Origin of the sequence: Helicobacter sp. NHP19-003 (assembly GCF_019703305.1) — a bacterium.
Classification (GTDB): domain Bacteria; phylum Campylobacterota; class Campylobacteria; order Campylobacterales; family Helicobacteraceae; genus Helicobacter; species Helicobacter gastrocanis.
This window is the reverse complement of record NZ_AP024814.1, coordinates 335,606-449,533: the sequence shown is the minus strand read 5'-3', so window position 1 is coordinate 449,533 and position 113,928 is coordinate 335,606. Positions and strand designations below refer to the sequence as shown.

The 113,928-nt window shown below is 47.8% G+C and carries 109 protein-coding genes, 2 rRNA genes and 7 pseudogenes (2 of these 118 only partly in view); 69 read left to right on the top strand and 49 right to left on the bottom strand.

The genetic code is table 11. The features are described 5' to 3' along the window. Together K6J72_RS02415 and K6J72_RS02410 are read left to right on the top strand one after the other, a co-directional pair. Positions 1–516, top strand: partial view of an Eco57I restriction-modification methylase domain-containing protein gene (locus K6J72_RS02415; RefSeq protein WP_221280324.1) — the end only. It extends 3,351 nt beyond the left edge of the window; the window shows 516 of its 3,867 coding nt (coding positions 3,352–3,867); its start codon lies off the left edge, out of view; it ends in the stop codon at positions 514–516. 26 nt (positions 517–542) lie between these two features. Beyond that, the gene (locus tag K6J72_RS02410; RefSeq protein ID WP_221280322.1) at positions 543–833 is read left to right on the top strand and encodes a hypothetical protein; all 291 of its coding nucleotides are present in this window, start codon (positions 543–545) and stop codon (positions 831–833) included. 258 nt (positions 834–1,091) lie between these two features. Here K6J72_RS02410 and K6J72_RS02405 read toward each other — a convergent pair whose 3' ends face one another. The 4 genes from K6J72_RS02405 to K6J72_RS02390 are packed head-to-tail and all read right to left on the bottom strand — an operon-like array spanning position 1,092 to position 5,111. Beyond that, positions 1,092–2,225, bottom strand: a complete 1,134-nt coding sequence (locus K6J72_RS02405; protein ID WP_221280320.1) for a Rossmann-fold NAD(P)-binding domain-containing protein — start codon at positions 2,223–2,225, stop codon at positions 1,092–1,094. Next, positions 2,219–3,157, bottom strand: coding sequence for an arginase (gene rocF, locus K6J72_RS02400; RefSeq protein WP_221280318.1), 939 nt, complete (start codon positions 3,155–3,157; stop codon positions 2,219–2,221). Before rocF ends, K6J72_RS02405 begins: the two co-directional genes overlap by 7 nt. Before the next feature lie 9 nt (positions 3,158–3,166). Further along, positions 3,167–4,813 (bottom strand): cation acetate symporter, encoded by a 1,647-nt coding sequence (locus K6J72_RS02395; protein ID WP_221280316.1) that lies wholly within the window; start codon positions 4,811–4,813, stop codon positions 3,167–3,169. After that, positions 4,800–5,111, bottom strand: a complete 312-nt coding sequence (locus K6J72_RS02390; RefSeq protein WP_221281068.1) for a DUF485 domain-containing protein — start codon at positions 5,109–5,111, stop codon at positions 4,800–4,802. The genes K6J72_RS02395 and K6J72_RS02390 overlap by 14 nt, the downstream gene beginning before the upstream one ends. A 204-nt stretch (positions 5,112–5,315) precedes the next feature. On the opposite strand from K6J72_RS02390, the gene pxpA reads away from it, so the two are divergent. From pxpA to K6J72_RS02365, 5 genes are read left to right on the top strand one after another with little or no spacing between them, the layout of a single operon-like run. Then, entirely contained in the window at positions 5,316–6,089 is a 774-nt protein-coding gene (gene pxpA, locus K6J72_RS02385) for a 5-oxoprolinase subunit PxpA (RefSeq protein ID WP_221280313.1), read from the top strand. Between the two features lie 10 nt (positions 6,090–6,099). Further along, a complete protein-coding gene (locus K6J72_RS02380) occupies positions 6,100–6,333 on the top strand; it encodes an acetyl-CoA carboxylase (RefSeq protein WP_221280312.1) in 234 nt (77 codons plus the stop codon). Beyond that, a complete protein-coding gene (locus K6J72_RS02375) occupies positions 6,334–7,704 on the top strand; it encodes an acetyl-CoA carboxylase biotin carboxylase subunit (RefSeq protein ID WP_221280310.1) in 1,371 nt (456 codons plus the stop codon). It begins immediately after the preceding gene. Further along, entirely contained in the window at positions 7,694–8,590 is an 897-nt protein-coding gene (locus tag K6J72_RS02370; RefSeq protein ID WP_221280308.1) for a 5-oxoprolinase subunit B family protein, read from the top strand. The genes K6J72_RS02375 and K6J72_RS02370 overlap by 11 nt, the downstream gene beginning before the upstream one ends. Continuing rightward, on the top strand, positions 8,587–9,561 hold the full coding sequence (locus tag K6J72_RS02365; protein WP_221280306.1) for a 5-oxoprolinase subunit C family protein: 975 nt from the start codon (positions 8,587–8,589) through the stop codon (positions 9,559–9,561). The genes K6J72_RS02370 and K6J72_RS02365 overlap by 4 nt, the downstream gene beginning before the upstream one ends. Here the strand turns inward: K6J72_RS02365 and K6J72_RS02360 are convergent. Genes K6J72_RS02360 through K6J72_RS02350 form a run of 3 tightly spaced genes read right to left on the bottom strand, consistent with a single transcriptional unit; the run spans position 9,558 to position 13,500 of the window. Further along, a complete protein-coding gene (locus K6J72_RS02360; RefSeq protein ID WP_221280304.1) occupies positions 9,558–11,072 on the bottom strand; it encodes a mechanosensitive ion channel family protein in 1,515 nt (504 codons plus the stop codon). The two genes, K6J72_RS02365 and K6J72_RS02360, sit on opposite strands and share 4 nt — an antisense overlap. Next, positions 11,059–12,084, bottom strand: coding sequence for a 3-dehydroquinate synthase (gene aroB, locus K6J72_RS02355; RefSeq protein WP_221280301.1), 1,026 nt, complete (start codon positions 12,082–12,084; stop codon positions 11,059–11,061). The genes K6J72_RS02360 and aroB overlap by 14 nt, the downstream gene beginning before the upstream one ends. A 3-nt stretch (positions 12,085–12,087) precedes the next feature. Then, positions 12,088–13,500 carry a COG3400 family protein gene (locus tag K6J72_RS02350; RefSeq protein ID WP_221280299.1) on the bottom strand — a complete coding sequence of 471 codons (1,413 nt, stop codon included), beginning with the start codon at positions 13,498–13,500 and terminating at the stop codon, positions 12,088–12,090. Between the two features lie 53 nt (positions 13,501–13,553). On the opposite strand from K6J72_RS02350, the gene tgt reads away from it, so the two are divergent. Then, positions 13,554–14,657 carry a tRNA guanosine(34) transglycosylase Tgt gene (gene tgt, locus K6J72_RS02345; RefSeq protein WP_221280297.1) on the top strand — a complete coding sequence of 368 codons (1,104 nt, stop codon included), beginning with the start codon at positions 13,554–13,556 and terminating at the stop codon, positions 14,655–14,657. Here tgt and ftsZ read toward each other — a convergent pair. From ftsZ to K6J72_RS02330, 3 genes are read right to left on the bottom strand one after another with little or no spacing between them, the layout of a single operon-like run. Beyond that, on the bottom strand, positions 14,654–15,787 hold the full coding sequence (gene ftsZ / locus K6J72_RS02340) for a cell division protein FtsZ (RefSeq protein ID WP_221281067.1): 1,134 nt from the start codon (positions 15,785–15,787) through the stop codon (positions 14,654–14,656). The genes tgt and ftsZ overlap by 4 nt on opposite strands. 16 nt (positions 15,788–15,803) lie before the next feature. Further along, positions 15,804–17,174 carry a cell division protein FtsA gene (gene ftsA, locus K6J72_RS02335; protein WP_221280294.1) on the bottom strand — a complete coding sequence of 457 codons (1,371 nt, stop codon included), beginning with the start codon at positions 17,172–17,174 and terminating at the stop codon, positions 15,804–15,806. Continuing rightward, entirely contained in the window at positions 17,171–18,619 is a 1,449-nt protein-coding gene (locus K6J72_RS02330; protein ID WP_221280292.1) for a peptidylprolyl isomerase, read from the bottom strand. The genes ftsA and K6J72_RS02330 overlap by 4 nt, the downstream gene beginning before the upstream one ends. A gap of 117 nt (positions 18,620–18,736) precedes the next feature. On the opposite strand from K6J72_RS02330, the pseudogene K6J72_RS02325 reads away from it, so the two are divergent. The 8 genes and pseudogenes from K6J72_RS02325 (at position 18,737) to K6J72_RS02290 (ending at position 27,483) form a co-directional block, all read left to right on the top strand. Continuing rightward, positions 18,737–20,024 (top strand): annotated as a pseudogene (locus K6J72_RS02325) (adenosylmethionine--8-amino-7-oxononanoate transaminase). A 54-nt stretch (positions 20,025–20,078) separates the two neighbouring features. Beyond that, complete coding sequence (pyrH, locus tag K6J72_RS02320; RefSeq protein ID WP_221280291.1) at positions 20,079–20,804, top strand: UMP kinase; 726 nt, start codon at positions 20,079–20,081, stop codon at positions 20,802–20,804. 16 nt (positions 20,805–20,820) lie between these two features. Beyond that, the gene (locus K6J72_RS02315; protein ID WP_221280289.1) at positions 20,821–21,036 is read left to right on the top strand and encodes a DNA-directed RNA polymerase subunit omega; all 216 of its coding nucleotides are present in this window, start codon (positions 20,821–20,823) and stop codon (positions 21,034–21,036) included. Then, on the top strand, positions 21,020–23,344 hold the full coding sequence (locus tag K6J72_RS02310) for a RelA/SpoT family protein (RefSeq protein ID WP_430886745.1): 2,325 nt from the start codon (positions 21,020–21,022) through the stop codon (positions 23,342–23,344). The genes K6J72_RS02315 and K6J72_RS02310 overlap by 17 nt, the downstream gene beginning before the upstream one ends. Before the next feature lie 9 nt (positions 23,345–23,353). Continuing rightward, positions 23,354–24,556 carry a tyrosine--tRNA ligase gene (gene tyrS, locus K6J72_RS02305; RefSeq protein WP_221280288.1) on the top strand — a complete coding sequence of 401 codons (1,203 nt, stop codon included), beginning with the start codon at positions 23,354–23,356 and terminating at the stop codon, positions 24,554–24,556. Between the two features lie 10 nt (positions 24,557–24,566). After that, positions 24,567–25,658 carry a nitronate monooxygenase gene (locus K6J72_RS02300; protein WP_221280285.1) on the top strand — a complete coding sequence of 364 codons (1,092 nt, stop codon included), beginning with the start codon at positions 24,567–24,569 and terminating at the stop codon, positions 25,656–25,658. 65 nt (positions 25,659–25,723) lie between these two features. Continuing rightward, positions 25,724–26,734, top strand: coding sequence for an N-acetylmuramoyl-L-alanine amidase family protein (locus K6J72_RS02295; RefSeq protein WP_221281061.1), 1,011 nt, complete (start codon positions 25,724–25,726; stop codon positions 26,732–26,734). Further along, positions 26,734–27,483 carry a hypothetical protein gene (locus K6J72_RS02290; RefSeq protein WP_221280283.1) on the top strand — a complete coding sequence of 250 codons (750 nt, stop codon included), beginning with the start codon at positions 26,734–26,736 and terminating at the stop codon, positions 27,481–27,483. Before K6J72_RS02295 ends, K6J72_RS02290 begins: the two co-directional genes overlap by 1 nt. On the opposite strand, the gene K6J72_RS02285 is transcribed toward K6J72_RS02290, so the two are convergent. Next, a complete protein-coding gene (locus K6J72_RS02285) occupies positions 27,470–28,165 on the bottom strand; it encodes an MqnA/MqnD/SBP family protein (RefSeq protein ID WP_221280281.1) in 696 nt (231 codons plus the stop codon). The genes K6J72_RS02290 and K6J72_RS02285 overlap by 14 nt on opposite strands. A 113-nt stretch (positions 28,166–28,278) precedes the next feature. Here K6J72_RS02285 and acnB point away from each other — a divergent pair, with 113 nt between their 5' ends. From acnB to K6J72_RS02255, 6 genes and pseudogenes are all read left to right on the top strand, one after another. Next, positions 28,279–30,834, top strand: a complete 2,556-nt coding sequence (gene acnB, locus K6J72_RS02280) for a bifunctional aconitate hydratase 2/2-methylisocitrate dehydratase (protein WP_221280279.1) — start codon at positions 28,279–28,281, stop codon at positions 30,832–30,834. Positions 30,835–30,910: 76 nt separating this feature from the next. Continuing rightward, on the top strand, positions 30,911–31,570 hold the full coding sequence (locus K6J72_RS02275; protein WP_221280277.1) for an amino acid ABC transporter permease: 660 nt from the start codon (positions 30,911–30,913) through the stop codon (positions 31,568–31,570). Beyond that, a pseudogene (locus tag K6J72_RS02270) lies at positions 31,564–32,241 on the top strand (amino acid ABC transporter permease). Before K6J72_RS02275 ends, K6J72_RS02270 begins: the two are co-directional and overlap by 7 nt. Beyond that, entirely contained in the window at positions 32,242–32,982 is a 741-nt protein-coding gene (locus tag K6J72_RS02265; RefSeq protein ID WP_221280275.1) for an amino acid ABC transporter ATP-binding protein, read from the top strand. Positions 32,983–33,088: 106 nt separating this feature from the next. Further along, positions 33,089–33,862 (top strand): cysteine ABC transporter substrate-binding protein, encoded by a 774-nt coding sequence (locus K6J72_RS02260; RefSeq protein ID WP_221281059.1) that lies wholly within the window; start codon positions 33,089–33,091, stop codon positions 33,860–33,862. After that, positions 33,859–34,803, top strand: coding sequence for a D-2-hydroxyacid dehydrogenase (locus tag K6J72_RS02255; RefSeq protein ID WP_221280272.1), 945 nt, complete (start codon positions 33,859–33,861; stop codon positions 34,801–34,803). Before K6J72_RS02260 ends, K6J72_RS02255 begins: the two co-directional genes overlap by 4 nt. Here the strand turns inward: K6J72_RS02255 and K6J72_RS02250 are convergent. From K6J72_RS02250 to K6J72_RS02240, 3 genes are read right to left on the bottom strand one after another with little or no spacing between them, the layout of a single operon-like run. Continuing rightward, positions 34,793–35,866 (bottom strand): phospholipase A, encoded by a 1,074-nt coding sequence (locus tag K6J72_RS02250; protein ID WP_221280270.1) that lies wholly within the window; start codon positions 35,864–35,866, stop codon positions 34,793–34,795. The genes K6J72_RS02255 and K6J72_RS02250 overlap by 11 nt on opposite strands. Next, positions 35,859–37,193 (bottom strand): sodium-dependent transporter, encoded by a 1,335-nt coding sequence (locus K6J72_RS02245; RefSeq protein WP_221280268.1) that lies wholly within the window; start codon positions 37,191–37,193, stop codon positions 35,859–35,861. The genes K6J72_RS02250 and K6J72_RS02245 overlap by 8 nt, the downstream gene beginning before the upstream one ends. A 2-nt stretch (positions 37,194–37,195) precedes the next feature. Next, complete coding sequence (locus K6J72_RS02240) at positions 37,196–38,524, bottom strand: sodium-dependent transporter (RefSeq protein ID WP_221280266.1); 1,329 nt, start codon at positions 38,522–38,524, stop codon at positions 37,196–37,198. A 136-nt stretch (positions 38,525–38,660) separates the two neighbouring features. On the opposite strand from K6J72_RS02240, the gene K6J72_RS02235 reads away from it, so the two are divergent. Both K6J72_RS02235 and K6J72_RS02230 read left to right on the top strand, forming a co-directional pair. Next, entirely contained in the window at positions 38,661–39,035 is a 375-nt protein-coding gene (locus tag K6J72_RS02235; RefSeq protein WP_221280264.1) for a YbgC/FadM family acyl-CoA thioesterase, read from the top strand. After that, entirely contained in the window at positions 39,025–39,276 is a 252-nt protein-coding gene (locus tag K6J72_RS02230; RefSeq protein WP_221280262.1) for an HP0495 family protein, read from the top strand. The genes K6J72_RS02235 and K6J72_RS02230 overlap by 11 nt, the downstream gene beginning before the upstream one ends. Here the strand turns inward: K6J72_RS02230 and K6J72_RS02225 are convergent. Beyond that, positions 39,242–40,948, bottom strand: a complete 1,707-nt coding sequence (locus K6J72_RS02225; RefSeq protein ID WP_221280259.1) for a disulfide bond formation protein B — start codon at positions 40,946–40,948, stop codon at positions 39,242–39,244. The two genes, K6J72_RS02230 and K6J72_RS02225, sit on opposite strands and share 35 nt — an antisense overlap. A 144-nt stretch (positions 40,949–41,092) precedes the next feature. On the opposite strand from K6J72_RS02225, the gene K6J72_RS02220 reads away from it, so the two are divergent. The 6 genes from K6J72_RS02220 to K6J72_RS02195 all read left to right on the top strand — a co-directional run bounded on the left by K6J72_RS02220 (position 41,093) and on the right by K6J72_RS02195 (position 47,003). Beyond that, a complete protein-coding gene (locus K6J72_RS02220) occupies positions 41,093–41,644 on the top strand; it encodes a DUF507 family protein (RefSeq protein ID WP_221280257.1) in 552 nt (183 codons plus the stop codon). Further along, the gene (gene carA / locus K6J72_RS02215) at positions 41,641–42,774 is read left to right on the top strand and encodes a glutamine-hydrolyzing carbamoyl-phosphate synthase small subunit (protein ID WP_221280255.1); all 1,134 of its coding nucleotides are present in this window, start codon (positions 41,641–41,643) and stop codon (positions 42,772–42,774) included. Before K6J72_RS02220 ends, carA begins: the two co-directional genes overlap by 4 nt. Next, positions 42,767–42,922, top strand: a complete 156-nt coding sequence (locus K6J72_RS02210; protein ID WP_221280253.1) for a DUF948 domain-containing protein — start codon at positions 42,767–42,769, stop codon at positions 42,920–42,922. Before carA ends, K6J72_RS02210 begins: the two co-directional genes overlap by 8 nt. Before the next feature lie 339 nt (positions 42,923–43,261). After that, positions 43,262–46,149 (top strand): 23S ribosomal RNA (locus K6J72_RS02205). 161 nt (positions 46,150–46,310) lie between these two features. Then, positions 46,311–46,426: ribosomal RNA gene (gene rrf / locus K6J72_RS02200) — 5S ribosomal RNA — on the top strand. Between the two features lie 217 nt (positions 46,427–46,643). Then, complete coding sequence (locus K6J72_RS02195) at positions 46,644–47,003, top strand: hypothetical protein (RefSeq protein WP_221280250.1); 360 nt, start codon at positions 46,644–46,646, stop codon at positions 47,001–47,003. A 330-nt stretch (positions 47,004–47,333) separates the two neighbouring features. On the opposite strand, the gene K6J72_RS02190 is transcribed toward K6J72_RS02195, so the two are convergent. After that, on the bottom strand, positions 47,334–48,599 hold the full coding sequence (locus K6J72_RS02190; protein ID WP_221280248.1) for an alpha/beta hydrolase-fold protein: 1,266 nt from the start codon (positions 48,597–48,599) through the stop codon (positions 47,334–47,336). A gap of 118 nt (positions 48,600–48,717) precedes the next feature. On the opposite strand from K6J72_RS02190, the pseudogene K6J72_RS08620 reads away from it, so the two are divergent. The 6 genes and pseudogenes from K6J72_RS08620 to carB all read left to right on the top strand — a co-directional run. Next, a pseudogene (locus K6J72_RS08620) lies at positions 48,718–48,873 on the top strand (pyruvate kinase); the annotation flags it as partial. A 160-nt stretch (positions 48,874–49,033) separates the two neighbouring features. Beyond that, positions 49,034–50,302 (top strand): annotated as a pseudogene (locus tag K6J72_RS02185) (adenine-specific methyltransferase EcoRI family protein). 177 nt (positions 50,303–50,479) lie between these two features. Next, the gene (locus tag K6J72_RS08615) at positions 50,480–50,749 is read left to right on the top strand and encodes a HindVP family restriction endonuclease (protein ID WP_221280246.1); all 270 of its coding nucleotides are present in this window, start codon (positions 50,480–50,482) and stop codon (positions 50,747–50,749) included. Next, positions 50,740–50,796: pseudogene (locus K6J72_RS08610) on the top strand (hypothetical protein); the annotation flags it as partial. The gene K6J72_RS08615 and the pseudogene K6J72_RS08610, both read left to right, overlap by 10 nt. A 257-nt stretch (positions 50,797–51,053) precedes the next feature. Next, positions 51,054–51,500 (top strand): DNA cytosine methyltransferase, encoded by a 447-nt coding sequence (locus tag K6J72_RS02175; protein WP_221280244.1) that lies wholly within the window; start codon positions 51,054–51,056, stop codon positions 51,498–51,500. A gap of 22 nt (positions 51,501–51,522) precedes the next feature. Further along, positions 51,523–54,756, top strand: coding sequence for a carbamoyl-phosphate synthase large subunit (carB, locus tag K6J72_RS02170; protein ID WP_430886744.1), 3,234 nt, complete (start codon positions 51,523–51,525; stop codon positions 54,754–54,756). Positions 54,757–55,057: 301 nt separating this feature from the next. Here carB and K6J72_RS08570 read toward each other — a convergent pair whose 3' ends face one another. Together K6J72_RS08570 and K6J72_RS08245 are read right to left on the bottom strand one after the other, a co-directional pair. Next, positions 55,058–55,864 carry a methyl-accepting chemotaxis protein gene (locus tag K6J72_RS08570; protein WP_260320686.1) on the bottom strand — a complete coding sequence of 269 codons (807 nt, stop codon included), beginning with the start codon at positions 55,862–55,864 and terminating at the stop codon, positions 55,058–55,060. Positions 55,865–56,016: 152 nt separating this feature from the next. After that, positions 56,017–56,379 (bottom strand): PAS domain S-box protein, encoded by a 363-nt coding sequence (locus K6J72_RS08245; protein ID WP_260320637.1) that lies wholly within the window; start codon positions 56,377–56,379, stop codon positions 56,017–56,019. A gap of 276 nt (positions 56,380–56,655) precedes the next feature. Between K6J72_RS08245 and K6J72_RS02160 the strand changes: the two genes are divergently transcribed. Beyond that, complete coding sequence (locus K6J72_RS02160; RefSeq protein WP_221281057.1) at positions 56,656–57,108, top strand: phosphatidylglycerophosphatase A family protein; 453 nt, start codon at positions 56,656–56,658, stop codon at positions 57,106–57,108. Positions 57,109–58,177: 1,069 nt separating this feature from the next. Beyond that, positions 58,178–58,651: a DUF5675 family protein gene (locus K6J72_RS02155; protein WP_221280239.1), complete on the top strand. Its 474-nt coding sequence runs from the start codon at positions 58,178–58,180 to the stop codon at positions 58,649–58,651. On the opposite strand, the pseudogene K6J72_RS02150 reads toward K6J72_RS02155, so the two are convergent. The 10 genes and pseudogenes from K6J72_RS02150 to dcd all read right to left on the bottom strand — a co-directional run. Continuing rightward, a pseudogene (locus K6J72_RS02150) lies at positions 58,638–59,467 on the bottom strand (RNA-guided endonuclease InsQ/TnpB family protein); the annotation flags it as partial. The gene K6J72_RS02155 and the pseudogene K6J72_RS02150 sit on opposite strands and share 14 nt — an antisense overlap. A 97-nt stretch (positions 59,468–59,564) precedes the next feature. Further along, positions 59,565–59,969: a phage portal family protein gene (locus K6J72_RS02145; RefSeq protein WP_221280237.1), complete on the bottom strand. Its 405-nt coding sequence runs from the start codon at positions 59,967–59,969 to the stop codon at positions 59,565–59,567. A gap of 131 nt (positions 59,970–60,100) precedes the next feature. Next, on the bottom strand, positions 60,101–60,538 hold the full coding sequence (locus K6J72_RS02140; protein WP_221280235.1) for a PBECR2 nuclease fold domain-containing protein: 438 nt from the start codon (positions 60,536–60,538) through the stop codon (positions 60,101–60,103). A 25-nt stretch (positions 60,539–60,563) separates the two neighbouring features. Beyond that, positions 60,564–60,977, bottom strand: a complete 414-nt coding sequence (locus K6J72_RS02135) for a hypothetical protein (protein WP_221280233.1) — start codon at positions 60,975–60,977, stop codon at positions 60,564–60,566. Further along, positions 60,944–61,153: a hypothetical protein gene (locus K6J72_RS02130; RefSeq protein ID WP_221280231.1), complete on the bottom strand. Its 210-nt coding sequence runs from the start codon at positions 61,151–61,153 to the stop codon at positions 60,944–60,946. The genes K6J72_RS02135 and K6J72_RS02130 overlap by 34 nt, the downstream gene beginning before the upstream one ends. Positions 61,154–61,167: 14 nt before the next feature. Beyond that, positions 61,168–61,734: a hypothetical protein gene (locus K6J72_RS02125; protein ID WP_221280230.1), complete on the bottom strand. Its 567-nt coding sequence runs from the start codon at positions 61,732–61,734 to the stop codon at positions 61,168–61,170. Positions 61,735–61,801: 67 nt separating this feature from the next. Next, on the bottom strand, positions 61,802–62,923 hold the full coding sequence (locus tag K6J72_RS02120) for a putative barnase/colicin E5 family endoribonuclease (protein WP_221280227.1): 1,122 nt from the start codon (positions 62,921–62,923) through the stop codon (positions 61,802–61,804). 73 nt (positions 62,924–62,996) lie between these two features. Next, positions 62,997–63,410 (bottom strand): hypothetical protein, encoded by a 414-nt coding sequence (locus tag K6J72_RS02115; protein ID WP_221280225.1) that lies wholly within the window; start codon positions 63,408–63,410, stop codon positions 62,997–62,999. A gap of 146 nt (positions 63,411–63,556) precedes the next feature. Next, complete coding sequence (locus K6J72_RS02110; RefSeq protein ID WP_221280223.1) at positions 63,557–64,237, bottom strand: hypothetical protein; 681 nt, start codon at positions 64,235–64,237, stop codon at positions 63,557–63,559. Positions 64,238–64,533: 296 nt separating this feature from the next. After that, positions 64,534–65,094 carry a dCTP deaminase gene (gene dcd / locus K6J72_RS02100; protein ID WP_221281053.1) on the bottom strand — a complete coding sequence of 187 codons (561 nt, stop codon included), beginning with the start codon at positions 65,092–65,094 and terminating at the stop codon, positions 64,534–64,536. Between the two features lie 148 nt (positions 65,095–65,242). Here dcd and K6J72_RS02095 point away from each other — a divergent pair, with 148 nt between their 5' ends. The 3 genes from K6J72_RS02095 (at position 65,243) to K6J72_RS02085 (ending at position 68,243) form a co-directional block, all read left to right on the top strand. After that, positions 65,243–65,869, top strand: a complete 627-nt coding sequence (locus K6J72_RS02095; protein WP_221280221.1) for a metallophosphoesterase — start codon at positions 65,243–65,245, stop codon at positions 65,867–65,869. Between the two features lie 63 nt (positions 65,870–65,932). Further along, positions 65,933–67,381: a glutamate decarboxylase gene (gad, locus tag K6J72_RS02090; RefSeq protein WP_221280219.1), complete on the top strand. Its 1,449-nt coding sequence runs from the start codon at positions 65,933–65,935 to the stop codon at positions 67,379–67,381. 565 nt (positions 67,382–67,946) lie between these two features. Next, positions 67,947–68,243 (top strand): DUF1104 domain-containing protein, encoded by a 297-nt coding sequence (locus tag K6J72_RS02085; RefSeq protein ID WP_221280217.1) that lies wholly within the window; start codon positions 67,947–67,949, stop codon positions 68,241–68,243. A gap of 583 nt (positions 68,244–68,826) precedes the next feature. Here K6J72_RS02085 and K6J72_RS02080 read toward each other — a convergent pair. Next, entirely contained in the window at positions 68,827–69,366 is a 540-nt protein-coding gene (locus K6J72_RS02080) for a YtfJ family protein (RefSeq protein ID WP_260320685.1), read from the bottom strand. Between the two features lie 782 nt (positions 69,367–70,148). On the opposite strand from K6J72_RS02080, the gene K6J72_RS02075 reads away from it, so the two are divergent. The 6 genes from K6J72_RS02075 to K6J72_RS02050 are packed head-to-tail and all read left to right on the top strand — an operon-like array spanning position 70,149 to position 76,813. After that, a complete protein-coding gene (locus K6J72_RS02075; RefSeq protein WP_221280213.1) occupies positions 70,149–71,315 on the top strand; it encodes a hydrogenase small subunit in 1,167 nt (388 codons plus the stop codon). Continuing rightward, positions 71,315–73,072 (top strand): nickel-dependent hydrogenase large subunit, encoded by a 1,758-nt coding sequence (locus tag K6J72_RS02070; protein ID WP_221280210.1) that lies wholly within the window; start codon positions 71,315–71,317, stop codon positions 73,070–73,072. Before K6J72_RS02075 ends, K6J72_RS02070 begins: the two co-directional genes overlap by 1 nt. Then, positions 73,065–73,733 carry a Ni/Fe-hydrogenase, b-type cytochrome subunit gene (gene cybH / locus K6J72_RS02065; RefSeq protein WP_221280208.1) on the top strand — a complete coding sequence of 223 codons (669 nt, stop codon included), beginning with the start codon at positions 73,065–73,067 and terminating at the stop codon, positions 73,731–73,733. Before K6J72_RS02070 ends, cybH begins: the two co-directional genes overlap by 8 nt. A gap of 1 nt (position 73,734) precedes the next feature. Beyond that, on the top strand, positions 73,735–74,274 hold the full coding sequence (locus tag K6J72_RS02060) for a HyaD/HybD family hydrogenase maturation endopeptidase (protein WP_221281051.1): 540 nt from the start codon (positions 73,735–73,737) through the stop codon (positions 74,272–74,274). Then, on the top strand, positions 74,271–75,797 hold the full coding sequence (locus K6J72_RS02055; protein ID WP_221280205.1) for a protein hydE: 1,527 nt from the start codon (positions 74,271–74,273) through the stop codon (positions 75,795–75,797). Before K6J72_RS02060 ends, K6J72_RS02055 begins: the two co-directional genes overlap by 4 nt. Further along, positions 75,791–76,813 (top strand): GDP-L-fucose synthase family protein, encoded by a 1,023-nt coding sequence (locus tag K6J72_RS02050; RefSeq protein WP_221280203.1) that lies wholly within the window; start codon positions 75,791–75,793, stop codon positions 76,811–76,813. Before K6J72_RS02055 ends, K6J72_RS02050 begins: the two co-directional genes overlap by 7 nt. A gap of 13 nt (positions 76,814–76,826) precedes the next feature. On the opposite strand, the gene K6J72_RS02045 is transcribed toward K6J72_RS02050, so the two are convergent. Continuing rightward, positions 76,827–77,813: an outer membrane protein gene (locus K6J72_RS02045; protein WP_221280202.1), complete on the bottom strand. Its 987-nt coding sequence runs from the start codon at positions 77,811–77,813 to the stop codon at positions 76,827–76,829. Positions 77,814–78,029: 216 nt separating this feature from the next. On the opposite strand from K6J72_RS02045, the gene K6J72_RS02040 reads away from it, so the two are divergent. The 3 genes from K6J72_RS02040 to gatC all read left to right on the top strand — a co-directional run bounded on the left by K6J72_RS02040 (position 78,030) and on the right by gatC (position 81,940). Beyond that, on the top strand, positions 78,030–80,627 hold the full coding sequence (locus K6J72_RS02040) for a TonB-dependent receptor domain-containing protein (protein ID WP_221280200.1): 2,598 nt from the start codon (positions 78,030–78,032) through the stop codon (positions 80,625–80,627). A 65-nt stretch (positions 80,628–80,692) separates the two neighbouring features. Beyond that, positions 80,693–81,646, top strand: coding sequence for a Gfo/Idh/MocA family protein (locus K6J72_RS02035; protein WP_221280198.1), 954 nt, complete (start codon positions 80,693–80,695; stop codon positions 81,644–81,646). Positions 81,647–81,655: 9 nt separating this feature from the next. Next, a complete protein-coding gene (gatC, locus tag K6J72_RS02030; protein ID WP_221280196.1) occupies positions 81,656–81,940 on the top strand; it encodes an Asp-tRNA(Asn)/Glu-tRNA(Gln) amidotransferase subunit GatC in 285 nt (94 codons plus the stop codon). Here the strand turns inward: gatC and K6J72_RS02025 are convergent. The 4 genes from K6J72_RS02025 to K6J72_RS02010 all read right to left on the bottom strand — a co-directional run bounded on the left by K6J72_RS02025 (position 81,937) and on the right by K6J72_RS02010 (position 87,330). Continuing rightward, a complete protein-coding gene (locus K6J72_RS02025) occupies positions 81,937–83,073 on the bottom strand; it encodes a hypothetical protein (RefSeq protein ID WP_260320636.1) in 1,137 nt (378 codons plus the stop codon). The two genes, gatC and K6J72_RS02025, sit on opposite strands and share 4 nt — an antisense overlap. 144 nt (positions 83,074–83,217) lie before the next feature. Further along, entirely contained in the window at positions 83,218–84,108 is an 891-nt protein-coding gene (locus K6J72_RS02020) for a DMT family transporter (protein ID WP_221280192.1), read from the bottom strand. A 535-nt stretch (positions 84,109–84,643) separates the two neighbouring features. Then, positions 84,644–85,945 carry a methyl-accepting chemotaxis protein gene (locus tag K6J72_RS02015; protein ID WP_221280190.1) on the bottom strand — a complete coding sequence of 434 codons (1,302 nt, stop codon included), beginning with the start codon at positions 85,943–85,945 and terminating at the stop codon, positions 84,644–84,646. Between the two features lie 119 nt (positions 85,946–86,064). Continuing rightward, positions 86,065–87,330, bottom strand: coding sequence for an RNA-guided endonuclease InsQ/TnpB family protein (locus K6J72_RS02010; RefSeq protein WP_221279308.1), 1,266 nt, complete (start codon positions 87,328–87,330; stop codon positions 86,065–86,067). 64 nt (positions 87,331–87,394) lie between these two features. Between K6J72_RS02010 and tnpA the strand changes: the two genes are divergently transcribed. Then, positions 87,395–87,823: an IS200/IS605 family transposase gene (gene tnpA, locus K6J72_RS02005; protein ID WP_034376438.1), complete on the top strand. Its 429-nt coding sequence runs from the start codon at positions 87,395–87,397 to the stop codon at positions 87,821–87,823. Positions 87,824–87,955: 132 nt separating this feature from the next. Further along, positions 87,956–88,570 carry a phosphoserine phosphatase SerB gene (gene serB, locus K6J72_RS02000; protein WP_221280188.1) on the top strand — a complete coding sequence of 205 codons (615 nt, stop codon included), beginning with the start codon at positions 87,956–87,958 and terminating at the stop codon, positions 88,568–88,570. Positions 88,571–88,914: 344 nt separating this feature from the next. Here serB and mrdA read toward each other — a convergent pair whose 3' ends face one another. From mrdA to K6J72_RS01960, 8 genes are read right to left on the bottom strand one after another with little or no spacing between them, the layout of a single operon-like run. Continuing rightward, entirely contained in the window at positions 88,915–90,696 is a 1,782-nt protein-coding gene (mrdA, locus tag K6J72_RS01995) for a penicillin-binding protein 2 (RefSeq protein ID WP_221280186.1), read from the bottom strand. After that, entirely contained in the window at positions 90,683–91,126 is a 444-nt protein-coding gene (locus K6J72_RS01990; RefSeq protein WP_221280184.1) for a hypothetical protein, read from the bottom strand. Before K6J72_RS01990 ends, mrdA begins: the two co-directional genes overlap by 14 nt. After that, positions 91,117–91,755: a ribosome biogenesis GTP-binding protein YihA/YsxC gene (yihA, locus tag K6J72_RS01985; protein WP_221280182.1), complete on the bottom strand. Its 639-nt coding sequence runs from the start codon at positions 91,753–91,755 to the stop codon at positions 91,117–91,119. Before yihA ends, K6J72_RS01990 begins: the two co-directional genes overlap by 10 nt. Continuing rightward, positions 91,730–92,260 carry a lipopolysaccharide transport periplasmic protein LptA gene (gene lptA, locus K6J72_RS01980; protein ID WP_221281049.1) on the bottom strand — a complete coding sequence of 177 codons (531 nt, stop codon included), beginning with the start codon at positions 92,258–92,260 and terminating at the stop codon, positions 91,730–91,732. The genes yihA and lptA overlap by 26 nt, the downstream gene beginning before the upstream one ends. Continuing rightward, entirely contained in the window at positions 92,254–92,826 is a 573-nt protein-coding gene (locus tag K6J72_RS01975) for a hypothetical protein (protein ID WP_221280181.1), read from the bottom strand. Before K6J72_RS01975 ends, lptA begins: the two co-directional genes overlap by 7 nt. After that, entirely contained in the window at positions 92,827–93,801 is a 975-nt protein-coding gene (locus K6J72_RS01970; protein ID WP_430886736.1) for a septal ring lytic transglycosylase RlpA family protein, read from the bottom strand. After that, on the bottom strand, positions 93,798–94,895 hold the full coding sequence (locus tag K6J72_RS01965) for a lytic transglycosylase domain-containing protein (protein WP_221280178.1): 1,098 nt from the start codon (positions 94,893–94,895) through the stop codon (positions 93,798–93,800). The genes K6J72_RS01970 and K6J72_RS01965 overlap by 4 nt, the downstream gene beginning before the upstream one ends. Then, positions 94,895–95,659 (bottom strand): TatD family hydrolase, encoded by a 765-nt coding sequence (locus K6J72_RS01960; protein ID WP_221280176.1) that lies wholly within the window; start codon positions 95,657–95,659, stop codon positions 94,895–94,897. Before K6J72_RS01960 ends, K6J72_RS01965 begins: the two co-directional genes overlap by 1 nt. Before the next feature lie 78 nt (positions 95,660–95,737). On the opposite strand from K6J72_RS01960, the gene ribE reads away from it, so the two are divergent. The 7 genes from ribE (at position 95,738) to purB (ending at position 101,473) form a co-directional block, all read left to right on the top strand. Next, positions 95,738–96,352, top strand: coding sequence for a riboflavin synthase (ribE, locus tag K6J72_RS01955; protein WP_221280174.1), 615 nt, complete (start codon positions 95,738–95,740; stop codon positions 96,350–96,352). After that, entirely contained in the window at positions 96,353–96,619 is a 267-nt protein-coding gene (locus K6J72_RS01950) for an EscU/YscU/HrcU family type III secretion system export apparatus switch protein (protein WP_221280172.1), read from the top strand. Positions 96,620–96,996: 377 nt separating this feature from the next. Beyond that, positions 96,997–97,557 (top strand): pyruvate flavodoxin oxidoreductase subunit gamma, encoded by a 561-nt coding sequence (locus K6J72_RS01945; protein ID WP_221280170.1) that lies wholly within the window; start codon positions 96,997–96,999, stop codon positions 97,555–97,557. A 9-nt stretch (positions 97,558–97,566) separates the two neighbouring features. After that, on the top strand, positions 97,567–97,995 hold the full coding sequence (locus K6J72_RS01940) for a 4Fe-4S dicluster domain-containing protein (RefSeq protein ID WP_221280167.1): 429 nt from the start codon (positions 97,567–97,569) through the stop codon (positions 97,993–97,995). Further along, the gene (locus tag K6J72_RS01935; RefSeq protein ID WP_221280164.1) at positions 97,985–99,208 is read left to right on the top strand and encodes a 2-oxoacid:ferredoxin oxidoreductase subunit alpha; all 1,224 of its coding nucleotides are present in this window, start codon (positions 97,985–97,987) and stop codon (positions 99,206–99,208) included. The genes K6J72_RS01940 and K6J72_RS01935 overlap by 11 nt, the downstream gene beginning before the upstream one ends. Before the next feature lie 9 nt (positions 99,209–99,217). Next, positions 99,218–100,162: a thiamine pyrophosphate-dependent enzyme gene (locus K6J72_RS01930; RefSeq protein ID WP_221280163.1), complete on the top strand. Its 945-nt coding sequence runs from the start codon at positions 99,218–99,220 to the stop codon at positions 100,160–100,162. Further along, positions 100,163–101,473 carry an adenylosuccinate lyase gene (gene purB / locus K6J72_RS01925; protein ID WP_221280160.1) on the top strand — a complete coding sequence of 437 codons (1,311 nt, stop codon included), beginning with the start codon at positions 100,163–100,165 and terminating at the stop codon, positions 101,471–101,473. It abuts the gene before it with no gap. A gap of 145 nt (positions 101,474–101,618) precedes the next feature. On the opposite strand, the gene K6J72_RS01920 is transcribed toward purB, so the two are convergent. From K6J72_RS01920 to K6J72_RS01900, 6 genes and pseudogenes are all read right to left on the bottom strand, one after another. Further along, complete coding sequence (locus K6J72_RS01920; RefSeq protein ID WP_221280159.1) at positions 101,619–102,104, bottom strand: methylated-DNA--[protein]-cysteine S-methyltransferase; 486 nt, start codon at positions 102,102–102,104, stop codon at positions 101,619–101,621. Next, the gene (locus K6J72_RS08240) at positions 102,101–102,781 is read right to left on the bottom strand and encodes an FAD-linked oxidase C-terminal domain-containing protein (protein WP_260320684.1); all 681 of its coding nucleotides are present in this window, start codon (positions 102,779–102,781) and stop codon (positions 102,101–102,103) included. Before K6J72_RS08240 ends, K6J72_RS01920 begins: the two co-directional genes overlap by 4 nt. Positions 102,782–103,003: 222 nt before the next feature. Continuing rightward, positions 103,004–103,479, bottom strand: a pseudogene (locus K6J72_RS08235) (FAD-binding protein); the annotation flags it as partial. A gap of 10 nt (positions 103,480–103,489) precedes the next feature. Then, positions 103,490–104,569, bottom strand: coding sequence for a plasminogen-binding N-terminal domain-containing protein (locus K6J72_RS01910; protein WP_221280157.1), 1,080 nt, complete (start codon positions 104,567–104,569; stop codon positions 103,490–103,492). Further along, positions 104,562–105,161 (bottom strand): NUDIX hydrolase, encoded by a 600-nt coding sequence (locus K6J72_RS01905; RefSeq protein WP_221280155.1) that lies wholly within the window; start codon positions 105,159–105,161, stop codon positions 104,562–104,564. Before K6J72_RS01905 ends, K6J72_RS01910 begins: the two co-directional genes overlap by 8 nt. Further along, positions 105,161–106,312 carry a peptidoglycan DD-metalloendopeptidase family protein gene (locus tag K6J72_RS01900; RefSeq protein ID WP_221280153.1) on the bottom strand — a complete coding sequence of 384 codons (1,152 nt, stop codon included), beginning with the start codon at positions 106,310–106,312 and terminating at the stop codon, positions 105,161–105,163. Before K6J72_RS01900 ends, K6J72_RS01905 begins: the two co-directional genes overlap by 1 nt. Positions 106,313–106,384: 72 nt before the next feature. Here K6J72_RS01900 and K6J72_RS01895 point away from each other — a divergent pair, with 72 nt between their 5' ends. From K6J72_RS01895 to K6J72_RS01875, 5 genes are all read left to right on the top strand, one after another. Beyond that, positions 106,385–106,591 carry a hypothetical protein gene (locus K6J72_RS01895; protein WP_221280151.1) on the top strand — a complete coding sequence of 69 codons (207 nt, stop codon included), beginning with the start codon at positions 106,385–106,387 and terminating at the stop codon, positions 106,589–106,591. Positions 106,592–106,644: 53 nt separating this feature from the next. Then, positions 106,645–106,845: a flagellar biosynthesis anti-sigma factor FlgM gene (locus K6J72_RS08595; RefSeq protein WP_221280150.1), complete on the top strand. Its 201-nt coding sequence runs from the start codon at positions 106,645–106,647 to the stop codon at positions 106,843–106,845. A gap of 66 nt (positions 106,846–106,911) precedes the next feature. After that, positions 106,912–107,340: a hypothetical protein gene (locus K6J72_RS01885; RefSeq protein ID WP_221280148.1), complete on the top strand. Its 429-nt coding sequence runs from the start codon at positions 106,912–106,914 to the stop codon at positions 107,338–107,340. 9 nt (positions 107,341–107,349) lie between these two features. Beyond that, complete coding sequence (gene flgK / locus K6J72_RS01880; protein WP_221280147.1) at positions 107,350–109,173, top strand: flagellar hook-associated protein FlgK; 1,824 nt, start codon at positions 107,350–107,352, stop codon at positions 109,171–109,173. A 72-nt stretch (positions 109,174–109,245) separates the two neighbouring features. After that, a complete protein-coding gene (locus K6J72_RS01875) occupies positions 109,246–109,782 on the top strand; it encodes a terminase gpA endonuclease subunit (protein WP_221280145.1) in 537 nt (178 codons plus the stop codon). Positions 109,783–110,114: 332 nt separating this feature from the next. Here K6J72_RS01875 and K6J72_RS01870 read toward each other — a convergent pair whose 3' ends face one another. After that, positions 110,115–110,954 carry a S24 family peptidase gene (locus tag K6J72_RS01870; protein ID WP_221280144.1) on the bottom strand — a complete coding sequence of 280 codons (840 nt, stop codon included), beginning with the start codon at positions 110,952–110,954 and terminating at the stop codon, positions 110,115–110,117. A 910-nt stretch (positions 110,955–111,864) separates the two neighbouring features. Between K6J72_RS01870 and K6J72_RS08225 the strand changes: the two genes are divergently transcribed. The 5 genes from K6J72_RS08225 to K6J72_RS01855 all read left to right on the top strand — a co-directional run. Then, positions 111,865–112,029, top strand: coding sequence for a hypothetical protein (locus K6J72_RS08225; RefSeq protein ID WP_260320634.1), 165 nt, complete (start codon positions 111,865–111,867; stop codon positions 112,027–112,029). A gap of 75 nt (positions 112,030–112,104) precedes the next feature. Further along, positions 112,105–112,392 carry a hypothetical protein gene (locus tag K6J72_RS08220; protein WP_260320633.1) on the top strand — a complete coding sequence of 96 codons (288 nt, stop codon included), beginning with the start codon at positions 112,105–112,107 and terminating at the stop codon, positions 112,390–112,392. Positions 112,393–112,402: 10 nt separating this feature from the next. Further along, positions 112,403–112,987, top strand: a complete 585-nt coding sequence (locus K6J72_RS08215; protein WP_260320632.1) for an HNH endonuclease family protein — start codon at positions 112,403–112,405, stop codon at positions 112,985–112,987. A 9-nt stretch (positions 112,988–112,996) separates the two neighbouring features. Beyond that, positions 112,997–113,176 carry a hypothetical protein gene (locus K6J72_RS01860; protein ID WP_221280142.1) on the top strand — a complete coding sequence of 60 codons (180 nt, stop codon included), beginning with the start codon at positions 112,997–112,999 and terminating at the stop codon, positions 113,174–113,176. Beyond that, positions 113,151–113,928 carry the 5' portion of a tetratricopeptide repeat protein gene (locus K6J72_RS01855; RefSeq protein ID WP_221280139.1) on the top strand. It continues 392 nt past the right edge of the window, so 778 of the gene's 1,170 nt are visible here — the first part of the coding sequence; it begins with the start codon at positions 113,151–113,153; its stop codon lies off the right edge, out of view. Before K6J72_RS01860 ends, K6J72_RS01855 begins: the two co-directional genes overlap by 26 nt.

Genomic DNA, 113,928 nt, shown 5'->3' with positions numbered 1-113,928 from the left:
AACTCTCTAGTGATTGACTACTACCTACGCCACTTAACCCAAATCAATATCAACAAGTTTTATATGTTGCAACTGCCTATGCCCCAGCCCACCACCCAAGAAATCCTAACCACCCCAAATTATCTCCAAGTGGCTAAACTTGCCCTAGAATGCCAACTCTTCCACGACCACCAAGCCCACTTCACGCCTTTACTCAGTGCCACGACCGACCCCAAAGGGGGGGACAGGGGGAGAAACGCGGAGCGTTTAAAGCCCCCCCATAATAAGAAAAATACTTTTTCTTCTTTTTCTATAGAAAATGGGATTTTTGAGGGCTTACACGCCCTAGCCCCCCTAGAAATCCCCAAAACCCCCGCACAACTCACCCAAAAACGCGCCGAACTAGACATTTTGATCGCTACAAAAATTTACCGCCTAACCCCCGAGCAATTTCGCCACATCATCAGCACCTTTAGCGTTTTAGCTAAAAAAAACGGGGAATTTGTAAGGGCATTAGAAGAAGCGTTAAAGCCCTAACGGGGCAGGATTATGCGCCCCTAGCGGTGGATTTGGTCCAAACTTTAGCCAATGCCATGCTCTATTATTTGGGCAAGCAGTGGGATCAAATGAACGCCACCATCGCCCAAAACTTCTTAGAATATGCCAACGGGGCGTTTTTAGACCATCTAGTCGCCCTACTAGGGCTCAAGCGTTTCAAAAAAGAGATGCCCTTATCTAGGCTAGAGATCACCGCCAAAAGCCCTTTTGTTTTGCCAAAGAACACGAAATTTGCCAGCACCGATGGGGCGGTCGCGTACACCCTAGAAAAATGCAAGAGATCAACACTGCCTTAAATGCTATCCACATTCAAGGCAAACGCTTGCCTGATTTTGTGCAGGCGTATTCGGGCGTGGAAAGCCCTCTTAAAAAGTGAGGGTAAAAGTTAAAGCCTGTCCCCAACAAAAAGTTAAAGTTGGCATTAATGGAGTTTAAGTCCTTATTTTAAGAGTGTCCAAAAATTGTATATGGATGCATCCCTACCTCTGTGCCCACCTAAGTCCTAAAACTAAATCCATTCTCAAATGCTCCTTCTCGATGCCAAAAACAAGTGCTTAAAGGCTCTTTAGCACGGCGCAAGGGTCCATAAAGGGCAAGTTAAACGCCCTAGCGATCCCCTCTTGGGTGAGATAGCCCTGATAGGCACTAAGCGCGCCTAGCGTGTTGGCGACCTCTTTGGTGTTTGCGCTTAAAAAGCTTTTGAGCCCATGCTCTAAGAAGTGGCGCAAATAGGGCAAACTCGCTTGACTGTAGGCGATAGAGCTTGTTTTGGCCACCACGCCTGGCATGTTCGGTACGCCATAGTGGATCAAGCCCTCTTGCAAATACACGGGCTGCGAGTGGCTCGTTTGGTGGATCGTTTCCACACAACCGCCCAAATCGCAAGCCACATCCACCACCACACCGCCCTTTTGCATCAATGATAAATGGCGTTTTAAAATGACTTTAGGCGTGCTTGTGGCGGTGATCAAAACCGCCCCCACAAGCCCCACCGCCCCACTTAGGGCGTATTCAATGTTTGCCTCATGCACGGCTAAAATCTCTAGGTGGTAGAGCTCTTTGTAGGGATGGTTTTGGAGTTTCAAAGGGTCGATCTCGAGCACCACCACCCGCGCCCCCGCTTGGCTTAAGAATTTGGCCGCCTCCAAACCCACCACGCCCCCCACGACCACGACTTTCACCCTAGCCTGCCCGCTCAAACCGCCTAAGAGCACCCCCAGCCCAAAGACCCCGGGCAAATGCTCTAGGGCTAGCAAATAATGTTGCACCAAGTGGGCGGCGAGTTGTCCTGCCACCACGCTCATGGGGGCAAGCACAGGGTAGTTGTTCTTAGGGCCAGCTAGGGTTTCCGTGCAAAGGGAAGTGATTTTTTTATCAATGAACATCTGCGCTAAGGACTTGTTGTAGGCTAAATCTAGGTAGCTAAAGAGAGTTGTCCCCTCTGCTAGTAGGGAATACTCGTGCTCCAAAGGCTCTTTGCACTTTGCCACCACGCTTTGTGCCCACGCCTCTTCACGCTTTACGATTTGCGCCCCTGCTTGCTTGTAGTCTTCATCGTGATACCCACTCATCAGCCCCGCTCCCTCTTCAACCAGCACTTTAAAATATGGGGTGATTTGCGCCACATCGTGGGGGACTAAGCCCACCCTAAACTCAAAATCCATGCTTTCTTTGACGAGCCCTAACATTTGCCCTCCACCACACACACAACATCTTCTAAAAGCCCCCAAATGACCTCTTCATCAGGGTTAGACCCGTCCCACAGCTCGGGGTTGTACTCGGTGAGTTCCACGCCCACTAAGCGCTCTTTAAACGCCCTTAAAAGCCCGTTTAACAGCTCTTTTAATTCCTTTGGGGTTAGTCCGTTGTTCTCCCTCACCCCTGTGGAGCTAAAAATCTTGCCGTCTAAAACATCGATGTCTAAGCTCAAATACACCATATCCACGCCCTCTAAGTGTCTAAGACTTTGCGCCACCACGCTGGGCATGTTCTCTCTAATCTCAGCCACGCTAAAAAGGGGGATTTCACAATCTTTGATCATTTTGCGCTCGCCAGCCTCCGCACTGCGCACACCAAAATAAACAAGGTGCTTGGGGTTAAACTCTAGTGCCCCTCTAGGTAGGTCTAGGGCGCATAGCCTCTCCCAATACTCGATTTCTTGGGCATTTAGAGCGTTTTTCCCTGAGTGGACTTTGTTTAAAACCATGCCAAGGGGCATGCCATGCAAATTGCCCGAGTCGCTGTCATAAGCCGTGTGTATGTCGGCGTGTGCATCTATGTATAAAATACCTATGGTTTTATTCGGGTGTACTGAGCGCAAAGCTTGCACAATGCCAAACGCTCCCGAGTGTTCGGCACTTAAAATCACAGGAAAGTCCCCCCTTTTAAACACTGCCCGCATGCTAGGGATGAGGCTGTCCTTGCAAAAAAAGTAATAATCTTCAAAGTTTTTGGCAAATCTAAAAAAATCTTGTAAAAAACATTGCTTTTGGCGGATCAAGACCATGTGCTCGCTGATCTCAGGGTACTTTTCAAGCAGCCTTTCTTTCAGCCTAAGTATCCCCACACTGCTCCCGTGTTTGCTCGCCCCAATCTCGGCGGTTAAAGTCGTTAAAATCATGAAATCTCCTCAATGTTGGCTTGCGCCTGAAATCCCCACTCCGCTTTGCGCCCTAAAATCTTGTGCGCTAAAGCCCGCCCTGTCTAGCTGCGCCCTTAGACTTTGATCGCATTTAGAAATGGCGTAAATCAAAATAAAAGTCAAGGGCATGGAAAAGAGAGCGGGGTGGTCGTAGGGGAAAAGGGCGTGGGCGTGCCCTAAGCTCTTCACCCAAATACTAGGGCTCAAAACCACCATCAGCACCACCGCCAGCCAGCCGACAAGCCCGCCCCAAAATGCGCCCTTTGTGGTGAGATTCTTCCAATAAATGCTTAGAAACAAAATGGAGAAATTCACGCTCGCGGCGATTCCAAAAGCCAAGCCCACCATAAAGGCGACATTTTGGTTTTCAAAGACAAGCCCTAGCACAATCGCCAAAAGCCCGATCCCGATAGTCGCACCTTTGGTAACGCGCATTTCCAATTTAGGATCACACACGCCATTTTTAAACGCATGCACGAATAAATCATGCCCGATCGCTCCAGCTCCAGAGATCGCCAGCCCTGAAACTACGGCTAAAATCGTGGCGAAGGCGACCGCTGAGATGAACCCTAAAAACACATCGCCCCCGATCACCCCGGCTAGGTTAATGGCGACCATGTTTTTCACTCCATTATACACCCCATTAGGCCCCACAAACTCCGGGTGGGTGTAAAGCAGGGCGATCGCCCCAAATCCGATGATAAAAGTGAGGATATAAAAGTAGCCGATCAAAGTCGTGGCGTAAAAAACCGACTTGCGCGCTTCTTTGGCATCCTTGACCGTGAAAAAACGCATTAAAATATGGGGCAAACCTGCCGTGCCAAACATTAAAGCCAGCCCTAAAGAAATGGCAGAAGCGGTGTTGGGCAAAAAAGTCCCGGGCGCCATGATCGCCTCGCCTTTAGGGTGGTGCTTGATCGCTTGAGAAAAGTAGTGGCTAAGATCAAACTTGGTTAGGTATAAGATCATCACCGCCATGAAAGTCGCTCCCAAAAGGAGCAAGATCGCTTTGATGATCTGCACCCAAGTGGTGGCGTGCATGCCGCCAAAGGCGACATAACAGATCATCAAAATCCCCACCAAGACCACTGCCACACTGTAGGGCAGACCAAAGAGAAGTTGTATGAGTTGGCCTGCCCCCACCATTTGGGCGATCAAATAAAAGACCACCACGCTTAAAGCCGAAATGGCGGATAGAATGCGAATGGGCTTGGCTTCTAGGCGGTAGGCGGTGATGTCGGCGAAGGTGAATTTGCCTAAGTTGCGGAATTTCTCGGCGATCAAAAACAAAATGATCGGCCAGCCCACCAAAAAGCCCACCGAATAAATCAAGCCATCAAAGCCATTTGTAAAGACCAAAGCTGTGATGCCTAAAAAACTCGCTGCACTCATAAAATCGCCCGCAATGGCGGTGCCGTTTTGCAGTCCCGTGATGCTCCCTCCGGCGGTGTAAAATCCGCGCGCACTTTGACTCTTTTTGCTCGAATAGTAGGTGATGCACAGAGTGCTTAGCACAAAGAGCGCAAACATGGCGACAGCGGTGGGGTTGAACTCTTGCTTTTGCACCTGCATAGGTGCTAACCCCGCCCCACTAAGGGCACTCACACCCAAAAAAATTAAACTAAGCCATGCCATTTTGTAGCTCCTTTAATGCCCCGCTCTCTTGGAGTTTGTTTAAGATTTGGGCTTGGCGGGTGTCAAAATGCTCGTTGGCTAAAAAGGTGTAAAGCCCCGTTAGAGCGATACATAGCAGAATTAAGAACGCCCCCGCCACAATGCCTAGCGTGATCGCACTAGGACCTAGGCGGTAAGCCAACACTTGGGGGAAGAGCCCGATGCCTAGCACAAAGGCGTAGTAACACAGAAAGACAACCCCCGCTAAAACCCACGAAACTTTTTGCCGCAACGTCACAAAGGCTTTAAACTCAGCGATCGCTTCTTACATGCCACTCCTTTCGTTTTTTGGCATATTAGCTAGATTAAATAACCACACGCCCCGAGCCGGCTTTTTAAAAAGCTTTCAAAAAGGGGTTTGGGGGGTTTGGTAACGCTTGGTAGCCTGAAGGTTTATTTTAAAAGCCTAGATTTTAAGTGTTGTTGTTTCTGTGCCATACTTGGGTTTTCACAAAGGAGAGACATGAAAACAGAGATTGATTTAAACAGCGACATGGGCGAGTGTTTTGGACCTTGGATCATCGGCGATGGCGTAGATGGTGAGATCATGCAACTCATCAGCAGTTGCAATATCGCCGCGGGCTTTCACGCTAGCGACCCAAATATCATGCGACACTCTGTAGAGAACGCCCTAAAATATGGGGTAGAAATCGGGGTGCACCCGGGCTTTAGGGATTTGGTGGGCTTTGGGCGTAGGCACATGGTGGCTAACCCTGTAGAGCTCACCAACGACTGCCTTTACCAAATGGGGGCACTGCAAGCCTTTTTGCACTTGCTGGGCGGACATTTGCACCACTTCAAACCGCATGGCAGTCTATACATACACGCCAGCAAGGATCGCGATTTTTCTTATGCATTGATCAGCACTTTACACAAATACAACCCCCATTTACCCATTTATTGCATGGAGAACACCCAAACGCATGCGGTGGCTAAGGAGTTGAAACACCCCTTTGTGCGGGAGTTTTACGGGGATCGCGACTATGGCGATGATGGGCAGTTGGTGATGGTGCGCCGGGCGCGGGCCTACACCCCTGAGGAAGTCGCCCAAAAAGTCTTGCAAGCGTGCGAGCAGGGCAGCGTGCAAAGCGTGAGCGGCAAGACGATCAGCGTGGATTTCGACTCGGTCTGTATCCACAGCGACACGCCCGGAGCCCTAGCTCTCATACAAGCCACACGCAAGCTCTTAGAAGAAAAGGACATCAAAATCCAAAAACCCAAAATCCACACCGCTTAAAGGAGAAAGCATGCATGAAGTCATTAGCCCCATACCCGGAACTTTTTACAGAAAGCCCAACCCCGATGCCGCCCCCTTTGTAGAAGTGGGATCACAAGTCCAGCCCGACACCACGCTCTGCCTTGTGGAAGTGATGAAAACCTTTAATGAGATCAAAGCCGAAGTGGCGGGCAAGATCGTAGAGATCAAGGCTGAGAACGAACAATTTGTCAATCCCGGCGATGTGCTCTTTGTGGTGGGCTAAATGGCACACACACCCCGCAAGATTTTTAAGGTGCTTGTGGCTAACCGCGGTGAAATTGCCGTGAGGATTATCCAAGCCGCCCACGAGTTAAACATGCAAGCCGTGGCGATTTACACAGACGCAGACGCGGGCAATTTGGCTTGTCAATTAGCCGATGAGAGCTATAGAGTGGGCGAGAATTTAGCCTATAAGAGCTATTTGAATATCGAAAATGTGCTAAAAATCGCCAAAGAGGCAAAAGTCGATGCCATACACCCCGGCTATGGCTTTTTGAGCGAGAACGCCGCATTTGCTAAAAAAGTTGAAGAGGCGGGCATTATCTTTGTCGGTCCTAGTAGCGACACCATCGCCACAATGGGGGATAAAGCCAAAGCCCTAGAGCAGGCGAAAAAAAGCCAAGTGCCTACCATGCCAAGTACCCCCGTTTTGCAAGATTTAAAGCAAGCCCTAGAGCAGGCAGAGCAGATCGGCTACCCCCTACTCATCAAAGCCATTGCCGGGGGCGGGGGCAAGGGCATTAGATTTGTCGCCAATGAAAAGGCTTTAAAAGAGCAGTTTAATGTCGCCATAGCAGAAGCCACGAGCGCCTTTGGCAATGGGGGGGTGTATTTAGAAAAATACCTAGAAAATGCCAAGCATATTGAGGTGCAGGTGCTAGGCGATGGCGAGAATGTCATACACCTTTACGATCGCGAATGCTCCATGCAACGCCGCCGCCAAAAGGTGCTAGAAGAAGCCCCAAGCCCGAGTTTAGACAGCCAAACAAGAGAGGCTTTATGTGCCTGTGCTTTGCGTATGGCACAAGAAGTGGGCTATAAGGGGGCGGGGACTTTGGAGTTTTTATACGACTCAAAAAGCAAGGGGTTTTACTTCTTAGAAATGAACACAAGGATACAAGTCGAGCACGCCATTACAGAGATGGTTACGGGCGTGGATTTGGTCCGCCAAATGCTACGCATTGCCGATGGCGAGCCTTTAGCCTATAAACAGAGCGACATAAGTTTAAGGGGGCACTCCATAGAGGTGCGGATCAATGCCGAAGACCCGCAGAATAATTTCTTCCCAAGCCCCGGGCAAATCACCAAATTACAATGCCCCACAGGCTCAGGCATTCGCCTAGATAGTATGCTCTTTAGTGGCCGCACCATCCCCCCCTTTTACGACTCGCTCGTGGCTAAACTCATCGTCTATGACCAAACCCGCCCCTTTGCTCTAAGTAAGCTTAAAAGGGCATTAGGGGAGTTTAAGATAGAGGGGGTGAAGACCACAATCGGGCTGTTTAAAAAGCTCATCGCCCACGAAAGGGTGCAGGCGGGCGATTACAGCATCCATTTTTTAGAAGACTATATAGGAGGCAAGTATGGGGTTTAGATACAGCTTTGGGGGGGACACTTTTTTATTCGTGGAGGTGAGTGAAGAGGGCATGTCCTTAGAGGCGTTTTTCTTAGCGATGGCGATTTGCAAGAAACTAAGGGCAATGCAAGTGAAGGGCATTACAGAGATTTGCCCGGCGAATGCGTCCTATATGATCGCCTTTGACCCGGACATTTTACCCCACGAGAAAGCCCTAGAGATTTTAAAATCCCTAGAGCAAGAGGTCGTAGGCACACAAACCACAATCCAAACCCGCTTGATAGAAATGCCCGTGCTTTACAACGACCCCTATACCCACGCGTGCCTAATGGGCTTTCGTAATAACCATCAGTGCAGAGAGCCCGGCTCTACTCTAGACCCGAATATGACAGACATAGAATACGCTCGCCAAATGAATGGGTATGCAAGTGTTGAAGAGTTCATCAAGGCACACGCCGAAAGCCCATGGTTTGTGAGCATGATAGGCTTTGTCGCCGGCTTGCCATGGCTTTATCAGCTAGTGGAGCGGGCTAAACAAATTGAAGTGCCTAAATACCCCATCGCCCGCATAGACACCCCGGCTTTAACCATCGGGCATGGGGGGTGCTTTGGGTGCATTTACGCCGTGCGTGGGGGGGGCGGGTATCAAATGATGGGCATCACCCCCGCCCCCGTGTGGGACCCTAAACAACGCTTGCCCTACTTCAAAGAGAGCATGGTGTTTTTAAACCCGGGGGACATCATCAAGTTTAGCCCATGCACTGAAAGTGAATACAACGCCTATGTCAAGCAAGTAGAAGAAGGGACTTTTGATTTAAAAATCCGCCAAACGCCCTTTTCTTTGCAAGAGTGGCAGGCTGACCCAAAAGGCTATAACCAAGAAATACTAAAGGCTTTGGCATGAATACTTTTAAAGTTTTAAGCCCGGGGATTGCGACCTTTGTGGAGGATTTGGGGCGGTATGGCTACTACCATTTGGGTATTCCGCCCGGGGGGGCATTGGATCAAGCGTCCTTCATTGTGGCGAATGCCCTTGTGGGTAATGATAAAAACACCGCAGGGCTAGAAATGGCACTCATGCCGGCAAAATTAGAGTTTGAAAAAGAAGCCGTGGTGGCGGTGTGCGGGGCTGAGACCACGCCTAAAATCAATGGGGTAGAGATGCCTAGCCACACCGCCTTAAAAGTGCCCGCCGGGGGGGTGTTGGAGTTTAGCTATTTTAAAAAGGGGGCTAGGGCGTATTTAGCCATTGCCGGGGGGGTTGATGTCCCCCTTGTGATGGGCTCTCGCTCCACTTACCCCCTAGGCGGGATCGGGGGCTTTAAGGGACGCAAATTAGAAGCCGGGGACATTCTGCCCATCGGCACCCCCACAGGCAAGCCTAGCCCTAAGAGCCTAGATAAGAGCTACCATTTAGAACTTAAAGAGATTGAAGAGCTAAGGGTGGTGCTAGGACTACAAGATTACAAGCTCACAGAGCAGAGCCTAGAAAATCTTTTTAAAGATATTTTTGTGGTCTCCACGCAGGCGGATAGACTAGGTTATCGCTTTAAAAACGGGCAGAAGTTCAATTATAAAGACTTGCCCCAACCCTTTGGGGCGGGGGCAAACCCTAGCAATATCACAGACGCTTGCTATCCCGTAGGCTCGATGCAAGCCCCGGGGGGCAATGAGCCCATCGTGCTTTTAAGGGACGCACCTAGTGGCGGGGGCTTTGCGATGTATTGCACCTTAATCAGCTGTGATTTAGACCGCTTGGGGCAGTTTGCCCCCAACCAACAAGTGCGGTTTAAATCGGTCAGTTTGCAAGAAGCCTTGCAGGCGAGAAAGGCGTATCAAGCCCGCATTAAGGCAATGGTGGAGAGTTTGGCTTAATCCATGTCTATTTGCTTGGTTTGCACTTCTTTAAGGGCTTGGCTTAAAAAGATGTCGTTGGTCTTTAAGAAGGCTTGCACAATGGCGGTGGAGATGGTGGATTGCAAAGACAAGGTGCTGTAAGCGTTGGTTAGATAGGACACATACAGGCGCATTCCCTCCTTTTCTGCCATAAGGAAGACTTTTGGGTCTGTTTCAATGGAGCGTAGGGCGTATTTGGCCCGCATTTTACTAAGTTGTGTGGCTGTGGTTTGGCTGTACTCTTTGGAGTACTTGGTGGCGATTTGGGTGGCAATTTGTACAGCCCTTTCGTGGTTGGAGTCAAAGGTTAGGAAAAACTCCACGCTGTCCCATATGGTCTTTAGTCCTAAGTGGCTGTAATTAGTGAGCAAGCCATTGAAAATGCAATTATTGGGGACAAAGACAATGCGCCCGGCCCGCCCGTTGTTTTTTAGATAGGTTGTGAGCGTTACGGCTTCAAACAGCGTGATGTAGAGCATGGAGATGTCGAGCACATCACCCACATACACGCTGCCATCCTTAGACACTTTCACCCGATCGCCTACATGCACGCTCCCCTTTAGGATAATCGTGAGCCAGCCTAGCACGCTCATGAATAAATCCCGCATGGCAATGGCAAAACCTGCGCCCACGAAGCCTAGCATGGTGAAAAGGTAGGACACATTTTCTAAGTAAGCAAAGAGAAAAATCAGCACCACGACATTGACATTGATAAAATTGATCGCCTTGTTGATGGTGTAGGCGCGTTCATCGTTGTAAAGGTATTTGTGGCTGAGGTGCTTTAGCATCCATGCTAAGACAACACTAGCGCACACCACAAGCAAGACATACAAGAGTTTAAAGATTTGGTCTTTGATTTGGGCTTTAAGGTTTTGGGTTGTTTCGTCCATGTCCTTTTTGTAGGCATCTAGGTTGGCTTTGAGCAGATTTCGTGCGCTCTCAAATTCAATTTGTTTGGTCTTTTCAGCATATAGGGGGGCCTGCCATTTGCTTGGCTCTAGCTCTTGCAATTCTTGCAAGATTTTTAGGCGTTCGTGGATAGTAGAAATGATTTGCGCTAAAGACTTTTGGTGTTGCTCTAAAGTGGCGAGTTTGGCGCGCATGGCCTTAACGAAAGATAAGCCCGTTACAATGGCCAAGGGGTTGTTTATGTTGGGCACATTGGCGATGGCGGGCTTTTCTATTAAGCCTTTAAAGGGGTTGCTCTTGTAGGATTCGAGCAATTTTTCCTGATGTTGTAAGGTTTGCAGGCTGTGCTTCAAGCTATTGGCCTCTAGGCTATTTGCATCTAGCTTTTTTAGGCTGTTTTGGATTTTGGCAATTTCTAAAGAGATTTTGCCATAGTCCTCAAAGTTTTTATACTTTTGCAGCCACACGCTGTCTGTCTTTTCTAGCTTTTTGGCAAGACCATCCAGCTTACTGACGAGGTCAGGCACACTCTCGGCAAACAAAAAGCCAAAGATCAACAACAACACACTAAAGCCACGCATGCAACGCCTCCTTTAAAGTAGATTTATCCATATCCTCCCTTGCCACAAACGCTCCTAAACCTTTTGGCAAGATAAAGCAAATGCCCTTGGTGTTTTTTTTATCCATTTGTAAATCCTTGTAAAAACTTTCAAAATCCGCAATGTGGTAGGGCAAATCTAGCCCATAGGTTTTCAGCAATGCCTGTATGCGCTCTTGTGTGGCTTGCTCTAATAGCCCTAGTTTTAGCGCCAAAGCATTAGCCATTTGCATGCCAATCGCCACCGCCTCGCCGTGCAAATGCGTGCTGTAAGCACCCGCCTTTTCAATGGCATGGGCGAAGGTGTGCCCATAATTAAGCCCCCTGCGCAAACCCTCTTCTTTTTCATCTTGCGCCACAACACTCGCCTTGATCGCTACGCTTTTGTAAATGCCCAGCTCTAGGTGTTGTTCTAAAGGGTGGCTTTCAAGCCATTTAAAATAATCCTTATCAAAGCACACGGCTTTTTTAACCATCTCGGCCATGCCTGCCTTAAACTCCCGCTTTGGCAGGGTTGTTAAAAATAAGGGGTCAATATGCACGGCTCTTGGGGGGTGAAACGCCCCGATCAGGTTTTTGCCGTATTTGTTGTTAATGCCTGTCTTGCCCCCCACGCTCGCATCCACTTGGGCCAAAAGCGTGGTCGGCACGATTTGAAAGGCGATGCCCCTTTTATAAATGGCGCTGGCAAAGCCCACCATATCGCTCACCACTCCCCCCCCCAAAGCCAACATTAAATCCTTACGGCTCAAGTTGGCTTGGAAGGCGGACTCTAAAATCCCCTCTATGCCCTGCCATGTCTTGTGTTCCTCCCCACTTGAGATCATGTGGGTGAAAATGTGGGGGGCTTTAAGTTTGCTTAATAGAGTGTTTAAATGCAGGGGGGCAACTATAGAGTCGCTAACGACTAAAACCTTGCTCGCATGGGTGATTTGTTCTAAATTACCGATACACACGGGGTAGCTAAAGTCTTTGGTCTGTATGTCTAATCGCATGGGTCACTCCACTACCGGGATAAACATTTGGGGGTGGGTGTCGTTCAAAAACGCCACCCGCTCCAACTTAGCAAAAAACAGCCCCCAAAAGGGGTTCTTGGTGATGCACGATTCAAAGGGCAAGAACTGCAAAATGGGGGTTTCAAGGCTATTTAAAAACAGCACGGGGTTTTTACTTTGGGTACGGATCACTTTGATCCTCCTGTTGTAAATGTGGGATAGGTAGCGGTAATTTTGGATCACCTCGACATTGTAGCGTTTATCAGGGTCAAAGTCGTAGAGCAACATCTTTAAATCCATCTGTGCGCACACATCAAACATCACCGAGGAAATGTCCTCGTTGCTCTCCATGCTTTGGTTCAGTACAACTAAGCTTTTTCGTAGCCCCTTGAGCCCTGTGGCGTTGGTTTTAAAGATGGGGCTCACGCTCTCAAACAACGCTCTGCGGTTCTCTTGGCGTTTAAAAATCTCTTTGCCGACCACCACAAGCCCAATTTTCTTTTGGCTATCTTGGCGTAGTTTTGCCGCAAAACTGCGCCCCCTAAAGTCCAACACCACCCGAATGTTCTTGTTCTCAGTGGCGCGGATTTGCTCGATCGTGGCGGTGTCTGTGGGGTTGAGCACATGGATATAGAGCATGGTGCTTTTGAGTTGGCTGTGCAAGGCTAACGCTTGGTCTATGTCGCGTTGCAAGGCCTCTTTGCTCTGCAGACACATGTCAAGGTATAAATAGAAATCCCGCCCAAAAGGCACGGGAAACTGCCCTACATTGCTTTTGACCTGCAAGTAGACATTATTTAAAGTTTCAGGATTGCCCGCCACCAAGAGCTGATCTCTGGGTTGGATCACCATTGAAGGGTGGCTTAGGTAAAACCCGTTCTTGCGATAAACCCCCACAATGCGGTAGTCCTTTTGGCGTAAAGATCCTATGTGGCGGTAGGCAAAGACGCTCCCAAAAGGCACGCCGATCTCCATAAGTTCGCCCTGCTCTAGTCCGAAACCCTGCGGGACGCTGGGCACATTAGGGATGTTGGCAATAAATTTATTGGCGATGATTTCACTCGGGTTTAACAACACCACCCGTTCGTCTTTGACCCCCTCCCACTTTTGCGCCAAGCTCACAAGGCGCACTTCTTTATTCTTCTGCCTAATGATCTCACACACCGCCTGTTGCTCTTTAATGTCCTCTAGCAAAACAAAGACATCACTCACATGGGCATCTATGAGCGGGTTGAGGCGGTAGACAGAAGTGGGGTCAAAAATGTGTAACTCAAAGGTGCTAGGCAAACTTGGGGGCAAGCACTCGGGGGACTTGGTAACGACTAAGTAAAAATTATTGCTGAAATACTTCGACACCACCAATTCCATGAATTTTTTGGCGACCACGCCCTCAACAATCAAGGCAACTTTTTTCAACCCGCATTTCCCGACATTTTCGGCTATTATAACTAAAAAGATCAAGGTTAAAAATGGATTTTACCCTAAATGGTGTAGACAAAAGAGCGCGCGCGGGGACTTTAAAATTGGCGCACGGCGTGGTGCCAACCCCCATTTTCATGCCTGTAGGCACGCAAGCGAGCGTGAAAAGCCTAGATGCGATAGATTTACAAGTGCATTTAAACGCTCCCATCATTTTAGGCAACACCTACCATTTATACTTAAGACCGGGGGCAAATCTCATTAAAAAGCTGAGCGGATTGCACGGCTTTAGCCAGTTTCAGGGCAATTTTTTAACCGACAGCGGGGGGTTTCAAGCTTTTTCTCTCAAGCACAACACCAAAGCCCACGCTGAGGGCATTGTGTTTAAATCCCACATTGATGGGAGTTTGCACCTTTTTGCCCCCCAAAAAGTGCTAGACATCCAGTACGCCCTCAACAGCGACATTTGCATGGTGCTTGATGATTTAGTGGGTTTGCCCGCCCCATACGATCGATTAAAGCGCGCTGTAGAAAAAACCACAGAGTGGGCAAGAGCAAGCCTAAAACACCACCAAACCTACGCCGGAGAGACAAACCACATTTTTGCCATTGTGCAGGGCGGAACTGACCCTAACCTGCGCCGCCAAAGCGCATTAGAGCTAGGAGCTTTGGACTTTGATGGCTATGCGATCGGGGGGCTGGCGGTGGGTGAAAGCGCAACTGAAATGCAAGACACGATCGCCCACACTACGGAGTTTCTTGCCACAAACAAACCCCGCTACTTAATGGGGGTCGGCACACCGCAAGACATCCTAAACGCCATTGAGCTGGGCGTGGATATGTTTGATTGCGTGATGCCCACAAGAAACGCGCGCAATGGCACACTTTTTACGAGTCTTGGCAAACTCTCCATAAAAGCACGGGCACAAAAAGAGAGCGATGCCCCCCTAGACCCTAAATGTGGGTGCTATACCTGCAAACACTACTCTAAAGCCTACTTACACCACCTATTTAAAGCTAGGGAGTTGCTCTACTTTCGCTTAGCGAGCCTACATAATCTGCACTTTTACTTAGAGTTAGTTAGGGGAGCTAGGGCGGCGATTTTAAGGGGAGAGTATGGGGCTTACAAAGCCCGCATGCTTTCAGTTTATTAGTCTTTTTGGTGGCGCAAATAGGCAGGGATATCTAAATCTACATTTTGGTAGTCATCCCCCCCGCTGGCTAGGCGCAAGCCCCCTAGCGTGTTTTTAGACAAATTGGGCGTGCTTTCGGGCTTGGACTCGGGCTTGTGTTCTTCTTGTTTTTCAAAGCCTGTGGCGACAATCGTGACTTTGATTTGGTCGGTGGGCATGTTTGGTGAAGTGCAAGTACCAAAGATCACCTCAGCATCATCATCTGCCATGTCGTTGACCGTACCCATAGCGGCGTGGACTTCGGCTAGGGGATATTCAGGGTGGCACTCAAAGTTCACCAAAACCCCCATCGCCCCATTGATGGAGATGTTGTCAAACAAGGGCGAAGTGATGGCGTTTTCCACCGCTACCGTGGCAGCGTTCACCCCTGTAGCCTCCCCGATCCCCATTAAAGCCAAACCCTTATGCCCCATCACGGTTTTAAGGTCAGCAAAGTCCACATTGATGTCGTTCGTGCCATAGTCAATGATCATCCCAGAAATCCCATTGACGGCCTTGGCTAGGACATTATCCACTTCTTTAAAGCTGTTGCGCATGCCCATGCTTTTTTCAATATAGCCCATGAGCCGCTCATTAGGGATCACTACGATCGAGTCGCTCACTGCCTTTAATTCCTTCAAGCCCTCTTCGGCGACTTTGGCGCGCTTCTTGCCCTCAAAGCTAAAGGGTTTGGTGACCACTGAAACGGTCAGCGCCCCCGCATCCTTAGCCACCTGGGCGATCACCGGGGCTGCCCCTGTACCTGTGCCCCCACCAAGACCTGCCGAGATAAACACAAGGTCTACCCCACTCACCGCTTCTTTGATGGCCTCTATGCACTCTTGGGCGGCTTGTTTGCCGATCTCAGGGCGCATGCCAGCCCCCCTACCCCCCGTGAGCTTTTCGCCTAAGCGGATTTTATTTTTTGCATTTGAAGCCTTGAGAGCTTGCCCATCTGTGTTGGCGACAATCAAGGTGATGTCCTTGTAAGTACCCGTGGCGATCAAATGGGCGATCATGTTCGAGCCGCCGCCCCCCACGCCGATCACGACAATTTTAGCCCCGTTTGTTTCAAAAACCTCTTCTACGCCTATGTCTTCTTCGTGCACCATCGCCACAACTCATCCTTTAAAATAACTTGGAGAACCAGTCCAAAAACCCGCTTTTCTTCTTAGGCACCTCAGGGGTTTGTATTATATCCTTTTTTCGCTCTTTTACGCTCTCACTCTCACCCGTGTTTTTGAGATTCGTCAAATCCGTTTCAATGTAATTGCGCTCTTGGCTGTAAGTAAAACCGGCAGGCAAAGCCCGTTTATTTTCTTTGTAACGGATCACCTTTTCGGAGTCTTTTTCGTAATTCGTGTGCTTGCCCGATCCATATAAAATCAGTCCGATCGCCACCGAGCTTGTGGGATCTTTAAGCTCCTCGGACAAGCCGCTAAGCTCCATAGGTTTAGCAATCCGCACGGGGATATTGCCAAAGATCACAGAAGCCACATTTCTAATCCCCTCGACATGTGTCATCCCCCCTGTCAGCACCACACCCCTACGGATGCTGTCTTTCAAATTGCTTTTAATCAAACGCCTATTGAGCACATCAAAGGTCTCTACGACCCTTGCCCGAATGATGTTGTGCACGAGTTGCAAGGACAAACGGTTTTTCTTGTTCTCTGTCCCAATGTCGGGCACTTCGATCTCTTGATCGCTTTCTTCAACCATGAGATTGCCGTATTGCCTTTTAATGTACTCGGCTGTGCCTAGCGGCACTTCTAGCACACTGGCTAAGTCGTCTCTTATGTGCTCCGAGCCCACATTTAGGTAGTTGTTAAAGCACATAGAGCCACCCTCATAAACCATCATATTGCAAGTGCCTCCGCCCAAATCAATGCACGCCACGCCTAGGGCTTTGTCATCCTCGTTGAGCACCGCAATAGAAGCCGCGTAGGCACTCAAGACCACATTTTCAATTTTCACGCCCGCAATTTGGATCGTACGGCGTAAATTCTCCAAACTGCTGCGTTGCACTGTAACAATGTGGGTGGAAACCTCTAAACGCGAGCCGCTCATGCCCATCGGGTCTTCAATGTTGTCTTGGCTGTCTAGCTTGAACTGGTAGGGCAAAATGTGGATCACCTCATAGCCCGTGGGGATGTGCGCGCTATGCAGTGCGGTGTCTAACACGCGGTTGATTTCTTTAAGCGTGATCTCGTTGTTGGGCACATTGATGAGTCCCGCGCTATTCACGCTTTGTGTGCAAGCCCCCGAGATGGACACGATCGCCTTTTCCATAAAGGTAAGCCCTGCCATGCGCTTGGCATCCTCGATCGCCTTTTTGACAATTTCGCCGGCTTGGCTGATGTTGCTGATATTGCCCTTCTTCACGCCCTCGGATTTATGCACGCTCACGCCGATCACCTGTGGCATGCCGTCCTTGATCTCGGCGATGATGGCGCAAATTTTGCTGGAGCCGATGTCTACGCCCAAAATGATGGGATTCAAGGGCGACTCCTGGCGTATAAGGTGATTTTGTAGCGTTGTTTTAGCATAGCGACCAGCGCCCCATCTAGGGCTTGTGCCTTGAGGTTTTGCATCATTTGTTTTAAATAAGCGGTGTTTTTCACTTGGTGCTTGAAGTCTTGAGAATACACCCGATACAACACCGCTTTGGGTCCTTCAAGCAAGGCAAAGCCCTCTTGGTAGGGGTGTTTAAAGATGTAGTCCACCAAAGCCTTGGATGACTTTTCGCCCAAGTCGTGGATATTGCCCTTAAAGTCTAAATTCAACAGGCCGATGTCGCTGCCCTTGAAGGTGGGCAGTTTTTGCAAGGCTTCTTTTTTGAGTTCTTTGATTTGCGCCTCTGTTTGCAGAATTTGGGCGATTCGAGCCCTAGCCTCCACAAAGCTTTCAAGCGCGCTTGTGTCTTTTGCCACAAGTTTTAAGACCACCCACCCCTCCTTGTAAAGCATTGGTTTTAGCACCTCGCCTGCGCGCATAGCCTTGATTTTTTTATTGATGTCCTCGCTGTAGGGCAGGTCAGTAAAGGTTTCGCTCTCGGGCTTGAGCTGCCCCTTTTTTAAGGCTAGGTAGTCTTTTAGGGCTTGCTCTTTAGCTTGCTCGCTGCTGTAGTCATGGCGCACTTGTTTTTCCACCTTGCTAAACTCTTGGGGCTTGCCCTGCAGGGTGTACTGCTCCTTGTGCTTGTCAAAGTAGATCTTTAAATCACTCTCCTTGGGGATTTCTTTGGGCGCGACTTGCACGCTAGCTAAGGTGTAGCTTGTCGGCTTTTTGTAATCTTGTTTGTGGGCGTTGTAATACGCCTTTAGGCTCTCTTCTTTGAGGGGGATTTCTTTAGGTTCTAACACCTCAATGCGGACCCTATCTTGCAAACTAAGAGGGAGCATGAACGCTTCTTGCTCTAGGGGAGTCAGGGCTTGGGGGAACAAGGAGGCGATCTTTTTAAGCAATAAGGTGTTTTTGACATTGTCCTCAAAGGCACTGGGGCGGAAGTTGTTTTCTTGTAGGAGTTTTTTATACAGCCCCTCGTCAAAATGCCCATCTTTTTGGAAAAGTTCGCTTTTTTGAATCTCGGCGACAATCTCGCTATCGCTCACCCCTAGCCCTAAATCCAAAGCGAAATTTTTCAATAACGCTTGGTTAATCAGCACATTTAAGGCGTTGCGCTCTAGCCCCAAGGCCTTGATTTCTTGTTCGCTCAAGTCCTTGAAGTTGGGGATGGATTGGCTGTAAATGTCTAAGAGTTGCTTATGTTCTCTGGCCAAATCTTCTTGACTGATGGCGATTTGCCCCACCTTTGCCACGCTCCTGCCCGCTAAAGAGAAGTTGTACTGCCCCCACCCGATCATGCCCGCAGCCACAAAAGCGATGGTGCTGATCCAAATGGTGACCACCAAGTACTTTTTATGCTTTTGCATCCACGCAATCATAGACCCTTACCCTTGTTACACAATTTCACCATAAGCGGCAATTTTATAAGAATTTCACTAAAATATTTCTAAATTTTTTAATCTTGCAGGCCGAAAATGCCGATTTAAGGGGTTTGTATGCCAAGTAATGCCCATTGGCACGCTTTAGACTTCAAACACATTTGGCACCCATGCAGCCAAATGCACGACTATGAAACCCTGCCCTTGCTCCCCATCAAATCAGCAAAAGGAGTGCATCTTTACGATTTTGAGGGCAAGGGCTACATTGATGCGATCAGTTCATGGTGGGTGAATTTATTTGGACATAACCACCCCTACATCAATGCCAAGCTCAAAGAGCAAATAGAGCAATTAGAGCATGTGCTGCTAGCAGGGCTAACCCACCCACAGGCCATTAATTTAGCCGCCAGATTATGCGCTTTGAGTGGATTTGAGAAATGCTTTTTTGCCGACAATGGCTCGGCATGTGTGGAAGTGGCGTTGAAAATGAGTCATCACAGCCACCTACTCAATGGCAAGCAAAAGAACAAATTCTTGTCCTTAGAAAATGGCTACCATGGCGAAACTTTGGGGGCATTAAGCGTGGGGGGTGGGGTTGTATAAGGACACCTACAAGGGGATTTTCTGCACGCAATTACAAACCCCCGTGCCAAAAGATGATGCCGATGTGCCACAAGCCCTACACGCCCTAGCACAAATTTTAGAGCAAGAACACCAAAACATCAGCGCTTTTATTTTAGAGCCGTTGATTCAGTGTGCGGGCAACATGCATTTTTATGGCGCAGATTTTGTCAAACAAGCCACGCAAATGTGCCAAGAGCGGGGGATTTTAGTGATCTTTGATGAAATCGCCGTGGGTTTTGGGCGCACGGGTTCGCTCTTTGCCTACCAGCAGTGTGGGGTCAAGCCCGACTTTTTATGTTTGTCAAAGGGGATCACAGGGGGGTATTTGCCCTTAGCGGTGGTGTTGACAAGCGATGCCATTTATGACAAATTTTACGCCCCTTACGCGCAGAACAAAAGCTTTTTGCACTCACACAGCTACACGGGCAACGCTTTGGCTTGCGCGTGCGCCAACGCCACATTGGACTTGTTTGGGCAGGGCGTGGTGGAACAAAACAAGATGCTCAGCAGATATATCCAAACCTGCATGCAAGAGCAATTAGCTCCCCTAAAGGGCGTTAAAAACTTGCGCACTTGTGGGATGGTCTTTGCCTTTGAGCTAGAAGGCTATCAAGGGAGTAAACGCCTAAGCCTTGCGGTGTATCAAAAGGGCTTAGAATTTGGCTTGTTGTTACGCCCGCTAGGCAACACGATTTATTTCATGCCCCCCTACACCATTAGCCCCGATGAAGTCTTAAAAAGCGTGGGGGCAATGGCTGGCATAGTGCGTGCCTTGACTTAAGGCTATTTGTTGTAAAATGTGGCCTTTTGGCATTTATGGATTTGAAGGGAGTCTATGCAAAATAAAGAGCACTCTAAAAAGCGTGTTTTGGTGAAGTTTTCAGGAGAGGCCTTAGCGGGAGATACGAACTTTGGAATCGATATACAGATTTTAAGCTACATTGCCAAAGAGATCAAAATGCTTGCCGACAACGGTATAGAAGTTGGCATTGTGATCGGCGGGGGCAACATCATTCGGGGGGTGAGTGCGGCTAAGGGGGGCATCATTCGGCGCACGAGCGGAGATTACATGGGCATGTTGGCCACGGTGATCAATGCGGTCGCCATGCAAGAAGCCTTAGAGCATATGGGGTTAGATGTGCGGGTGCAAAGCGCGGTGGAGATTCAAGAAGTGTGCGAAACTTACATCCACCGCAAAGCCATTAGGCATTTAGAAAAGGGACGGATTGTGATCTTTGCCGCCGGCACGGGCAACCCCTTTTTCACCACCGACACCGCTGCCACGCTTAGGGCCATTGAGATCGGGGCGGATTTGATCGTCAAAGCCACGAAAGTGGATGGGATCTACGACAAAGACCCGCATAAGTTTGAAGATGCCCAAAAAATTGATGTCATGGGTTATAATGAGGCCTTGATTGGCAATATTGAAGTGATGGACGACACGGCGATCTCCCTAGCCAAAGACAATAAGTTGCCCATTGTGGTCTGCAACATGTTTAAAAAAGACAATCTCTTGCATGTGATTAAGGACCAACAGGGTGTGTTTTCTATGGTGAAATAACGAAAAAGGACGACAGATGCGAACAGAAGAAATCGTGGCGAAGGCTTTGGACAAAGTCAATGGCGACCGCTATATTCTCTCTAATTTGATCTTTTCACGGGTCAAGCAGCTAGGTGCTGGGGTGCAACCCCTTGTGGCGATGGATGTCAAAACCCACAAGCCCACCGATATTGCCATTTGCGAAATTGCAGAGGGGAAGATCGGTCTTGACTACATTGATGAGAGATTCTAAATCGCCCCACTATGGCAGATTAGGCGAAATTTTAGAACTCGTTAAGGACATTGCGAGCCCCGATGAGGCGTTTAATGTCTTAAAAAACACCACCATCATCACCCCAAAAATCCAAGAAGCTCTAGACTTAGCCACCCGCTATCACAAGGGGCAAAAGCGCAAGGGCGGTGCGCCCTACATCACCCACCCGATCAGCGTGGCTTGTATTGTGGCTTTCTGTGGAGGGGATGAGGCGATGGTGTGTGCTTCTCTCTTGCACGATGTCGTGGAGGACACGCCTTGCAACCTTGAAGAAATCCTAGATAAATTCGGCGAAGATGTAGCTAATTTAGTGGACGCGCTCACCAAAATCACAGAAATCCGCAAAGAAGAGCTTGCCTTTGACCCTGAGAACCCCCATTTGCTCTTAACCGCCCTGACCTTTAGAAAAATTTTAGTCAGTGCCATTAAAGACCCTAGGGCCTTAGTGGTGAAGGTCAGCGATCGCTTACACAATATGCTGACTTTAGATGCTTTGCCCAGAGACAAACAAATCCGCATTTCTAAAGAAACCATGGCCGTTTACGCTCCCATCGCTAGCCGCCTTGGCATGTCCACGATTAAAAATGAATTGGAGGATAAATGTTTTTACTACATTTATCCCCAAGAGTATAAAGGCATTCAAAACTACCTAGAGCAAAGCAAACAGGCCTTATTTTTAAAGCTCAATCAGTTTGCCGGCAAGTTAGAAAAAATGTTTTATGAGGCTGGCTTTAGCGAGGGGGATTTTAAAATCGCCACGCGCATCAAGCGCCCCTACTCCATTTATTTAAAAATGCAAAGAAAAGGGGCGGCGAACAAGGACGAGATTTTAGACCTCATGGCGGTGCGGGTGCTGGTAAAAACCCCTTTGGAGTGCTATAAAATTTTAGGCATCGTGCACTTGCGCTTTAAACCCATTGTGTCGCGCTTTAAAGACCACATCGCCTTGCCTAAAGAAAACGGCTACCAAACGATCCACACGACCATCTTTGATGAATCGAGCATTTATGAAGTCCAAATCCGCACTTTTGACATGCACTTGGGGGCAGAGTATGGCAACTCGGCGCACTGGAAATATAAAGCTGGGGGCGTGGAGAGCGAGCATTTAAAATGGCTGCACAATTTGCAATACCAAAGCGAGGAGTCTCAAGAAAACCCCCAAGAGTTTTACGAGCTGGTGCAAAGCGATGTGCTGTATCGCGAGGACATCACGGTGTTTTCGCCCAGTGGGGACAGCTACACATTGCCCGCCGAGTCCATCGCGCTAGACTTTGCTTACATGATCCACAGCGAACTAGGCGACAAGGCCAAAACGGCCTTTGTCAACAACAACGAGGTTAAGTTGAATGTGAAGCTTAAAAGTGGGGATGTGGTGAAGATCATCAAGGGCGACACGAGTAACCCCCGTTTCACTTGGATCAACCAGTTGCGTACCACAAGGGCTAAAAACCATTTAGAACGCCTACAAAAGAACCGCTTAAAAGAGATCGATGCCAAAACCATGGTGAATATCCTAAACACCATCTTTGAAACCCCCATTTTTAGACCAGACATCGGGCCAAAGCAATACGCCACCTTTGAGAAAAAGCTCACCGAACATGGCGTGAAGATCGGTTTGAGCGAAGCCATTAAGAGCATAGAGGGGGTGAAAAAGCTTGTGGAGCAAATCCAAGAGAAGGTGCAAAGACACCCAAACCCCCACCACCACCCCGAGCCAAAACAATTTGGCTTTTTCATGAAAAACCTCATGCAATTTAAATTTGGGCGTGTTTTAGGTTTGTCTACCTCGCACATCGGGCTCAAGAAATGCGATTTAGACCATTTCATTGTCTACACTAACCCCAATATACAAATCAGACAAGTGCTGTTCAATGATTGTTGCCACCCCAAAAAAGGCGACGACATCGTGGCGATCATGCCCAAAGCCAAAGAGCATAAAGTCGTGGTGCATACAAAAGTCTGCAAAAATGCTTACAGCGACATTGATGTCGGGTTGCCAATGGTGTTTATCAGTTGGAGCAAGAAAGAGCGCGAGCTGTTTAAAATCATTATTTATATAGGCAGTGCCAAGGACAGCTTGCTACAAGTGTTGAATTTTTTAATCAAAAATAGTTGCGACATTGTCAAGGTGCAGTACGCCAGCCACGGGAAGTACTCTACAAGTTGTGAAATTTTATTCGAATACACGGGCAAACGAGAGATCGGAGAGTTTAACGAGATTCTCACCCAGAAGTACAAGGACCGCTTGACAGAATTTAGCAGCATCAAAGATGCCTATCAGGATTAAAGGATGGATATGAGCGTTACAGAGGCGATGGCAGACATCACAAGGGGCATGGGCGAGTGCATCGGCTTAGAGTATTTGCAAAGTTTAGTGGAAAAATTCTACGCCACAGGGGAGCGCTTCAGCGCAAAGGCAGGCTTTGACCCCACCGCCCCTGATTTACACTTGGGGCATGCCGTACTTTTGAATAAACTTGCCACTTTGCAAAAACACGGGGCTAGGGTGCAGTTTGTGATCGGGGATTTCACGGCGACCATTGGCGATCCTAGTGGCAAGAGCGAAACGAGAAAAACCCTAAGCTTTGAAGAAGTTTTGGTTAATGCCAAAACCTACGAGCAACAGGTCTTTAAAATCTTAGACCCTGCCCTAACTGATGTGTGTTTCAATTCCAAGTGGTTGCGTCCACTGGGCGCGGATGGCTTGCTGGTATTGACTTCTAAATTTTCAGTGGCTAGAATGCTGGAAAGAGATGATTTTGAGAAACGCCACAGAGAGAAAAAACCCATCAGCATGGTTGAGTTCATGTATCCGCTTTTGCAAGGTTATGACTCTGTGGCACTGCAGAGCGACATTGAACTTGGAGGCAACGACCAAAAGTTTAACTTACTCGTAGGGCGGTTTTTACAAAGGGCCTATGGACTGTCTAAAGAGCAAAGTGTGTTGACCATGCCCTTACTTGAGGGCTTAGATGGCGTGGCGAAAATGAGTAAAAGTTTGGGTAATTACATCGGGGTGAGCGAAGAGCCTAAGGGTATGTATGCCAAACTTTTAAGCATCAGCGATGCCTTAATGTGGAGGTATTACGAGCTTTTAAGCAGCCAAACGAGCGCAGAAATTGCCACGCTTAAAAGGGGGGTAGAAAAGGGGGTTTTACACCCCAAAGCCGTCAAAGAAAACCTAGCCCTAGAGATCACCGCTCGTTTGCACTCTAAAGAATTAGCCGCAGAAGCCAAAGCCGCCTTTGATCTCATCTTTAGCCAAAAACAAATCCCAAGCGACCTGGCGCAAATGGAGTTTAGCACAGGGGTTTGGATTGCCCAAGTTCTCAAAGAGGCAGGTTTAAGCCCCTCCACTTCCCAGGCCAGACGCGACATCAAGGCCGGAGGCGTGAAGATCGATCAAGAGGTACTCTTGGACGAGCAATATCACTTTTCTTCGGGCACTTATGTTGTGCAGGTCGGTAAAAGAAAATTTTTAAAAGCCATCATCCACTAAAGTAGGACACATGATTTCCACATTAAAACCGCTCAAAATCGGCAAACACACCATCCAATACCCCATTTTTCAAGGGGGCATGGGTGTGGGGATTAGTTGGGACGAATTGGCGGGCAGTGCCGCTAAAGAGGGCGTGCTGGGTGTGATCTCGGCGGTGGGCACAGGCTATTATAAAAACATGCGCTTTGTTGAAAAGATCGTGGCAAAAAAACCCTTTGAGGCCTTAAATTTCTATTCCAAACAAGCCCTGAATGAAATCTTTAAAAACGCCCGTAAAATCTGTGGGTCCAAGCCCTTGGGGGCAAATATCCTGCACGCCATCAATGAGTATGGACGGGTCGTAAGAGATGCTTGCGAAGCGGGGGCGAATGTCATCATCACGGGGGCGGGCTTGCCCACAAACATGCCCGAATTCACCAAGGACTTCCCCAATGTCGCACTCATCCCTATCATCTCTTCAGTGAAAGCCTTGCACATCATTTGTAAACGCTGGAGCGCGCGCTATAAGAAAGTCCCCGATGCTGTGATTGTGGAGGGTCCTTTGAGTGGAGGGCATCAGGGCTTCAAGTATGAGGACTGCTTTAAAGAAGAATTTCAGCTAGAAAATTTGGTCCCCGGGATTGTGGAAGCGGCTAAAGAGTGGGGAGATATCCCTGTCATCGCCGCTGGGGGCATTTGGGATCGCAAAGACATAGACAAAATGCTAGATTTAGGGGCGAGTGGGGTGCAAATGGCAACGAGATTTTTAGGCACGAAAGAGTGTGATGCCAAAGCCTATGCCGAAATTTTGCCCGCCCTTAAAAAAGAAGATATTTTGCTCATCAAATCCCCTGTGGGCTACCCAGCCCGCGCCATCAACACAGGGGTTTTAGAGCGCATTAAAGAGGGCAACGCCCCCAAGATTGCCTGCGTGAGTAATTGCGTGAACCCTTGCAATCGGGGCGAAGAGGCCCGTAATGTGGGCTATTGCATCGCCGATGGTTTAGGGCGTGCCCATCAAGGCAATAGAGCAGAGGGGCTGTATTTTACGGGGGCTAATGGGTATCGCATTGAAAAAATCATCAGCGTACACGAACTCGTGCAAGAGCTGACTCAAGGCTAGAGGTGCGCTGTTTTTTTTTACTTTGTCTTTTTTGCGCCACCTTGGGTGCACATGTGCTCAAAATCATGGATGTTGTACCCTTTGGGGTGAGCTCTTTGAGAATCACCTTCAACCAGCCCATCAACCACCGTGTGGTGAAAGAAACCCGTCTTTCTCACTTTAAAACTTTGTTGCAAGTGAAAGCCCAGCTGCTACTACCACCCAGACGCTACCGCTTTGCGAACAAAACTTCGATTAAAATCACCCACCGCAAGTATGCGCAAATTTGGATCGCTTGGAATAAAAACACCACTTACAGCTATAAAATTGCGCACGAACACTTGTATATCTTGATCCAAACCCACCCATTAGTGCGCCAAAATATAAGAGCACTAGAGCCTAACCCTAAAGAATTGAAACAGTTTAAAGTTGTGATCGACCCCGGGCATGGCGGGCATGACTGCGGTGCACTAGGCGTAAACCATGTTTGTGAAAAGCGCATAGTGCTGGCTGTGGCAAAAGATTTGCAACAAGAGTTGCAAAAACAGGGCTATAAAGTCTATATGACTCGTAAAAAAGATGTTTATATCAGCTTGAAAGCCCGCACGGAGTTTGCCAACGACAAGAACGCCGATTTGTTCATCTCCATACACGCCAATTCTATCCCCAAAAACGCCACCACAAACCCCGAGGGCATAGAAACCTATTTTCTCTCCACGGCTAGAAGTGAGCGGGCACGCAAGGTCGCCGAGCAAGAAAACCAAGACGATGTTAAAGTCATGGACTATTTCTCCAAACTCTCGTTTTTGAACTCGCTCAACTCCCAAAGGCTCATCATTTCGAATAAACTTGCCATTGATGTGCAATTTGGCATTTTAAGCAAGTTACGCCAACACTACAAAGGCGTGGTGGATGGGGGCGTGCGCGAGGGACCCTTTTGGGTGCTGGCTGGGGCGTTAATGCCATCCATTTTGATAGAAATTGGCTACAACTCCAACCCCAAAGAGTCCAAACGAATCCAAGACAAACGCTACGAGCAATGGCTAGCCAAGGGGATTGCCGATGGTGTGCAAAGTTTCATCAGCAAAAATTATTGATGAAAAAACCCAACCTTTACCAAATGGTGCTCTCATCGCTCTTTTTTGTGCTCTTTGTGATCACGGCTTTGGCTCTGCTGTGCGCAAGCTTTAGCCAATCTTTTTCGCAATTCTTTGGCATTTTAAACAAGGGCTTTTACAAACCTCTAATTTGGGGCTTTTATTTGTGTGGAACTGTGCTGTCTTTGGTTTGTCTATTGCGCTCCTTATGGCACAAAGAGGGCTTTTGGCTGGCGCAAATTGCGGCACTTTTGGGCTGTGTGGGGTTTTCTTATCTGTGCTTGCACCCCCCCACACTAAGCCTGCTTGGGGGGTTTTTACTCTCCTTATTCTTTTTTATTGCCTTTGTGGTTTTGGGGCTGGGACGGTTTCTACTCAAGTGGCAGGAAACCCCCCCAGCTCAAGTCCTGCTCTTTTTTGCTCCATCGCTCAACACCTGCTTGTTTTTCATCTTCGCTTCTGGGTTACAAAGCTATCTTTTAGACTCTAGCTGGCTAGCTTTGGGGGATTTTTCTTTATTTTGTATGGGGCTGGTGTGGTTGCTCTACTTGCTTGCAAAACGCCCCCATTGCTTTGGGCTTTACGAGTACACGAACTTATGGGTCTTGGGGGCGGGGATTTTGGTCTTTCTCTTGAGTGCACACACACTTTTTCAGGTAGAGCGGTGCAACCAAGCCCGATTGGCCTTTTATGTGCTCGGAGTTTTAAGCTGGCTTGTGGAATTGATGTTTCGCCCTAAAAACGCTTAGGCCTTGTGGCCCTTTTTAGGCGCACTTGGCGGTAAAAACAGCGCAAAGAAAACTCTTCTTTGGGGCGCACTCTGTATAAAATGTGCTTTAAATAGTGCAAAATTTGCGCCCTTGTGAGTCCGCTCATCTTTGCCCTCTGCTCCAGGATATAGTGGGGGATTTTCACAGGTCTTTTATAAAAGGCTTTTGCCATTTCTTGGTAAAATGCTCCATGTGCTTGGTAGCAGAAACGCCCAAAGACAAAGGGCAAGCCTGTTTTTTGATGCCACAGCGTGGCTAAATCCACAAATTCGGGCTTGGGCTGTGGTTTGTAGTAAAAACGCAAGGCATTATCTCCGATCAACACTTGCCCCTTAAGCCCCAAGACTTGGCAGAGGGCGTTAGAAGTCGCCGATTGTGTGTCTATGCCTTCTTTTTCTTGCAACAGCACAAGTACGCTCAACACCTTTGCATTGCCAATGATGGCACAGGGCGTTACCTGCTTTTTGCGCCAAGACGCATAGCCAGCCAAAGAGGAGATGAAGCCTGCGTCAATGCGCCGCAGGAAAAAGTCCTTATTCAGTTTAGCTGGATAGGATTTTCTGTGGTTTAAACATTGTTTAAAACTTGAGGGCGTGGGGTAGCCCTTGATGAAGATGTCAAAGGGGAGTAAATTTAAATAGTCGATTTTGCCAAAACGCATGCCAAACCTTTTTACACAATCTCATCCCTCACAGCCACAAACGGACTTAAGTTGGGTCAAAAATTCATAGAAGTTATTATATACTCAAAAACATTATCCCCAAAAGGAGTTTTATGCATTTCTTAGATGAATACCAAAAAGCCCTGCAAGAGAGGGCAAAAGAGCATATCCCCCCTCTGCCCTTGAGTGCTAAACAAGTCCAAAGCGTTGTGGAGATTTTAATGCATTCACAAAATAGCGATGAATGCGCTTTTGTCAAGGATTTATTGATCCACCGCGTGAGCCCCGGGGTCGATGAGGGCGCACAGGTCAAAGCCGAGTTTCTCGGGCAAGTGGCATTGAAAAAATGCACATGCCCGCATTTTAGCCCCCTAGAGGCGGTGCGCTATTTAGGTACCATGCTAGGCGGTTACAATGTCGCTCCCTTGATTTTAGCCCTGCAAAGCGGCGATGCACAGGTGGCTAAAGAGGCGTGCCAAGCGTTGAAATCCACCCTGCTTGTCTATAACTCTTTTGAAACGATCGCCAGCTTAAGCAAAACCAACGCCCTAGCCAAAGAGGTTTTAGAGTCGTGGGCAAATGCTGAGTGGTTTTTAAACAGACCCGCCCTGCCCGAAAAACTCGAGCTGTGCGTGCTAAAAATCGATGGCGAAACCAACACGGACGATTTGAGCCCGGCTAGCGATGCCTTCACCCGCAGCGACATTCCCCTACACGCCAATGCCATGTTGAAAAACCGCATTGAAAACACGCACGAAAGGTTAGAAAAAGCCAAATCTAAGGGCATACCGGTGGTGTATGTGGGCGATGTGGTCGGCACGGGTAGCTCGCGTAAAAGCGCGACCAACTCTATCATGTGGCACTTTGGCCAAGACATCCCCTTTGTGCCAAATAAACGCACGGGGGGCGTGGTGATCGGGGGGGTGATTGCCCCAATTTTCTTTGCCACTTGTGAGGACAGCGGGGCATTACCCCTAATCGCCGATGTCAAAGACCTGCATGAGGGCGACATCATCCAAGTCTATCCTTACAAGGGCGAGATTTGCAAACAAGGGCAGGTGGTGAGTCGCTTTAACCTAGAACCCACCACCCTAGCCGATGAATTTAGAGCGGGCGGACGCATTGCGCTCATTATCGGGCGGGGCTTAACCAACAAAGCCCGTAAGTTTTTGGGCTTAGAGGCTTCTAGTGTCTTTGCGAGCCCAAAGCAACCCCTTGATAGTAACAAAGGCTACACCCTAGCGCAGAAAATGGTGGGGCGTGCATGTGGGCTTGAGGGGGTGCGCCCCGGGGCTTACTGTGAGCCTATCACCACCACTGTGGGCAGCCAAGACACCACAGGGGCGATGACAAGGGATGAAGTCAAAGAACTTGCCAGCCTTAGCTTTGAAGCCGATTTTGTGTTGCAATCCTTTTGCCACACCGCCGCCTACCCCAAACCCGCCGATGTGAGTTTGCAAGCCACCTTGCCCCAGTTTTTCACCAGCCGGGGGGGCGTGGCTTTAAAACCTAAAGATGGCATCATCCACTCATGGCTTAATCGCATGGGGCTACCCGACACGCTAGGCACGGGCGGAGATAGCCACACCCGTTTTCCTATCGGCATTAGTTTTCCTGCCGGCAGTGGGTTAGTCGCCTTTGCCGCTGTTACGGGCACGATGCCCTTAAACATGCCCGAGTCTGTGCTGGTGCGTTTTAAGGGACAAATGCAGCCGGGGATCACTTTAAGGGATTTGGTGAATGCCATTCCTTACTACGCCATCAAGCAAGGCTTATTGACCGTGGAGAAAAAGGGCAAGAAAAATATCTTCAATGGGCGGATTTTAGAGATCGAGGGTTTAGGCGACATTAAAATCGAGCAAGCTTTTGAGTTCAGCGATGCGAGTGCCGAGAGAAGTGCCGCCGCTTGCACCGTGCGCCTAAATAAAGAGCCCATCATTGAATATTTGAGCTCAAATATTAAGCTCATCGAGCAAATGATAGAAAGTGGCTATGAGCACAAAGAAACCCTGCGAAGGCGCGCCGCCAAAATGCAAGAGTGGATCAATAACCCCACTTTGCTTGAGCCAGACGCAGATGCTGAATACGCCGCGGTGATTGAGATTGATTTAAACGAAATCACAGAGCCCATTTTGGCATGCCCTAACGACCCCGATGATGTGGCGGCATTGAGCGAAATATTGAGCAACCCCAAACGCCCCCAAAAGATCGATGAGGTGTTTATCGGCAGCTGCATGACAAATATTGGGCATTTTCGAGCCTTTGGCGAGATTGTCAAGGGAGCGGGAGCATCGCCTATCCGCCTTTGGATTGTACCGCCCACTAAAATGGACGAGCAACAACTCATTAAAGAGGGCTACTTTGCGATTTTTGGGGCAGCAGGCGCGCGCACAGAGGTCCCGGGTTGCAGTTTGTGTATGGGCAATCAAGCGAGGGTTAGAGATAATGCGGTGGTCTTTTCCACCTCCACGCGCAATTTTGACAACCGCATGGGCAAGGGTGCGCAGGTGTATTTAGGCAGTGCCGAGCTGGGGGCGGTGTGTGCCCTGCTTGGCAAAATCCCCACGCCCAAAGAGTATTTAGACCTAGTGGCGCACAAGCTCACCGAGCGCAAGGAGGAGATTTACCGCTACATGAATTTCCACTTGATGGAGAAAATGGCTCTCTAGGCTTTAAGCCTGCCCTTAGCTTATTTCTCTAAGATAGAGCCTTTTAGCAGACTTTAAGTTTGCGGGAGGTTGTGGTTTGGATTTAGATTGGCAGTTTGTGCGCCATGCTCTGCCCCTATTTGGACATGGGCTCGCCCTCACGCTTGAAATTTCCTTTTTTGGCATTTTGGGGGCGAGCTTTTTGGGCTTTCTCGTGGCTTTGTGTCTGTTCTTTAAGCCCAAGTTCTTAGCTAGTCTGGCTAAGGGCTACACCGAGTTGGCCCGAAACACCCCCTTACTCATTCAGCTTTTCTTTTTGTATTACGGCTTGCACGAAGTGGGGCTAACTTTGAACGCGCTTGCTTGCGCCGTGCTCGGGGTGATCTTTTTGGGCGGGGCATATATGGCAGAGAGCTTTTTACTAGGGCTAAAGGCACTCAACAAGGTGCAGTTTGAAAGCTCTTTGAGTTTGGGGTTGTCTAGGTGGCAAAGTTTGCGCTTTGTGCTCTTGCCCCAAAGTTTGGCGATTTCTTTGCCATCTTTGGGTGCAAATGTGATTTTCTTACTCAAAGAAACTTCCGTGGTGAGCGCAATTGCTCTGGCGGATTTAATGTTTGTGGCAAAGGATCTAATCGGCATTTACTACAAGACAAACGAGGCGTTGCTTTTACTAGTACTCTCTTATTTGGTCGTGTTGTTGCCCTTAAGCGGGCTGTTTGTGCTCTTAGAGCGGTACTATAAGCAAAAAGCATGCTAGAACTGTTGCAACTCTTTAGTGCCGATAACTTGGCCCGCTTGGCTGAGGGGCTAGCCACGACTTTAGCTCTAGCCCTCATTTCTATCGTTTTCTCTTTGGTGGGGGGCTTAGCTTGGGGGTGTTGATGGCTTTTGGGGGTGGGGGCTAAATTAGTGTGCCGGGTGTATTTAGAGGCGGTATGGATTGTCCCGCTTTTGGCGTGGTTGTTTATCGTGTATTTTGGCTTGGCTGCGCTCTTTGATTTACACATTGAGGCATTTATGGCGGGGGTGGTGGTCTTTAGTCTGTGGGGAGCAGCCGAGATGATGGACTTAACAAGGGGGGCTTTGAGCTCCATCTCTAAACACCAAGCACAGAGCGCAACCGCTCTAGGGCTAAAGCCCCTACAAACCACTTTTTACATTCTCTTCCCCCAAGCCCTCTTAGCCCTACTGCCCGCAAGCGTGAATCTCTTCACAAGGATGATTAAGACCACCGCCCTAATCTCTCTCATTGGGGCGATTGATCTGCTCAAAGTCGGGCAGCAAATCATAGAAGTCAATTTAATCAACATGCCCCATGCGAGCTTTTTTGTCTATGGACTGATCTTTATCCTTTACTTTGCGCTGTGCTACCCCCTATCTTACCTAAGCCAATACTTAGAGAAAAAATACCAACACAATAGAGGTTAAATGGCGATCTTGCAAACCCTGAACTTACAAAAACGCTATGGCGACCATGAAGTGCTCAAGGGCATTGATTTTAGCTTAGAGAGGGGGGAGGCTGTGGTTATTTTGGGAGCGAGCGGGTGTGGCAAAAGTTCGTTTCTTCGGTGCTTGAACGGATTAGAAGAGATTCAAGGCGGGCAAATCCTGTTTAATGGGGAGCAAATCGCACACAGCAAGGATTGGGGCAAAGTGCGCCAAAAGATTGGCATGGTCTTTCAAAATTACGAGCTCTTCCCCCATTTAAGTGTGTTGCAAAATATCTTATTGGCTCCCATGAAAGTGCAAAAACGGGCTAAAGAAGAAGTGAGCGAACAAGCACACACGCTTTTAAAGCGGGTGGGTTTAGCGCATAAAATGCAAGCCTACCCTAGAGAATTGAGCGGGGGGCAAAAACAAAGGGTCGCCATTGTGCGGGCTTTATGCATGCAACCTGAAGTGATGTTGTTTGATGAAGTTACCGCCAGCCTTGACCCCGAAATGGTTAAAGAAGTGCTCGAGGTGATTTTAGAGCTAGCTGATGAGGGGATGAGCATGGTGATTGTTACGCATGAGATGAAGTTTGCTAGAAGGGTGGCGCATAGGGTGGTGTTTTTTGATGAGGGGGTGGTGGTGGAGCAAGCCAAGCCCAAAGAGTTTTTTGAGAATCCACAATCGGCTCGGGCGCAAAAATTCCTAGAAATTTTCCACTTTTTAGGGGATTGTTAGTTTTTTGGTGCTATGCTCTAAGCTTTTAGGAGGATTTTTATTTTAAGGAGATGTTGTGCGCTTGTTTAAGATTTTTAGCCTGTTTTTTGTGGCGATCTTGGGCTTTATGGGTTGCTCGGATCACAAGGCACAAGCCGAGGAGGGCACGCTAGCCAGCATTAAAGAACGGGGGGTGTTGAAAGTGGGGGTGTTTAGCGACAAGCCCCCCTTTGGGTATATGGACGGCAAGGGGCAATTTCAAGGCTTTGATGTTTATATCGCTAGGCGTATAGCTAAGGACTTACTCGGTGATGCGAGCAAGGTGCAGTTTATCCCTGTGGAGGCAGCCGCGCGGGTGGAGTTTTTAAAGGCAAATAAGGTTGACATCATTATGGCAAACTTCACCAAGACCAAAGAACGGGCTGAAGTGGTGGACTTTGCCAAACCCTACATGAAAGTCGCTTTGGGTGTGGTGTCTAAGGATGGAGTCATTAAAAGCATTGAGGACTTAAAGGGCAAGCCCTTGATTGTCAATAAAGGCACAACGGCAGACTTTTATTTTTCCAAGCACTACCCTAACATATCCTTACTCAAATACGACCAAAACACCGAAACCTTTTTAGCTTTAAAAGACAATCGTGCCCCCGCCCTAGCCCACGACAACACGCTTCTTTTGGCGTGGGTGAAAAAGAACCCCGAGTTTAAGGTGGGCATTCCTAGTCTTGGCGATCAAGATGTGATCGCCCCAGCGGTCAAAAAGGGGCATAAGGAGCTCTTAGAGTGGCTCAATAACGAGATAGACAAACTCACCAAAGAGGGCTTTATGAAGGAGGCCTACAACGCCACTTTAAAACCTGTTTATGGGGATAGCATTGACCCTAGCATGGTGATTTTCCAATGAAACCTCTAGCCGTTTTTTTAGAAGCGCACTCTTTGGGACGCAAGAATAAGTTAGACGCTTTGAGTGAATTTGTGGAGTTGGTATCTTACCCGGGCACACCACAGGATTTGGTGCTTGAGAGATGCAAAGATGCTGAGATTGTGATTTTAAACAAGGTGCAGATGAGCGGAGAACTCTTAAGAAAATTGCCTAAGCTCAAATGCATTTGCATCACGGCTACGGGCATGAACATGATTGATTTGGAGGTGGCTAAAGAGCTGGGCATTGCCATTAAAAATGTCGTGGATTACTCCACGCACAGCGTGACCATGCACACCTTTGCCCTTGCTCTGACCTTGCTCTCTAACATGCCTTATTACGATCGTTACTCTAAAAGCGGGGAGTATTGCAAGAGCGAGATTTTCACCCACTTTAACAAGGATTTGATGTCCTTAGAAAACAAAGAGTGGGGGATCATTGGGCTTGGCAACATTGGTAAAAATGTGGCCAGGATTGCCACGAGCTTTGGCGCTCATGTGAGCTACACTTCCACAAGTGGGCGCAACAACGATGCCACTTACCCCCAGAAGCCCTTAAAAAATCTCTTACAAGAAAGCGATGTGATCTCTATCCACGCCCCCCTAAACACCCAAACGCACAATCTCATAGACGCGCCTGAGTTACAACTCTTGAAAGAAAAAGCCATTTTAATCAATGTGGGGCGGGGGGGGATTGTCAATGAAGAGGCGGTGGCAAAAGAGTTAGAAACGCGGGATTTTTACTACGCCACCGATGTGTTAGAGCAAGAACCTATGCGTTCTAATCACCCCTTTTTAAACCCCGCGATCCAAAGTAAGCTATTGCTCACCCCCCACATTGCGTGGGGTTACGGGGACACGATTAAAAAGCTCATCATGGCCACAATTGACAATGTTAGGGACTATTTAAAAACTAGGGGTTGAGGCGAATCCCCACACCTAAGCGGTTGGAGAAGACATCGTATTCATACAGCCCGTCCCCGTAGCCGTTGAAGTATTGGACATAAAGCCCCACAAAGGGGTTGATCCTAAATGTGTAGCTCAAGCGGATCGCCCCGTGCCAATCCTTAAACTCCCAATAGCGCGTGAAAAGGTCGTAGATGCGCATTTCAAAGTGGTGGCGGCCCCGGCGGTAGTCTATCCAAGCGTTGCCATAGCCCATGTAGTCTATGAGATTGGGGTTGGATTGGTTATAGGGGATGTAGGGCCAATAGGCGACATTGAGTTTTAGCCCGCCCTTTTGCCACACCAAGTGGAACACGGGGCGTTGCCCTGCACTCACTGAGCGACATCCTCCATCAAGCCCCCCCGCCTGCACGATGACTTTCTTGTTCTCTTCTGTAATGTGAACGGGCGTTCCGGGAAAGGGCCCAAGGGCATTCCCATCGCGATAGGGCTGGAAGCACTGCCTACCCCCAATGCCGTTAGAAATGTGTTGCCAGCCGATCCAAAACTCCGTAAAAGTCCCCCATTTCTCTTTAAAGAGAGGGATTTTGAGCGGATAAACATAGATGAGCTCTGGCATGTAGTTGACCATGCGCATGGGCGCGCTTTGGGGGTTATTGTAAATCTGAAACCAGTTGGTTTGGGTGTAGGCCAGATAGAGCGTTCCCCTTGTGTAAAGGAAGTTGCGGATCACGGGGACTTTAAAACTCACTTGGAATTTAAAATCCACTGGCTGGTAGCGGTTGATGTCGGGGTGGTACCATTGGTAAATGGGGGTGAAGCTGTAATAAACGGGCATAAAATAAGTGCCCCGATAATCGATGATCTCTAGGTATTTTTTTGCCAAGTCTAAAAAGACATTGTGTTTCTTGGGCTTTCTGGGGGCGACTTCCCAGCTGTTTTTGAAGCCATAGTACCAAGGCTTGTAAAAATCTTGATAGGTGGTGGTGGTGATGCCTTTGTTTTTGATCTGTGTGGGACTCAAGCGGTTATCGGCTTTGAGCGCACCAAATAGGCTTAGCAGTAGAAAAACTCTACGCATTTTTTTTAAATTGCAACATTAAAATCAACAGCACCGCCACAGGCGCAACGAAGCGTACACTAAAAAACCACAACAAAAACCAAAACCGACTCAAAAAGCGTTTGCTTGACTTATAGATCCGCTTTTTGTCCATAAAATACCCTAAAAAGAGCAAGGAAAACAAGCCTCCCAAGGGCATCAACACAGTAGAAGTGCTAAAATCCGCCCACTCAAAGACATTTTTACCCCAAAAACTGAGCGCATGGCTGTAGTCTTTATGCATGGAGAAGATCACCAGCAACCCTAAAAGATAAGTAAGCCCCCCTACAAAGACACAAGCTTTGGTCCGGCTGTGCTTAAAGTGATTTGTGAGGTAAAGCACGGTGGGTTCTAAGAGCGAAACGGTGGAGGTGATGCCCGCAAAGATCAAGGCGAGAAAGAAAAACAGCGCCACGATAGAACCGGTGAAGCCCATTTGGTGGAAAACTAAAGGCAAAGAGATGAACACCAACCCCACGCCTTGAGCGGGTGTGCCGTTGAATTTAAAAATAAAGGTGAAGATCATCAGCCCGGCAACCAAAGAAATGAAAATCCCAGGCAAAACCACCCATAAAGAGCTGCCCAAAAGATTTTCATTAGACTTTGTGAAGGCGGCGTAAGTGGTGATGGTACCCACGCCCAAACTCAAAGAGAAAAACATCTGTCCCAAAGCATCCATCAAAACTCCGAGAGTGATTTTAGAGCTGTCAAAGGCAAACATGTAATGCCAAGCTTTAGAAAAACTAGGCATAGACATGGCGTAAAAAAGTAAACCGATGAATACCAAGAACAAGAGGGGCATTAACCACAGACTCAACTTCTCAATCCCCTGTTTGATTCCCTTAGACACAATCCACACGGTGAGCCACAGCCACACACTAAAGCCCACAATTTGCCAAAATAAATCTACAGAGCTTAAGTTCTGAAACAATGTCTTGGAGCTTTCTAAAGTTTGGGGCAAAGCAAAACTCACTTTCACCAAATAAAACAACACCCAACCCAAAACCACGGTGTAAAAAGACAAGATGATGGGACCCCCTAACAAAAAGACCGCGCTAAAGCCCCAAAGTTTTTTATGCCTCGTGTTTAGGTGTTGGTAGCAAGACACCATGTCCTTGCGCCCCAAATTGCCAATGAGCATGTCCGCTAAGAGCATCGCCACGCCCAAAGTCAAAGTCAGCCCCAAGTAGAGCAGGACAAACGCCCCACCGCCACACTCACCTGCCATATAGGGGAAACGCCAAATATGCCCTAAACCTATCGAACTGCCCAAAGTGGCTAGGATAAAGCCGAGTTTAGAAAATCCCATCTCTACCCCTGCATGATTTTCACCGCCCAAATCACTAAAATCACCAAGGGGGCAATGTATCTTACTAAAAAAAGCCAAAAGGCAAAAAGACCACTGCTCAAAAAGTGGGCGGTGATTTGGCGCAACTTGTCTTTGCCAATGACCCAACCCACAAAGAGTACAGACACAAGCCCACCCAGAGGCATTAAAACTGAAGTGGTGAGAAAATCTGCCAATTCAAATAAATCTTTATGGAAGATGCTCAAATGGGGCTTGTAGATTTTATTTAGGGAAAAGACGAGAATCACGCCCAAAATGTAGATGGCTAAAGTTGTCAGCCAAGTCGCCTTAGGGCGAGAATAGTTGTGATCGACGAGATACTGCACGGGTGGCTCTAAAAGCGCAATGGTGGAGGTGATCCCTGCAAAGGCCAAAGCGCACAAGAACAAAATAAAAACCACGCTGCCCATCCAGCCCATTTTGTAAAAGACCACAGGCAAGGACACAAAGATGAGGCCTGCCCCCTCAGTGGGGCTATCGCCATACTCAAACACAAAAGTAAAAATCATCAAGCCCGCCACAAGAGAGATCACAACCCCGGGCACGACCACCCAAAATGCGCTCTGCAAGAGATTTTGCTTAGAATCGGTCGAAGAAGCATAGGAGATGTTGATGCCAATGCCAATGCTCAAGGCGAAGAAAACCTGCCCTAAAGCATTCATAAAAACCTTGTGGTTGATGTCGGCCAAACGCACCCCAAACATAAAATTGACAGCTTGCTTAAAGGAGGGTTGTGTGCTCGCATAAAAGAGCAGGCCAAAAAAGATGATGAAGAGCAAGGGCATTAAAACGAAGTTTAGCTTTTCAATCCCATCTTTCACCCCCCTTGAAACAATCCAAGCAGTGAGAGCAAGCGTGAAGCTCAAGCCCGCTACTTGCTTACCTACGGAGTTTTCTAAACCCACAAGCACTCGTTTAGAGGCGTGGATATCTGCGGGCAAACTAAAACTCACCCCCACTAAATAGTAAAACACCCAGCCTAAGACAATCGCATAAAAAGATAAAATGATGGGGCCTGTAAAGAGTACAATCCCCGCGTATCTCCATTTTTTGGAGCTTTGGGGGCTAAGCTGCTCAAAAGCCGAGGCGACATCGGTTTGCGTGCTTTGGCCGATCACCATTTCAGCAATGAGCATGGCTAGCCCCACCGTGAGTGCCAACACCAAGAACAACAGCACAAACCCACCTCCCCCGCTTGTGCCCGCCATGTAAGGAAAGCGCCAAATATGCCCCAAACCAATCGAGCTGCCCAAAGCCGCTAAGATAAAACCCAATTTTGAGAAGTTGTTCACAAATCTCCCTCTTAATAAAATAAAAACAGCGACAACGCAGTATTTAAAGAAAGCCGCCCATTATAACATGCGAGGATTAAGGTTTACTATAGCTTTACCAATGCATGGCTTGATTTAGGCTTTTTAAAGGGAGTGTATGCAGATTCAAGTCTACTATGAAGATACAGACAGCACGGGGTTGGTCTACCACGCTAACTATTTAAAATTTTGCGAGCGGGCTAGGAGTGTGGTGTTTTTTAAAGCTGGATGTACCCCACAAAACAATCAGGGGGGGTTTGTTGTGAAGGACTTGCAAGCCGACTTCATTGCCCCCGCTTTGCTGGGGGATTGTTTGCAAGTGAGCACCCAAATTTTAGAGCTTAAAAAAGCAAGCCTTAGTCTACAACAAGAGATTTTTAGACAAGGGCAAAAACTCTTTGACTTGCAGATCAAACTCGCTTTCATTGACTTGACACATAAGAAACCCGCCCCCATCCCCCAAAACTTTTTGGAGATTTTGCATGGATTCTAAAAACGCCATCACTTACCCCTGTTTGTGGGAGTACCGTTTAATCACAGACAAACCCCAAGAGCTTTTAAACGAGCTGGCTGGCTTGCTTGCTCCCTTGAAATACCAAGTTTGCACCAAGAACAAGAGTGCACAGGGCAAATACACGAGTCTACAACTCTCTTTAGTTGTGGCTAGCGAACAAGAGCAACACGCCATTTTTGCCAAACTCAGCAACCATGCGTTTGTAAAATGGGTGCTTTGAGCGTGGGCTTTTGGGCTGGGGGCAGTGCTAGCGATAAGTTAGAAATGTCGAGTGTGTAAAAAGTGTCGTGTTTGTCGGCATAACCGCTCACAATCAAAGCGTTATCCACGAAAGTTAGGGCGGTCGGGTTTTTTACACTAGGGGGCAAGCCGTAGGCATCGATGATGGTCGCATCATAGGGGTTGATGACCAAAAGGGCATTGTAAGCTTTGCTTAGCGCAAAGAGTCGCCCTTCATAAAAGGCAAGCCCCGTGATGTAAAACTCCCCGAGCGTGCGCCCCTTTTTAAGGGGGTTGGTTTTGAGCGGACGCACCACGGCTTCAAAGCTTAAGCCTAAATCTTGATCGAGCATACCCACTAAGATGAGTTGTTTATAGTGCTTATTAGGCACGGTCAGCATGTAGGTTTGTGTTCCATCGCTCCTTGCGCTCAACACATAGTAGGTTGAAGCCCGGCTGGTGCGTAGGCGGCTGCGCCCGATTTCATCAAAATGGTGTGCCCCTTCTAGGAAGTTGGCAAAGTTGTTGTTGGCTTTGGGGTTGTAGACGACATCGACACTGCTTTTATTGATCCCCATCAGGCGGATCGTGTTGCCGACCATGTTCGCCCCCACGAAATGTTCTACGGTCACGGAGTAATGCTTATCTAACACCAAGTGGGCGAGGACTTTTTGCAGTTTTTTGTCCACCACATACAAGCCCTCTTTTTGTGTAGAAATGAGAAAGGTGTTTTTTAAAAAGGCATTGTTGCCTGCAAAAGTTTCGGGCGAGAAAGTGTAGGGCAGGGGCTTTAGAGCAGGGGCGCACCCATCGGCGTTTTTGCCAAAAAGATCGGTGCTGAGGCTTTGCAATAAATTAGGCTTGGGGGTGTCTTGGGGGGCTTTGGGGTTTTCTTTGGCAGCCAAAAAGTTTAAATCGCTGATGGGGGCATTGAGTTTTAAGGGGCTTATTTGGGTTTGCAAGAGCGTTAGGCTTTTGTGGATTTCAAGGGGGGCTTTGCGGTAGTCGCTCTCCCATTGATGGGGGCTTTCAGCCAAGATCGGTTGTTCCACAATGCGTTTACCCAGACTTCTAGGAAAGCCCATGTGCGCCCAATTTTTGGTGCTCCAAATGTTTTCTGCCATGCGCCATGAGAAGCGGATCGGATCGCCATGCCCTAAATAGGGGAAGGGTCCTGTGGAGATAAAAGCTTGTAACATGTTTGAGGCCACTAAAAAGCTAAAGATGCCAAACGCCCAAAGGTTGGAGCGGGTGAGCTTACGCAAAGATTGTGTTTCAAAATTCGGGGCTTTAAACAACAAAAGCCCCAACACCAACAAAGCGATCCAAAAGACAAACTCTGCCCAAAATTGCGTGTGCAGCCCAAAAATCGTCAAGGCAAAACCCTGCCCCACATCTTCTAGGGCGTGGTTGCCTAAGTGGTAAAAACTTTGGTAAAGTCCGCCCGCCACAACAAGCACTAACATAGCAATGTATTTGGGCTTTAACCCATAGCGCACAATGAATAGCCCCCCCAAAGCGATGTAGACCATGCTTTGACGCTCCCCCCAACATTGTATACAGGGTGAGTCGTGGTAGACAAAGCCCAAAATGAGATTGGCAATCCCCACAGGCAACACGATGATCGCAATGATTGCAAGAGAGAAAAGGAAGTAAAAGCGTTGCGCGTGCATACAACCCCTTAAAAAATTAAAAGGTATACTCTAACACATGAAGGTTAATTATTTTCTAGCCACTCCCTCGTATGGAACTCTCTAGCCCTTTGCTTTAGAATATGTTAGAATACAGCTTAACCTTAAACAAGCTAGGGCTAAAAGATGAGATTGAAACCAAACCATGTCCGCTACATTGTCAACAAAATCACGCAAGATTTAGTCCAATCCCCCCTTTTGGAGCTCAAGGGGTCTTTAGAAACCCTCACCCAAATCACACATGGCGTGTTGCAAGAGCATGTGAACCAAGAGAGTGCTATTGATAACCGTGTACGAGATTTACTGGAGGAAAACCTAGATGAGATAGACTTCATGCGTATGGATGAAAGGAGTCTCTTTTGGATGTTTAAAAAACAAGTCGCCCTCGAGAGGGGTTTTGTGTTGGGCTGGGAGGATCGCTGTAATTTGCTCTCGCACAAAATTTTAGAAAAGGTCTTGGACGAGGATTTGATCATGTTTTCGGTATCTGAGAATCGAATCCGTAATGTGATTTTTAAATCCATCGACACCTACGCTAAACTCTATGAGAGCGTGGAAACTGAAGTGAGTGAGAAAATCAAGCATTACAAGCGCAAGCTCCCCATCGGCAGCGATGAGTATGAACTTGTCTTTGAGCGCATGTATGAGGATGAGTTGAGAAGAAAGGGCTTTCTATGAGCACCACACCCACGAAAGCCACACTTTATTTTGAAAACGGGTTATTTTTAGAGGCTGAAAGTTTTGGGGCTAGGGGGGTTGCGGTCGGCGAGGCGGTCTTTAACACCGCCATGAGTGGGTATGAGGAAGTCATCAGCGATCCGAGTTACAGGGGGCAGTTTGTGGTTTTCAGCACGCCTGAAGTGGGCGTGGTGGGGGCAAACGAACAAGACCGTGAGTCTCCCAATAGCTTTTGTACGGGCATTTTGGTGCGCCACACCCCGAGCCGACACTCTAATTTTAGAGCGAGGCAATCTTTAAGCGCATTTTTGCAACAACACGGGGTTTTGGGCGCGAGTGGCTTAGACACGAGGGCATTAGTGGGGATGCTAAGAGATGAGGGGGCGATGGGTGTAGTGGTTTCCACCGATGGGTTAGATAAGCAAGAACTGCAAAAGTTGTTGCAAGCATCTAAGAGCATCGCTGAGCAATATTTAATCCCCCCCCTAAGCCACAAACAAGCCCACACACAAGGCACTTTTGACTTTAAGATTTTGGATCACCAAACCCCCCCACTCACAAATACCATCGGGGTTTTGGATTTGGGCGTGAAGACCAACATTTTAAACAACTTAGTCCAAGTGGGCTTAAAGCCTGTGTGTTTTGCTCACGACACCAAGGCGCAAACGCTCATAGAGGCCTACAAAAGGGGCGAAATTGCAGGTGTGTTGCTCTCTAATGGCCCGGGCGACCCTCTGCATTTAAAAAGCGTGATCCACGAAATCAGCTCACTTATCCAAGAGCAAATCCCCATGTTAGGCATTTGTCTAGGGCATCAGCTCTTAAGCATCGCACATGGCTACCCCACTTATAAGCTCAAATTCGGGCACCACGGGAGCAACCACCCTGTGCTAAACTTGCAGACCGGGCGTATTGAAGTGAGCGCACAAAACCACAACTATTGTGTACCTGAGAGCATCGCCAAAATCGCCACGATCACGCATAAAAATTTATTTGACCACACCATTGAGGGTGTGCGCTACAAAAACGCCCCCATTCTCTCCGTACAACACCATCCAGAGGCCAGTCCCGGTCCTCACGATGGGTTGTATATCTTTGAAGAATTTAAAAAGGTGGTGTGCCATGAATGACTACAATAATGTCAATAAGCTTTTTGATGAGGTCGAAAATGGGCTTTCTAGGGTCGAGCAGGAGTTGGAGGAAATCACCAAAGAATTGCAACAACTTGGCAGCCACATAGATAGACTCAGCGACCTGCTTAGGGTCAAGAACTCTTGAGTCTTCCGCAAATCTACACCCTAGGTTTTGACACAGATGGTCTTTCATTTGTCTAGCTTGAATTTGACTGGCTGTATACTTGCCACGATCTTTATAACTTCTCCCCCCCCCTTAAGCCCCCCTTAAGCTTAAAATGTGTAATATTGCGTTTTGCTTCTAAGAAAGCTTGCGAAGAAAGAGGTTAAACTTTTTTCTCAAAAAAGCGGATTTGGAGCGTGTTGTTTGACTTATTATTGTCAATAGCCTATGTTAAAGGTAAAAACTACAAAGCCAAAAGAATTATACTCAATAAGGCGGTGTGGCTCTTATGCAACGCTCTAGCGGATATGTTAGAGTGGCAAACAAGATATTAAGAGTAGATGGTGGATGCCTTGGCAAAGAGAGGCGATGAAGGACGCACTAGACTGCGATAAGCTGCGTGGAGCTGTCAAGAAGCATTGATGCGCAGATTTCCGAATGGGGCAACCCAACTTACAGCAATGTAGGTTACTCTAATTATAGAGAGCGAACCTAGCGAAGTGAAACATCTCAGTAGCTAGAGGAAAAGAAATCAACGAGATTCCCTCAGTAGTGGCGAGCGAAAGGGGAAAAGGGCAAACCGCGTGCTTGCACGCGGGGTTGAGGACGGCAACATTCAAGGGGTTTTTCTAGCAAAGTTGTTTGGAAAGACAAGCCATAGAAGGTGATAGCCCTGTATGCGAAAGGAAAACCCTAGATAGCCGGATCCAGAGTAGGCCAGGACACGTGAAATCCGGGCTGAAGCCGGGGAGACCACTCTCCAACCCTAAATACTACTCTTTGACCGATAGCGCACAAGTACCGTGAGGGAAAGGTGAAAAGAACCGTGGGTAACGGAGTGAAATAGAACCTGAAACCATCTACTTACAATCATTCAAAGCCCTATGATTTATCAGGGTGATGGACTGCCTTTTGCATAATGATCCTGCGAGTTGTGGTGTCTGGCAAGGTTAAGTGAAAACGAGCCGTAGCGAAAGCGAGTCTGAATAGGGCGCATTAGTCAGACGCTGCAGACCCGAAGCCAAGTGATCTATCCATGGCCAAGTTGAAACGAGTGTAACAGCTTGTGGAGGACTGAACCCGTGCCCATTGAAACGGGCTGGGATGAGCTGTGGATAGGGGTGAAAGGCCAAACAAACTTGGTGATAGCTGGTTCTCTTCGAAATATATTTAGGTATAGCCTCAAGTGATGACAAGAGGGGGTAGAGCTCTGATTGGGCTAGGGCTGCTCGCCGCAGTACCAAACCCTGTCAAACTACGAATACCTCTTGTTGTATCTTGGGAGTCAGGCGGTGGGTGATAAAATCAATCGTCAAGAGGGAAACAACCCAGACTACCAACTAAGGTCCCCAAGTTCTATTCTAAGTGGAAAAAGATGTGTGGTTACTCAAACAACCAGGAGGTTGGCTTAGAAGCAGCCATCCTTTAAAGAAAGCGTAACAGCTCACTGGTCTAGTGATCATGCGCTGAAAATATAACGGGGCTAAGATAGACACCGAAGTTGTAGATTGCCCTTTTAGGGCAGTGGTAGAAGAGCGTTCTGTGCAGCGTTGAAGGCATACCGGCAAGGAGTGCTGGAGCGCACAGAAGTGAGCATGCAGGAATGAGTAGCGATAAGATGCGTAAGAATCGCATCCGCCGTAAATCTAAGGTTTCCTACGCGATGTTCGTCATCGTAGGGTTAGTCGGGTCCTAAGCCAAGTCCGAAAGGGGTAGGCGATGGGAAATAGGTTAATATTCCTATACCAATTAGGGTGTGCGATGGGAGGACGCATAAAGTTAGGTGAGCCAGCTGATGGATGTGCTGGTCGAAGGGTGTAGATTGGGAGAGAGGCAAATCCGCTCCTGTATTTGAAACCTGACAGGCTCTCTAAGACCTTCGGGTCGAGGGGAGAATCACTGACACTATCGTGCCAAGAAAAGTCTCTAAGTTTAGCCCTAATTGTCCGTACCGCAAACCGACACAGGTAGATGAGATGAGTATTCTAAGGCGCGTGGATGAACTCTCTTTAAGGAACTCTGCAAACTAACACCGTAAGTTCGCGATAAGGTGTGCCTACGCAAGTAGGTCTCAGCAAAGAGTCCCTCCCGACTGTTTACCAAAAACACAGCACTTTGCCAACTCGTAAGAGGAAGTATAAGGTGTGACGCCTGCCCGGTGCTCGAAGGTTAAGAGGATGGGTTAGCCGCAAGGCGAAGCTTTGAATTGAAGCCCGAGTAAACGGCGGCCGTAACTATAACGGTCCTAAGGTAGCGAAATTCCTTGTCGGTTAAATACCGACCTGCATGAATGGCGTAACGAGATGGGAGCTGTCTCAAAGAGAGATCCAGTGAAATTGTAGTGGAGGTGAAAATTCCTCCTACCCGCAGCAAGACGGAAAGACCCCGTGGACCTTTACTATAGCTTAGCACTGCTAATGGGAATGCCATGCGCAGGATAGGTGGGAGGCTTTGAAGCAGACACTTTGGTGTCTGTGGAGCCATCCTTGAGATACCACCCTTGGCGTTTTTGTTAGCTAACTGGCCTAAGTCATCCTTAGGCAGGACAATGCTTGGTGGGTAGTTTGACTGGGGCGGTCGCCTCCTAAAAAGTAACGGAGGCTTACAAAGGTTAGCTCATGACGGTTGGAAATCGCCAGTTGAGTGTAATGGCACAAGCTAGCTTAACTGCAAGAGAGACAACTCAAGCAGAGACGAAAGTCGGTCATAGTGATCCGGTGGTTCTCGTGTGGAAGAGCCATCGCTCAAAGGATAAAAGGTACCCCGGGGATAACAGGCTGATCTCCCCCAAGAGCTCACATCGACGGGGAGGTTTGGCACCTCGATGTCGGCTCATCGCATCCTGGGGCTGGAGCAGGTCCCAAGGGTATGGCTGTTCGCCATTTAAAGCGGTACGCGAGCTGGGTTCAGAACGTCGTGAGACAGTTCGGTCCCTATCTGCTGTGGGCGTAGGAAAGCTGAGGAGAGCTGTCCCTAGTACGAGAGGACCGGGATGGACATGCCACTGGTGCACCAGTTGTTCTGCCAAGAGCACCGCTGGGTAGCCACGCATGGTTGTGATAAGAGCTGAAAGCATCTAAGCTCGAAGCCAACTCCAAGATGAGCTTTCCCTGAAGCTCGCATGAAGACTACATGTTTGATAGGGTGGGTGTGTAAGTGCAGCAATGCACTCAGCTAACCACTACTAATAGAGCGTTTGGCTTGTTTGCTTGCTTTAGAGAGCTTCACTGCCTTATTGAGTGTAATGAGAGCTTTGTAGAAAACCGCACATAGACTATTGATTTAAAGCGTTGCCTTCTTTCACATAAAAATGCTAGAATGGTGTTTTTATGGGGAGCTTTAACAAGCTTTGCAAAAAAGCTTCGCTTTTTCCCGTGTCCCTAGTAGAGAGGAAATACCCAGCCCCATCCCGAACCTGGAAGTCAAGCTCTCTTACGCCGATGATACTGCCCTTTGCAAGGGTGGGAAAGTAGGGTGATGCGGGGGATTTTTTTAAAGTATTTTTTAGTTTTTTACGCTACAATTTCTCAATTTCTCAATTTCTCAATTTCTCAATTTCTCAATTTCTCAATTTCTCAATTTCTCAATTTCTCAATTTCTCAATTTCTCAATTTCTCAAGGCGAGAGGTGTGGGCAATTAAGAAGATGGATGGAGGTTGTGGGTTAAAGAAGATGGTAAAAACTAATTCTGTTGGAGGCAAAGATGCAAGTTAGCAATAAAAAAGAGTTGGCTGAAGCGATTGAAAATGGGGAAAATTCCATTGAGATAGTGGGCGATTTTTCGAAAAAGATCGTTAAAATCAAAGCGACTGGCGATGTAGCGTGGGGCGTTGCTATTGCTGCTATTGCGGCAGCTGTTGCTATTATTATTGCAAGCGGCGGACTTGGAGCACCTGCTAGTCTTTTTACGGCGGCTGGAGCTGTAGGGATTCTTGGAACTGCTCCTACTATTTCTGCAGTTACTATTGCAGTTGCAGCTGGTGGTGTCGATGTGTTGAATAAATTGCGAGGTTATAATCTAGCAAAGATTTCTGACAATCATGTCATTCTTACTAAGGGGTAAGGAGAGGAAAAACCCATGGCTTACTACAAAAACCAACATGGCGCAAGCGCAATACCAAATACCAATCCCAAAAGCAAAACGAGGCTGGGGCACAGGAGCACAAGGGCAAGGAGTGGTAAGAGGGTAAGATAAAGTTACCCCTTTGCATGCGTGAAAAGGTGGGTGGGGGGATGGTAAGTTGTGCGTTGGTTTCGCTTCTCTCTCATTATTTTTAGATTCTTACAAATCTTTGATCGCTTTGCCATGTTTAGTTCCTTATTTTTTTCTACTTGAGGGCTTGCTCTTGTTGTAGAGTTTTTTCAAAACGGCTACTTAGTGTTGTGGTTTGTTTTAGTTCTTCTCTAAGCGTTGCGCAAAAAGCCATGCACGGATGGGTTCAATGCTATAGGCTACACGCCAAGTGTTGCGGTGCGCGCTTATTTTATCTACACCCAACAGGCTATTTTTTTGAAACATGGTGTAGTTGATCGGAGCGCTCTTGGCGATCATCTCTTGGCAAGCTTGTTGAAATTGCGCTTGATCCCATTTGCCATCCCAAATAGCCTTAGCCACTTTAGCCCCTTTGCGTTCTAATCTCTCTATAATGGCGTTGCTAAGGGCAAAGCTACCCACATCATCGCCAGAGGTGAGCAACCAAAATTTATCCCGCGCTAAGGGATCGCATAAATTTGCATCCCAACGCCCCGCCACTAAAAAGGCGCTGGCAAAAAAATGTGGGTATTTGATGAGCAGGGCTATGGACATCATGCAACCCATAGATTGCCCTGTGGTGTAGATTCTGGAAGTGTCTATGGGATATTTTTGGCTTATCTCTTGGACTAGGTGCATGGTTACATCTAACATGGCTGAGGCGTGCGAGTTATCATCGACGACAATTTCATCATATTGTGGGGCGAGCACATAGCAGGGGCGTTTGCGCTGTTCTTCTGGGTGTGCCCAAATGAGCGCGCCCAAACCTTGCAATAAAGTGGCCTGCTGTAAATTACCCGTTGTGCCGGCATCGTGCATGAAAAGCACTAAGGGTAGGGGTTGGTTATCTGCGTGTTTAGGAATAAATAAATTGTAGCGCAAGGTTCTTTTCAAAATTTTATCTTCAAATGTGAAGGCCTTAAAATCCTCTATGATGGGATAAGATACCCTAGAGAGCTCCCATATTTTTTGGCTATTTTTAACTTCAAGTTGCGCTGTTGGGGTTTGTAATTTCAGGGTGTGACCGGGTTTACCCCCCGCGACAAATTTCTTTTTGTGTTGTGGATCTGGCTTGTGGTGTTGGATACTTGTCAGCAGGGCTGACTTGGGCTCATTTAATTTTAAGATCACAAACTTTCCATTGGCTGCACGCCTCTGCCCTCTAGCATCTTGACTGATATAAATACCCATGATCGAGCGCCCCAACACTTTAAAATCTTGCTTGCGCATCTTGAACACCTCTGTGTTATAGGCGATGCTAAGAGTGTCTAACTTGGCCCCATCGCCAAAGACATGCACAATCCCCACCACTTCCTTAATGGCCGCTTTGTTGTGCGCCAAAAGAGGCACACTAAGCCCCAAGAGAACCCCCGCCCCCTTAATGATGAATGTCCTACGCGATAACAATGATCAATCCTTGATGGTAAAATGAGGCGGTCATTATAGCCTAAAAGTTGCTTGCTGTTTTTGCTCGAGTCTTTAACATCTGAAATTTTTAAGTCTGATTTGAGAAAAATATAGTCTTATTGGCTTGGCGGATTAGAGAAAAGGAGAGGAACAATTACAAGATTTCTTGAAGGTGATGTTGGTTAATGACATTGTGGCCATCAAACATGGGCAACAACTCGTTGCGCTAACGCAAGCCGTCAGCACAGCCCAAGACATTAGAAAAGATCGCGCGCAGGACAGACTATCCCGCAGGGTTGTTTTAGTTTAAAAATCTCCTGTGTTGTGCTTTGCAAGAGTGGGGGAGGTGGGGATTTTGCGCAGATTCTTAAATCTAAACAAATCGCTGTCCATGTGTTACAATAAGCCTTTTGCAAACGCCTTTAGGAAGCACCATGAAACAATACCTCTACATTGTCCAATCCAGCCTAGAGCCCAGCAAATGTAAGATTGGCATCACCAATGACCTAAAAAGACGGCTTAAAGAATACAACAGTGTTACGGGGCAATCGCAAGAGAACACTTATAGCTATCTTTTTACTTGTGAAGTGGCTAATATGCGTCAAATCGAGCAAGACATTAAAAACGCCTTTACGCATTTAAGAGAAGTGCAGACTAGGGAAATCTATTTTTATAACCCTAGCCTTTTTGAAAATTACATCAGCTACATCAAAGCCCATTCTGATTTTATCGCCCAAATCCAGCCAAAAACCCCTAAATCCAGGTCCCAAGCCAAGCCTAAAGCGGTACCCAGCCTCAAAGATAGGGGCGTGCAGTGGGCGGACATCTTAAACAAGGCGAAAAGGGTGCAAAATGATGAGTTTTACACCCGCTATGAGGACATTGAAAAGGAGATCGCAAAATACCCCTTAAAGATATGGCAGGATAAAGTCGTCTTTTGTAACTGCGATGATGCCATCGGCCAGGAGAGAGATGACACCGACTCGTCCGCCTTTGCGCTGTATTTTTTAAAACACTTCTTTAGATTGAAGCTCAAAAAACTCATTTGCACACATTGTGGTAGCCCACAAGATTTATTCAATGCCGGCGCACGGGGCTATATCTTCACTAAAGAGGGCGCACACGAGATCAAGCACACCCCACCTAATTATAGAGGAGGCTTTGAAGAGGCAGAATCTCTTAGAATCTTGCACGAGGAAGCCAACATTGTGTGCACCAACCCGCCCTTTTCACGCGCCATAGAATATTGGGACTTGCTCATTAAGAGCAAAAAGAAATTTCTAATCTTGGGCAATATCATCAATTGTGTCAGCACTTGGTGCATCCCCTATTTTGCTAAAAAACAAGTGTGGGCGGGGTTTGACGAAGTGCATTGGTATTTAAACCCTAAACGCCAACCCGTGCGGGCTGGGGGGGCGTGGTTCACTAATTTGCCCATTAAAAACCGCCCCAATAAATCTAGGCTAAAATTCTTGCCCCTAGAGTAAATCCCCCAAAAGTATAAAAGATTTGACGATGCCGGAGTTTTGCTGGTCGATTACAGCCATATCCCCATAGATTACGATCTGCCCTTTGCGGTGTCTGCCACCCCCATTTTAAATGGTGTGCTGGAGTGTGGTTTTAAAGTTGCCGTTGCAAAGGAATATACCCCCTGCGTTGAGGGCAAGAGAAAGTTTAAAAGGGTTTTAATCTGCAGGGCGTGAGGCCTACATTCTTTGCGCTCAATAAATCCCACAACCATGGCCTTTTGTTGCGCAAACAAAGAAATGTCGTGCAACAAGTGCCAGAAAGGTTATAACAAGAGATTAAAGGCGTTAAGCGCGCGGAGCTGGTAGGTGTGGTGTCTCCATGGTTGCCAAAGTTAAACCCGTTTTGTTGGGTTGCAAAATTCTAATCGGGATTTCTCTCAAAAACAGGCATGGGGCAAGAATCAATTCAACACTGCCTTTCCTGCATCGCTGTGTTGCTATTTTGAACACCACAACATTAAGGCCACTCACTTAAGAATTACAGAAGGTACATTTGCCCATGCAGAAAAGGCGCAAGTGTTGCCCCACATTTCTAGCATGCTTGCCTTTTTAAGGGACATTTACAACGCTATAGAACACACGCAAAGCCTTTTTTACTCCAGCCCACTTGGAAGACTCTAGCTAGACATGCAAAATTAGCCCACCATTGCCTAGATATTTTTGTGTAGAGCAATGCGGGTTTTCTGCATTTTTTGACAGAAATTGCAAGTCGTGAGAACCCTTTAAAAATCAGCCGACAACAAAGAACAATCGTTTGGCTTTACCACTCGCGCCGTAAAGCCCCTAGCTTTAGCTATGGGGATATAAGGCTAGCATTAGCATGGACATGCTAATATTCAAGTCGCAATCAAGGGGTAATACCCTTGGGGTTGGGGCATCAACCTTTGGAATAGGGAACATAAGACTCCAAACGGAGCTGTCCTGCTTGAAGCCGCGATCTCCGCTAAAGTTAGAATCCCCTAGCTTTAGCTATGGGAGAGTATGTCAAAGACACCCTAGAAGTTATCAAAGGCGGGCGGTTTTTAGCATTGATGAGCCTAGTCCCACGATTCGAGGTGTGAATAGACCCATTCCTAAAGACTATCAACTCAAAGCTTGCGATCCTAGCGGTGTAGATTTACATGCTCTGCGCCCTCTAAGCACCCTAGAGAGAAGTTATCTACAAACCTTCCCTAAAAACTTCATTTTTAAAGGCACCAAAACAGACCTAGAGCAAATGATCGGCAACGCCGTCCCCGTCAATTTGGCCAAATACATTGCACAAGCCATTAAAGAACATACTAAAGCCAACACCAAGCCACACAATCCACAAACCTTTATGCTCGCCGACAAACCCCTACACCAACAAGGCATGCAAGCTTCTCTTTTCTAGTCCAGCCCCAACTTTTGCTATAATCCCGCTTATGCAAAAATTTAAGAAAATTCTACTCATCGGTTCAGGTCCCATTGTCATAGGGCAGGCGTGCGAGTTTGACTACTCCTCTAGCATTGCCCTTAAAACGCTTAAAAGCTTGGGCTATGAGGTGGTGCTTTTAAACTCCAACCCCATCACCATCAACACAGACAAAGCCCTCGCCTACAAAACCTACATTGAGCCCATCAACACGCAAAATGTGCTCAAAATCGTGGAGCAAGAAAACATAGAGGCGATTTTACCCACCATGGGGGGGCAAACCGCACTCAACATCATGGTGGAGTTGCACCAGCAGGGGCATTTTGAGGGGGCGTTAAAACATGTCAAACTCTTAGGGGCTAAAATTGAGAGCATTTTAAAGGCAGAAGATCGGCGGGCGTTTAAAGAGTGCATGCTAGGCATTGGGCTAGATTTACCCAAGGGGGGGTATGCCTACAGCGAGGAGGAGGCGTTAAGTGTCGTTAAAGAGGTGGGCTTTCCTTGTATTATCCGCTCTAGCTTTACTTTGGGGGGGGAGGGGAGCGCGGTTGCCTTTAACATTGAAGAGTTTAGGGACTTAGCCAAATTCGCCCTAGAGGCTTCGCCCATCAATGAAATCTTGATTGAAGAGAGTTTATTAGGCTGTAAAGAGTTTGAAATGGAGGTGGTGCGCGATTGTAAGGATAATTGCGTGATCGTGTGCTGCATTGAAAATGTCGATCCGATGGGAATCCACACGGGCGATAGCATCACCATTGCCCCCGCTTTGACCTTGACAGATAAAGAATACCAGCGCATGCGCGATGCCAGCTTTGCGGTTTTGCGGGCAGTGGGCGTGGATACGGGGGGGGCGAATGTGCAATTTGCGATCAAAGATCGGCGTTTATTGGTGATTGAAATGAACCCACGGGTTAGCCGTAGCTCCGCGCTTGCCAGCAAAGCCACGCTCTTTCCCATCGCTAAAGTCGCCACGCTTTTAGCACTAGGACACACTTTAGAAGAAATCACTAATGACATCACCCAAAGCACGACTTGCTTTGAGCCCACCCTAGATTACATCATCACCAAGATTCCGCATTTTGATTTTGAGAAATTCCCCCAAGTGGATAGCACTTTGGGCACTTCTATGAAAAGCATTGGCGAGGTGATGGGCATTGGGGGGAGTTTTAAAGAAAGCTTGATGAAAGCCTTAGAGAGCGATTATCTTTTAAAGAATTTGCGCGTCTTTTTAGAGAGCCCCTTAGATTTGGAGTTTTTAAAGAAAGAGTTGCGCCGCCCCAACCCTAAACGCTTGCTTTACGCCATGCACGCTTTTAGCGATGGCTTAAGTGTAGATGAGGTGCATGATTTATGCTACATCGATCCCTATTTTTTGAATGAAATTAAAGAAATCGTGCAAGCCCTTTTAGAGTTAAAAGAGGCTAACAAACAAGCTTTACTTAGCGACAGAAACGCCCTATTTAGGCTTAAAAGCATGGGGTTAAGCGATGCTTTGATTGCCAGCTTTTTAGGGGCAAGCGAGCTAGAGGTGAGGGAGGCTAGAGATGCCCTAGACTTGCACCCTAAAATGTATCAAGTGGATTTGAGCGCCAATGAGTTTAAAAGCCCCACGCCCTACCTCTATAGCACCTATGCGCCCTTTTTCCCCAGCCACAACAACCCCCCCAAATCCACCCGCCAAAAGGTCATACTCATTGGCTCAAGTGCAAATAAAATCGGGGTGGGGATGGAGTTTGACTACGCCTTGACGCACGCCAGCCTAGCATTAAAGAAAATAGGCTTAAGCCCTATTATTATCAACAATAATCCCGAGACGATCAGCACCGACCATGACACCAGCGACACGCTGTATTTTGAACCCATCACTTTAGAACATGTCCTAGAGATTGTGGCACAAGAGAGGGCGCATTTAATGGGCGTGGTGGTGGGCTTTGGGGGGCAAACGCCCTTAAAAATTGCCAAAGATTTAGAAGCCCTCAATATCCCCCTACTAGGCACAGCGTTTAAAAACATTGAAATTGCCGAAGAGCGGGATTTATGCCATAAACTCTTAAATGGTTTAAACATTGCCTACCCTAAAGGCTTGTGCGCCAACTCCAAAGAACAAGCCCTAGAGTGTTTAGACCAGCTAGAGCTGCCCCTCATCTTGCGCCCAAGTTTTGTGCTAGGGGGGGCAAAAATGCGCATCTTACGCACCAAAGAGGAGTGTTTAGACTACACAGAAAATTACAGCTTTGAAACCAGCCTTTTAATGGACACCTTCCTAGAAGATGCCCTAGAGCTTGATGTGGATGCCATTTGCGACCAGCAAAGCGTGTTTGTGTGCAGCGTTTTAGAGCACATTGAGCCCGCTGGTATCCACTCGGGGGATAGCACTTGCTTTATCCCCCCAAGCTTAAGCCCGCAAGTTTTAGAGGAGGTTTATACCCAAACGCAAAAAATCGCTTTGGGTTTGCAGGTGTTAGGGTTAGTCAATATCCAATTTGCCTATAAGAATGGCCAACTCTTCGTGCTAGAGATCAACCCCCGCTGTTCGCGCACTGTGCCCTTTGTCTCTAAAGCTTTGGGGCTAGACCTTGCGGCGATGGCAATGAGCGTGATGGCGGGGCAGAGTTTAGAGGACTTTAAGGGGCTAGAAAATAAAGGTGGGGGGTTATTTTTAGCCAAGTCTTTAAATTATGTCTTTGTGAAAGAAAGCGTCTTTCCCTTTAATAAACTCTATGGGGCGGATTTGGTGCTAGGGCCTGAAATGAAAAGCACGGGGGAGGTGGCCGGCGTGGGTCATACTTTGGCTGAGGCCTTTTATAAATCTCAATTAGCGTGCAACAACCCCATCAAACACAGCGGGCATGTCTTTGTGTCGCTCAAAGATGCCGACAAGCAAAAGGCGATGCCTTTAATGCGCGCCTTTGTGAGTTTGGGCTTTAAGCTTTACGCCACCACCGGCACGCATAGGGCCTTGTTGGCTGAAGGGCTAGAGAGTGTGCAGGTGCTGAAAATCTCAGAGGGCCGCCCCAATATTTCGGATTTTATGCTCAATCACGAGATCGACATGGCGATCAACACCAGCGACCGGGTGAGCGAGGACTCTAAGATCATCCGCATGCAAGTGCTCAAAAACAAAATCTCCTATTTCACCACGCTCAAAGCCGTAGAAAAGGTACTTTTAAGCCTCCTTGAATACTCCAAATTCAAGCACAACCCCCCCGTGAGTTTGCAGGAGTTGCAGGCTTAACTCAACACACTTCCCCTAACTTTAGCTATGGGGAGTGTGTCAAAAAGTGTAACCACACTAAAAGACTGTTTGTGTGTCCAAAAAGAGGATCAAGGTTTTGGCCAGCCAGTGTTTTTAGCTTAAGTGCTCGATTGTTGTCTAAAAGACTCCAACCATCTCTTGGCTCTTTGTGTTGGCACTTTGGTTTCAAAGGACTGCGCCCGCGCGCCCTTTGGTTCTTGCCAGCCGCGCAATCCATCCATCAGCTTTTGGTTTCTTTCGTGGGAGTTGGCTAAGGCCAGGCTACCCCGTTCGCCTTTTCTTATTTGCCAGAAATTCCCATGCCCTGGGCCACCCGGTCGCTGGCAGCTTTAATTTTTTCCATTAAATCTTGGGTTTCACAGGAAAGGTCGCAAGTCCTTTCTGCTTCATCTGCACCGCTACTGATGCTCTCCACCACTTGTTGGGTGATCTCACGGATGGAGCTGATGATCGCCGCAATCTCTGTAACAGACTTGCCGGTGCGTTCGGCCAACTTGCGCACTTCATCGGCCACCACGGCAAAGCCCCGCCCGTGTTCGCCCGCCCGGGCGGCCTCAATGGCGGCATTTAAGGCCAGCAAATTAATTTGATCGGCAATGTCTTTAATGGTTTGGGTGATTGAAGAGATCGAGTCGGATTGTGCGCTTAGCGTGTCCACTAATTGGACATTGTTTTTCATGGTACTGGTCACATTCTGGATATTGCTTGTGGTTTTTTCAATCATGCGGTTACCGTCGCTGGTGAGCTGTTGGTTTTCCTTAATCAACTCTAAAACCATGTGGATTTTTTCCTCTTTGTGGGTGGCATCCAGAGCAAATTTGATGAATTTATAAATCTTGCCTTCGCTGTTAAAAACGGGGTTGTAAGTCGCCTCCAAATAGACCTCTTTACCTGCTTTGGTGATTCGTTTAAATGTCCCTTGAGTGGATTGCCCCGACTTTAAATGGTCCCAAAACTCTGTGTATTGCGGGCTCTTGACAAACTCCGGATCGCAAAACATGGAGTGGTGTTTGCCCTTAATTTCTTCTAAGGTGTAGCCCATGATATCTAAGAAATTTTTGTTTGCGTTGATCACATGGCTATCCATGTCAAATTCAATGAGAGCCATAGAAGAAAAGTGGGCATTATAAACAGCACGCAAATCGTTTAATTCTAAAACGCCCGCCGTAATATCAATAGCGGTTTTGATGATTTTAGCCACTTCACCCCGATCGTCTAAAGCGGGGCTATAAGTGGCTTTTAAATACACCTCCTGGCACCTTTCTTGATCCGTTTAAAAGTTTTTTGCTGGAATTGTCCAGATCGGAGCTTATGCCAAAAGTCGCTGTAGCTATTTGAAGACACCAATTTGGGATCGCAGAGCATGGAGTGGTGTTTGCCCCTAATTTCTTCTAAGGTGTAGCCTATGATTTTGAGAAAATTGTCATTTGCATTGAGGATTTTGCCCTCCGTATCAAACTCAATGATGGCGAGAGAATGGTCGAGGGCATTGTAGACAGCGCGCAGTTCCCGGTTTTTTTCAGTCAATGCATTGATTTTTTCTGTGCATTCTGTGTGTTCTTTGTCTTTAGTTTTTGGATTGGTCGAGGACGAAAAGAACATTTGAATCCTTTTTATGAAAAATGTAAAAAGAGAGCTTCTGATTTATTGGTGCAAGATTTAGGAAGTTGCTGGCGAGTGACCAAAGAACGGTGAGATGGCAAAAAGCGGAGCACGGGAGCGTCAAGATAGAAAAGAGATGGAGGCAACGCTGGCAAGTTACCCCCCTGTTTGTGCCGGCTAGGCTGTCCATGCAACCTCCTATAAAAAAGAATCTCTCTCGATCCTAGCATGTTTTTTCTAACTATGCTACAATGGGGCTAAAATTTGGAGAAAACCTTGAACTTCCTTAGCCGTGAATGTTTTTTGACCCTGTTTTACTCGGGCAAGTTCCCCAGAGGGCCGGGTACGGCGGGGAGTGTGGTGGCGGTTTTTCTGGGTTTGCCCATCTTATACCTCTCAGCCAACACCTTGTTTTTATGCGCCCTTTTAATTGGGCTCATCGCCATTAAGCAAATTGACATCTATGAGGCCCAAACAAAGAGCCACGATGACAAGCAGATTGTCATCGATGAGTTGGTGGGGATGTGGATGGCGATGGCGATTGCGGGCCTTAGCTGGCTGGGCGTGATCGCCAGCTTTGTCTTCTTCCGCCTCTTTGACATTTACAAACCTTCTTTGATCGGTAAGATCGATCGAGATGTAGGCGGAGGGCTTGGGGTGGTGGGCGATGATGCTTTGGCTGGGGTTTGTGGCGGGTTTTGCGCCTTGTTGCTCACCCGTTTATTTTAAAGGTGTTTGTCTTTGCAAGACCACTAGCACGATGCCCCTCAAGCACGCTTTAATCGCCTCAAAACTATTGATGGATATCGCAAAAGGTGGAGCAGATGGTGGAAACTTTAAATACTCTGAACGAGGAAGTTGTGAGGAAGTCCTAAAAATTGTGAATATGCGCTAGATTCTTATTCTTTGATTGACAATAGAAAATCAAAGAAACTCATGAAAACAGACTCCAAACACCCACAATCCAAAGAAAAAACTATAGGGCATCTGCATGGGTTACAAAGAGGTTGTAAAGCTTTTATCAATCCACCCCATCTCCACTAAAGCCCCACTAAAAGACCGTTTTTTGGTAAGGTTGAGGGTTGGGTGTTTTGGATATTTTGGCTAGTGTGTGTTGGTGTGGTTGCCTTTTTCATTGTAGACATACACTTGAGACCCCTTTTGAACTGCTGTACTTGTCGCCATGGTTTTTTCCTCTATTGCAAATGATTTTCAACTCCACACCCTAGCTCCCGGCTCAAAGCCCTTTGAATCTCAAAGCGGCATCAAAGCACTCTACTTTTTTCGAGTCAACCCTCCTTAAAAGGATGCTTTGGACATAGCCGACCAATTCTTGCGCACCCCATCAACCCCCAAAGACTTTAACTATGAAATCTCAGCAACACCGCCAACAAGCCCAAAATGGGGTCTAATGGGTGTGCTTTATCGCAGGGATGACCTACACATATGCCGTTGTTTAACCCCCACAAACAAGCCTTAAGAAAGTCCCATTTAGGGAACACCAAAAAAGCGCACAACTCAAGGCCGCTTAGGATAAGAACAATGGCAAATCAAAGAACACAAAATGCCCGTAATATAGCACACATTCGGGCATAGTGTCAAAATAAGGCGATTTTGCTTATAACACGCCCCAAGTAAAACGCGGACACAATAGCCCTCAAAAACCCCCAAACACGCCACAAAATGCCCCCAAATTGCATCGTAAAACTTTAAGAAAACCGCCAAAGCCCCCATGCCACAACTTAAAATCCCAAACGGGCATCAAGACAACAACACCTTAACATAAAAAGGAGCAAGTATGTTTAAAGTAACCATCACCCGTAAACAAACCACCCCCGCTGTCAGCAAAAAGGGCAAGAGCGAACAGGGCACTTTAGGTGAGCTGGTGGTCTATGATGCAGAAGGCCAAGAGGTTTATAGATGCCACACGATGGAGAATGACGGCGAGCCCACACACGAGAGCGGCAAGGACAAACCCATCATGCCCGGCACCTACACCCTGCACTTTGACTACACCAGCGTCTGTGTGCCGCCCCAGTGGCGCAACAAGAACCCATGGGACAAGCCCATAGGCCTTTGGCTCAAAGACCCCAATAACCCCGCCTTTGCCAAACGCCGCATCACGATCCATGTCGGCAATGACGCGATAGACACTCTGGGCTGTATCCTGCTGGGCAAGAGCTACAACGACAAGCTGGGCATCATCCAACACTCCACACAAGCCGTAGACGAGTTTTATGACCTCGTAGAAACCGTTCTTACAAACCTATAAAACCGCAAAAGCATTCTGCTTTTTTCCTATAAAATTCTATCAATAGAAAAAATTTTAGCGGTTTTCGTTGTATTCCTGTTTCCACCATGCTGGTTGCTAGGCGATTTGTTGCCAAGTCGCTTAACAGAGCCGTCATGTCCGCTAGGCTAATTCAGTGGGAACTCCACTTACTAAATGCTTCACTAGATTAATGCTAGCGTTAAAATCTCTATCAACCACAGCACCACAAACGCCACACTTATAGACTCTATCGTTTAGGGTTAAATCCTTTTTGACACTCCCACAGCTAGAGCAGGTTTTAGAGCTCGGGTAAAAGGCATCGGCTCTTAAAATTGCACGCCCATAGTATTTGGCTTTATACTCCAAAAGGGTGTTAAAGGCAGAAATACTGACATCGCTTAAAGCCTTAGCTAGTTTGGAGTTTTTAAGCATATTCTTAACCTTTAAACTCTCTAAACAAAGGGTTTTAGCGTGCCTGATTAGGGCGGTGCTGAGTTTGTGTAAAAAGTTATTGCGGGTGTTGGCAATGCGTGTGTGTAATCGATTCAGCCGCAAGCTGGCTTTAAGAAAATTAGCGGATTTCTTAACCCCGTTATTCTTGGTTTTCGAATGCCGTTTTTTGCTAAGTTGTCTGCTAAGTCTTTTAAGCCGTCTTGCGAGCCTATTTAGTGGCTTAGGGGCGAAAATCTGTAAGCCATTAGATAGACTAGCAAAGGCTTTTATTCCTGTATCTACACCTAGAGTGTGGTTATTCTTTATGGGCTTGTGGGTGCGGTTAAACTCCTCTTGTGTGGTGTCTGTTTGGATTGAAACATAGGGCACAAAATCGCTCGTGGTGTTGTTGTAGCGCACCTTCACACTAGACTTTTTGACTTCGACAATGGTCGCCAAAAAAAAGCGGATTGCGCCGTAATTAGCCGCCATTTTTGGCCTTGAGGGGCGAATTTTTAAGCACCTTAGCCTCTTTTTTGAGCTCTTGCATGTGGCTGTCAAACTCCCGCCCCTGCTCTCTTAAAATTTGGCTTAAAGTCTTTTGCCCCGTATCTAAGGCGACCTTGTTGGCGTTCATCTCCTTGAATGGGTCGATGTACTCCCACCCTTGCGGTTTAAAGGCAAAATTATTAAGGATGGTTTCAAACAACTCCACCCTAAATGCCCCCCGCTTGATCTCATTTGCCAGCCACGCCTTAAAGACTTTGTTGTGTAAATGCCGGATGATGAAGTTTTGCAGACCCCTAAATTGCCGCCGCTGCTCGCTGGCCCCATGCCGTATGGAGCTGTAATTGACCTCGTTTAAATCGCCCGTGAGGGTTTGCATTCTTGGCCTAAGAAACTTGGTTTAGGAGAGCGGATAAGACTCGCATCTTTAATTACATCCGTTTTTTAATGTAAAATTAAGCAAGATTTGGCTAACCTGCGGGAAGTGGCCTACTTGGTGCGTTAGCATCTTCAGCTGCCCGGTCGAATGAAAGAGTAGATAGTGTCGGCATCTTTGATCTTTCTAACAATGTGGCTCTTCCTAATATCCGGTATCCCTGTGATGGGTAGTTTATCATCTTCAGCTGTAACCAATAGATAGGTCAAATGTTTCCCATTGTCTTTTTGAAAAACCTTGACATATTTCTTTCTACCCACATCATTGTTGATCATGACAAAATCCGGATAGTTTAATGTAGGTTCAACCAAATTTAAAAACCCTAAGCGCCTTTGCTTATCTTTTCTACTTGCCAAATGCTCTATAAAGTTCTCTTTGCTCTCAATCCCCTCTAGGCTCTTTAAAAACCCTTCTACATCTAAACTTGTGGGTATAGGCGTAGCACTTGCACGCAAATTGAGGTTCTTGATAAAGGCTTCTTTGTCCTCCGGTCGGTGTTCCAATGACAGCATAAGGTTTGCCACTCCCCTTTCCACTTCAATCCTCTCCCCCACTGCCCTTACCCCCACTGCCCCCTCTTGGTGGGGTGTTCTTAGGCGGCTTGGTCGTGTCAATGACTTTAAATTCCTGCAACACCAACCTTCTAGGTTGGCTGGGGTCGTTGTTGTTGGTCCAATCAATGCGAGCTTTAAAGTTCCACACTTTGCCATTGTAGGTATCTCTTAGGCTGAGTTGCACGTTTTGGGCGTTGAGGCGCGTTAAATCCCCTTCTTTGAGCGTGCGGTCAATGGCATCACTTAAATGTGTGTTGCGCCATTTCTTAAAGTCTTTCTTGGCCCTAATTTCGGCTTCTCTGCCTACAGGTGTTAAAAACTCTTGGGGCTGGGCCTTAAAGGTTTCTAGGCCTTGGTATTGTTCTAAATATGTGCCCGTGTTGGGGATTCTACGCATCGTCCAAACATCAATGCCCCTAATTCGGGTCTTGTGTAAGCTGACGCGATCTGCCCGTCTCGTTGTGTGCGCTTATACATCAAGGCCATTAAGCCCTCTTGCCCCTTGTTGGCGTATCTGGGGTAATTCTCGCCAAAGCTTTTATTGATGGGCGTGCTGGGCTCAATCTTAGGCAACTCTTCTAGCCCCTCTAGGCTTTGGGGCTGTTTGTAGTCTTTGGGCTTTTTAGCGGGGGCTTGTTGCGTTTAGCCTCCTCTTGTTGGGCTTTTAAGTGCCCTTCATCTCTTGCCCTCTCTTCTTGAACGAATTGCCTTTTTGTTTTGGCTTTAACTCCATTGCCCAAACGCGTAGCCTCTTTTTGTAGTTTCTCTAGTTGGTAGGGATAGAGTCTTTCAAAATAGTGGCTATTAATGCTGTTTTCCGTTCTGTAGCGGAAAATCTTGCCATCAATGTTTTTAACAAGATGGATAAAAAGCTCATCTTGATAAATGGCATCGGGGTGCTCAAAAGTCTGTTTCAAATAGGGCACATAGCCCTCTGTGATGCCCCCCCAAAACGCATCGCAATTTGTTTTAAACGGCTCACCTTTAGCGGTCTCTATCGCCTCTAAGACTTCTTTAGGCATGTTGGGGGTGAATTTGTCATTGCCGTCCTCAAGCCCAAAGAATTTTTTAAAGACTTCGCGTTGCTCGCGGGGGTCATATGTAGGGTTGTGGGGATAGGCCCAGCCTTTTAGCTTCGCGTATTCGTTATCCACTGCTTGTGATTGGAGGATCTCTTCTATGGTTTGGGGTGTTAAGTCTTTACTAAAGCTTGCTGTTAGGTCATCTAAGAATTTTTCTATTTTGTTTGGGTGTGGTAGAGTTGTTTAAGTCCTTTTGGGCAAGATCGGAGCCATGCCTAGACTTAGCCGCGACTTGGTCGGACTTCTGCGCGGGGGACTTTCTGTTCTCATGTGCCGTAACAATCCAATAGTTTTTGCCCTTGTGTTCCCAACCCTGCGAAACCCCTACCCTAAACTCTTTGCCCTTGTCTTTGAGAATGATGGTTTTTGCGCCCGCTTGGTCGGTAACTAAATCTCCACTTCTTATGATTTCCTCAATCCCATTGCCTAATTTCTCCAAAGGCGTATCTCCTGCAAAAGGGCTAAAGTCCTCAAGGTGCTTTTCGACAATCTTACTCAATCCATAAGGTTTAAGCGGCTTGCCATTAGCCCCCTTAAGCCCTTTTAAGCTTTCCGCGTTTGCTCCCCACACCAAATCAATATACCCCCCACTCTCGCCTAAGTCTGGGCGATAAAACGCCCCCGCCACTTGTCCGTGTTTCTCTTGTAAGAGCTTTTTCATCGCCTCTGCCCCCTTGAGCGCAAATTCGGCAAAGTTCTCGCCAAATTCGGGGGAAACGCGTAGCGTTTCTTGAGCCTCAATGTTTTTAAGGGGGGTTGTGGTATCTTTAGCTTGGTTTGCCCCATTGCTCAACGCTGCAATGTCATGGGGCTTAGCGATTATTGGAAGCCCGGGCAAATCGCTCATGAGGACTTCTCCCCCCTCTTTAACCTTGTTTAATAGATTGTTGAGGGTTTTAGGGACATTGCTCGTAATGACCCACTCTCCGCTATCATTTCTAGCCACGCTGGCGAAAAACTTGGTTGTGCCAAAGTCCTTAACAAAGATTAAAGCCCCGTCTGCTTGCCTAACAAGAGCGTTAGGTTGCTCTAAAGTCGGCCTAATCAAGGGCAAAAACTCTTCTCTTTGGCGTTTCTCCAACTTAATTAAGCTCCCTTTAGTGAGTTGGATTTGTGCACCTTGCAAGATAGGTTCTAGGGCTTCTTGGACTTCTTGGCTGAATTTGGGGATAAAAGGCTCATCCACGCTTTTAAGCCCAAAGGCTTCTAGCCATTCTTGCTCTAGGTTTTTGTCTTTGCCGATGGGTTCTTGTTGGGGCACATCGCCTTTAGGTGTGCCTCCTGTGGGGGTGGGGTTATCGCCTTTAGGTGGTGTGGGGGGATTGTCATCCCCTCTAGGGGGGCATTTTTCTATCCTCTATGACATCCATACGGCTAAAGCGCAGATTCTGGGGGGCTTGATAAGTTTCGACAATGTTTAAGGTCTTGTGATTGTCTAGGGGTTTGCTGTAGTGGAGCTCATCGCCTAAGATTGTTCTAGTAGAAGTGGGTAAGTGGCGGGGGTAATTTAGCACTTCTTCAAGGCTAAAGCCCTTGTCTAGGCTCTCTTTAACCTCTATGGCTCTAAGCTGGCGCGTGAGTTTGTCGGCACTAAAGTGTTCTTTGAGCTCTGCAAGCTCGGGGTCTTTCACCAGCGCAAAGTCTAAAACATCCGTGTCTTTAGGATTGGCTAAATCCCACTTCTCTACGGCTTGTTTCATCTCTTGGTCTGTTAAGTCTGTTTGCAGGGGGGGGTGTGGTAGGATCATCTGTGCGGGGCCAAACACTATCCCCCGCTCGGCCGGTAAAGGTTTGGATAAGGTCGGCGCTCTTAACTTTGTCTTGTAAGAATTTTAGCCGTGTTTTGGGGATAAAGGTGATGAGCCTTTTATCGCCCTCTTGCGTGGTGAGTAGGCTAAAACCCGCCATTGCCATCGCTAAAGCTTTTGATGTACTCGTTTCTCTCGCCCCTAACTAGCTTTAAATCCCATTCTTTCAAAGTCGGCTCGACTAGGTTAAGGTAGGCTAGACGGCTTTGGGCATCTTGCTTTTTGCTTAAATGTGCGATGAAGTTGTCTTTATTTTCCCCCCCTTCCAAGCTCTTTAAAAAGCCTTCAAGGTCTAGTTCTTTAGGAATGGGGGTGGCGTTCACGCTTAAATCTAGGTCTTTGATAAACGCCTCTTTGTCCGTGATGACTTCATAGGGTCTTTCTTTACCCCCCAACTGCTTAGCCCCCTGCTCTAGCTCCTCAGTCCAAGATTTGATGAGCCTTTTTGTGTTGTTGTCAAAGTGTGCAACAATCGCCCTAGTTTGGATGTTCTGGTTGAAGTCTTGGATCGTGTGGCTTTTTAAGAGGGCTTGTTTGATGGCGTGGGTCAACACCTCCCCACTCACCTTTTCATTGATGCGGGTGGCAAAGGGGATGTGGGACACTAAACGGGTCAAGAACGCAAAGAGCTCTTTTGTGATTTGGTGTTTAAACGCCCCGCCCACACTGGTCGCGATGCTGGCCCCGATGTGTTCTGTCCTAGCCGGGGCGAGCATCCTTGCGATCTTGGCATCGTTTCTAAAAAGGCGGTTAAACCCGCTGTCCATCTCTAGAAAATCCTTAGCCGCCCTAGAGGTGAAGGCTGGAACAAGGAGGAAGCCAAACCTCTCATCGAGTCCGTTGGCAACCAAATGTGGCTAGGGGGACCAGATAATATCAAGGCGAACAATAAGTATTTTAAATATTTTGATGGGCAAAAAGGAGTCTATGCCAATTCCCAATACCTGAAAGCTAGAGCTCTAGCTACGAATGCTAAAAGCGATTGGTTTAAAGCCGACACGGAAAAATGCAACGAGGATACCTACCAAACTCTAAGAAAATTTTTCTTAGAGAATTTGTAGTCTTAAGGCACTTTGGGCAAAGTGATGCCTTGTTGGCCTTGGTATTTGCCCTGTTTGTCTTTGTAGCTGGTAGCACACACGCTATCGCCTTGCAAAAACACCACTTGGGCGATGCCCTCATTGGCATAGACTTTTGCCGGCAGTGAAGTCGTGTTAGAAATCTCAATGGTGATGTACCCCTCAAATTCAGGCTCAAAGGGGGTAACATTGACAATGATCCCACAACGCGCATAAGTGCTTTTGCCTAGACAAATGGCTAAGACATCTTTAGGCATTTTAATGTACTCAATGCTGTGGGCGAGGGCAAAGGCGTTGGGGGGGATAGTGATAAAATCTTGCGTGTGGATCGTTTCTACAAGGGCTGGATTAAAGTCTTTGGGATCGACCACGCCCGTGTCTATGAATTTAAATAGCTTGAACTCCGTGCCGACTCGAATATCATAGCCGTAGCTGCTTAGGCCGTAGCTGATCGTCCCCTTGCTGATTTGCTTTTCGCAAAAGGGGGCGATCATGGCGTGTTGTTCGCTCATCTTTTTAATCCAAGTGTCCGCTTTCAAGCCCATAACAACCTCCAAAGCCCGCATTATAACACACCCTTTTAAACATGGATTGCACAACTAAATTTTTCGGTTTGCATAGGCATTATTGCTGAAAGTTTAGGGTAGTCTATTGTGTGAGATTTTAAGTAGATAAAAAAGTGGAGAAAACCCCATGAAACATTACGCCGTTTCGGATTTGCACCTTTTTCATAAAAATATCATCAAATACTCCGCTCTGCCCTTTGGGTCGGTGGAGGAACTGAACCAAACATGGGTGGGTATGCTAGAAGTCGTGCAAGCAGGGGACATTGTGTGGTTTTTGGGTGATTTGGCTTTGGCAAAAACAACTTCTAAAGGGCTCAATACAATCCTATCTAGCTTCAAGGGGCAAAAATTCTTGATTCGGGGCAATCACGATCTTTTGCCTGACAAGGTGTATATAAATTGTGGCTTTCAGGTGCTAGACAAGCTTTTTGCGGTTGTAGACATTAAAATGGACGGGCTTTACCGCTTCATTTTGTGCCACTACCCACCAAACTCCAAAGAATACAACCAACTCGTGGCCGAGGACATTTTAAGCGAGTGGGAGCGACAAGAGGCCACAAATCCATCCCTTAAAACCTTTTGGTTGCATGGGCACACGCACACCCGCACCCCACAGCCTGCAAACCCCGATGTCCTCAATGTCTGCATCGACTTTCGTTACCAGCACCAAATGCCCATTTTTTGTTTTGAGGATTTTATCCAACATAATCTGAACGATGCCCTTTTGACAACTCCACTTGGACCACAAATCTAGACCACGCAACCCGCCCTCCATTTACCCACTTGTGCTATACAAGCTTATTTCACGGAGGTTTGTATGCTACACAAGAAAAGCCACATAGAAAGAGATGCAGAGAAGTTTGTTTTCAAGGCGGACAACTCATCCACACCCATTTTTGGCAGCATAGAGAGCGATGTTTTGTTGCCCCGCGAGAAAATCGGGCAAAAAATGATGGACCCGCGCATCGCCTACCAGCTGGTTGCCGATGAGATGATGCACGATGGCAACCCCCGCTACAACCTTTGCACTTTCGTGCAAACCTACATGGAGGAGGAGGCTAGAAAAATCATGCTCGACTCAATGGCGACCAATGCCATTGACAAGGCCGAATACCCCCAAACCACAGAGGTCGAAAAACGGTGTGTGAATATCATTGCCAACCTTTGGAATGCCGACCCTAATGAGGACTACATGGGCACTTCTACCGTGGGCTCGTCTGAGGCGTGTATGCTGGGCGGGATGGCGATGAAATTCCGCTGGCGCAAGAGGGCACAAGAGCTAGGTATAGACATAACCGCCAAAAAACCTAATCTCGTTGTAAGTTCAGGTTATCAAGTGGTGTGGGAGAAGTTTTGCGTGTATTGGGACATTGAGCTTCGCGAAGTTCATTTAAGTGATTTTAACAACCTCACCCTAGATCCCAAAAAAGCCATAGAACTTTGCGATGACTACACCATCGGCATTGTACCGATTATGGGCATCACCTACACGGGAGGTTTTGACGACATCATCGCTTTAGACAAGCTCTTAAGCGAGTACAACCAACACGCCAAATTGAGCGTGCCCATCCATGTGGATGCGGCCTCTGGGGGGCTGTATCTACCCTTTATGCAACCCGATTTAGCGTGGGATTTTCGCTTAAAAAATGTTGTGTCCATCTCCACTTCGGGGCATAAATACGGGTTGATTTACCCGGGGATTGGCTGGGTGCTGTGGCGGGATAAGGAGTTCTTGCCCGAAGAGTTGGTGTTTAAAGTGGCGTATTTAGGCGACTTTGAGCCGACCTTTCAAATCAACTTCTCCCGCTCGGGCTCGCAAATTTGGGCGCAGTATTACTGCTTTGTGCGCTGGGGTTTTGAGGGCTACAGGGCGGTGCATGCCAAAACCCGCGATGTGGGGCTGTTTTTAGCAAGGGGGATCAAATCTTTAGGCTTGTTTGACATGATCAATGAGGGGCAGAACATTCCCATTGTGTGTTGGAGTCTAAGCCAAAAGGCGCAACAAGAAAGGCAGTGGGATTTATACGATTTGGCCCAGCATCTACGCTTTAATGGCTGGCAAGTGCCCGCCTACCCTCTGCCCGCAAACTTTCAAGAGGTGTCGGTGATGCGTGTGGTGGTGAGGGCAGATCAGAGCATGGAGCAAATGTCGCTTTTTTTAAAGGACATCAAGCAAGCGATTCAAGAGCTAGACAGCGCATGCACCACACGCCCCAAGCGGGCAACACAGCAAGGCAAGATTGTACCGATGGGTTACACGCATTGAAATCCGAGATGCCCCACTGTGTGGAGGATGGTTTTGTGGCGCGGGTGTAAGAACACTAGATGCCCTACACAGAGCGCACCGGTTAGTTTTTGAGTCGGCGACACACAGAGCGGTTGGGTAGGCTTGCCAGAGGGCTTTTGTGGGTTGTGAGATGGTTTAAGATTCTAAAGGGTGGAGTAGGCCTTTTTAAGTCCAAAGTTAGAGCTTTGTGAGATCAAATTCTAAATGCCTTAGATGCCTAGATGTTTGGCACGGGCGTTTTGTGTTCTTGTAAAGTAAATTAATTATAAAGAAAAACTGATTATTTTTTGAACCAATGGCATTCATTTCACTTTTGAAAATTTGGCTACAAAAACGCATAGACCATCACAAACCGCTACATATGAAAATCCAATCGATCATTCTTTGAAGATTTGACGGATTTTAAGACATGGATTTTGGCAAATCCACACAATGTCCACATTAGTTAACATATTATGTATAAAAAAGCAAAATATTAAGCTCCTTCTCTTTTTAAAAGACTATAATAGTGCGGTGTTTTTATATTATTTGACAAGGAATTGACATGCAGTCTCTTAAATTAGGAATTTCTATCTTGGTTTTGGCAGGTTTGTGCACCACTTTGTCAGCAAAAGTGGTTTCGCTAAAAAACACAGGCAATGCAGATCCCATCAAGTTGGTTAGTCAAGTTTCTCCAGACAAAGTACCCGATTATGACGGAGAACTTCACAAATGGGCCGAGAAAATAAATCGCGAACAACGGAAAGAATTTTACCGAATTGCCGGGATGATAGTGGACAATATCGATAAACGCATGGATGAGCTATCTGCGTGGCAATCCAAGCTAGAGTTCTCAAAATAATCCGTGCATGGTTTAAGCCGGCGGATTGCACTTAAATGAGAAGCCTCCAAAGAAGTGGAGGATCGCTCTTTGTGCTCTAAGGTCTCTAGCTTTGACTAGGCGAATTTATCAAGGGGTGATGCCCTTGGGCTTTAGGCATCAACTTTGGCAATGAGGAACACAAGACTCCTAGCAGACACTCTTGCTTGAGGCCACGATTCGGGGCTAAAGTTAAATCCCCTAATTTTAGCTATTAGTTATGAGGAGTGTGCCAAGGCGGGTTTTTGGTTGTGGGGGTTAAAGGCACAGACCACTTTATGATTGCGCTCTATTTGGCTCGTAGCACTGTGTAAACGGCATAGAAGTTTTTGGGTTTTGCGCCAAGCATACATGGCAAAAGCTACACGCCACAGAAGCAACCCCGTTTTAAACCTGTTTGATTTCGGCGGTTTGGGTGTTTTGCAAGCATCTGTTTAGGCCATGTCTACTTGCAGACCAAACCCCCAGCTTTATAAGCCAACAACACACAAGACAAGCACACCAAAAACAGCACACAAAGACCTAAAGGGGAGCACCCCTATAGACAACACAATGGCCAAAACCCCTATTCTTGTTGTAACTTCTTAGCCAAGTCTAGTACCTGTTGCATTTGGGCATCGCTCAGTTTGCCCTCGTGCACGAAGCGCACCTTGCCCATCTTATCCAACACAACGATCAAGCTTTCTTGCTTTTTTAAATCCCACGCCTTTTGCACCACACCATCATTGTCCATCACTACCTGGCTGTCGGGGTGCTCTCTTTTCGCCTTTTTGGTTTCCCCTTTCACAAATAGCCCCGTTCCCATGATGGCATCGTCTATGTTGATGATGTTGGTCGTTTGGTATTTGTGTGCATCAAAGTGGGCAGCCACGATTTTGTCCATGAGGGGCTGGTTTTCGGCCTTCACGCTTTTGCGCCCTGCCATGTGCTGCAAAATCCGCACTTTGCCCACTAAGTTTTTGCTGTCCCACTTCTTGTAATCCATAGAATTGCCATGCAAGATAAGCTCGCCCTTGTCTTCCACCACCACTTCCTTTAAGGGCTGGTTGAGGGTGATGTTCGTGGCTTGCGCCATGCCAACAACTAACGATAGACCTAACAACACTCTTTTCAATTTTCCACCTTAATTCAAGTCCAGGGATTATACTCAACTTGTGTAAACATATCCACTTGATCTTTAAACTTCTTGGGTTTGTCAAAATCTTCAGACTTAAAGCTGTGAGGAACATACAACCACCACTAGAGCGACATATAACTTTCTTTTCTCTCTTGATTTAATGCAAGATTTTAAACAGCTTAAGGCTTTTTATACTCTGAATGGCCGCAATAATGGCGTTTTCTCTTTGCATCAAACTTGGGGCTAAAGAGATTTTTATTCTCTATGTTGTCTTTGGTGTAAATCCTCGCAAGGGGCAAGGGAGAGTGGATGAGATCACCGCTTATAAAGGGTCTGCGCAGTGCTTGGGCGATGTGTTTCGCTTGGTCGGGGTGCTTTTTTTCAAAAGTGTCGTTGACACACTCCCCATAATTGAAGCGAGGGGATTTAAACTTTAGCCGGGAATTGCGGCTTCAAACAGGAGCATCCGCTAAGAGTCTTGTGTTCCTCATTGCCAAGTTTGATGCCTAAAGCCCAAGGGCATCACCCCTTGATCACAGAACAGATGGCACAAGATTGCTAATGCTAGCCAACGATCCGTTTAGCTAGAGATAGGGGTTGGCTGTGGTGCGAGTGGTAACACAACCATCAGCTAAATTGTGTGTGTGGGGGGCTAAAGGGCCCCAACGCTATTGTTTCTTAACCCATTTTGCGCCCAAAAAGCAAACTTAAGCCCATTGATATTTGGATTACTGTATCATTAAGCCCTTACTTTAAGACTAGGGGATTTCATGCTAGAGCCTTACGATGCGCTTTTCAATAACATATCTGACCGCCTAGAGAGCTTAGTAGCCCTAAACGCCCACAACGCCGACAAAAACATCCACGAGGAAATGGCAAAAAGCGGCATTGAGCGGCGCGACTTCATCAAGTGGGCAGGAGCGATGACCGCCACTTTTGCCCTGCCCGCCGGCTTCACGCCCCTAACGGCTAAAGCCGTGGAGGTGGCTAACCGCCTGCCCGTGATTTGGCTGCACATGGCCGAGTGTACGGGCTGTAGCGAGAGTTTGCTAAGGAGCGAAGACCCCAGCATTGACAGCGTGATCTTTGACTACATCAATTTGGAATACCACGAAACCATCATGGTTGCCAGCGGACACCAAGCAGATCTAAGCCTAGAAGAGGCCATTGAGAAGCACAAGGGCAATTACATTTTAATGGTGGAGGGGGGGATTCCTAAAGGCACAGAATACTTTTTAACGATGGGCGCACAGGCACGCACAGGGGCACAGGAGTGTATCCACGCCGCCAAGCACGCTAAAGCGATCTTTGCCATTGGGACATGTTCGAGTTTTGGGGGGGTGCAGGCGGCTTATCCTAACCCCTCTAACGCGCAGTCTTTGGATAAAATCATTTCTCAGCCCATTGTGAATGTCCCCGGTTGCCCGCCGAGTGAAAAAAACATTGTAGGCAACATCATCTATTATTTGATGTTTGGCACGCTGCCCCGCCTTGATGCCTACAACCGCCCCACTTGGGCCTACGGACACCGGGTGCATGACCTTTGTGAAAGACGAGGGCATTTTGACGCGGGCGAGTTCGTGCAACACTTCGGGGATGAGAACGCTAAAAACGGCTTTTGTCTGTATAAAGTGGGCTGCAAAGGGCCCTACACCTTCAACAACTGCTCAAAACTACGCTTCAACTCCCACACTTCTTGGCCCATCCAGGCCGGGCACGGCTGCATTGGTTGCTCCGAGCCCAACTTTTGGGACACCATGAGTCCCTTTGAAGAGCCCATTTCCAACCGCTTGATTGTACCCATAACAACCGCCTTTGGAGGGGCTGGGGCGGATAAGGTCGCCGACACTGTGGGCGTGGTGGCTTTGAGCGCAAGCGCGATTGGCATCGCTGCACACGCTTTAATCTCAGGGCTAGCTAAAGATAAGGACGCTTAATGGCTAAAAAAATCATTGTGGACCCGATCACGCGCATTGAGGGGCATTTGCGCATTGAGGTGGTGGTGGACGACAACAATGTCATCACCGATGCCTTTTCTTCCTCTACCCTCTTTAGGGGGCTAGAAACCATCATTAAACACCGCGACCCTAGAGATGCGGGCTTCATCGCGCAACGCATTTGTGGGGTGTGTACCTATTCGCACTACAAGGCGGGCGTTAGTGCTGTGGAAGATGCTTTAGGCATCACACCCCCCCTAAATGCCCAATTGGTGCGCTCTTTGATGAACATCGCGCTCTTGCTACACGACCATGTGGTACACTTTTACACTTTGCATGGCCTAGATTGGTGCGATTTGCTCAGTGCGCTTAAAGCAGACCCCAAGAAGGCGAGTCAAATCGCCTTTCATTACAGCCAATACCCCCTGGGCACAGGGGCAGATGAGCTAAAAGAGGTGCAAAAACGCGTGGGCGATTTTGCCAAACAAGGCGCGCTGGGCCCCTTTAACAATGGCTATTACGGGCACAAGACCTACCACTTAAGTCCTGAGCAAAATTTAATTGTGCTCTCCCACTACTTAAAACTGCTAGCTATCCAACGCGAAGCGGCTAAAATGACCGCCATTTTTGGGGCTAAACAACCCCACCCCCAAAGCCTCACTGTGGGCGGGATCACTTCCGTCATGGATGTGCTTGATCCGACCCGTTTAGCCGAGTGGAAAAGCAAATTTGAAACTGTGAAAGACTTTGTAGAGCGGGCATATTACTCAGACATTGTCATGGCAGCTGGGGCGTTTAACAAAGAGGACAGCGTGTTGCACGGCTGTGGGCTTAAAAATTTCATCGCCCATGAGGAGGTGTTGCTTAGTCGGGGCAAATACTTACTCAGCTCTGGCGTGGTTTTAAATGGGGATTTAAGCACCCTACACCCCATCAATGAAAACCTGATCAAAGAAGAGGTGACGCACTCTTGGTACCAGTATAACGACACCAAAGAAATCCAGCTACACCCCTATGACGGGCAGACAAACCCTCACTACACGGGCTTTAAAGATGGTGAAAGCATCGGCCTTAGCGGCAAATTAGAAAAGAGTAAGGTCCTAGACCCACAAAACAAATACTCTTGGATCAAATCCCCCCGCTACGATGGCATGCCCATGGAGGTGGGGCCACTTGCATCCCTAGCTGTGGGGCTTGCGGCCAAAAACCCCTACACCACTAAAGTGGCGCACCAATTTTTAAAAGACACAGGACTACCCATTGAGGCAATTTTTAGCACACTCGGGCGCACGGCGGCGCGCTGTTTAGAGGCCAAAATTTTAGTGGAAAACGGGCTGCAAACTTGGGATTCTCTGGTGGAAAATCTCAAATCCGATCAAAGCACTTGTGCCCCCTATGTGATCGACAAAAATAAAGAATACAAGGGGCGTTACATCGGACAGGTGCCAAGGGGGATGTTGAGCCATTGGGTGCGAATCAAAAACGGCGTGGTGGAGAATTACCAAGCGGTGGTGCCCTCCACTTGGAACGCCGGGGCCAGAGATGCGAAGGGGCAAAAGGGGCCCTATGAAATGAGCCTCATTGGCACAAGGCTTGCCGACTTGACCCAACCGCTAGAGATCATCCGCACCATCCACTCTTTTGACCCTTGCATTGCTTGTTCGGTACATGTGATGGATTGCAGGGGGCAGGACTTTGGGGAGTTTAGAGTCGATCCTAGTTTTGCCCGTTTTGACAGGGGAGGACAACATGGATAGTTACCACAGAACACAGGAGTTTAGCGGTCTTGTGCGCTTGTTCCACTGGGTGCGGGCGTTGGCAATTTTTGCTTTAATGGCTACAGGCTTTTACATCGCCTACCCCTTCTTGGCCCCCCACTCTAGTGTATATAAGCACATGGACTTGTTGCAAGCCTACATTAGAAGTACCCACACCATGCTAGGTTTTATCCTCATCGCCATTTGTCTTTTCCGTTTTTATCTCTTTTTCTTTGATCAGAAAAGCCACCGAGAACGCATAGCCGCTAAGAATGTGCTTAGCATCAGGGCATGGATCCGACAATTTAGAGTGTATTTTTGGATCGCCAAACCTATCCATACCAAAGGGGCTTATAACCCAATACAATTTGTAGCTTATTTTACACTTTGTGTCTTGCTGATCCTCATTGTCTTAAGTGGCTTGGTGCTGTATTACAATGTTTACCACTTGGGGCTAGGCGGGGTGTTGGAGCCTTTGTTGAAATGGTTTGAAGTGCTGTGCGGGGGGTTGTCTAATGTGCGCTACCTGCACCACTTAGCCACTTGGGGCATTTGTCTATTCATCCCTATCCACATCTATATGGTCGTTTTCCACTCCATTAAATTCCCCGATGGCGGGGCGGATGTGATGGTGAGCGGCATCCGCTATGTGAAAGATTAACCTGAAAATCTTGGTGCTTGGGGTCGGCAACATCCTCCTTGGCGATGAGGGGGTGGGTGTGCATTTGTGTCGCCAATTACAGTGCAACTATGCTTTTAGTGGGCAGAATTTAGACTTTATGGACGGGGGCACAATGGCACAGGCATTGATCCCCTGGATTGTGGAGTATGAGAAAATCCTGCTTTTAGACTGCGTGAGCGTGGCGGGGGCAAGCGTGGGTGAGGTGTTTTGCTTTGACTTTGCCAACATCCCGCCCAACATCACATGGGCGGGCAGCGCGCACGAGGTGGAGATGTTGCAAACCTTGAAACTCACCGCCTTAATGGGCGACTTGCCCCCCACGACCATCATCGGGCTGATTCCCAAGATCGTTCCAGACAGCACGACTTTTAACTTGAGCCCCGCCATGTTAGAAGGCGCACAGACCGCTAAAGCCAAGGCCCTAGAGATTTTGCAAGCGTGGGGCGTTACAGCCACACCAAAGCCAAAGCCTTTAGGTTTACAAGAAATCGCCAATCACTCTTATAGGATTGCCCTATGAAAACCTTTGCGTTTAAATTTAAATCTGTCGGTACAACTGGACTTGCCCCTTTGTTTATGGACTTCATGGCGCACCACGCCCACGCTCAAGGGTTGTCTTATGCCACAAGCGATGAAGTCTTTTATCTAAAAGCCCCCCCTAACAAGGCCGAGGACTTTGCGGTGCAATTAAGCCAACGCCTGCCCCTAGCTTTTAGCTTTAGTTTCACGGGCATAGAGGTGGCTAAAGAAGCACTAAAGTGGCAAGAGCAAGAAGTCGCCTGCCCGCCCATTGACATTAGCTGCGCTAAGGACTTTTTAGACCCTACGCACAAAGATTTTTGTGCCCCCAAAGCCCATTTTGAGAGCTTAAGTTATCACAACCAAGAGCTGACAACCCCAGCCCAGGTGCAAGAGGCGATGCAAGAAGCGGTGCAGGCCCTGCAAGTGGGGGAGCTTGTGGTGCAAACTTCTAGGGGGGTCATCACCCTTGCACCCAAAGCGCAAGAGAACGCCCGTGTGTTGTTTATGGACCTAGCCAGCGTGTTGTCGGTAACAAGGCTAGAGCCCAAGAGCGCACGCGTGCTTTGCACCTATGAAAAGCCCGCCATCCGCGCCCCGCTCAAAGAAGTCTTTAGCAAAGAGTTTGGGTGTCTAGAAATAGACGCTTGTCTGCCCTACGATTTGGGGCTTGCCCTTTTGGCGCATTTTGCCCTTAAACAGGGCATTTCCTATCTCTTTTTAAACAAAGCCCCCCAAAGCCCCCCTAATTTAGCCTATGAGTGCCGCGCCCCAAGCACACCAGAGCAGACATACAGCGTGGCGCAAAGTGGCCTCATGTTGCCCCACGCCCTCACCTCCGCTAAGGACACTTTAGACTTTATCCAACAAGAAGCCCCCCAAGAGCCGCATTTGCTCATTTATTTAAACTTTGAACGACCCAGCTGCTTTTGGGTGTTCCAAGAGGGCTATAAGCAGCTTTTAAGTGTGGAGCAAGAAACCCACCCCAAAGCTCTGCTTGCAGGGCTGCAAAGCAACGCCAAGGGGCGCAAACTTTATGCCAATTACAAACAAGCCTTCCCTAGTTTATGCGAAAGCTTAGAACAAGCCCCCACCACCCCACCTAGTCAAAATCTTTTAGACTTTTTGGCCGGGTTGTTGCAGGTTTTGGGCTTTAGCAAGACTCACAACCCCCGCGCTATTTTTGAACTTGCCACAAGTTTTTTACGCAACAAGGGCCCTAGAGTGGATTTTAAACTCACCAAAGAGCCGCTAAGCCTAAACCCCACCCCCACGCTAAGGAGCGCGGCCAGCTACACGCTAGGGGGGACAGACGCGCCTACCATGTGCTTTGGGATTTTAGACTCCCTAGCCGAGTTCTTAGGCAATGTCATTTACGATGCCCACACCAAATTCAGCTGTAACCGCGTGTATTTGTGTGGAGAGGTGTTCTTGCAAAAGGTCTTTTTGGATTTGTGTTTGCAGTACTTCCCTAAAGAGTGCCCCGCTCTTTTCCCCACAAACGCCATGGATTACACATGCTAACGCCTGGCAGCCGCATTTTTGTCGCCGGACACCAAGGGCTTGTGGGGCGCGCCATCACTACATGCTTGCAAGAGCAGGGCTACAGCAACCTCATTTTAAAGACCCATGCAGAGTTAGATTTGAGCAAGCAGGGCGTGGTGGAGGCGTTTTTTGAGAAAGAACGCCCTGAGGTGGTGGTTTTAGCCGCCGCTAAAGTGGGGGGGATTTTAGCCAACAACACCTATAAAGCCGACTTCATCTATGAAAATTTAGCCATCCAAACCAACACCATCCATTGCGCCTATAAATACGGGGTGCAAAAACTGCTCTTTTTAGGCTCAACTTGCATTTACCCCAAAGAGTGCGCCCAGCCCATTAAAGAGGAATACCTCTTAACCAGCCCCCTAGAGCCCACCAACGAACCCTATGCCATCGCCAAAATCGCCGGGCTTAAGATGTGCGAGGCCTACAACGCCCAGCATGGCACGAATTTTATCAGTGCGATGCCCACGAATTTATACGGCGAATTTGACAACTTTGATCTGCAAAACTCCCATGTTTTGCCCGCTTTGCTTAGAAAACTCCATCTAGCCAAGCTTTTAGAAGAAAACCAAATAGAAGCCGTGCTTAAAGACCTACAAATCCCTAAAGAGCAGGCATTAGGCCTTTTGGCACAGCACGGGGTGAGCGCACAGAGTGTGCAAATTTGGGGCAGTGGCGCACCTAGACGCGAGTTTTTGCATGTTAGGGACTTGGCACATGGCTGTGTCTTTCTCTTAAAGCACCAAGAGGCTAGTGCTAGGCTCAACCACACCAACATAGGCACAGGCGAGGACATCAGCATAAAAGATTTGGCACATTTGATGAAAGAGATTGTGGGTTTTAAAGGGGAATTGGTCTTTGATCCAAGCAAGCCTGATGGGACTTTGCTAAAACGCTGTGATGTGTCTAAGATTTCTAGCTTAGGGTGGAAGGCGGGCATTAAGTTAGAAGAGGGGATTAGGGGAGTGTATTCTTGGTATTTGGCGCACCACTAGGGCGCGCTCAGGGCTAAAAGCTGTAGATGTAGCGCAAATACATAGAATACTGCCGTCTAAAGGTTTCTGTGAGGGTGTAAAGGTTGCCGCCCTTGCTGGTGCTGCCTTTATAGTACATGTTAGGGATGGTGGGGATTTTGATCCCAAATTCCACGCCATGGTGGTTGATGAAATTGGTACGCAAGCCCACATCCACCAAAAATTGGAAATGCGTCGTGTTGATGCGGTGTGCCAGCGGACCAGTGGAGATCAAGCTGGCGGGGTTGATTTCCCCGGTGGTGCCAATGGGACCGGTGATGTTAGCATTGGGAGCACAAGGGTTGACATTGCCCTCGGGGATGTAGGCGCATTGTCCGGGCACGGTGCCGATCACAAAGCCTTTATTGTAGTAACCGGTTTGGTTGCCTGTCCAAGAATTACCGGCAAATTGTACACCCAAAAACAATCCAAGGGCAAATTTCTTTTTATTGATGATGTCAAAGAGCGCATCGATCCCCGCCCCATAGGTGTACATGTCCACTTTATCATTGTTGAGGTAGAACACGCTCACCCGGTTAGCGGCGGTGGCGTTGGAAAAATTGCTGTGTCCGTAGTCAAAAAACCCATAGTAGCGCAAGCCAAACCATTTTTTCTTGCCAAAGAATTGTTTATACCCTGCCAAGACATTGAGTCCAAACATGGGCTGGTTACGCCCGTAATTTGTGGCGTTACTGCTTTGCATCCAACCATTGACCCCTGATGTCCACACCGCCTTACAATTACCCTTGACACACTCATCACTCCCATGTCCGGGGACATAAGAGGCGGTTTGCACGACCGTGCCACTGGGTACTTGGAAGATTTGGCCATTTTTTTCGCCCACGACTTGTTTATTGGCACGCCCCACCTCTAACCCCACGCCGATGAAAGCCCCGCTTTGCTCGGCTTGCAAGAAAGAAGCCCACAATAACAACCCCATTTGTAGGGCTTTGCGCCCCGGCACTTGACTTTTGAGTTCCATAAAATCGCATTTTCCTTGTATGTATTATTAAATATCTATTTTTTATTATAACATAAGCATTTTAAAAAAGCAAACAAAACATTTATAAATTAATAGTTCATATAAATTAAACTTTTAAAAACAATATATGTATTATTAAAAAATGTTTTTAAATAAAATATAAGCTTTTAGCATATAGAATACTCTCATTTATTCCACTTTATTAGGATTTTCCAAATGAAAACTCCACGCAAACACCGCCGTGTTGGCGGTTTAAAGTCCCGTTTCCCCCATGCTTTTTGTGTACTAGGGACTATGGGTGGTGCGCTCTTGGCCCAAGAGTCGCACACTTTGGGCAAAGTAACCACTTTGGGTGAGCGCACCTTTGAGTACAATAACCGCATGATCATCGGCCGCAAAGAGTTACAACAGCGCCAAAGTAACCAGGTCAATGACTTGTTTAGGACAAGGGCCGATGTGAATGTCGCTGGTGGGGGTTACATGGCGCAAAAGGTCTATGTGCGGGGCATGGAAAGCCGCTTGTTGCGTGTTACGATCGATGGAGCGGCACAAAATGGAAACATCTTCCACCACGATGCCAACACGATCATTGACCCGGGGATGTTGAAACAAATCGATGTGATCAAGGGGGCAGCCAATGCCTCGGCTGGACCGGGCGCGATTGCCGGTAAAATGGCGATGGAGACCATCGGAGCCAATGATTTTTTACATAGGGGACAAACTTATGGGGGGAGCGCGGCGGTGAGCTTTTACACCAACTTTGGTTACCGTGTCAACACCATTGCTGCATACCGGGCAGATAAATGGGATATTCTAGGCTATTACACTAATCAAAATATTTATTACTATCGCGATGGTAACAACGACATGAAAAACCTTTTCCACCCCACCTATGATATTGAAAACCCCGCCCTAAGCGACAAGGTGATCGGCAGTTCAGGGCAACAAAACAACATTCTCTTTAAAATCAATGGCTACTTCAATGAAAAAGACAGCCTCGCCGTGAGTTACAACATGACCCGCTACAACTCCGAGCGCTTGTTGCGTCCTAATGCCACAAGCGCGCTCAGCAAAGCCAATGACCCGGGTACACAACCCGCCCCCTTTTTGATCGACTTTGGTAAGGAACTAGCCTACCTCATCAATGTGAACCACAATCTTTCCTTTAAATACAACCATGAAGGGGGGGACAGCTTTGACAAACCTCGCATCACCGCCACGACTTTTTTGAATGTGCGTAGCGGCAATTACAAGCCCGTGCGCAACCCCTTTGCCTACACCTCAAACGAGCCCACCAATCCCTACTATGTTTCAGAAGTGGATAGTTGGTGTGCTGCCAACCCCAGCCAATGCCAACCGGGCACCATCACCCCAGTTGCCGGGGGCGGTTATGACATCGGTTACAGCGCCAACAGCCCACAAATGGTCCCCATCCACCAAGCCTACGACATGACCCCCCCTAATGCCCAAAACCCCACCCCTAACGATTGGACTTTAGGCAATGCAGATGCAGAGGGGACCTTACAAAGGGACATTTTCCTCATCAACTCAGGGGTGAATGTCAATGTCCAGCACCCCATTAGCCCCGATTATGGCAATGTCTTTGAATATGGGGCGATTTACCAAAACTTAAGCGCCTTTTCAGGTCTTGGCAAAAAGAACGGCTTGTATCCGGGCAACATCAACCCCAACGACCCCAGCGGTCCGGGCTTGCCCTACCGCCACTACTATGTCGATCCCGATGATGAATACAACCAAAACATGAGCACAGCCAACCCCGCCTACCGCAATTTGCCCCAAAACTCCTATAGCATCGGCAACATCATCGGGGGCTATGTGCAAGCCAACTATAATTTCTTAAAAAACTTAATTGTGGGGGCAGGTACGCGCTATGATATTTACACCCTCAAAGACAAAGACGGGGACAACCACTTGACCTCTGGCTTTAGCCCCAGCGCCACGATTTTATACAACCCCATTGAATCTCTGGGTTTAAAACTCTCTTACGCCTATGTAACTAAGGGAGCATTGCCCGGGGATGGGGTTTTGATGCGCGATCCAAGCGTGATTTATGAAAAGAACCTCAAGCCAACCATCGGACAAAATGTAGAATTTAACATTGACTATAACAATCCGTATTTTAATGTCCGTGGGGCAGGGTTCTATCAAGTCATCAACAACTTTGTCAACTCCTATGGGCAAGACATCTCCAAAAACGGCGGGGGCAACGCCACGGCTAAAAACCTCACGGGCAACCTGCCCGAGACCATTGTCATTTTCGGGTATGAAGTGAGCGGGAATGTCAAGTATAAGGGCTTTACAGGGACTTTCTCCATCGCCCGCTCGTGGCCCACAGTGGCTAACCCTACTGGGTATCACAAAGGGTATTATTTGCTCGCCGACACCTACGCCCTAGCGGCCACTTACGGCAATGTCTTCATTTTAAAAGCCGACTATGTGTTCAAACATGCGGGCTTAAGCCTCACATGGCTTAGTCGCTTTGTAACAAACATGTTTTACAATGGCTACAGCATTTATTATCCCGGCTATGGCCTCATGCCCGTGCACAAACCCGGCTATGGTGTACACAGCATTTTTGTCAACTGGACTCCACCCTACAAACACTGGAGCGGGCTACGCCTCTCAGCGGTGTTCAACAACATCTTCAATAAACAGTATGTCAACCAAACCTCTGTGTGGCAAGCCAGCGCAGACGCGCCTCACGAAGACATGGTGGCGCGCAACGGCCACATCCGCATGGCTTTGCCCGAGCCCGGCTTCAACGCCCGCTTTGAGATCTCCTACCAATATTAAAGAACACCCTAAGGGAGTTTTGCTAGCATGGAGGTTTTTAGGATCAGCCATTAAAAGGAGAGTGCATGCTGTTTGGGATCATCGGGGTGGGGGGGTTTGTCGCGCCCAAGCACATAAAGGCCATTTATGAAACAGGGCATGTCTTAGATTGCGCCGTAGATGTGCACGACAGCGTGGGGGTTTTAGATCAATACTACCTAGATTGTGAGTTTTTCACCAGCCTAGGGGACCTGCACCAATACCTGCAAGAGTGCAAGGCCGCAGAGAAGTTTTTAGATTTTATGGTGATTTGCACGCCCAACTATCTGCACTTTGAACACATTGAATTTGCTCTAAACCACGGGATCAATGTCATTTGTGAAAAACCCTTAGTCTTAGATCCGGGTGAACTTGATGAGATTCGCAATTTAGAGAAAAAATACAACAAACGGGTGTTTAACATCATGCAGTTGCGCCTACACCCCAGCATCATCGACCTTAAAAAAAATGTGCAGGCCACGCTCTTAGACGAGCCGGATAAAATCTACAACATCTCTTTAACCTATTTGATCTTGCGGGGCAAGTGGTATTTCAATTCGTGGAAAGGCGATGAGGAGCGTAGCGGAGGACTGGCGTTGAATCTGTGTATCCACTTCTTGGACATTTTATTAGACATCTTTGGGGCGGTGGTGGATTTTGTAGTGCATGTGCACGAACACGATTGCATCGGCGGGGCTTTGCATTTAGAGCACGCCCATGTGTCGTGGTTTCTTTCGATCAACCCCGCTAAACTAGGCCTGCACCGCAGCAGCTCCTACCGCTCTTTGGTCTTAGAAGGGCAAGAAATCGACTTTAGCCATGGGCTAGAGGATTTATACACCAAGAGTTATCAAGAGATCATCAGTGGGGAGGGGCTGGGCTTGGAGGATGTGCGCCCCGTTTTGGAGCTGGCTTCAGACATCCGGCATGCAAACCTTGCAAACACCGATGAAGAATGCCACCCGCTCTGCCACAAGGCTGCCTGTAACCACCACAACTAAAGGAGATGCATGCAAATTGACGACATGCTGTTAAACAAACTCGCCACACTCTCCATGCTAGAGATCGCCCCCGCCGAATACGAGAGCTTGAAGGGGCATTTAAAGGAAGTGTTGGAGTTTGTGGACAATTTGAACCAAATGGACTTAGAGGGCATAGAGCTAAAGGACGATTTGAAAACCCCTCTAAGAGAGGATAAGGTGGTGCACAACCCCCAAATCTCTCAAGACATCTTAGCCCACGCCCCAAAGGCCCAAGAGGGCTATTTTATTGTGCCTAAAATCATAGAAACTTAGGGGCGTTTTTGCAGCACCGCGTAACGGGCAGCCACTTTGTGCTTGTAGCAGATCTCTATGTCTGCGCGCTGGTCTTGTTGGATCAAGTATAAATCCCCTCCAAAACCGATTCCATAGAATTTGAGCCTGAGGGCCATTTTAGGCGATAGGGTGTTGATGTTATGAATCCCGCGGCTTTTAAGGGCACTGGCCAATTCTTTGGCGACATAGTGGGTACGCACAAACCGGTTATACCCCCCACCCCACAGCAACACACTTTCAAGCAAGAGTGTACCAAAAACCAAACTATAACGGATTCGATAGTGGCTGCGGAAAATGCGTAAATGCAAGCGGATGCTAGAGAGGGCGCGTTGCAATAAAATGGGCATGCCACAAGCTCCAAAGCTCAAAAATGTGGGGTCTAGCTCTTGACGCAACGAGAGCAAGAGGGGCAAACAAAACCCCACCGCCCCCACAGTCCCCACTAAGTTTTCTTGCTTGTAATCTTTCACCACTTGAGCGTACAAAGTGTAAGGATAGTAAATGCATAAAAAGGGAGAGTAGAGGATGAGCATTAAAAAGAGGGTGTTTAAGAAAAAGCCCTGTGGGATGCCCGCTATGGGCGCAAAGGTGTAAAAGTTCACACAAAAGGCACAAAACAAATACCCCCCAAGCAGCCGCTGTTTGTGTTTGAGGGCGTTGAGCAAGAGCCCGACCAGCAACACCGCACAACTCGCGTCTAAGAATGTGGCTAGACCCGCCAAGAGATAAATCAAAGATGTCTTAAACAAGAGCAGGCACAAAAGTCCCAGGGTGAGAAGCAGGCTCGCCTTGCCTAGCAAAATCGCCCCTAATTGCACGCCGGGCAAGAGGGCAAAGGTGATGGCCGCTAAGAGCGGGTCGTAGGGCTTTTGGGCACACAGCCGCATGCTTAAAATGTACATCAAAACAAGATTCAAGCTGTGCAAGAGCAGGCCGGGCAAGCGTAGGGCTAAGTCTTTGGGCAACAAGGCACTATCCACAAAGGCGTGCAGGGCGTTTAAAAGGATTTTGTCAAAGAAAAAATGCGGCGTACCAAAGTAAAGCAAGGCTTCTTGATAACTCACAGAAATTTCTAAACTTTTATACACCCCTAAGCCCAGACTAAGCACCACAAGCAACCCCAAGCACAAATGGTAGATTGCCGTGGGGGTGTTTTGGGGGAGACTACTCAAGGGTTTTAAGGCGATTTGGAGTAAACATAAAAATCCTTAAAGCTTAAAGGATCGCATTATACCCTAAAAAAATAAACCCTGACATCACTTCTTTTTATTAAAGATGATGAGCAGCCCCGAGCCCACCACAAGTGCCATGCCAAGCCCTTCATAAAATCCCAACCACGGATCACCCAGCCACACGCCAAAGAGAGTTGCCCAAAGTAAACGGGTATAATCGATGGGTGAAACTAGTCCGGCGGGCGCGCACATATAGGCTCTGGTTAAAAAATACTGCCCCAAAGTGCCAAAAAAGCTCATACCCATCAACAACCAAATGTCCCATTGCCACCACGCTCCACTAAAGCGTAAGGGGTGATGCCCTGTGGCAAAGGGTGGTACATTTAAAAACAGCCCCAAAGCCCCAATGGCGCACAAAAAGAGCGCAAAGACAAAGATCACAAACCCGCTGTCGTAGTAGGCCTTCAGCTGGCTAAGGCTTGTGTAAGCGATGGCCTTAAACAGGGCACTCAGCACCCCGCACACAATCAAACCAAAGGTCAATCCGCTGGTGTGCGGGTTGGCGATGAGCATCACGCCCAAAAGCCCCAAAACTCCCGCTATGGCTAAACGCCAAGTCAAAGGTTCTTTAAACACCAACCATGCAATGAAGATCGCGTAAATGGGCGCGCTTTGCCCAAAGGCGATCGCGGTGCCTAGGGGCATGGTGTAAATGTTGTAACACAAGAGAACCATAGCCACCGCCCCTAGCACCATGCGCCACGCGAGGATTTTGCCGCCGCCCTGTTTATGCGCTCCAAATTTAAAAGGCTTGGTGAAGTAGAGCAAGCCCATGAAAATGATCATAAACAAGGCGCGGTAAAAGACATTTTCAAGGGGGGAGTAGTGCTGACTTGTGATTTTAATGAGAGCATTCATCACCCCAAAGCTAAACGCTCCCAAAGCCATGAAAAATAAGCCTTTTTTAACTTCCATAATGACCCTTTTAAAACTCCTCGGCAGAAATCCCACTCGTCTTTAGCGGATGGGATGAATGCCACTAATTCGTGATACAATATCTCCATACATTTGTATCTACGGCAGGAAGTGCCGAAAGTTACGCCTTTGGAGATACGATGTGTGAGACCTGTAGGGAATGCGTTGGAGCTCAAACTCTGTAAAATCCCTACTATAGGGCACAGAGCGAGAACCAAACTCTCCCTGCGGGCAACATCAGCCTAGGAAGTCCAAATGTCTTTAGCATTTGGGCACTTCACTACAAGTACTCGCTAAGATGGATAGATCATAGCACAATCTATCCAAGCATACAAGTTTGTGTGGGCCAAAGATGGCCAAAAGCCTTAAGTTGTTAAACGGGTGTTGTCTTTGCTGAAGCAAGTGCGTGGGGTCCTTGTTGGACATCTCCTAAAAGCGGATGTAAAAGTGCAGGCCGTATCCGCCCCACTTTAAGGAGTGGCCCAGTGGGGACAAGAGCACCGATAGATTTTAAGCCCGCAAGGGGGCCTTAACATCAAACCACCCCGATGCCCTGAGCCACTCTATCGCTCGCAGTTTTGATCTCCTCGACAAGCTCTTTTGTTTGGTAAGAGAGATCTAGGGTTTTCTCCGATTCTTCTGCACCCATACTGATGTTTGTAACGACTTGGGCGGTGATTTCTCTGATGGAGCCGATGATGGCTGCAATCTCTGTAACGGACTTGCCCGTGCGTTCGGCGAGTTTTCTCACTTCATCTGCCACCACAGCAAAGCCCCGTCCGTGCTCGCCCGCTCTGGCGGCTTCAATGGCGGCATTTAAGGCTAATAAGTTGATTTGATCGGCGATGTCTCTAATGGTCTGGGTGATGGAGCTGATCGAATCGGATTGTGCGCTCAAGTTGTCCACTAGCATCACATTGTTTTTCATGTTGCTGACCACGCTTTGGATATTGTTTGTGGTTTTTTCAATCATGGTGTTCCCCTCGCTGGTTAAGCGTTGGTTGTCTTTAATTAAATTCAAAGTCATGAAAATTTTTTCTTCTTTGTCTGTAACATCTAGCGCAAATTTAATGAATTTATAAATCTTGCCTTCGTTGTCAAAAACGGGGTTATAACTTGCCTCCAAATACACCGCCTTGGTCGCTTTTGTGATGCGCTTAAAAGTCCCTTGTGTGAATTGCCCCGATTTTAAATGTTGCCAAAACTCGGTGTATTGAGGGCTTTTGACAAACTCGGGATCGCAAAACATAGAATGGTGTTTGCCCTTGATTTCTTCTAAGCTGTAACCCATCACCTTTAAAAAGTTTTCATTGGCGTTTAAAACTTTACCTTCTATGTCAAACTCAACTAAGGCCATAGACGCTAAAGCGGCATTATAGACGGCGCGCAAATCGTTAAACTCTAAGATGCGTGCGGTTACATCTGTGGCGATTTTAACGACCTTCACCACCTTGCCCTGATTGTCTAGCACGGGGTTATAAGTGGATTCCAAAAACACTTCTTGACCGGCTTTTGTGATGCGTTTGAAGGTGCCCTGCTTAAACTGCCCATTACGGAGTTGATTCCAAACTTGTGTGTATTCGGCCGAAGCCACTAATTTAGGGTCGCAGAAAATCGAATGCTGCCTGCCCTTGATTTCCTCCAAAGTGTAACCCATGAGCTTTAAAAAATTCTCATTGGCTGTGATGACCCTACAATCTGTGTCAAACTCAATGATCGCCATCGAGCGGTCTATAGCGTTGTAAATAGCGCCCAATTCGTGGTTACGCTCCTTAAGCCCAGCGATGAATTCCTGAGTGGATGTATCATCCTGTTTTTTGTGGCTAAAAAATGGCATGAAGACCCCTTTCCGTGGGGTTAAACCTGAGGGTTAGAAAGGGAAAACGGAGAGTTACCACCCCCCCCTGTCAAACGGCGTACACAAATCAATCATAAAAACTCCTTAAGTTATGTGAATCACCCACCCGCTAAAGACGGGTGGGCTTCTTGCTTCAACGATCCATAACTAGCAGTATCCAGTATGTAGCCATACTTGGTTACAGCCCCGTTAGCGGAATCTCCACAAGCGTAACTTCGGGTAATCCCTACCCTAGTTTTATCTACCTTGATAGCGTGTCGCTCATCTAGCATTCCCAAAGCATAGTTTCTGATATTGATGCTAGCGTTTAGGTCTCTGTGGTGGTATGTTTGACAACAAGGGCAGATAAAATTTCTAATAGGCAGTGGCTTTTTACCTGTGTTGCTCCCACAGGTCGAGCAGATTTGAGAGCTAGGGAAGTATTGGTCAATTTTGATAAGGGTTTTACCCTTCCAACCAGCCTTATATTCTAATAGACTAATGAGCCTAGACCAGCTGGCATTGGCAATGCTCTTAGCTAGTTTGTGGTTTTTGACCAAATTCCTAACTTTCAAGGTTTCTACTGCTATCAAATCGTATTGATTGGTTATCTCATTACTGATTTTATGTAGGTAGTCCTCTCTGCTATTCCTGATAGAAGCGTGGATTTGTGCCACTTTCTTGGCTTGTTTTTTTCTATTACTAGAACCTTTTAGTTTCTTAGACAATCTCCTTTGCGCTTTAGTGAGTTTGGTTTGTAGATTCTGGAAAAACTTTTTATAGGGATAGAGCACGCCACTACTGGCTATCACTAAAGACTCTAAACCCATATCTAAACCCACAGCTTTTTTGATAGTTGTGGGTTTAGGTTCAGGCTCATTATCCTCATAGCTTATAGAGAGATAGTATTTATCTGCTACGCAAGAGATAAACCCCTGTTTGACGATAGAGTTTGTAGGCAAATGCCTATGAAACTTGGCTTTAATAGCTTCTTTGAATTTGGGTAGCTTGACTTGGTTGTTGCCTAAATCCATCTCTAAGTGTTGCGGGACACAGAAAGACTGCTTCGCATGCTTTTTAGATTTGAATCTAGGATAATCTGCCAGCTTAGAGAAAAACCTATCAAAGGCTGTTGTCAGCTGTCTTAGTGCCATTTGCAAGCTTTGAGAGTTGCATTCACTTAGGTAAGCGTAAGCCTCTTGTTTTTTGAGAGTAGTGAGCGCCTTTTGCATGCTAAAGTAATTTTCTCTAATGCCTTGTGCGTATTGCTTTTGGCGGTATGCTAAAAAGTAGTTATAGACCACCCTAGCACAGCCAAAGTGCTTGTGTATCAAGGTTTTTTGCTCTATGGTGGGATAAATTCTAAACTTTATTGCTTTAAGCAATTTCTTACGCCTTAACTTTACATCATTATAACATAATTTTATAAAATATTTTTGAGGTAGAGCTATGAAAGAAAACCATTACAAACTCAAAGGCTATTTGTCCACAAACAGGAGCAAACATAATCTAAAAGCCCATTTGATTTTAGTGTGTAAATACAGAAAAAAGTTGCTCGTAGGAGATGTGGCTATTTTTATAAAGTCTGTGCTTGAAGAGATAGAGGAAAGTTCAGATTTTATCATCATAGCAATGGAGACAGATAAAGATCATCTACACCTGATGATTCAATATATCCCTAGGGTGTCTATCAGTTCCATTATCTTGCGGATCAAGCAGATGACTACTTATAGAGTTTGGAGAGAACCAAGATTTATCCCGTTCTTACGCAAGCATTTTTGGAAAGAACAAAAATTTTGGACAGATGGATTTTTTGCCTGTTCCATAGGAGAAGCTAACCCAGAAACCATCAAAAGATACATAGAAAATCAAGGGTAGGGGGCATTCATCCCACCCGCTAAAGACGAGTGGGATTTCTGCCGGAGAGTCTTAAAACCCCCTATACTAATGCAAACAACATGAATCCCAAATAAACTTTTGCGCTAGAATACCCTCGTAAAGGATACGCACATGAAATTAGCCGTTTTTGATTTTGATTCAACTTTGGTTAATGCTGAAACGATTGAAGAGTTGGCAAAGGGTTATGGCGTGGGCCAAGAAGTTACAAACGCCACAGAGCTGGCGATGGCGGGTAGGGCGGACTTTTACACGAGCCTACTTAACCGGGCTAGTTTGCTCAAGGGCATGGACGCACAACATGCACAACAGATTTGCCAAAACTTGCCCTTGCACACGGGCGCACTTGAGGTGGTGCAGGGTTTGCACGACTTGGGTTATAAAGTCGTGTGTCTTAGTGGGGGCTTTAAGTGGGCTACGGGCTATTTTAAAGAAAAGCTGGGCTTGGATGCGGATTTTAGCAACACTTTGCATGTGGAAAGTGGGGTCTTGACAGGAGAGGTGAGCGGGCCCTTAATGCGTGGGGACTCTAAGGCGGAGATTTTAGCCAGCTTACAAAGTTTGCTAAACGCCAAACACACTTTAGTGGTGGGCGATGGGGCTAATGACATCGGCATGTTTAAACGCGCCGATGTCAGCGTGGCCTTCAATGCCAAAGAGATCACCAAAAAAGCCGCCACTTTCGTGGCGCAAACCCTAGATTTGCGAGAGATTTTAGAGTGTCTTTAGTGGGTTGGGGCGGGGCCAAGCCTCAAAGGCACAAACAAGGCTGAAAACCACAGCCACACAAAAGGTCGCCGCAATTACACATAATATCTCCGCTGCACTCACCCCAAAGGCAGCTTTTGTCATGTTGCTCTTTAAGCCCGTCTAAGGTGATTTGGAAGCCTTTGACATTGCGCTGCACCGTGGCGCTAGCTTGGCAATAGACCTTTCTTCAATGGCAACACCAATGTCGTAGACCAATTATAAAGGTAAAGCTCCCCCCCGCTTATCTAAAACGCTCACTTGTTAAGCCCTTATCAATAAAACAAAAACAGCCCGGGTTCTAGCATGTTTTTCACCAAAGAACTTTAATGGGCGGTGGGCTTGAGATAGCCCAAATCCACTAAAGCGTTGGCCATTGCCTTGACAATGGGGCCATCCTTGCTCCCCCCCTCGCCGTGCTCCACTAAAACGGTGATCACATATTTAGGATTCTTGAAAGGCAAGAAGGCAGTCATCCACGCATGTGAGCGGTGGAAGTACTCCATTTGCTCCTCCTTCACGCGCTTGATGGTGTCTTGATCGATCCCCACGACCTGCGCTGTACCTGTCTTGCACGCCAAAGCGACTTTAACCCCTCTTGTGGTGTGATAGCCAGTCCCCCCTTGTGTGCTGCAAGCTTCATACATCCCCCGTCTTAGGGCGGGGAGTTTGGATTTTTGAAAATTGTCAAGAACATCCTTCACTTTAAAGTTGCCCTTGAGCGCAAAGTGAGGGGTGGGTAACTTGCCCGAGGCGATCAAAGCGGTGTAATTAGCCACTTGCAAGGGTGTGGTTAAAAACGAGCCTTGTCCAATAGAGGTGATGAGAGTGTCGCCCATATTCCAAATATCCCCAAAGCGTTTCATCTTCCAGCCGGGGTCGGGCAAAATCCCGATAAACTCGTTGGGCAAATCCACACCCGTTTTTTGCCCAAAACCCATTTGGCGGAAAGTCTTGGTTAAATTGTCAATGGAAATGTCTTGGGCAAATTTATAAAAGTAGACATCTACGGATTCTTTAAGTGCTTTGTATAAATTCGTTTTGCCATGCCCGCCCGCCTTCCAGTCGCGGAATTTGCGTTTGCCCACCTCGATGTAGCCGGGGGCAAAGACCTCGGTTTGCTCCGTGATGGGCAGGTATTCTAAAAAGCTCAAAGCCGAGCCCATTTTCACCACAGAGCCGGGAGGGTAAAGCCCATTGATGAGGCGGTTTAATAGGGGGTTGTAGATGTTGTCTTGCAACTCTCTCCAGTGCGCCACACTGATCCCGCCGATGAAATTGTTGAGGTTGTACTCGGGGTAGCTGCCCGCAGCTAAAATTGCCCCTGTATGCGCATCCATCACCACCACCGCCCCCACCTTATCCACAAAGAGCAAATCGGCTTTTTCCTGCAAGCGTTTGTCTAAAGTCAAAACCAAGTCGTTGTTGGTTTGGGGTTGCTTTTCTTCTAAGACCTTTAATTCTTGGTTTAGGGCGTTCACACTCACCAGCTTATAGCCCATCTCTCCCTGCAAGAAATCGTTGTACTCTTTTTCTAAACCCGTTTTGCCGATGGTGTGGGTGTATTGACTCTTAGGGTCGGTTTGTATGTCCTTGGCATCAGCTGCCCCTAAGTAGCCCAAAACATGCGAGGCTAGAGAATTGCCCGGGTAGTGGCGCTTGTTGGCAGGGGATATGGTGATTTTAGGGTCTAAAATGAGCTTTGGGTAGAGGGTTTGCATTTGGTCGTAGGGGATAAAATCTAAAATTTGGATGGCGTTGTGGTTGTAGACAGAGTTTTGTTTGTGGTAGTTTTGAGCGGCGGTTTGGGTGTCTAGGGTGGGGAAGTGGCGTTGTAAAAGCTCTAATTCTTGTTGTAATTGGGCTTTTTTGAGGGCGGGGACTAGAGAAATGCTAAAACCCAGCTCGTTCATGGCAAGCAGTTGGTGGTTGCGATCTAAGATGAGCCCCCTTGTGGGGACTAAGATTTCTTTTTTGGTCATGTTGCGCAGGGCGAGTTGTTCGAAGTAGTCGTTGGTTTTGATCGTCAAGATGAAGATGCGCAGGAGTAGAATCGCCCACACAAGTGCTAAAAATCCAAAGATGAAGCGGAATCTAAGCTCTTGCATACGCCCTCCACAAAATGAACTCAAGTGCGCTGTAGGTTAAAAGCCGATCCCAAGGGGCTAGGGGCGTGTCATGCAAAGTGGCGAGCAATAAAGTGTAGAGCACATAGACGGCCACCATATGGAAAACCTCCCATAAAATATGCTCTTCAAATGTCCTCAAAACGAATTGCAAAACGATCTTTTCATATAGGATAAAGAGCAAAATCAGTACACCTAACGGTTCTTGATTGATCGCCTCAAAGAGCAATAAACACGCAAAAATACAGAGGATATAGCGGTCTTGCAAGCGCACCTCTCCTCTGTTTTTATACAGCATAAAAAGCAGACTAAGAAGGGGGGGGTAAATGGGGTAGAGTGCTTGTAAATTGCTGTAAAGATAAAAGCCTAAGACATATAAGGTGCAATGGGTGTAGGTTAACCTTAAGCGCATATGCGCCCCAACAATGCGTTCAATAAAGTGGTTTGCAAGTGTTCTAAAGACCCAAATTTGGGCTTGAGTGTAGATGGCTTTAGCACGCTCACCAACGCCCCCGGGTGTTCTTGCAGCAGGGTGTGCTTGGCGTGGCTGGTGAGTTTGTCAAACTTTGTGTAAACACAGCGGATTTGCTGGTCTGGCTTGATGAAACTTTGTAAAAACGCTTGCACTTGTTGATCTAGGTTTAATTGGGGGTGTCTGGCATCGATGAGGTGCAAGAATAATTTAATGCTGGGGCGTTGCTGCAATAAGGCACATAAAAACGCTCCCCACTCTTCTTGCAAACCCTTAGACACTTTAGCATACCCAAAGCCGGGCAAGTCGATGCACCCAAAGGCGACTTTCTCATCGCCCATCTGCCAAGTCGTGGCAAAGAAATTTGCCATTTGGGTTTTGCCCGGGGTGGCTGAGCTCTTGGCGATTTTGCGCCCTAAAATCTGGTTGATGAAGGAGCTTTTACCCACATTACTGCGCCCCAAAAACGCCACTTCAGGCAGGTGCGTGGGGGGGGTTTGTGCTATATTTGTGGCCGAGCACACAAAGTGGCTCTCTAAGACTTTAAGGCTTGGGCTGTTCTTTAACATGCTTTTTGGCCTTTTGCTTTTTTTGTTCTTTTTGGATGTCCTCCATATCAAAGACAAAGGTCGCCGGCTTGTCTTTGCCCCCCAAAACATCCGCATAGCCGTGCTCTTTGCTTAAAATGATCTCCTCGCCTTTCACGGAGTTAACCTTGCCCACCTCATCCACCACCGCATTTTGCAGCAGGCGGTACTCTTGCTTAATGGCATCATAAATCAAGCGATCCGAATGCCCCTTGACCTCCCGCCCATCCTCTGTAAATAAGTGGAAATGCACATCGCCGATCGCCTCGTACTTGGTGGGTTTGCGTTTGTCGTTGGTGTAAATGATCACTTCATTTGCCGTGAGCGTGTCCTTGCCCTTTTTAATGTGGACATTGCCCTGTATGATTGTAGTTTTCTTTTGCTCATTGGCGGTGAATTTATCCGCTGTAACCTCTAAGGTTTCTTTTAAGGGCACAGCCCACAACAAGCCACAAAAGAGCCATAAGCACCCTAGTCTTTTCAAAATTTAAAGCTCCGTGTATGCCGCCCTTTGGGGTGCTGTGCCTCTGCTAAGTTGATGAGGGCGTGGATGCTCTTGGCTTGCAAGACTTGGGTTTTATGGTTGTAGGCGATGTTTTGCCCGCTCACATGCCCCTCGGGGCCATTTAATAAGAAATTACCCTCTCCTTGGAAGCTCTGTTTGGCGTTGTCATAAACCCCTTTTTGACTCCAAAAACTCTCGTGATTGCTGGTCGTGTAAAGCACCCCTTTGGGGAAGTTGTATAAATCGTTGTGTCTGATCAAAACCTCCCCTCTAGCGTGCTCTAAAACTTGGCTATCATTGTCAAACTTGCTCAAAACAAAGTCGTAAAGCACTTCGTGGTCGTTAAATTGCAACGCCCTAACACCTTTAATGTTCAAATCCGTGCTGGTGGCACTGCTCTCAAAGGCGCTAAAGCCATGCAACTCGATTTTAGCAAAATCCCCGCTAAAGGTGGGGGCTTGTCTTTGGGGGCGCAAGAAAAACAAAATCAAGCCCCCCATCGCCACCGCCAAACCGATGAAGAAAATCCAAACAGGATTTGCACGCACCTATTCACGCACCAAAAAGCTGGGTCTGTTGAGGCTCTTGGCGTAGTCGCTGGCCTCCTCTTGACTTTTAAAGCCCTTGATGAACACCCGATAAATGGGCTTGTCGTTTTTCACACCCTCCACAATTGTGCTAGAGTAATTGGTGCTTTTCAAATGGGATTGTAGGGCATTCTCGGCACTCTGAGCCCCCTGTTTGTTGGAAAACGCTCCCACTTGCAAAGAGAAGTTGCCCCCACTGTAACTCTTTTGACTCTCGCCCACCTTAAACTCTTTTTGTAGGGTCTTGGCTTGTTTGTTTTGTGCCAAAGAAGGGGCATATTGTTTCGCCACCACCCCCCCAAAGCCAATCACCTCCAAACGCACAGGGGCGACCCCCTTGCCCACCATCGCAATGTCATGGGCAGCGGCGTTGGAAAGGTCGATGATGCGGTTACGCACAAAGGGCCCTCTATCGTTGATGCGCACAATCGTACTTCTGTTGTTGTCCTTATTGGTAACCTTAACAATCGTGTTCATGGGTAAGATTTTATTGGCGGCGGTGTGGGCGTGCATGTTGTAGGTCTCACCATTGCTGGTCCTTTTGGCGTGAAAGTTTGGCCCATACCAACTAGCATACCCGTCAAAAATTTGCCCGACTTTCACCTGTGTAGGGTAGTAGGTCTTGCCTCCCACTCTGTAAGGGCGCATGGTTGCCCGTTGCATCGCCGCCGAATCGATCATCCCCGCCGTCAAGCTGCTCTCAGACACATGCGCATTGTGGGGCGGGTTGTTGCTGTGTTTTCCTTTGTGGTGGTGGAAAAAAGAGAAATGCTTTTTAGGCGGAATTGTGCCGTCAAAATCCCTTGCATCTTCATAGGCGCGCAAGCTTTCATGCTTGTCAAAAAGGGCGTAGTTTTGTTGCCCTGCTGAATCCTTAGCACAACCCATAAAAGCGGCAGTGGCGAGCACCAAATGGCTGAAGTAATACAATTTCATAGCACCTCGTTTTGCGCCACTTTCAGGTGGCGGATTTGGGGACTTAGCACGGGGATGATGAGCTTTTGTTTGCGACTCAAGTAAAGACCTTTGAGGTTGTTTGTGTATTTGATTAGGGCTACAGAGCTGTGGAATTTTCTAGCAATCGAATAGAGGGTTTCTCTGGGCCTGACCTTGTGGCTGAGGACTTGCACAATGTAGCTTTTGGGTTTGTAGTGTTGTCTAAAATAGGCTAGATTTTCATAGGGGATATAAACCATGCTAGGCGCGCCTACGGGTGAAAAGTTGTATCTAAACTGATGGTTGTAGGCCCTCACCTGTGCTATGGACAAATGTGCTGCGTTGGCGACTTGGCTAAGCAAGGTCCCGCCCTTCACCCACACACTCGCCAAAGTTTGGCGTGCTCCTCTGTTGAGTAAATACGCCTTCTTGCCCTCTGTGTCTAAATTATTGAAGGCAATGGCGAGGCTTAAAATAGAGCGGATGTAGTGGCGGGTTTCTTGGGGCAAGTATTTTTTATTGTCGTCTAGCAAAACATTGATGTTGTCTGTGCCGGCGGCTTGGATCGCCTCTAAAACCCGTCTGAGCCCATAGTTGTAGGCCATCGCCACTAAATACCACTGGTGGGTTTGTTTGTAAAGCATTTTAAAGTAGGTGATCGCCGCTTGGGTGCTCTTGATCGGGTCGCGCCGCTCGTCCACAAGGGCACTGACTTTTAGGCCTAACATTTTGGCGGTTTCTGGCATGAACTGCCAGATGCCCACCGCCCTTTTGACGCTGTAAGCCCGCACCGAAAATTTAGACTCCGCCATGGCCAAAAACAAAAACTCAACAGGGATATTGGCTTGCAAAAGCATGCTTTTAATTGTGGGGATAAACACCCCATTGGCATCGTAGTGTTGCAATAATCTATCAAAGGTTTGTTGCACACTCTCTAAAGTGTCCGTGTTTGCACTGTTTGCGAGAAAGTCGGCATCCACGCCAAAGGCATTGAGGGTTTTTAAACTCACGCTGTTGATTGCGGGGGGCGTGGCACACAAAGACAAGCTTAAACAACAAACAACGCCCAAGGGCTTTAATAAAGATTCAAACATCAAGACACCTTTAAGTTAAAGAGCGCTTGGGCATTGGCGGTCGTGTTTTGCGCCAAATCTTCTAGGCGCATTTGGCGCACCTTGGCGAGTTTTTCGGCAATCAGGGGGATGTATTTAGGTTCGTTGCGCTGTCCTCTAAAGGGGTGTGGGGTTAAGTAGGGCGCATCGGTTTCTAAAAGCAAGCGTTCTAGGGGGATTTGTGGCAAAATCTCCACTAAGGTTTTGGCGTTTTTAAAGGTCGCCACCCCCCCGATGCCGTAGTAAAAATTGTGCGCTAACTCTAGTAAAAGTGCATCCCCATTAAAGCAATGCAACACGCCCTTAAGTTTTGGATGTTCTTTTAAAATCGCGTGCGCGTCTGCGCTGGCTTCTCTAATGTGCACGATTAAAGGTTTGTTGTACTCTAAAGCTAAAGCGATTTGGGCTTTAAAAACTTCTTTTTGGGTGGCTTTGGTGGTGGGGTCGTTTTTATAGTGGTAGTCTAGCCCACACTCCCCCACCGCCACACATTTGGGATGGTTGATGTGCGCCTTTAAAAAATCCAAATTAAAATCTTCTAGGTCTAAAGGGTGTACGCCCACGGCAAAGTAAAGGTTTTGGTTTTCTTCACAAAGTGCGATGGCGCGGGCTAGGTCTTTGGGGCTGGCAGCGGGGATGATGGCGGTTGTTACACCGGCTTCTTTAGCGTTGCTTAAAACTTCGAGCACATCGGCTAGGTAGTGGGCGTGGTCTAAGTGGCAATGGGTGTCGATCAGCTCTAACATTTGGCTCCTTTAGAGTAAAAAAGCTCTATTGTACTATAATTGAGGGATCGATACCCTAAAACGATACAAAAGGTGCACATGTTTAGCGGATTGATCCATGAAGTAACGCAAATCCTTAGCTTTCAGAATGGGGTTTTGTGTCTAAAGAGCGCACACAAGCCTAAAATAGGCGATAGCATCGCTATCAATGGGGTGTGTCTCACAGCGGTTTCTCTCTTTAAGGGGGGCTTTAGCGTGCAGATGAGCGCACACACGCAGGCGCAAATTGCGCTAGAAAACTACCAAGCCGGCCAAAGCGTGCATGTCGAGCCGGCTTTAAAGGCAGGCGATCGCTTTGATGGGCATTTTGTGCAAGGGCATATTGATGGGGTGGGGGTGATCAAGCATGTGTTCAAAGAGGAGAGCCAAGTGGAGATAAGCATCCAAGCCCCCCCTGCTATTTTAGAGCTGTGTATCCCCAAAGGCTCGATCGCCATAGACGGGGTGAGCTTGACTTTAGCGGGCATTGATAACGACAGCTTTTCTTTAGTCATCATCCCCCACACTTTTAAACACACTTTGTTTAACACCTACAAGCCCGGGCACAGAGTGAATATTGAAAGCGACATGCTGGTGAGGGCGGTGGCGCACCTGAATAAACGCCAAAATCCCCTTTCGTGGGCGGTGTGCGACTCCTTAGCGATGGGCTATTAAATGGGGATGCCAAAAGCCGTAGCCCTCGCCTACAACATCGGGCAAGATGCCGCACCTAAGGTCGTGGCTAGCGGGGTGGGGCAGATCGCCAAGGCGATCGTAGAGAAAGCCAAAGCCTTTGATGTCCCCCTTTTTTGCAATGAAGCCCTCGTGAACTCTCTTTTAGATGTGCGTCTAGACACACCCATACCCCCAGAGTTGTACGCCAGCGTGGTGGAGGTCTTCATTTGGCTACAAAATGCCGAAAACGGGGCGCAAATGAGCTAGGAAAAAGGATTGTGCCCTCCCTTGTTAGATGGAGCGCGCTTTCTAACTTAGCTATGTGCTTTTTTGGCGTTGTTTGTATTGGTTTGACATACTCCCTATAACTAAAGTGAGGAGATTTAACTTTAGCCCAGAATCGTGTCTTCAAGCAGGAGTGCTCTGCTAGGAGTCCTGTGTTTCTCACTGCTAAAGTTGATGCCTAAAGTCCCAAGGGCACCACCCTTTGATGAATCTGCCTAGTTAAAGCTAGGGCTCTAGGGCGCGGGTGGGATAAGGGTTATATTCTTACAATCTCCTTGATTTTGCGTAAGTTTACTAAAAATTTTGTATAATTGCTCCCTCAATAATGGACTTTTTGTTGTCTATGGAAAAGGAGAAAGATGCTAGAAATTCGATGGCACGCACGCGCTGGTCAGGGTGCAGTTACGGGTGCAAAGGGTTTAGCCGATGTGCTCACCACTACGGGTAAAGAAGTGCAAGGCTTTGCGGTCTATGGGTCGGCTAAAAGGGGGGCGGCGATGACGGCGTATAACCGCATCGACTCTGAGCCCATTTTAAACCACGAAAAGTTTATGCACCCCGATTATGTGTTGGTGATCGACCCAGGGCTCACCTTCATTGCCGACATTACAGAAGATGAAAAACCCGACACAACCTACATCATCACCACGCATTTAAGCAAGGATGAGTTGTTTGCTAAAAAACCCGAGCTGGCAAGCAAGAAGGTTTTCACCTTAAATTGCATTAAAATTGCGATGGACACAATCAAAAGACCCATCCCAAACACCCCTATGCTTGGGGCTTTGATGAAGGTGTCTGGCATGCTGGAGTTGGAGTTTTTTAAAAACACATTTAAAGAGGTTTTGGGTAAAAAAATGCCTCAAGCTTTGATCGATGCGAACATGCTCGCCATCGACCACGCCTATGCCCAAGTGCAATAAGGAACAACCATGAAAAACTGGCAAGAATTTGAAGCAGGGGCGGTGCTCTTCCCCTTTGAGAAACAAGGGCAAGAGGAATTAGGCAAGCACAACAACGAGCGCACCTACACCACAAACAGCTCTTTTACAGCGAGCGTGGCGAACTGGCGCGTAGAAAAACCCGTGCACAACAAAGAGGTTTGCATCAACTGCTTTAATTGTTGGGTTTACTGCCCCGATGCGTCCATCCTCTCGCGAGAGGGCAAAATGAGCGGCATTGACTACGAACATTGCAAGGGTTGCGGGGTGTGTGTAGATGTTTGCCCCACTAACCCCAAATCTCTGTTAATGTTTGACAATTTAGAGTCCGAGCAAGAGGCTCTTGCCAAGTGGCCACAAAAAGCCGAGGGACTTAAAAAGAAAAGTTACCGCACAGAGGGGGGTTATAATGGCTTCTAGTTACCATTTAAACGGCGTGGAAGCGTGGGATGGCTGCACGGCGAGTGCGCACGCTTTAAGACAAGCACAAGTAGATGTCGTGGCGGCTTACCCCATCACCCCCTCTACGCCCATTATCCAAAATTACGGCTCTTTTAAAGACAATGGCTACATCGATGGCGAGTTTGTTTTGGTGGAGTCTGAGCACGCGGCCATGAGCGCGTGCGTGGGCGCAGCTGCGGCGGGCGGAAGGGTCAGCACCGCCACAAGCTCACAGGGCTTTGCCTTAATGGTTGAAGTGCTTTACCAAGCTTCAGGCATGCGTTTACCCATTGTCCTAAATGTCGCTAACCGCGCTTTGGCTTCGCCCTTAAACATCCACTGCGACCACTCGGACATGTATTTGGGGAGGGATAGCGGTTGGATCAGCCTTTGCACCTGTAACCCCCAAGAGGTCTATGACTTCACTTTAATGGCGTTTAAACTTGCCGAACACACGGGGGTTAGAGTGCCTGTCATGGTGCATCAAGACGGATTTTTGTCTTCGCACACCGTGCAAAATGTCCGTCCTCTAGCCGACCATGTCGCCTATAAATTTGTGGGCGACTATGTGGGCGTGCACCCCATGCTCGACTTTGATAAACCCGTAAGCTATGGTGCCCAGGCAGAAGAGGAGTGGCATTTTGAGCACAAAGCCAAATTGCACCACGCCATCATGGAGTCTAGTGCGGTGCTGGAGGAAATCTTTAACGATTTTGCCAAACTCACAGGGCGGCAATACAATATTTTGGAAACTTTCAACATGGAAGATGCCGAAGTGGCGATTTTTGCTTTAGGCACCACTTGGGAGTCTGCGATTGTGGCGGCAAAGAAAGCCAGAGAAAAGGGCATTAAAGCGGGTGTCGTAACAACCCACCTACTGCGCCCCTTCCCCTTTGTCGCCCTAGGCGAAGTCTTTAAAAAGACTAAGGCCGTGGCCATCATGGATAAAAGCTCTCCCTCTGGCGCGATGGGTGCGCTCTTCAACGAAGTGGCGGCAAGCCTCTATCAAGTGCAAGGCTCACGCCACCCGGTGCTTAGCAACTACATTTACGGGCTAGGCGGTCGGGACTTGACCCAAACGGATTTGGACCGCATTTTTGAGGACTTGAGCCAAGATGCCCAAAAAGGCGCGCTCACCCACCCCACACAACAATTCATCGGGCTCAATGGTCCTGAGTTGTCTTACTTTTAAGGAGAATACATGGTTAAAGAAGTCAAAACGCTCAAAAGTTTTAGCCAATCGGCGGAAAAATTTGAAGGCTCGCACTTACTTTGTCCGGGCTGTGGGCATGGGATCATCGTTAGGGAAGTGCTCAACGCCGTGGATGGCCCCATTGTGCTAGGCAATTCCACCGGCTGTTTAGAGGTCTGCTCGGCAGTGTATCCACACACCTCTTGGGATGTACCTTGGATTCACATCGGGTTTGAAAACGGCTCAACCGCCATCAGTGGCGTGGAGAGCATGTATAAAGCCCTAGAGCGCAAGGGCAAATATAAGGGGCAACGCCCCAAATTTGTCGCTTTTGGCGGCGATGGCGCGAGCTATGACATTGGTTTTCAATTCATCAGCGGTTGTTTAGAAAGAGGGCATGACATGACCTACATCTGCCTAGACAATGAAAACTACGCCAACACAGGGGGGCAAAGGAGTGGGAGCACGCCTATGGGCGCAAGCACCAGCACCACGCCTGCGGGCAAAGTGAGTTTTGGGAAAAAAGAGCGCAAAAAAGACCTGCCCCTCATCATGGCAGCCCATGGCATCCCCTACACCGCCCAAATCGCCCCCAACAAGTGGAAGGACATGAATAAAAAAATCAAAACTGCCCTAGACACAGAGGGGCCATGTTTCATCAACGCCCTTAGCCCATGTCCGACTGAGTGGAAATATCACTCTTCTTTGGCGATTGAAATGACGGACTTGGCGGTGGATTGCTTGATCTTCCCCTTGTTTGAAATCTTCCACGGGCAAGAACTCAAAATCACCTACCGCCCCCGCAATGTCTTGCCCGTGCGCGATTATTTGGGCGTGCAAAAACGCTTTGCCCATCTCTTTAAGAAAGAGAACGAGCACATCATCGAGGCGTTGCAAAAAGATGTCGATGCCCGCTGGGAATACCTGCAGCGGCGGGAGGAAGCCAAGGTTTAGATGATAGATCGTTACTCTTTGGAGGGGATGGCGCGCCTTTGGAGCGCACAAAACAAGTTTGACACTTACCTAAAAGTTGAAAAAGCCATCGTGCAAGCGTGGCACACTTTGGGCGTTGTGGACACCCAAAGTTGCCAAAAAATTCAAGAAGTGGGCTTTGATTTAAAACGGATTTATGAAATCGAGCAAACCACCAAACACGATTTGATCGCCTTTATCAACGCCGTTTGTGAGAATTTAGGGGAAGAAAAACGCTTTTTCCATTACGGCATCACTTCTAGCGACTGTATCGACACCGCCCTAGCCCTATTACTCAAAGAGAGCCTAGAGATCGTTTTAAAAGATTTACAAGGACTTTTAGAAGTGCTTAAAACACGGGCACTTGAGTTTAAAGACACGCCCATCATCGGGCGTAGCCACGGGATTTGTGGCGAGCCCATGAGTTTTGGGCTGGTGTGGGCGTTGTGGTTTGAGGAAATGCGCCGCCATGTGCGGTCTTTAGAAGGGGTCTTAGAAGAAATCAGCGTAGGGATGGTGAGCGGGGCAATGGGCAACTTTGCCCATATCCCCCTAGAGTTGGAGGAAAAGACTTGCGAAGTTTTGGGTTTGAAACCCGCCCTCATCACAAACCAAGTCATCTCAAGGGATCGCCACGCTAAGGTCATCAACGCCCTAGCGGTGCTCGCCAGCAGTTGCGAAAAAATCGCCATCAATGTCCGCCACTACCAACGCACCGAAGTGTATGAGGCGGAGGAATACTTTAGCACGGGGCAAAAGGGCAGCTCAGCCATGCCCCACAAGCGCAACCCCGTTTTGAGCGAAAACATCACGGGGCTGTGCCGGGTCATTCGGGGTTATGCGATGCCTATGCTAGAGAGTGTCGCCCTTTGGCACGAGCGCGACATTAGCCACAGCTCGGTGGAACGCTTTGTCTTCCCCGACATTTTCACCACCACGGATTTTATGTTGCACCGCCTAAGCAATTTGCTTAAAACCCTTGTGGTGTATCCTCAAAACATGCGCGCGAATTTGGAGTGCACAGGGGGGCTGGTGTATTCGCAAAAGGTGCTCTTGGAATTGCCAAAGCTAGGCTTTAGCAAGGAGGAGAGTTATGCCATCGTGCAAGAAAACGCCGCGAAAGTGTGGCAAGATTTGCAAGAGGACAAGCACCACAAAGAGGCTTTTTTAAACGCCCTACTTGACGACCCTAGGCTCAAAGACATTGAGCCTAAAAGACTTAAAGCGTGCTTTGACATGGCACATTACCTACAACGCACTGACCAAATTCTTGAGCGGGTTTTTGGCAAATAAGCCAGATTTAAGACTAAATACGCTATTTTCTGCTGTCCTTTCACGGGTTAATCTTGTGGGCTTTTTAGCCCCCTGGTTACCTTTTACCCCCCAAAATCCCAAGCCCGCAGACCTTTAACCTCCCCAAAAGCGATCACCGGCAGGCTTAAGTACTGTAACCCTGCTCGTGTCTCAACAACCACTCTTTAATCGCCACGCCACCCCCATAGCCCCCTAAGCCACCGCCTTTTAAAATCACTCTATGGCAGGGAATAATGATGGGGCATGGGTTGTTGTGATTGGCGTTGCCTACAGCTCTACACGCTTTGGGATTGTTTAGGGCGTGGGCGATTTCTTGATAAGTCCTTGTTGCGCCATAGGGGATATTTTGCAAAGCCCGCCACACTTGCAAGCTAAAGGGGCTGGCGTGCAAGCTCAAGGGCAAGTCAAAGGTTTTAAGCTCTCCGCTAAAGTAGCTTTCTAAACTCTCTAACATGGCTTGCATGAGAGCATCGGGCTTTGGGACGCTTTGCTCGGGGACGCTTGGCATCCCTTTTACAAAGTCTAGGCTCACTAAGCCCTTGCTGTCTGTGCGTAAAGCCAAGTAGGGGCTAGGAAAACTCTTGGGGGGCTTAAGGAAGGCTAAAATCACAGCCCCATTTTAAAGGGGTTTAAAATATTATTCGGGTCAAAGGCTTTTTTGATTGCTCTAAATAACCCCATCTCTTCAGGGCTAAAGGCTAGGGGCATGAATTTGGCTTTAGACAGCCCGATTCCATGCTCTCCGCTTAAAGTCCCCTCCAAAGCAATGGCGCATTTAAAAATCTCCTCCATCGCCCTTTGCCCCTGCTCTAGCTGTGTTTCTGGGTTTTCAAGCATGATATTCACATGCACATTGCCATCGCCCGTGTGGCCGAAACAGGGGATCGGCAAGTTGTAGGCCTTAGAGATACGCCCCACTTCTTCAAGCAAGGCAGGTAGGCTCGCTCTAGGCACCGTTACATCTTCGTTTAATTTTTTCTTGCCATAAACACTGATGCTCTGCGAGGCGTTGCGCCGCGCAAACCATAGGTCTTCTTCCTCCGCAACCGTTTGGGCGATCTTAAAATCCACGCATCCATTTGCCTTAAAATGCCCCTCAATGGCACTCAACTGCCACGCCATTTGTTCGGGTACGCTGCCATCCACTTGGGTGATTAAAATCGCCCCTGCCTTAGTGGGTAGCCCTTTGTTAAAACGCTCTTCCACCGCCTTAATGGTTAAATTGTCTAAAAACTCCATCGCCACAGGCACGACCCCGCTAGCCATCGTTTTATACACCGCCTCCATCGCCTCTTGAATGGTGTGAAACACCCCCATCGCTGATTGGCGCAATTTGGGCTTGGCTAGAAGTTTTAAGGTGATCTCGCTAATCACGGCCAAACACCCCTCGCTGGCAATGAGTATCCCGGCGACATTAAAGCCTGCCACATCTTTAATCGTTTTCTTGCCCGCGCGGATAATGTCGCCATTAGGGAGCACCGCCCGTAAAGCCATCACATAATCTTTAGTGATGCCGTATTTGGCCGCACGCATGCCCCCCGCATTTTCACTCACATTGCCCCCCAAAGTGCTTTGATCTTGGCTGGCTGGATCGGGCGGGTAGAAGAGCCCGAGTTTCTCCACTTCGTTTTGAAAATGTTTGTTGATCACTCCGGGTTGTACCCGTGCGATTAAATTTTTGGTGTCGATCTCTAAAATTTTGTCTAGGTGTTTTTCTAGGCTTAAAATCAATCCCCCACTCACCCCCAAAGCCCCCCTGTAAAGCCACTGCCCGCTCCCCTGGGCACAACGATGATTTTGTGCTGGTTACAATAGGTCAAGACTTGGCTGATTTCTTGTTCGTTTCTAGGGAAGATCACAGCCTCGGGTAAGTGGCGCTCTCTGGTCGCATCATAGGCGTAGGCACTCAAATGTGCGGGGTCTGTAAAAAAATTATCCTCTCCCACAAACGCACCCAAAGCTTTAGCGTGGTTAGGATCTAGCATAGACAACCTCCTATTCTCTTTCTTCTTGGCGTATCCGCTTCTCCTCCGCCTTTTCTCTTTTTTTCTCTGCTTTTTTGGCCTTCCTTTCTGCCTTTTCCTCCAACCTTTCCTTGGCTAACTCTTTTTTACGCCTTTTTTTTGCCTCTTTGGCTTCCTTGGCCCGCTCTTTGGTGGTCGCTTGGTCTAGGGATTTTTCCTCTGCCTTTTGCCGTTTGGAGAGTGCGGGGGCGATTTGTTGTTGCTCCTCTTGGATTTCCTTGTTGTATTCCCTCTCTAGAGCTTGTTTTTGCTTTTGACTCTTGGCCTTTTTGATGTCTTTTCTAAGTTCTCTTTTATCTTCTGCCTTGACTTCCCTAACCAGCTTTTTCTCAGACTCTTTACGCAACAAGTTGTCGTAGTAGGTGAAATAATGCTTGGCCTTGCCCCCAGCGACCAACTTGCCAAAAGTGCCCCGATCCACGCCTTCTACACGGGAGAAAAAGGGCGTGAAAGTGCGCCCCACCCTTGTGGTGTCAAAGGGTTTAGTTTCTAAAATGGCAAAACTTTGGCAATCTAAAATATTCAAGCGATTCGTACTGACAAGATAGACCAACCCCACGCTGTAAATGTCGCAAGCCCGCCTCAAGGTCTTGGCTGTGGGGTCAAACCCGTTTAAAAACGCCACGAGTAGATCCGAGCTGATGAAGGTCGTGTCGGGGTGATCATCCTTGATTTGTTCATAGGTGTGTACATCGGGAGCGATTAAAAAAGCTTGGCTGTTGAACTCCCTAAAAATCGCTAAATTGCCCTTTTTAGGTGTCATGCGGGGGGTGGGGAGGTGTTTTTGCTTCATCACCTTGTAGGGGGTGTATTTGGCATAAGCCACGCCGTTTTCCACAGAGAGTACTTCAAGGCTGGCAGAGATCACATCGTAATCGGTGAGTTTGGCCAGCACATACCCACTCTCCCCCACTTTGAGATCGTAGGCTTGAAACTGCACGACCTTTCTTGCGGTGTCCACGCTGTCAATGTTGATTTTAAGCGGCGCGCTCCAATCTTTAGCGCTTAAGAGCCCACACAGCCCCAAAATGAGAAAAATCCACTTACGCATGCCCGTCCTTAAAATGTTGTTGAAACCACACCAACGCATAGCCTAGCCCCACACTTTTACAAAATTGTTCATCCGCCATAAAACTCTCTACTTCTTCTAAGGGCAAGTAAATGATTTCTATGTCCTCGGTGTCAATCCCCCCGCCTTGGTGGGCGCGTTGGTTTTGGCCAATGCGGGCAAAAAACATGGTTTGCTTGCTCCCGCTAATGCCCGTGGAGCCGTAAAACACCCCAATTTTTTGCAACATTTCAGGCACTAGGGCATAACCGCACTCCTCTAGCACCTCTTCACAAGCGATTTGCTCCACGCTCTTATGCGCCTTATCCACCAGCCCCGCACACAGCTCATAAGTGTAGCCATCCACGCTCTGCCCGCCATACAGACATGCGCTCACAAACACGGGGGGTCTAAACTGCTTGACCAGCACAAAACTTTGTCTCTCTATGTGGTAGAGCAAGATCGATACACTATCGTGCACGCGGACCATGTCCCAGCTTTTATTCACGCCATCTTCCTCATATAAAATGCGTTTGGGTTTAAAGTAAGCGGAGGTGGGACAATCGATGATTTGGATATTGTCGTAGGCAATCATTAGTCTGTGTTCTTTGTATTTTCTTTTTGGGCGTACTCAAAAGAAGTTGTGTCTTCTAGGGCTTTTAAGTAGGGCTTGATGGCTTGGCTGAAAAGTTGTTTTTCATGTCCGCTCAGTTGGTTTTTAGCCGTGCGGATGCACCCGAGGGGGTCAACGGGGCGGTCGTTCAAATACACCCCAAAGTGCAAATGCGGGCCTGTGCTAAGCCCCGTGCTGCCCACCTTGCCGATCACCTGCCCCCTTTTGACATAGCTGTGCACATGCAGACCCCTAGCAAAGGCACTCATGTGGGCGTAGACCATGCGTAAATCCTGCCCGTGCTCGATCTCAATTTCGTTGCCATACCCGCCCCTACGCCCGATAGACACGATGTAGCCATCGGCGGCGGCGTGAATCAAGCTCCCCTTTTTAGCCGCAAAATCCACGCCATAGTGGGGGCGGATTTGTTTTAAAATGGGGTGCATGCGCCCTGAAGAAAAGTGCGAAGAGATTCTTGTGTAATGCACGGGGGTTTCAAGCAAGAACGCCACAACCTCCCGCCCTAGTGCGTCATAATATTTACCCTTGTAGGCAAAGACATAGTGGTTGCGCCTGTGGGTTTGTAACATGGCGGCCTTGATCGTGGGGTAGCCAAAGGGTTGGTTTAGGCGGTATTTGCGGGTGTAGATCAGGCTTAGTTGGTCGTCTTTAATGACTGCGCGTTTTAGGTTCAAGGTCTTTTGGTACACCCCGATGAACTCTTGGGCGAGTTTGGCATCCCCTGTAGCTTTAAAAAGATCATGGTAGGCGGAGCGTTTGATGCGTAGGTTCAACGCCTTTTGTGTGGTGCTGTAAACGATGGGGATGAAGTCTAAATTGTATTGTCCACTGCGGTCTTTGTAAAGGCGTAGTTGCACGGACTCGCCCACAGGCACTAAGACCTGCAAAAGTTGGTTTTTGTCGTCTTTCAGCACATAGTAGGGCACGCCCGCTCTAATCTCTGTGCCTAATTCTTTGTCTTGGTAAGACAGGTTGTAATAAATTTTAGGGTCAATGTGGTGTTTGTCAAAAAATTTGAGTAAGGTCATGCCATGCTCCCAAACAAGCCTTTGCCCCACTGCCGCCCCGCCAAAACCCACACAAAACAGCCACGCTAAAATGAACCGAATCATCGCCATCCTTACTTTGAAAAAGGTTAGATTTTAGTATAGAATAGCTTATAAATAAACTTTTTGGAGGGCTTGATGAAAAAAGTGCGCCTCAACCGGCATATTTGGCTTGTACCAACCATCACCTTTTTACTCTTTTGCTGTGTACTCCTGCTCTTGTTGGTTTACACTTTCAGCAGTACACAGTCCGTGTTTTCAGCGATAGACACGGTCAAAAAATCCCCAGCGAGCGCGAAGGAATTGCGCCAAGAGTTGTCAAAAAGAATGCGTTTATTGCAATAGTTGAAATTTTAAAACTTTTGCCGATATAGCCCGAAACTTAGAAAGGATCTCTCATGGTTAAGCCTGTAGGCACTACTCCCTCTTATCGCCACCTAAGCCCTGTGCAAGCATCCCGCCCCGCCAACCATGCCCAAGCCAATGAAGCCCAAGAATCCGACCGAGTCGCCCAAATCAAAAAGGCTGTGGAAAACGGGCATTACAAAGTGGACATGGACAAAACGGCCCATAAAATGGCACAGGATTTGCTTAGCTGAAGCGATACCGAGCGTTTCGTATTCTTAACAAAGGTAGCTTGGTATGAAACCACTTAAAGGCGGCGCATGCTTTATGGCTATCTTGAGCAGTCCGTGCAGGACTTACAGACTCTCATCCAACTCACTTCCCAAGATTTAGAAGACATTAAAGAAGCCAACCACGAAGCGATTTTTGGCCGCAATGGGCTCAAAAGAGAGCGGATCGCCTCTTTTGAAAACTGCAAAGCCCTTTTTGACCAAGAAATGTTGGTGTTAATGGAGCAAAACCCCGGCACGCCCCTAGCCAACTTGCTCGATGAAAGGGGCTCACGCCTTTTAAAGGAAATGCGCCAACTTTTAACCGAGCTCAAGGACCTCAATGCCGATTACGCCCGCATTGTCTTTGCGGTGTCGGACTTTTACTCTAAGCTCATGCAACAAATCGTACCGCATGAGAGCACGGGCTACTACAACCAAAAGACCATTGTCAGCAGCTTTTTACAAGTGCAGGCTTAAGGGGGTTTTATGGGCGGGATATTTGCGACTTTAAACACTTCCTACACGGGCTTGCAAGCCCACCAGGTCATGGTGGATGTTACGGGCAACAACATTTCCAACGCCAACGATGAGTTTTACAGCCGACAGCGCGTGATCGCCACGCCCCAAAGCACCCTCATGTACACCAACCGCAACATGAACATGGGGGTGAATGTCCAAAGCATCCAGCGCACGCACGATGAATTTGTCTTTGCCCGCTATGCGCATGCCAAACAAGAGCAAGCCTACTACAGCACGCAATTTGACAACCTGCGCGAGGCCTCTTCCTACTTCCCCGACATGGACGAAGTGGGCGTGCACACAGACCTACAAGACTACTTCAATGCGTGGAAAGACCTTGCCAAAGACGCCAAATCCCCCGCCACCAAGCAAGCCCTCGTACAGAAAACAAAAACCTTGACCAAAAGCATCCACGATGCTAGAGCGCGCCTCGTGGACTTGCAGAAAAAAGCCAGCCACGAACTCACCAGCACCATCACCGAAGTGAACCGCCTGGGCAGAGAAATCGCCAACATCAACAAACACCTTAAAGAAATGGAGGATGCTAAAACCCTCAAACAAGCCAATGAACTGCGTGATAAACGCGACCAACTTGAGTTCCACTTAAAAGAGCTCATCGGGGGCAATGTTACCAAGAACCATATACAGACCTACTCGCTCAATGACATCAAAACCGCCGACTTTGACGATGGTTATGTTTTCAATGTGGGGTATGGGTTCAACATCGTAGATGGGGCGATCTTCCACCCCCTTGTCGTGGAGCAGAATAAAAACGAAAACCAGCTCGCCCAAATCTACTTTAGAGGCGATGATTTTAAAGTCGTTAACATCACCGACAAAATCGATCAGGGCAAAGTCGGGGCGTTGATGGGCGTGTATAACGATGGCTTGAACGGCACTAGAAAGGGCAAATTGCAAACCTACATCGACCGCCTAGACACCTTCGCCAAAGGCTTGATTCAAGCCACAAACGCCATTTACGCCCAAAGTGCGGCGCACCGCATCGAAGGGCACATCATGGACTTTCAAGGCGATGAAACCCTAAAAGACACCAACCACAACATCAAAACGGGGACTTTTGACTTGCTCGCCTACAACACAAACGGGCAGGTGATCGCCAAAAAGACCATCACCATCACCCCCATCACCACCATGAACGACATTGTCAACCAAATCAACGCCAACACAGACGACAACCACGACAACAACACCACAAATGACTTTGACGACTACTTCGTGGCGCATTACGACAGCGATGCCAAACAATTCACCATCCAACCCAAAAACGCTTCTCAAGGACTGTTTGTGTCGCTCAAAGACCACGGCACAAACTTAACAGGGGCCTTAGGCTTAAACACCTTCTTTGAGGGAGACAGCGCAAGGGACATTAAAATCAACGACACCTACCGCAAAGAGCCCACCGCTCTGCGTCCGTGGCTTGCCCCCATTGATGGCAACTTTGATGTCGCCAACATGATGCAACAACTCCAATACGACAAGGTGGACTTTTTCAAAGACAATAAGCTAGACAACAAACCCATGACGCTTGAGAATTACTACCAATTCCTTGTGGGTAAGGTCCATACTGAAGCCGAACACGCCAAAAAGACCCTAGAGAGCAAGGATGCGATTTTGCATGTCATCAAGAAAGAACAGCAAGCCATCTCAGGGGTCAGCACCGATGAAGAGATGGTGAATCTCATCAAATTCCAAAGCGGTTATGCCGCCAATGCCAAAGTTGTTACAGCGGTCGATCGCATGATTGAAACTTTGCTGGAGATGAAGCAATAGAGTTAAAGTTATGGAGTGTGGGGCTGCAAAGGTGGGGTTTAGGGGTGGGGGTCGGGTTATCAAAATTGGGGCGTGAAGCATGTGGTGCTACAGGGCAACACGGCTGAGAGCGAGATTTGGGGGCGGCTGTATCGCGAACTGAAGGCGATTTTCTACACCACAAGTGGGCGCAAATTGCAAAGCACACTTAATCTCGTGGATAGCGGGTTTAACACCGAGCGGGTGTATAATTTTGTGCGGCTAGACAAACGCTTTATCGCCACAAAGGGGGCGAGCGAAACCACCTCTAAGAAGGAGTTTTTAAGCCCCCTAAAGCGCATTGCTAAAGGCGTTAGTTTGTGTGTGATCGGCACTTACACGGGCAAGGCGGAGGTGTTTCGGCTGCTGTCTGTGGAGAAAAAGGACATGTCGGGGTATTGCCATTTCCCAAAATCGTACCCTTTTGAGTATTTTGAGCAACTGACCTCAGAGAAAATCGTTAAAACCACCACGCCTAATGGCTACAAGACTTACCGCTGGGTCAAAGTCCGCGAGCGCAATGAGGGCTTGGACTTGTTTGTGCTCAATTTAGCGGCGGCAAAGCTCTTAAAAGTCATTGACAAAATTTAGGGCGCACGCACCCGCATTTTAGCTGAAAGTGCCTATTTTAGGGCTTTGTGGACATGTGGGGCGCAACATGTCAGGGGGGCGCTTTTAAAGCAAATTCAGCAAACATCAAGCGAGAAAAAGGGGCGCTGGGGAGTGGTTTAAAGCCCGCTGCAAACAAGCAAAAAGAGCGCAAAGTGCCTAAAATAGGGGGTTTGATGGCAACATGCCACCCCAAAATAAAATAAAAAATTTGCGTTTTTCGTGGTCTTTGTCGACCGCAATACCCCTCTCAGAGGACCCACAAAGACACCAGCGCCCCCACAAACACCGCTATGCATGTCCAAAGCTCCACGTTAAACGCCTACAAACTTTCCACGCACCACGCCCACTAGTTGCAAGAGCTCAATGCCCTCGATCGTGTAGGGCGTATAAGCCTCGTTATGGGCACTTAGAGTGATCGCACGGCTGTTGTGGTCTTTGCCCAAACGGCGGATGATGATCTCGCCCCCATAATGCACCGCCACAATGTCCCCGCTATTGGGCGGCGTGTTCTCCACAAACACAAAATCGCCGTTCACTAGTAGTGGACTCATCGCATCGCCATGCACTCTTAAAATCTCCATTTTTGCCAAGCTCGTCTTCAGTGCATTGATCATCGAAAAATCTAGACCGCCGCTGAAGCGGTTAAACGGGCTTGCCACGGCAAGCGCAACACCCCCGCCCCCATCGCCCAGCACAAAATAGGCATCCACATCCACAAGCTTCCCAAAAGCCCGCACAAACTTCAGGGAGGGCGCGGTGTTGTTTTTGAGTTTGTGCATGTAGAGCAAAAACGCCTTTTCACTGACACCTACAGCATTGGCCATCTCTTGCCAAGTGCCAAAGTGAAAATGCTTCCTCAACATCTCCACAAATGCCAAAAACGCGCCACAAAACCCCTCGCTATCCACCGCCACCCGATCTGCCAAATCCGGCACAGGCGGGGGCACTTTGGCATCCCCACTTGTGGCGATTTTGAGGTAAGAATACCAAACCTTGTTGGGGATTTTCTGCACGCTTATCCAAGTCGCCGCCGTTTTCCTTGACCGCCCCAATTTCTCAGCCACCGCCGCCAAAGAGCGCACGCCAAAAAAGTCCTTCATTGTTTCAACACGAGTCTTGTACTCTTGTCTATCCTGCTTGTCTTTTGCCATCGTGGGCGGCATTGTAGCAAAACCGCCAAGAAAACGCAATTTTGACGCGCTTTCACCCGCCCAAACGCTTTAGCCTTTTTGTCCACCTACACGAATGCCCTTTCTACCCCCTAGAATGCCCCCAATCAATCAACACAATACCCCTAACCTATAAAAACCCCCTTTGCACTCTCCAAAGCGATTTTAGAGGCATTCACACGCAATTCTTGTTTTAATTCAAAACTCTCTCTTGGGGGTTTGGGGGCTTGCCCCCAAGAGCATATAGATCCAAGCGCAAAGCTTGGCTTACCGATTCCATAGCCGCATGGATTTTTTGAAAATTGCTTTTGTTTTTCCATTGAAATGTGAAAGGCGAAAAAAAATAAAAAGCGATTTTTCGCTAAGAGTTTGTACAATATTTATACAGTACATTGTACGCCTCCCGCAAGTCCCCACAGCACGGGGTTCGCAACACCTAATTAACAGATTTTCCCACCGAAGTTAACAGATTTTCCCCGAAGTTAATAAGATATTAACTTAGCCTTTTAGTTTTTGTTTAGCCACAAAGGAGCTAATAATCTCCGCTGCATTGACATACTCTCCATAGCTAAAGCTAGGGGATTCTGGTATCATCAAGGCTAGCCCGCTAGGCGGGTCTTACAGCCTCTCCTCCAAGAGTGGATGCCCCCACTCTGTGTATAGTAAAACTAAATCAATATCTTTTTCCTAGAAATTAACAAAGTTTTTATTTAATCAGCCACACCATCAGCGATGACAAGCACCAAGTCTTGCAAAATATTCTAGAAAACGGACTAGAGCAAGACGAGCCGAGGACAGCTCAAATTACGAGAAAAACTACCGCTACTTTGTAACGCAGCTAGATGAATTTAGCGCAATCCACACCACAACTTTTCACGAGTTTTGTCTGTGTGTGTTGCGATCGTGCATTGTGTTGTCGGTGGAGTGTGGGGGGCAAGATGAAGAAAACCGCCTAGAATACGCCCTAAGGGTTTTTAACACGCTCAACACTAGAGGACTCCCCCTAGTGGATACGGACATTTTTAAAAGCGTGATTTTCTCTTACACAAAGCCCTAAGAAAGGGAGACGTTTACTGAGCGATGGCAGAATTTAGAGCAAGAGTGCAGCATTGATTGGCTCTTTAGGCTTTGTATGCATGTCTTGCGGGCACGCAATGGGGAGAAAAGCCGAGAAATGGGCTTACGCCCTTTCTTTTTAAACAAGCACCGCAATTTGCTTAAAGACGGCTCTATCATGCAAGAAATTGCAAAAATGGAGGAGTATTGGTATGGCACGGACGAGCCACGCAAATACAGCCTTAAATCAAATCAGTTTTACAATGTCCTTGCCACTTTAGAGAGTGGGTATTGGGAGTTCTTTAGATGTGGCTTATTATACCTATTGTTTAGAGAAGGGAAAGGACTATCTAAAAGGACATGAGGAAATTTTAATGCGGACATGTGCGCATTTCTTGGTCTATACCATTGCACGCCACCCCGGGCAGATTAAAAACTTGGTCTATCACGCCTACACTTCGCTTTATAAGACAGGGAGCATAGACTTTGGGGCAGAGAGCCAAGAGCTTTTAAAAAGCGTGGTTTATACTAAAAGGAGCGAACACACTTTCCGCACTTTTTTTGAGGCGGCGCAAACCAAAAGGCTCACCAAAGCCCTTTTATTGCTCAACATGGTTTTAAAATACCCCACGCAAGAAACGGGGGTTTGTGAAAAACCCGAGATTGAGCACATTTTCCCCAAAAAGTGGCAAACAAATTATGTGAAGATTGATAAAAAAGAGGCAAACGCCTTAGTCGAATCCATTGGCAATAAAATCCTTTTAGAAAAACCGCTCAACATCAAGGCGAGCAATGGCTACTTTGACGCAAAAAAGCCCAAATACGCCAAATCCAAGTTTTTAGAGGCGCAAGATTTAGCCAAATTCCCCAAAAGCGATTGGCTCTTAGAGGACATACAAGAACGCACAGAGGAGATTTATACCCAGCTGTATGCGTTTTTTAAAGAATACGCCGTTTAAGGAGGCACGATGATAGAAAGAGTGGCTTTAGGGTTTAAAGAGAAAGAAGAGCTTAAAAAATGTCTTGATGCCTTTGATGACAATGTCAGCAATGAGAATGACACCCCCATAGAGGGCATTGTGAAGGACATAAATAAGCTTTTAAAGGCGATTGGGTGGGTGTGTGCGTTTGAGAAAAAGCCCTTTTAAAATTTTAAACCATAAAGGGGTGGCAGAGGAGGTTAGGGGGGTGTTGATTTTTGCCCCTAAAGCTCTCTTGCAAGAGGATTTGGCAAATACTGCCAAGCTAGAGAGCACGCATGGCTTTTATGTGTGTTTTGCCCCCTTAAGGCATGGCGAATACCGCTGTTCCTTCATCATCTCTTGTGGGGTGCAAAATCTTAAAGAAGCCCAAGCTTGCCCCGCTTTTAAAAAACTCTTTGAGAACGACAAAGCCAAATACCACAACAAATACGGCGCAAAATTCTACTTAGATCATGACGACTATACTCTTAGTTTGTTAAGACTTGTGGCGTTGTTTAACGATTTGCCCGTGCAGGATTTTAAAGTGGGGGGTGTGGGCTCTAGACAAGCCTTCCCTAGAAAGGCAGATGTATTGTTCTTAAGGGGCGTGCAGGCGCACGAGAAAAGATATATTAATGAAGCCCTAGAGTGCCATGAAAAGAGCGCAAAACTGGGCGATGTGGAGAGTTTCTACGAGCTAGGCAAGATTTATCGCAATAGCATGACGCTACGCTCTTTTAAGGGGTGTCCTAATTTCACCAAAGCCCTAGAATACTTGAAAAAAGCGGGGGACATGGGGGACACAAGGTCTTATAAAATACTCGGGAGGTTTTACCTAAAAGGTGAGGGGGTGCCTGTGGATATAGAAAAAGGCTTAGAATACCTAAATCGAGCGGTGGATATGGGCTCTGTGGGGGCTTGTTTTAGATTAGCTGACT

Bases quoted from the DNA above. Each gene is read 5' to 3' on its own strand.
- K6J72_RS01935 (WP_221280164.1), top strand. From the start codon at position 97,985: ATGGCTTCTAGTTACCATTTAAACGGCGTGGAAGCGTGGGATGGCTGC.
- K6J72_RS02195 (WP_221280250.1), top strand. From the start codon at position 46,644: ATGCAAGTTAGCAATAAAAAAGAGTTGGCTGAAGCGATTGAAAATGGG.
- K6J72_RS02380 (WP_221280312.1), top strand. From the start codon at position 6,100: ATGCATGAAGTCATTAGCCCCATACCCGGAACTTTTTACAGAAAGCCC.
- K6J72_RS02040 (WP_221280200.1), top strand. From the start codon at position 78,030: ATGAAAACTCCACGCAAACACCGCCGTGTTGGCGGTTTAAAGTCCCGT.
- K6J72_RS02290 (WP_221280283.1), top strand. From the start codon at position 26,734: ATGAAAAAACCCAACCTTTACCAAATGGTGCTCTCATCGCTCTTTTTT.
- tgt (WP_221280297.1), top strand. From the start codon at position 13,554: ATGGATTTTACCCTAAATGGTGTAGACAAAAGAGCGCGCGCGGGGACT.
- K6J72_RS02085 (WP_221280217.1), top strand. From the start codon at position 67,947: ATGCAGTCTCTTAAATTAGGAATTTCTATCTTGGTTTTGGCAGGTTTG.
- K6J72_RS02015 (WP_221280190.1), bottom strand. From the start codon at position 85,945: ATGCCATTTTTTAGCCACAAAAAACAGGATGATACATCCACTCAGGAA.
- K6J72_RS02070 (WP_221280210.1), top strand. From the start codon at position 71,315: ATGGCTAAAAAAATCATTGTGGACCCGATCACGCGCATTGAGGGGCAT.
- flgK (WP_221280147.1), top strand. From the start codon at position 107,350: ATGGGCGGGATATTTGCGACTTTAAACACTTCCTACACGGGCTTGCAA.
- K6J72_RS01960 (WP_221280176.1), bottom strand. From the start codon at position 95,659: ATGTTAGAGCTGATCGACACCCATTGCCACTTAGACCACGCCCACTAC.
- K6J72_RS02020 (WP_221280192.1), bottom strand. From the start codon at position 84,108: ATGGAAGTTAAAAAAGGCTTATTTTTCATGGCTTTGGGAGCGTTTAGC.
- K6J72_RS08215 (WP_260320632.1), top strand. From the start codon at position 112,403: ATGCGGACATGTGCGCATTTCTTGGTCTATACCATTGCACGCCACCCC.
- K6J72_RS01885 (WP_221280148.1), top strand. From the start codon at position 106,912: ATGCTTTATGGCTATCTTGAGCAGTCCGTGCAGGACTTACAGACTCTC.
- K6J72_RS02285 (WP_221280281.1), bottom strand. From the start codon at position 28,165: ATGCGTTTTGGCAAAATCGACTATTTAAATTTACTCCCCTTTGACATC.
- K6J72_RS01930 (WP_221280163.1), top strand. From the start codon at position 99,218: ATGGTTAAAGAAGTCAAAACGCTCAAAAGTTTTAGCCAATCGGCGGAA.
- mrdA (WP_221280186.1), bottom strand. From the start codon at position 90,696: ATGCAAGAGCTTAGATTCCGCTTCATCTTTGGATTTTTAGCACTTGTG.
- K6J72_RS08220 (WP_260320633.1), top strand. From the start codon at position 112,105: ATGCATGTCTTGCGGGCACGCAATGGGGAGAAAAGCCGAGAAATGGGC.
- K6J72_RS01870 (WP_221280144.1), bottom strand. From the start codon at position 110,954: ATGGCAAAAGACAAGCAGGATAGACAAGAGTACAAGACTCGTGTTGAA.
- K6J72_RS02405 (WP_221280320.1), bottom strand. From the start codon at position 2,225: ATGTTAGGGCTCGTCAAAGAAAGCATGGATTTTGAGTTTAGGGTGGGC.
- dcd (WP_221281053.1), bottom strand. From the start codon at position 65,094: ATGGGCTTGAAAGCGGACACTTGGATTAAAAAGATGAGCGAACAACAC.
- aroB (WP_221280301.1), bottom strand. From the start codon at position 12,084: ATGCGATTAGACATACAGACCAAAGACTTTAGCTACCCCGTGTGTATC.
- yihA (WP_221280182.1), bottom strand. From the start codon at position 91,755: ATGTTAAAGAACAGCCCAAGCCTTAAAGTCTTAGAGAGCCACTTTGTG.
- pxpA (WP_221280313.1), top strand. From the start codon at position 5,316: ATGAAAACAGAGATTGATTTAAACAGCGACATGGGCGAGTGTTTTGGA.
- K6J72_RS01905 (WP_221280155.1), bottom strand. From the start codon at position 105,161: ATGATTGCCTACGACAATATCCAAATCATCGATTGTCCCACCTCCGCT.
- K6J72_RS02375 (WP_221280310.1), top strand. From the start codon at position 6,334: ATGGCACACACACCCCGCAAGATTTTTAAGGTGCTTGTGGCTAACCGC.
- K6J72_RS01895 (WP_221280151.1), top strand. From the start codon at position 106,385: ATGAAAAAAGTGCGCCTCAACCGGCATATTTGGCTTGTACCAACCATC.
- K6J72_RS02075 (WP_221280213.1), top strand. From the start codon at position 70,149: ATGCTAGAGCCTTACGATGCGCTTTTCAATAACATATCTGACCGCCTA.
- K6J72_RS02370 (WP_221280308.1), top strand. From the start codon at position 7,694: ATGGGGTTTAGATACAGCTTTGGGGGGGACACTTTTTTATTCGTGGAG.
- K6J72_RS01940 (WP_221280167.1), top strand. From the start codon at position 97,567: ATGAAAAACTGGCAAGAATTTGAAGCAGGGGCGGTGCTCTTCCCCTTT.
- K6J72_RS02155 (WP_221280239.1), top strand. From the start codon at position 58,178: ATGTTTAAAGTAACCATCACCCGTAAACAAACCACCCCCGCTGTCAGC.
- K6J72_RS01950 (WP_221280172.1), top strand. From the start codon at position 96,353: ATGGGGATGCCAAAAGCCGTAGCCCTCGCCTACAACATCGGGCAAGAT.
- K6J72_RS02210 (WP_221280253.1), top strand. From the start codon at position 42,767: ATGAATGACTACAATAATGTCAATAAGCTTTTTGATGAGGTCGAAAAT.
- acnB (WP_221280279.1), top strand. From the start codon at position 28,279: ATGCATTTCTTAGATGAATACCAAAAAGCCCTGCAAGAGAGGGCAAAA.
- gad (WP_221280219.1), top strand. From the start codon at position 65,933: ATGCTACACAAGAAAAGCCACATAGAAAGAGATGCAGAGAAGTTTGTT.
- K6J72_RS02050 (WP_221280203.1), top strand. From the start codon at position 75,791: ATGCTAACGCCTGGCAGCCGCATTTTTGTCGCCGGACACCAAGGGCTT.
- K6J72_RS02115 (WP_221280225.1), bottom strand. From the start codon at position 63,410: ATGATCCTACCACACCCCCCCCTGCAAACAGACTTAACAGACCAAGAG.
- K6J72_RS02265 (WP_221280275.1), top strand. From the start codon at position 32,242: ATGGCGATCTTGCAAACCCTGAACTTACAAAAACGCTATGGCGACCAT.
- K6J72_RS02315 (WP_221280289.1), top strand. From the start codon at position 20,821: ATGCGAACAGAAGAAATCGTGGCGAAGGCTTTGGACAAAGTCAATGGC.
- ribE (WP_221280174.1), top strand. From the start codon at position 95,738: ATGTTTAGCGGATTGATCCATGAAGTAACGCAAATCCTTAGCTTTCAG.
- K6J72_RS02360 (WP_221280304.1), bottom strand. From the start codon at position 11,072: ATGCGTGGCTTTAGTGTGTTGTTGTTGATCTTTGGCTTTTTGTTTGCC.
- K6J72_RS02140 (WP_221280235.1), bottom strand. From the start codon at position 60,538: ATGCTGTCATTGGAACACCGACCGGAGGACAAAGAAGCCTTTATCAAG.
- cybH (WP_221280208.1), top strand. From the start codon at position 73,065: ATGGATAGTTACCACAGAACACAGGAGTTTAGCGGTCTTGTGCGCTTG.
- purB (WP_221280160.1), top strand. From the start codon at position 100,163: ATGATAGATCGTTACTCTTTGGAGGGGATGGCGCGCCTTTGGAGCGCA.
- ftsZ (WP_221281067.1), bottom strand. From the start codon at position 15,787: ATGGTGCACGAAGAAGACATAGGCGTAGAAGAGGTTTTTGAAACAAAC.
- rocF (WP_221280318.1), bottom strand. From the start codon at position 3,157: ATGATTTTAACGACTTTAACCGCCGAGATTGGGGCGAGCAAACACGGG.
- tyrS (WP_221280288.1), top strand. From the start codon at position 23,354: ATGAGCGTTACAGAGGCGATGGCAGACATCACAAGGGGCATGGGCGAG.
- gatC (WP_221280196.1), top strand. From the start codon at position 81,656: ATGCAAATTGACGACATGCTGTTAAACAAACTCGCCACACTCTCCATG.
- K6J72_RS01970 (WP_430886736.1), bottom strand. From the start codon at position 93,801: ATGAAATTGTATTACTTCAGCCATTTGGTGCTCGCCACTGCCGCTTTT.
- K6J72_RS02095 (WP_221280221.1), top strand. From the start codon at position 65,243: ATGAAACATTACGCCGTTTCGGATTTGCACCTTTTTCATAAAAATATC.
- K6J72_RS02055 (WP_221280205.1), top strand. From the start codon at position 74,271: ATGAAAACCTTTGCGTTTAAATTTAAATCTGTCGGTACAACTGGACTT.
- K6J72_RS02145 (WP_221280237.1), bottom strand. From the start codon at position 59,969: ATGCAAACCCTCACGGGCGATTTAAACGAGGTCAATTACAGCTCCATA.
- K6J72_RS02295 (WP_221281061.1), top strand. From the start codon at position 25,724: ATGGATGTTGTACCCTTTGGGGTGAGCTCTTTGAGAATCACCTTCAAC.
- K6J72_RS02330 (WP_221280292.1), bottom strand. From the start codon at position 18,619: ATGATTGCGTGGATGCAAAAGCATAAAAAGTACTTGGTGGTCACCATT.
- K6J72_RS02255 (WP_221280272.1), top strand. From the start codon at position 33,859: ATGAAACCTCTAGCCGTTTTTTTAGAAGCGCACTCTTTGGGACGCAAG.
- K6J72_RS02045 (WP_221280202.1), bottom strand. From the start codon at position 77,813: ATGGAACTCAAAAGTCAAGTGCCGGGGCGCAAAGCCCTACAAATGGGG.
- K6J72_RS02395 (WP_221280316.1), bottom strand. From the start codon at position 4,813: ATGGCATGGCTTAGTTTAATTTTTTTGGGTGTGAGTGCCCTTAGTGGG.
- K6J72_RS02035 (WP_221280198.1), top strand. From the start codon at position 80,693: ATGCTGTTTGGGATCATCGGGGTGGGGGGGTTTGTCGCGCCCAAGCAC.
- K6J72_RS01910 (WP_221280157.1), bottom strand. From the start codon at position 104,569: ATGCGTAAGTGGATTTTTCTCATTTTGGGGCTGTGTGGGCTCTTAAGC.
- K6J72_RS02245 (WP_221280268.1), bottom strand. From the start codon at position 37,193: ATGGGATTTTCTAAACTCGGCTTTATCCTAGCCACTTTGGGCAGTTCG.
- K6J72_RS08595 (WP_221280150.1), top strand. From the start codon at position 106,645: ATGGTTAAGCCTGTAGGCACTACTCCCTCTTATCGCCACCTAAGCCCT.
- K6J72_RS01900 (WP_221280153.1), bottom strand. From the start codon at position 106,312: ATGATTCGGTTCATTTTAGCGTGGCTGTTTTGTGTGGGTTTTGGCGGG.
- K6J72_RS02235 (WP_221280264.1), top strand. From the start codon at position 38,661: ATGCAGATTCAAGTCTACTATGAAGATACAGACAGCACGGGGTTGGTC.
- K6J72_RS02365 (WP_221280306.1), top strand. From the start codon at position 8,587: ATGAATACTTTTAAAGTTTTAAGCCCGGGGATTGCGACCTTTGTGGAG.
- K6J72_RS01945 (WP_221280170.1), top strand. From the start codon at position 96,997: ATGCTAGAAATTCGATGGCACGCACGCGCTGGTCAGGGTGCAGTTACG.
- K6J72_RS02110 (WP_221280223.1), bottom strand. From the start codon at position 64,237: ATGGACAGCGGGTTTAACCGCCTTTTTAGAAACGATGCCAAGATCGCA.
- K6J72_RS01860 (WP_221280142.1), top strand. From the start codon at position 112,997: ATGATAGAAAGAGTGGCTTTAGGGTTTAAAGAGAAAGAAGAGCTTAAA.
- K6J72_RS01990 (WP_221280184.1), bottom strand. From the start codon at position 91,126: ATGCGCTTAAGGTTAACCTACACCCATTGCACCTTATATGTCTTAGGC.
- K6J72_RS02300 (WP_221280285.1), top strand. From the start codon at position 24,567: ATGATTTCCACATTAAAACCGCTCAAAATCGGCAAACACACCATCCAA.
- K6J72_RS08240 (WP_260320684.1), bottom strand. From the start codon at position 102,781: ATGGAGGCGGTGTATAAAACGATGGCTAGCGGGGTCGTGCCTGTGGCG.
- tnpA (WP_034376438.1), top strand. From the start codon at position 87,395: ATGAAAGAAAACCATTACAAACTCAAAGGCTATTTGTCCACAAACAGG.
- carA (WP_221280255.1), top strand. From the start codon at position 41,641: ATGAGCACCACACCCACGAAAGCCACACTTTATTTTGAAAACGGGTTA.
- K6J72_RS02230 (WP_221280262.1), top strand. From the start codon at position 39,025: ATGGATTCTAAAAACGCCATCACTTACCCCTGTTTGTGGGAGTACCGT.
- serB (WP_221280188.1), top strand. From the start codon at position 87,956: ATGAAATTAGCCGTTTTTGATTTTGATTCAACTTTGGTTAATGCTGAA.
- K6J72_RS01965 (WP_221280178.1), bottom strand. From the start codon at position 94,895: ATGTTTGAATCTTTATTAAAGCCCTTGGGCGTTGTTTGTTGTTTAAGC.
- K6J72_RS02220 (WP_221280257.1), top strand. From the start codon at position 41,093: ATGAGATTGAAACCAAACCATGTCCGCTACATTGTCAACAAAATCACG.
- pyrH (WP_221280291.1), top strand. From the start codon at position 20,079: ATGCAAAATAAAGAGCACTCTAAAAAGCGTGTTTTGGTGAAGTTTTCA.
- K6J72_RS02260 (WP_221281059.1), top strand. From the start codon at position 33,089: ATGGGTTGCTCGGATCACAAGGCACAAGCCGAGGAGGGCACGCTAGCC.
- K6J72_RS02225 (WP_221280259.1), bottom strand. From the start codon at position 40,948: ATGCACGCGCAACGCTTTTACTTCCTTTTCTCTCTTGCAATCATTGCG.
- K6J72_RS02250 (WP_221280270.1), bottom strand. From the start codon at position 35,866: ATGCGTAGAGTTTTTCTACTGCTAAGCCTATTTGGTGCGCTCAAAGCC.
- K6J72_RS08245 (WP_260320637.1), bottom strand. From the start codon at position 56,379: ATGTTCTTTTCGTCCTCGACCAATCCAAAAACTAAAGACAAAGAACAC.
- K6J72_RS02135 (WP_221280233.1), bottom strand. From the start codon at position 60,977: ATGCGTAGAATCCCCAACACGGGCACATATTTAGAACAATACCAAGGC.
- K6J72_RS08570 (WP_260320686.1), bottom strand. From the start codon at position 55,864: ATGGATAGCCATGTGATCAACGCAAACAAAAATTTCTTAGATATCATG.